General features: G+C 66.2%; 86 protein-coding genes and 7 pseudogenes (1 of these 93 running past the window's edge). 69 read left to right on the plus strand and 24 right to left on the minus strand.

The genetic code is table 11. From position 1 onward, the window contains the following. Positions 1 to 154 precede the first annotated feature (154 nt). From QZM72_RS17635 to fabD, 12 genes are all read left to right on the plus strand, one after another. Positions 155 to 496 carry a 3-hydroxyacyl-ACP dehydratase FabZ family protein gene (locus QZM72_RS17635; RefSeq protein ID WP_301738908.1) on the plus strand — a complete coding sequence of 114 codons (342 nt, stop codon included), beginning with the start codon at positions 155 to 157 and terminating at the stop codon, positions 494 to 496. 13 nt (positions 497 to 509) lie between these two features. Then, on the plus strand, positions 510 to 1,787 hold the full coding sequence (locus QZM72_RS17640) for a beta-ketoacyl synthase (RefSeq protein WP_301738910.1): 1,278 nt from the start codon (positions 510 to 512) through the stop codon (positions 1,785 to 1,787). After that, positions 1,784 to 2,524, plus strand: coding sequence for an SDR family oxidoreductase (locus tag QZM72_RS17645; RefSeq protein WP_301738765.1), 741 nt, complete (start codon positions 1,784 to 1,786; stop codon positions 2,522 to 2,524). Before QZM72_RS17640 ends, QZM72_RS17645 begins: the two co-directional genes overlap by 4 nt. Positions 2,525 to 2,573: 49 nt before the next feature. Next, entirely contained in the window at positions 2,574 to 3,344 is a 771-nt protein-coding gene (locus QZM72_RS17650; RefSeq protein WP_301738767.1) for an SDR family oxidoreductase, read from the plus strand. A 30-nt stretch (positions 3,345 to 3,374) separates the two neighbouring features. After that, positions 3,375 to 3,635: a phosphopantetheine-binding protein gene (locus QZM72_RS17655; protein ID WP_301738769.1), complete on the plus strand. Its 261-nt coding sequence runs from the start codon at positions 3,375 to 3,377 to the stop codon at positions 3,633 to 3,635. Positions 3,636 to 3,677: 42 nt separating this feature from the next. Beyond that, on the plus strand, positions 3,678 to 4,571 hold the full coding sequence (locus tag QZM72_RS17660) for a diiron oxygenase (protein WP_301738771.1): 894 nt from the start codon (positions 3,678 to 3,680) through the stop codon (positions 4,569 to 4,571). Between the two features lie 173 nt (positions 4,572 to 4,744). Continuing rightward, a complete protein-coding gene (locus tag QZM72_RS17665; protein WP_301738772.1) occupies positions 4,745 to 5,257 on the plus strand; it encodes an isoprenylcysteine carboxylmethyltransferase family protein in 513 nt (170 codons plus the stop codon). Between the two features lie 2 nt (positions 5,258 to 5,259). Then, the gene (locus QZM72_RS17670) at positions 5,260 to 6,240 is read left to right on the plus strand and encodes a 3-oxoacyl-[acyl-carrier-protein] synthase III C-terminal domain-containing protein (protein WP_301738773.1); all 981 of its coding nucleotides are present in this window, start codon (positions 5,260 to 5,262) and stop codon (positions 6,238 to 6,240) included. A gap of 24 nt (positions 6,241 to 6,264) precedes the next feature. Further along, the gene (locus QZM72_RS17675; protein ID WP_301738775.1) at positions 6,265 to 7,410 is read left to right on the plus strand and encodes an SDR family oxidoreductase; all 1,146 of its coding nucleotides are present in this window, start codon (positions 6,265 to 6,267) and stop codon (positions 7,408 to 7,410) included. 3 nt (positions 7,411 to 7,413) lie between these two features. Next, positions 7,414 to 7,674: an acyl carrier protein gene (locus tag QZM72_RS17680; protein WP_301738776.1), complete on the plus strand. Its 261-nt coding sequence runs from the start codon at positions 7,414 to 7,416 to the stop codon at positions 7,672 to 7,674. 69 nt (positions 7,675 to 7,743) lie between these two features. Continuing rightward, positions 7,744 to 9,408, plus strand: coding sequence for an amino acid adenylation domain-containing protein (locus QZM72_RS17685; RefSeq protein WP_301738778.1), 1,665 nt, complete (start codon positions 7,744 to 7,746; stop codon positions 9,406 to 9,408). 12 nt (positions 9,409 to 9,420) lie between these two features. Continuing rightward, positions 9,421 to 10,275 carry an ACP S-malonyltransferase gene (gene fabD, locus QZM72_RS17690; RefSeq protein WP_301738779.1) on the plus strand — a complete coding sequence of 285 codons (855 nt, stop codon included), beginning with the start codon at positions 9,421 to 9,423 and terminating at the stop codon, positions 10,273 to 10,275. Here fabD and QZM72_RS17695 read toward each other — a convergent pair. After that, positions 10,188 to 11,021 carry a 4'-phosphopantetheinyl transferase superfamily protein gene (locus tag QZM72_RS17695; RefSeq protein WP_301738780.1) on the minus strand — a complete coding sequence of 278 codons (834 nt, stop codon included), beginning with the start codon at positions 11,019 to 11,021 and terminating at the stop codon, positions 10,188 to 10,190. The two genes, fabD and QZM72_RS17695, sit on opposite strands and share 88 nt — an antisense overlap. 643 nt (positions 11,022 to 11,664) lie before the next feature. Here QZM72_RS17695 and QZM72_RS17700 point away from each other — a divergent pair. After that, a pseudogene (locus tag QZM72_RS17700) lies at positions 11,665 to 11,922 on the plus strand (transposase); the annotation flags it as partial. Positions 11,923 to 12,173: 251 nt separating this feature from the next. Here the strand turns inward: QZM72_RS17700 and QZM72_RS17705 are convergent. Continuing rightward, positions 12,174 to 13,217, minus strand: coding sequence for an IS110 family transposase (locus QZM72_RS17705; RefSeq protein WP_301738781.1), 1,044 nt, complete (start codon positions 13,215 to 13,217; stop codon positions 12,174 to 12,176). A 65-nt stretch (positions 13,218 to 13,282) separates the two neighbouring features. Between QZM72_RS17705 and QZM72_RS17710 the strand changes: the two are divergent. The 3 genes and pseudogenes from QZM72_RS17710 to QZM72_RS17720 all read left to right on the plus strand — a co-directional run. Beyond that, positions 13,283 to 14,152: pseudogene (locus QZM72_RS17710) on the plus strand (IS3 family transposase); the annotation flags it as partial. Further along, positions 14,137 to 14,765 (plus strand): annotated as a pseudogene (locus QZM72_RS17715) (IS3 family transposase); the annotation flags it as partial. The pseudogenes QZM72_RS17710 and QZM72_RS17715, both read left to right, overlap by 16 nt. Positions 14,766 to 15,139: 374 nt before the next feature. After that, positions 15,140 to 16,702, plus strand: coding sequence for a methyl-accepting chemotaxis protein (locus QZM72_RS17720; RefSeq protein WP_301738782.1), 1,563 nt, complete (start codon positions 15,140 to 15,142; stop codon positions 16,700 to 16,702). Positions 16,703 to 16,868: 166 nt separating this feature from the next. Here QZM72_RS17720 and QZM72_RS17725 read toward each other — a convergent pair whose 3' ends face one another. Further along, the gene (locus tag QZM72_RS17725; protein WP_301738784.1) at positions 16,869 to 17,531 is read right to left on the minus strand and encodes a hypothetical protein; all 663 of its coding nucleotides are present in this window, start codon (positions 17,529 to 17,531) and stop codon (positions 16,869 to 16,871) included. Between the two features lie 945 nt (positions 17,532 to 18,476). On the opposite strand from QZM72_RS17725, the gene QZM72_RS17730 reads away from it, so the two are divergent. From QZM72_RS17730 to QZM72_RS17785, 12 genes are all read left to right on the plus strand, one after another. Further along, on the plus strand, positions 18,477 to 18,659 hold the full coding sequence (locus tag QZM72_RS17730) for a Flp family type IVb pilin (RefSeq protein ID WP_059573845.1): 183 nt from the start codon (positions 18,477 to 18,479) through the stop codon (positions 18,657 to 18,659). Between the two features lie 89 nt (positions 18,660 to 18,748). Continuing rightward, the gene (locus QZM72_RS17735; protein ID WP_301738785.1) at positions 18,749 to 19,231 is read left to right on the plus strand and encodes a prepilin peptidase; all 483 of its coding nucleotides are present in this window, start codon (positions 18,749 to 18,751) and stop codon (positions 19,229 to 19,231) included. A gap of 17 nt (positions 19,232 to 19,248) precedes the next feature. After that, entirely contained in the window at positions 19,249 to 20,289 is a 1,041-nt protein-coding gene (gene cpaB / locus QZM72_RS17740; RefSeq protein WP_301738786.1) for a Flp pilus assembly protein CpaB, read from the plus strand. A 63-nt stretch (positions 20,290 to 20,352) separates the two neighbouring features. After that, a complete protein-coding gene (locus QZM72_RS17745) occupies positions 20,353 to 21,735 on the plus strand; it encodes a type II and III secretion system protein family protein (RefSeq protein WP_301738787.1) in 1,383 nt (460 codons plus the stop codon). Positions 21,736 to 21,749: 14 nt separating this feature from the next. After that, complete coding sequence (locus QZM72_RS17750; RefSeq protein WP_301738788.1) at positions 21,750 to 22,133, plus strand: CpaD family pilus assembly lipoprotein; 384 nt, start codon at positions 21,750 to 21,752, stop codon at positions 22,131 to 22,133. 21 nt (positions 22,134 to 22,154) lie between these two features. Then, the gene (locus QZM72_RS17755) at positions 22,155 to 23,378 is read left to right on the plus strand and encodes an AAA family ATPase (protein WP_301738790.1); all 1,224 of its coding nucleotides are present in this window, start codon (positions 22,155 to 22,157) and stop codon (positions 23,376 to 23,378) included. Then, entirely contained in the window at positions 23,375 to 24,817 is a 1,443-nt protein-coding gene (locus QZM72_RS17760; protein ID WP_301738791.1) for a CpaF family protein, read from the plus strand. The genes QZM72_RS17755 and QZM72_RS17760 overlap by 4 nt, the downstream gene beginning before the upstream one ends. Further along, entirely contained in the window at positions 24,814 to 25,791 is a 978-nt protein-coding gene (locus QZM72_RS17765; protein ID WP_301738792.1) for a type II secretion system F family protein, read from the plus strand. The genes QZM72_RS17760 and QZM72_RS17765 overlap by 4 nt, the downstream gene beginning before the upstream one ends. After that, on the plus strand, positions 25,788 to 26,729 hold the full coding sequence (locus QZM72_RS17770; protein ID WP_301738793.1) for a type II secretion system F family protein: 942 nt from the start codon (positions 25,788 to 25,790) through the stop codon (positions 26,727 to 26,729). Before QZM72_RS17765 ends, QZM72_RS17770 begins: the two co-directional genes overlap by 4 nt. After that, on the plus strand, positions 26,726 to 27,583 hold the full coding sequence (locus QZM72_RS17775) for a lipopolysaccharide assembly protein LapB (protein ID WP_089467159.1): 858 nt from the start codon (positions 26,726 to 26,728) through the stop codon (positions 27,581 to 27,583). The genes QZM72_RS17770 and QZM72_RS17775 overlap by 4 nt, the downstream gene beginning before the upstream one ends. Then, complete coding sequence (locus QZM72_RS17780) at positions 27,580 to 28,008, plus strand: TadE/TadG family type IV pilus assembly protein (RefSeq protein ID WP_089467160.1); 429 nt, start codon at positions 27,580 to 27,582, stop codon at positions 28,006 to 28,008. The genes QZM72_RS17775 and QZM72_RS17780 overlap by 4 nt, the downstream gene beginning before the upstream one ends. Next, entirely contained in the window at positions 28,001 to 29,041 is a 1,041-nt protein-coding gene (locus QZM72_RS17785; RefSeq protein ID WP_301738794.1) for a TadG family pilus assembly protein, read from the plus strand. Before QZM72_RS17780 ends, QZM72_RS17785 begins: the two co-directional genes overlap by 8 nt. Here QZM72_RS17785 and QZM72_RS17790 read toward each other — a convergent pair. The 9 genes from QZM72_RS17790 to QZM72_RS17830 all read right to left on the minus strand — a co-directional run bounded on the left by QZM72_RS17790 (position 29,005) and on the right by QZM72_RS17830 (position 41,523). Next, the gene (locus QZM72_RS17790; RefSeq protein WP_301738912.1) at positions 29,005 to 30,195 is read right to left on the minus strand and encodes a glycosyltransferase family 87 protein; all 1,191 of its coding nucleotides are present in this window, start codon (positions 30,193 to 30,195) and stop codon (positions 29,005 to 29,007) included. The two genes, QZM72_RS17785 and QZM72_RS17790, sit on opposite strands and share 37 nt — an antisense overlap. A gap of 102 nt (positions 30,196 to 30,297) precedes the next feature. Further along, positions 30,298 to 31,374 carry a glycosyltransferase family 2 protein gene (locus QZM72_RS17795; protein ID WP_301738795.1) on the minus strand — a complete coding sequence of 359 codons (1,077 nt, stop codon included), beginning with the start codon at positions 31,372 to 31,374 and terminating at the stop codon, positions 30,298 to 30,300. Between the two features lie 269 nt (positions 31,375 to 31,643). Continuing rightward, positions 31,644 to 33,461: a glutamine--fructose-6-phosphate transaminase (isomerizing) gene (gene glmS / locus QZM72_RS17800; RefSeq protein WP_089467163.1), complete on the minus strand. Its 1,818-nt coding sequence runs from the start codon at positions 33,459 to 33,461 to the stop codon at positions 31,644 to 31,646. Positions 33,462 to 33,510: 49 nt separating this feature from the next. Next, entirely contained in the window at positions 33,511 to 34,599 is a 1,089-nt protein-coding gene (locus QZM72_RS17805; RefSeq protein WP_089467164.1) for a hypothetical protein, read from the minus strand. 92 nt (positions 34,600 to 34,691) lie between these two features. Next, on the minus strand, positions 34,692 to 36,830 hold the full coding sequence (locus QZM72_RS17810; RefSeq protein ID WP_301738796.1) for a hypothetical protein: 2,139 nt from the start codon (positions 36,828 to 36,830) through the stop codon (positions 34,692 to 34,694). A gap of 329 nt (positions 36,831 to 37,159) precedes the next feature. Further along, positions 37,160 to 37,933: a hypothetical protein gene (locus tag QZM72_RS17815; RefSeq protein WP_089467165.1), complete on the minus strand. Its 774-nt coding sequence runs from the start codon at positions 37,931 to 37,933 to the stop codon at positions 37,160 to 37,162. 13 nt (positions 37,934 to 37,946) lie between these two features. Beyond that, positions 37,947 to 38,960, minus strand: a complete 1,014-nt coding sequence (locus QZM72_RS17820) for a YaiO family outer membrane beta-barrel protein (RefSeq protein ID WP_089467166.1) — start codon at positions 38,958 to 38,960, stop codon at positions 37,947 to 37,949. Between the two features lie 10 nt (positions 38,961 to 38,970). After that, on the minus strand, positions 38,971 to 39,966 hold the full coding sequence (locus QZM72_RS17825) for a polymer-forming cytoskeletal protein (protein ID WP_089467167.1): 996 nt from the start codon (positions 39,964 to 39,966) through the stop codon (positions 38,971 to 38,973). Between the two features lie 3 nt (positions 39,967 to 39,969). Beyond that, positions 39,970 to 41,523 carry a glycosyltransferase family 2 protein gene (locus QZM72_RS17830; RefSeq protein ID WP_301738797.1) on the minus strand — a complete coding sequence of 518 codons (1,554 nt, stop codon included), beginning with the start codon at positions 41,521 to 41,523 and terminating at the stop codon, positions 39,970 to 39,972. Between the two features lie 1,172 nt (positions 41,524 to 42,695). Here QZM72_RS17830 and wecB point away from each other — a divergent pair. The 5 genes from wecB (at position 42,696) to QZM72_RS17855 (ending at position 50,280) form a co-directional block, all read left to right on the plus strand. Then, positions 42,696 to 43,913 carry a non-hydrolyzing UDP-N-acetylglucosamine 2-epimerase gene (gene wecB, locus QZM72_RS17835; RefSeq protein WP_089467169.1) on the plus strand — a complete coding sequence of 406 codons (1,218 nt, stop codon included), beginning with the start codon at positions 42,696 to 42,698 and terminating at the stop codon, positions 43,911 to 43,913. Positions 43,914 to 44,365: 452 nt separating this feature from the next. Then, a complete protein-coding gene (locus QZM72_RS17840) occupies positions 44,366 to 44,827 on the plus strand; it encodes a (2Fe-2S)-binding protein (RefSeq protein WP_089467170.1) in 462 nt (153 codons plus the stop codon). Then, positions 44,824 to 47,148, plus strand: coding sequence for a xanthine dehydrogenase family protein molybdopterin-binding subunit (locus QZM72_RS17845; RefSeq protein ID WP_301738798.1), 2,325 nt, complete (start codon positions 44,824 to 44,826; stop codon positions 47,146 to 47,148). The genes QZM72_RS17840 and QZM72_RS17845 overlap by 4 nt, the downstream gene beginning before the upstream one ends. Positions 47,149 to 47,327: 179 nt before the next feature. Next, positions 47,328 to 49,157 carry an acyl-CoA dehydrogenase gene (locus tag QZM72_RS17850; protein ID WP_301738799.1) on the plus strand — a complete coding sequence of 610 codons (1,830 nt, stop codon included), beginning with the start codon at positions 47,328 to 47,330 and terminating at the stop codon, positions 49,155 to 49,157. 142 nt (positions 49,158 to 49,299) lie between these two features. After that, positions 49,300 to 50,280, plus strand: coding sequence for an NADPH:quinone oxidoreductase family protein (locus QZM72_RS17855; RefSeq protein ID WP_301738801.1), 981 nt, complete (start codon positions 49,300 to 49,302; stop codon positions 50,278 to 50,280). A 159-nt stretch (positions 50,281 to 50,439) separates the two neighbouring features. Here the strand turns inward: QZM72_RS17855 and QZM72_RS17860 are convergent, their stop codons facing one another. Continuing rightward, positions 50,440 to 51,006, minus strand: a complete 567-nt coding sequence (locus QZM72_RS17860; protein ID WP_301738802.1) for a PadR family transcriptional regulator — start codon at positions 51,004 to 51,006, stop codon at positions 50,440 to 50,442. A gap of 153 nt (positions 51,007 to 51,159) precedes the next feature. Between QZM72_RS17860 and QZM72_RS17865 the strand changes: the two genes are divergently transcribed. The 6 genes from QZM72_RS17865 (at position 51,160) to QZM72_RS17890 (ending at position 59,029) form a co-directional block, all read left to right on the plus strand. Then, positions 51,160 to 53,184 carry an FAD-dependent oxidoreductase gene (locus QZM72_RS17865; RefSeq protein ID WP_301738803.1) on the plus strand — a complete coding sequence of 675 codons (2,025 nt, stop codon included), beginning with the start codon at positions 51,160 to 51,162 and terminating at the stop codon, positions 53,182 to 53,184. Positions 53,185 to 53,230: 46 nt separating this feature from the next. Further along, the gene (locus QZM72_RS17870) at positions 53,231 to 53,671 is read left to right on the plus strand and encodes a nuclear transport factor 2 family protein (protein ID WP_301738804.1); all 441 of its coding nucleotides are present in this window, start codon (positions 53,231 to 53,233) and stop codon (positions 53,669 to 53,671) included. A gap of 444 nt (positions 53,672 to 54,115) precedes the next feature. Further along, complete coding sequence (locus tag QZM72_RS17875) at positions 54,116 to 56,206, plus strand: TonB-dependent siderophore receptor (RefSeq protein WP_301738914.1); 2,091 nt, start codon at positions 54,116 to 54,118, stop codon at positions 56,204 to 56,206. An 11-nt stretch (positions 56,207 to 56,217) separates the two neighbouring features. After that, positions 56,218 to 57,003 carry an ABC transporter ATP-binding protein gene (locus tag QZM72_RS17880; RefSeq protein ID WP_089467177.1) on the plus strand — a complete coding sequence of 262 codons (786 nt, stop codon included), beginning with the start codon at positions 56,218 to 56,220 and terminating at the stop codon, positions 57,001 to 57,003. After that, a complete protein-coding gene (locus QZM72_RS17885) occupies positions 57,000 to 57,992 on the plus strand; it encodes an ABC transporter substrate-binding protein (protein WP_301738805.1) in 993 nt (330 codons plus the stop codon). Before QZM72_RS17880 ends, QZM72_RS17885 begins: the two co-directional genes overlap by 4 nt. Then, positions 57,989 to 59,029: an iron ABC transporter permease gene (locus QZM72_RS17890; protein ID WP_089467179.1), complete on the plus strand. Its 1,041-nt coding sequence runs from the start codon at positions 57,989 to 57,991 to the stop codon at positions 59,027 to 59,029. The genes QZM72_RS17885 and QZM72_RS17890 overlap by 4 nt, the downstream gene beginning before the upstream one ends. Positions 59,030 to 59,075: 46 nt before the next feature. On the opposite strand, the gene QZM72_RS17895 is transcribed toward QZM72_RS17890, so the two are convergent. Together QZM72_RS17895 and QZM72_RS17900 are read right to left on the minus strand one after the other, a co-directional pair. Continuing rightward, entirely contained in the window at positions 59,076 to 60,467 is a 1,392-nt protein-coding gene (locus QZM72_RS17895) for an ATP-binding protein (RefSeq protein ID WP_301738806.1), read from the minus strand. Then, complete coding sequence (locus QZM72_RS17900; RefSeq protein ID WP_301738807.1) at positions 60,468 to 61,193, minus strand: response regulator; 726 nt, start codon at positions 61,191 to 61,193, stop codon at positions 60,468 to 60,470. A gap of 243 nt (positions 61,194 to 61,436) precedes the next feature. Here QZM72_RS17900 and QZM72_RS17905 point away from each other — a divergent pair, with 243 nt between their 5' ends. Continuing rightward, positions 61,437 to 62,183, plus strand: a complete 747-nt coding sequence (locus QZM72_RS17905) for a MipA/OmpV family protein (protein WP_301738916.1) — start codon at positions 61,437 to 61,439, stop codon at positions 62,181 to 62,183. 293 nt (positions 62,184 to 62,476) lie between these two features. Next, positions 62,477 to 62,812: a hypothetical protein gene (locus QZM72_RS17910; RefSeq protein ID WP_301738808.1), complete on the plus strand. Its 336-nt coding sequence runs from the start codon at positions 62,477 to 62,479 to the stop codon at positions 62,810 to 62,812. A 214-nt stretch (positions 62,813 to 63,026) separates the two neighbouring features. Here the strand turns inward: QZM72_RS17910 and QZM72_RS17915 are convergent, their stop codons facing one another. Both QZM72_RS17915 and QZM72_RS17920 read right to left on the minus strand, forming a co-directional pair. Then, a complete protein-coding gene (locus tag QZM72_RS17915) occupies positions 63,027 to 64,424 on the minus strand; it encodes a hypothetical protein (protein ID WP_301738809.1) in 1,398 nt (465 codons plus the stop codon). 37 nt (positions 64,425 to 64,461) lie between these two features. Then, on the minus strand, positions 64,462 to 64,725 hold the full coding sequence (locus QZM72_RS17920; protein ID WP_089467184.1) for a PAAR domain-containing protein: 264 nt from the start codon (positions 64,723 to 64,725) through the stop codon (positions 64,462 to 64,464). A 477-nt stretch (positions 64,726 to 65,202) separates the two neighbouring features. Here QZM72_RS17920 and QZM72_RS17925 point away from each other — a divergent pair, with 477 nt between their 5' ends. The 11 genes from QZM72_RS17925 (at position 65,203) to QZM72_RS17975 (ending at position 83,665) form a co-directional block, all read left to right on the plus strand. After that, the gene (locus tag QZM72_RS17925; RefSeq protein WP_301738811.1) at positions 65,203 to 67,998 is read left to right on the plus strand and encodes a type VI secretion system Vgr family protein; all 2,796 of its coding nucleotides are present in this window, start codon (positions 65,203 to 65,205) and stop codon (positions 67,996 to 67,998) included. A 2-nt stretch (positions 67,999 to 68,000) separates the two neighbouring features. Further along, the gene (locus tag QZM72_RS17930; protein ID WP_301738813.1) at positions 68,001 to 68,858 is read left to right on the plus strand and encodes a DUF4123 domain-containing protein; all 858 of its coding nucleotides are present in this window, start codon (positions 68,001 to 68,003) and stop codon (positions 68,856 to 68,858) included. An 84-nt stretch (positions 68,859 to 68,942) separates the two neighbouring features. Beyond that, positions 68,943 to 69,551, plus strand: coding sequence for a DUF3304 domain-containing protein (locus QZM72_RS17935; RefSeq protein ID WP_301738814.1), 609 nt, complete (start codon positions 68,943 to 68,945; stop codon positions 69,549 to 69,551). After that, complete coding sequence (locus tag QZM72_RS17940; protein ID WP_301738815.1) at positions 69,548 to 71,947, plus strand: DUF2235 domain-containing protein; 2,400 nt, start codon at positions 69,548 to 69,550, stop codon at positions 71,945 to 71,947. Before QZM72_RS17935 ends, QZM72_RS17940 begins: the two co-directional genes overlap by 4 nt. A gap of 61 nt (positions 71,948 to 72,008) precedes the next feature. Beyond that, entirely contained in the window at positions 72,009 to 75,710 is a 3,702-nt protein-coding gene (locus QZM72_RS17945; RefSeq protein ID WP_301738816.1) for a type VI secretion system Vgr family protein, read from the plus strand. Continuing rightward, entirely contained in the window at positions 75,707 to 76,633 is a 927-nt protein-coding gene (locus tag QZM72_RS17950) for a hypothetical protein (RefSeq protein ID WP_301738817.1), read from the plus strand. The genes QZM72_RS17945 and QZM72_RS17950 overlap by 4 nt, the downstream gene beginning before the upstream one ends. 340 nt (positions 76,634 to 76,973) lie before the next feature. Further along, positions 76,974 to 79,781: a type VI secretion system Vgr family protein gene (locus QZM72_RS17955; protein ID WP_301738818.1), complete on the plus strand. Its 2,808-nt coding sequence runs from the start codon at positions 76,974 to 76,976 to the stop codon at positions 79,779 to 79,781. A gap of 5 nt (positions 79,782 to 79,786) precedes the next feature. Next, positions 79,787 to 80,677, plus strand: coding sequence for a DUF4123 domain-containing protein (locus tag QZM72_RS17960; protein WP_256979591.1), 891 nt, complete (start codon positions 79,787 to 79,789; stop codon positions 80,675 to 80,677). Then, positions 80,674 to 81,048 carry a DUF805 domain-containing protein gene (locus QZM72_RS17965; RefSeq protein WP_089467193.1) on the plus strand — a complete coding sequence of 125 codons (375 nt, stop codon included), beginning with the start codon at positions 80,674 to 80,676 and terminating at the stop codon, positions 81,046 to 81,048. Before QZM72_RS17960 ends, QZM72_RS17965 begins: the two co-directional genes overlap by 4 nt. An 8-nt stretch (positions 81,049 to 81,056) precedes the next feature. Continuing rightward, positions 81,057 to 81,536, plus strand: a complete 480-nt coding sequence (locus QZM72_RS17970; RefSeq protein WP_301738819.1) for a hypothetical protein — start codon at positions 81,057 to 81,059, stop codon at positions 81,534 to 81,536. A gap of 5 nt (positions 81,537 to 81,541) precedes the next feature. Then, the gene (locus QZM72_RS17975; protein ID WP_301738820.1) at positions 81,542 to 83,665 is read left to right on the plus strand and encodes a DUF2235 domain-containing protein; all 2,124 of its coding nucleotides are present in this window, start codon (positions 81,542 to 81,544) and stop codon (positions 83,663 to 83,665) included. Between the two features lie 63 nt (positions 83,666 to 83,728). Here QZM72_RS17975 and QZM72_RS17980 read toward each other — a convergent pair whose 3' ends face one another. Both QZM72_RS17980 and QZM72_RS17985 read right to left on the minus strand, forming a co-directional pair. Continuing rightward, on the minus strand, positions 83,729 to 84,955 hold the full coding sequence (locus tag QZM72_RS17980) for a transglycosylase SLT domain-containing protein (protein ID WP_301738822.1): 1,227 nt from the start codon (positions 84,953 to 84,955) through the stop codon (positions 83,729 to 83,731). Between the two features lie 402 nt (positions 84,956 to 85,357). Then, on the minus strand, positions 85,358 to 86,518 hold the full coding sequence (locus QZM72_RS17985) for a porin (RefSeq protein ID WP_301738823.1): 1,161 nt from the start codon (positions 86,516 to 86,518) through the stop codon (positions 85,358 to 85,360). An 88-nt stretch (positions 86,519 to 86,606) separates the two neighbouring features. Here QZM72_RS17985 and QZM72_RS17990 point away from each other — a divergent pair. Beyond that, positions 86,607 to 87,225 (plus strand): annotated as a pseudogene (locus QZM72_RS17990) (zinc ribbon domain-containing protein). A 446-nt stretch (positions 87,226 to 87,671) separates the two neighbouring features. Beyond that, a pseudogene (locus QZM72_RS17995) lies at positions 87,672 to 87,881 on the plus strand (hypothetical protein); the annotation flags it as partial. Here QZM72_RS17995 and QZM72_RS18000 read toward each other — a convergent pair. Next, positions 87,854 to 88,744: a LysR family transcriptional regulator gene (locus tag QZM72_RS18000; RefSeq protein WP_301738824.1), complete on the minus strand. Its 891-nt coding sequence runs from the start codon at positions 88,742 to 88,744 to the stop codon at positions 87,854 to 87,856. The pseudogene QZM72_RS17995 and the gene QZM72_RS18000 sit on opposite strands and share 28 nt — an antisense overlap. A 112-nt stretch (positions 88,745 to 88,856) precedes the next feature. Between QZM72_RS18000 and QZM72_RS18005 the strand changes: the two genes are divergently transcribed. After that, positions 88,857 to 89,282, plus strand: a complete 426-nt coding sequence (locus tag QZM72_RS18005) for a VOC family protein (protein WP_301738825.1) — start codon at positions 88,857 to 88,859, stop codon at positions 89,280 to 89,282. Positions 89,283 to 89,414: 132 nt separating this feature from the next. Further along, on the plus strand, positions 89,415 to 89,999 hold the full coding sequence (locus tag QZM72_RS18010; RefSeq protein WP_301738827.1) for a flavin reductase family protein: 585 nt from the start codon (positions 89,415 to 89,417) through the stop codon (positions 89,997 to 89,999). Positions 90,000 to 90,032: 33 nt separating this feature from the next. Here QZM72_RS18010 and QZM72_RS18015 read toward each other — a convergent pair whose 3' ends face one another. Then, complete coding sequence (locus tag QZM72_RS18015) at positions 90,033 to 90,929, minus strand: LysR family transcriptional regulator (RefSeq protein ID WP_301738830.1); 897 nt, start codon at positions 90,927 to 90,929, stop codon at positions 90,033 to 90,035. A gap of 97 nt (positions 90,930 to 91,026) precedes the next feature. On the opposite strand from QZM72_RS18015, the gene QZM72_RS18020 reads away from it, so the two are divergent. The 5 genes from QZM72_RS18020 to QZM72_RS18040 all read left to right on the plus strand — a co-directional run bounded on the left by QZM72_RS18020 (position 91,027) and on the right by QZM72_RS18040 (position 95,968). Then, a complete protein-coding gene (locus tag QZM72_RS18020; RefSeq protein ID WP_301738831.1) occupies positions 91,027 to 92,325 on the plus strand; it encodes a CitMHS family transporter in 1,299 nt (432 codons plus the stop codon). A 40-nt stretch (positions 92,326 to 92,365) separates the two neighbouring features. Then, positions 92,366 to 93,724, plus strand: coding sequence for an acyclic terpene utilization AtuA family protein (locus QZM72_RS18025; RefSeq protein ID WP_301738833.1), 1,359 nt, complete (start codon positions 92,366 to 92,368; stop codon positions 93,722 to 93,724). Next, positions 93,724 to 94,035 (plus strand): hypothetical protein, encoded by a 312-nt coding sequence (locus QZM72_RS18030; RefSeq protein WP_301738834.1) that lies wholly within the window; start codon positions 93,724 to 93,726, stop codon positions 94,033 to 94,035. The genes QZM72_RS18025 and QZM72_RS18030 overlap by 1 nt, the downstream gene beginning before the upstream one ends. 304 nt (positions 94,036 to 94,339) lie before the next feature. After that, positions 94,340 to 95,092 carry a hypothetical protein gene (locus QZM72_RS18035; protein ID WP_301738835.1) on the plus strand — a complete coding sequence of 251 codons (753 nt, stop codon included), beginning with the start codon at positions 94,340 to 94,342 and terminating at the stop codon, positions 95,090 to 95,092. 51 nt (positions 95,093 to 95,143) lie between these two features. Beyond that, the gene (locus QZM72_RS18040) at positions 95,144 to 95,968 is read left to right on the plus strand and encodes a topoisomerase IV (protein ID WP_301738836.1); all 825 of its coding nucleotides are present in this window, start codon (positions 95,144 to 95,146) and stop codon (positions 95,966 to 95,968) included. Between the two features lie 40 nt (positions 95,969 to 96,008). On the opposite strand, the pseudogene QZM72_RS18045 reads toward QZM72_RS18040, so the two are convergent. Continuing rightward, positions 96,009 to 96,194: pseudogene (locus QZM72_RS18045) on the minus strand (phosphatidate cytidylyltransferase); the annotation flags it as partial. Positions 96,195 to 96,407: 213 nt separating this feature from the next. On the opposite strand from QZM72_RS18045, the gene QZM72_RS18050 reads away from it, so the two are divergent. From QZM72_RS18050 to QZM72_RS18060, 3 genes and pseudogenes are all read left to right on the plus strand, one after another. After that, positions 96,408 to 105,503, plus strand: coding sequence for a hemagglutinin repeat-containing protein (locus QZM72_RS18050; RefSeq protein ID WP_301738837.1), 9,096 nt, complete (start codon positions 96,408 to 96,410; stop codon positions 105,501 to 105,503). Between the two features lie 8 nt (positions 105,504 to 105,511). Next, positions 105,512 to 105,943 (plus strand): hypothetical protein, encoded by a 432-nt coding sequence (locus QZM72_RS18055; protein ID WP_301738838.1) that lies wholly within the window; start codon positions 105,512 to 105,514, stop codon positions 105,941 to 105,943. A gap of 342 nt (positions 105,944 to 106,285) precedes the next feature. Beyond that, positions 106,286 to 106,843: pseudogene (locus tag QZM72_RS18060) on the plus strand (ShlB/FhaC/HecB family hemolysin secretion/activation protein); the annotation flags it as partial. A 198-nt stretch (positions 106,844 to 107,041) separates the two neighbouring features. Here QZM72_RS18060 and QZM72_RS18065 read toward each other — a convergent pair. Both QZM72_RS18065 and QZM72_RS18070 read right to left on the minus strand, forming a co-directional pair. After that, complete coding sequence (locus QZM72_RS18065) at positions 107,042 to 107,971, minus strand: phosphatidate cytidylyltransferase (protein ID WP_301738839.1); 930 nt, start codon at positions 107,969 to 107,971, stop codon at positions 107,042 to 107,044. A 39-nt stretch (positions 107,972 to 108,010) separates the two neighbouring features. Continuing rightward, complete coding sequence (locus QZM72_RS18070) at positions 108,011 to 108,643, minus strand: lysophospholipid acyltransferase family protein (RefSeq protein WP_089467931.1); 633 nt, start codon at positions 108,641 to 108,643, stop codon at positions 108,011 to 108,013. Between the two features lie 451 nt (positions 108,644 to 109,094). Here QZM72_RS18070 and QZM72_RS18075 point away from each other — a divergent pair, with 451 nt between their 5' ends. From QZM72_RS18075 to bcsB, 5 genes are all read left to right on the plus strand, one after another. Then, on the plus strand, positions 109,095 to 109,700 hold the full coding sequence (locus QZM72_RS18075) for a CDP-alcohol phosphatidyltransferase family protein (RefSeq protein WP_089467207.1): 606 nt from the start codon (positions 109,095 to 109,097) through the stop codon (positions 109,698 to 109,700). Positions 109,701 to 109,758: 58 nt separating this feature from the next. Next, positions 109,759 to 111,528: a bifunctional alpha/beta hydrolase/class I SAM-dependent methyltransferase gene (locus QZM72_RS18080; protein ID WP_089467208.1), complete on the plus strand. Its 1,770-nt coding sequence runs from the start codon at positions 109,759 to 109,761 to the stop codon at positions 111,526 to 111,528. After that, positions 111,525 to 112,943 carry a phosphatase PAP2/dual specificity phosphatase family protein gene (locus QZM72_RS18085; protein WP_301738841.1) on the plus strand — a complete coding sequence of 473 codons (1,419 nt, stop codon included), beginning with the start codon at positions 111,525 to 111,527 and terminating at the stop codon, positions 112,941 to 112,943. Before QZM72_RS18080 ends, QZM72_RS18085 begins: the two co-directional genes overlap by 4 nt. Further along, on the plus strand, positions 112,943 to 113,395 hold the full coding sequence (locus tag QZM72_RS18090; RefSeq protein WP_089467210.1) for a hypothetical protein: 453 nt from the start codon (positions 112,943 to 112,945) through the stop codon (positions 113,393 to 113,395). The genes QZM72_RS18085 and QZM72_RS18090 overlap by 1 nt, the downstream gene beginning before the upstream one ends. Before the next feature lie 668 nt (positions 113,396 to 114,063). Continuing rightward, positions 114,064 to 115,343, plus strand: partial view of a cellulose biosynthesis cyclic di-GMP-binding regulatory protein BcsB gene (gene bcsB / locus QZM72_RS18095; protein WP_301738843.1) — the 5' portion only. It continues 1,066 nt past the right edge of the window; only the first 1,280 of its 2,346 coding nucleotides appear in the window; its start codon is at positions 114,064 to 114,066; the stop codon falls past the right edge of the window.

The raw sequence follows: 115,343 nt of genomic DNA on the forward strand, positions 1-115,343 counted from the left end.
TTCAGGCCAGCCTCGGCTTCCTTCAAGATGCCGATGATTTGCTCTTCGGTGAATCGCTTTTTCATTGCCGTTCCTCTCTGGAACGGACTCTACACCGTCACCGTACTAAACGCCGGGAGCAGGTCAGACGCACATTGCTTGCGATCGGACTGCGATTGCGGCGACGATGTCCATCGATCGCGACGATCCCGTATTCGACGGACATTTTCCGGGCGACCCCGTTTATCCGGGTGTGCTCCTCGTGGAAGCGATTGCCCAAACCGGCGTTTGCCTCGTGAAAATCGCTTCGCACGACTGTTCGGCTGGCGCGCGAGTGAGGGCAATCAAAGTGCTGTATGCCGAATTCACCGGAGAGGTAAAACCTGGTGAAACGGTGAATATCGAAGTGAAGACATTCGAGGTGTCGCCACTCCTGTCGGTGTTTGGTGGCCGAATCGTGGGGAGTGATGGTGCGGTGCGGGCTACTGTGATCGTGGAGGTATACGTTGGTGAGTGAGCGTGACGAAATCGTGATAACGGGAATGTCGATCAATACGCCGCTCGGCGATACGCTGGACGGCTTCATCGATGCGATGTACGAGGGCAAGTCCGCGCTATCGAACTGGCATTCGATCGACGCTTCGCGAATCTATTCCAAGATCGGCGCGGATCTGGGTGCCTACGATCTCGAAGCCAAGCTGCAATCGCTCGAGGGGCGGATTCCCGACGACGTGTGGCGGCGTCTGCGCAAGCTGCACGTCAAGCTGCCGTGGAGCACCAAAATCACGACCACGCTGGCCGTGGACGCCTGCGCCGACGCCGGCCTGTTCGAGCGCAAGCTAGATCCCGCACGCATCGGCGTGATCGTTTCGGGCCACAACATCAATGTCAACTACGACTTTGACAATCGAACGCAATTCGATCGCGAGCCCGACTACATCGATTCGCTGTACGGCCTGCAGACGCTCGACACCGATCATGCGGCTGCAGTTTCGGAGGTATTGGGCATCTATGGTCCCGTCTATACGATCGGCGCCGCGTGCGCGAGCGGCAACCTCGCGGTGCGCAACGCCATCGACGAGCTTAAGCATCATGGACTCGAGACGATGATCGTCGTCGGTCCGGTGTTCGACTGGTCGCCGGTTATGCTGCACGGCATGGCGCTGCTCGGCGCGATCTCGTTCAACGGGTTCGTCGATTCGCCGCAGCAGGCAAGCCGCCCGTATGACATTCGGCGGGAAGGGTTCGTCCCGGCGCACGGGGGCGGGGCGCTTGTCCTGGAAAAGCGTCGGGCGACGAGGTCCGCCGGGCTGACGTACTACGCACAGGTCCTCGCCGCGGAGGCGACCTCGTCGGCCAGTCATTTACCGACGCCGTCGGCCGAATGGCAAGCCGAAGCGATGCGCCGGGCGCTCGGCGCCGCGGCGCTCGAGCCATCCAGGATCGATTACGTGAGCGCGCATGCCACCTCGACGCCGCAAGGCGACCTCAGCGAGTTGCAAGCCATCGAGATGGTGTTCGGCGAGCGCGCGCGCGATTTGCATATCAATGCACCCAAGAGCCTGCTCGGGCACACGTGCTGGTCGGCGCCAGTTGTCGAGCTCGTGGCGGCGGTGCTGCAGATGCAGCGCGGCAAGATCCACCGGACGATCAACGTCGACGACCTCGATCCACAAGTGACGCTCGACGTGACGGCGAACGCGAACCGCGAGCTGGAGATCAGATATTTGATGAAGAACTCCTTCGGCTTCGGCGGCATCAATTGCGTTTCGATCCTGAAAGCTCCGGAAACTGGGGAAGGACGATGATCTTCGTCATTACAGGTGGCTCCCGCGGCATCGGGGCCGAGATCGTCGCGAAGGCCGTGGCCGGCGGGCACAGTGTTGCGTTCACGTACAACGCTAACGAGGCAGCGGCGCAGCGCGTCGTCGAGAATGCCCGCTCGATCGACGCGGAGGGCACATGCAAGGCATATCCGCTCGACGTGCGCGATTCCGCCGCGGTGGATGCGTTCGCCGCCAGGGTGCTTCGCGACTTCGGCACGGTCGACGTCGTAATCTCGAACGCAGGGGTGAATCGCAACGCGCTCCTGATGTCGATGTCGGACGAGGAGTGGTCCGACGTGCTGGCCGTCAATCTCACGGGCGCGTTCCATGTGGCGCGTGCGTTCGTGCCGACGATGCTCGAGAAGCGCTTTGGCCGCTTTGTATTTCTATCCTCTCTGAGCCGGGACGGCCTGTCGGGGCAGGCGAACTATGCGGCCACGAAAGCAGGTCTCCTCGGGTTATCGCGAACCATCGCGAAGGAATACGGCAAGCGCGGCATCACGAGCAACGTCGTGGCGCCGGGCATGATCGATACCGACATGTCGCGTGAAAACATGTCCGACGTGCATGGCAGATTCTGGGAGGCCCATAGCACGCTGCGCCGCGTCGGCAGCGCCGCCGAGGTGGCCGCTGCGGTCATGTTTTTCGCGCAGCCCGAGGCGGCGTACATCAACGGAACCTGTCTGCCGGTTACTTCCGCGCTGGACTGGGTGCCTTGAGGAGGCGGCGATGAAGACTTTAGTCGACTACGACAATCAAGCTGTCATCGTGACGGGCGCGACGCGCGGCATCGGGCTGGAAACGGCGCTGGCCTTCGCGGCCGAAGGCGCGCATTGCTATCTGACGTTTCATCTCGGCAGCGCCGACCTAGACGAAGTGTACCGGCGCTTCGAGGCGATCGGTGCACTGCGGCCGCGCATCCTCCAGTGCAACGCGGCGAACGAAGAGCAGACGCAGGCGCTGTTCGACGCCGTCAGGGCGGAGCACGACCGGGTTGTGGCATGGATCTCGAACGTTTCAGTCGCGCAGCTCGTGCCCGATTTCGAGAGCTATTACAAGCGGGCGCTGTTCCAGTCAATCGAATCGAGCGCGTGGCCGCTTTACGACGGTATCAAACGGATCAAGCGGACCTTCGGCGCCTATCCGAAGTACGCGATGGGGATGTCGAGCGCCGGGGCAAGGCAGTACCTACATAACTACGACTTCATGTCGGCGTCCAAGAGCGTGCTTGAGACGCTGTGCCGGTACGCGAACTACCGGCTCTATGACGAGGACATCCGTATCAACGTGGTTAGAGCGGGAATGGTCAAGTCTGAGTCGATGCGCCTCACGTTCGGCGACGCGTTCGCCGACAAGGCGCGCGAGTTCGAACTCGACCGCTACTACCTCGATCCGCGCGCTGTGGCGAGCACGATCCTCGGCTTGTGCAGCGGATACATGGATGCGGTGCGTGGCGAAGTGATTTCCGTCGACAAGGGATTCCACTTCTTCGACACCTTCATGAGGATTTACTCGGATCAGCAGCGCGAGGCGCGCTGATCGTTCAATTTCCACCAAAGGAGCAATCAGATGGCTGACGTTCAAGAAATCCGCGAAATCATTGTCGGCTTCGTCAAGCGCACGCTGCCCGAGCTGAAGTACCAAGAGATCGACACGCGCCAGTCGATGAACGAGCTGGGAGCGACGAGCATCGATATTCTCGAGGTCGTCTCGGCCAGCATGCGTAGGCTTAACGTGCAGGTTCCGCGCGAGAAGCTGGGCCAGCTCAAATGCCTCGATGACCTGATCAATCTGCTGGCGTCGATCGTCGACGAAAAGGTCAGGCAGTAACCGTATGGCGCCGCCCAACTGGAAAATCGGAAATATACGTATATGGATACGCTAGAGCATGGGCAAGCCGGGCTGAATGAGGTGGCCCAGCGGCTTTCGTTCATTTCGCTCAGCCCCGGCAAGGGATTACATCAACCATTTACGCGCGTCACGTATCAGGCGGAGCTGGACAGGAATCGGCCTCAGTTTCCGGAGGAGCTTCTGAGTATTTACCACCATCCCATTTATGCCAGCCTGAGCGCCGAGCAGAAATGGAATCTGGGGCTGCTGGAGACGATTAACTTCTTTTCCATCAACATCCACGGTGAAAGAAAGCTCGTGCAGGGTCTGGAGAAACGGCTCTACATGCCGTCGAGATTTGGCGGATCATGGGAGATCGGCAATTACCTGCAGCATTTCATTCACGAAGAAAACGCCCACACGCACATGCTCGCGGGCTATTGCTATCGCTACGCGGGCGGAGTGATGAAGGACTACGCCATTCAGGTGGAGGAACCCCGGCTGAGTGATGTCGGCACCGAACTGCTGTTCTTTGGCCGAGTATTTGTCCTTGAAATGTTCCTCGACTACCTGAACACCAGCGCAATGCGCGACGAGCGGCTCGATGTCACGGTGCGGCAGATTCATCGCTTTCACCACGACGAAGAGGCGCGTCACATGGCGTTCGACCGCGAAGTGATCGAGTTCTGTGTCAAGCGGGCGGAAGCGGAGGGCCTTCACGACGAGATAAAGCTGATTGCGAAGCTGCTCGACGACTATGGTCGGGTTGCGGTGAAGAGCCTCTATTCGCCAGTCGTCTACAAGAAGGTTGGCATCAAGGACCCGACGACAGTTGCGCAGGAAGCGCAGGTGGTTCCGCAGCGAATCGAAATCGAGAATGCGTGGCGTGCGAATGCACGCGCGTTCCTGAAAAAGATGAGGCTCTCCGTCCAATGACGCCGTAAGGCCGCAATCCGCGGCACCGGCCTGCATTCGGATTAAAAGAAATCTTTTCATATTCTTTAATTGTCCAAACAGGTATAAACATGACTAATCTATTTCGCGCGATATCGCTCGTCTGGTTCGCGGTATTCGTTTTATACGTCTTCGACATCCGGCACAAGAAAGGCATGAAGCCGCTTATCACCGGGCCGTGGACTTCACTCATGAAGCTGCTTTCCTTGGCGATGCTGATCCTGTATGCGTACCTGATCGCCACGCTGAAGGAGATCGAATGGTTCGATATCGTCGCGCTCGTGATCACCGCGGTCGGCGCCTCCCTCGTCACGGCCGCCAAGCGGACGCTCGGCCGCTACCACACTTGGGCGGGCTATCACTTGCCCGAGACGACCATCGTCAGCCACGGTATTTATTCGCGTCTGCGCCATCCGCTTTACACCGGGACGATCGTGTTCGAGATCGGCGCGTTCTTCGTGATTTTCCCGAGCATGTCGATCTATCCGAGATACGCGTCATACATCATCGCGGGCATTTTTGCCTACATGATTTGCTTCAACATCTACTTGGCAACTTGCGAGTCCCGGGCGATGAAGCAGAAGTTCGACAAGCAGTTCGACGAATATAAGGCACGGGTGCGGGCGTTCATTCCGATCAACAAGTCTTCGAACATTGTGGGACGGTGAGCATGTCGACCATCGATCAATCGAACGTGTTCGGTATCCATGCTATCGAGTACCTGGTGCCGCCGATTCGCCATTCAGTGCGGGAGCTTCACGACAAGGGGCTGCTGATCAGCACGCCCGAGGCCATGGAAGAGCTGGGTTTCGAGTACGGCTTGATGTGGGATCGTCCTGCCACAGCGGCCGCCGCCGAAGTGGTCGATCGCGTGCTCAAGCAAGCGAATATTGATCCCGCTGACGTCGATCTCCTGATCAACGCCACCGCGATCTCGGAGAGCTCGCTCGTGCCCCCGAGCTACTCGGCGCCGACGACCGACGAGAATCGGCACCTGCAGCAGTTCATGAACTCCAGCGCTCGGATACAGGATGAGCTGGGTCTCGTCAACGCCAAGACGATGGGCATGAGCGAAATTAGCTGTTCGTCGCTCATGACTGCAATCTGGACCGCCCGGGCGCTGATGATCGAGGAAGGCAAGGACATTGCCGTGTGCGTGAATGTCGACAAGTTTCCCGACGGTTACAAGCGGGAAGTCGTCTACAACGTTGTCAGCGATTCGGCGTGTGCCGTCATCGTTAAGCGCGGCGAGACGCGCAATCGCATCGTCACGTACGAGGCGATGACGCGCGGCTACTACTGGGACAGCGATCGCCGCCAGAATGAGATGATGGCGTCGTATTTCACCACCGGCAACCGGATCGTCCAGAAGGCGCTGAAGAAGGCGGCCATGAAGCTCGACGACATCTCGCTGATGATTCCACACAACGTCAGCTTGCGCAGCTGGCTGATCCTGAGCGACCTGATCGGCTATCCGATCGAGAAGGTGTACACCGGCAACATCGCGCAAATGGCGCATTCGATCGCCGCGGACAACTTTATCAACCTCAAAGATGCGACGGTCGAAGGGCGTCTGTCCGAAGGCGACCTGACAATGCTCTACACATTCGGGCTCGGCGCGCATTGGGGCTGCATGATTCTAGAGGCTTAAGGCGCTTAGGGTAGGGGATACAACATGTTATTTGTTACAGGAATGACAGGAGCCTTCGGAGTTGAGATACTCCGTATCCTGTTGCGCGATCACAAGGACAAGGAGGTCGTCGCACTGATCCGCGCGAGCGACCGACAAAAGCTCGAGGAGCGATGGGCTAGGCTTCTTGCTATCGCGTCGGACGGCGCAATGAAGCCGGAGGACGTGCCGGGCTTCACGCCTCTCGCTGGCGACATCACGAAGCCGCACTTGGGTCTGTCCGTCGCGCAGGTACAGTCGTTGTGCGAGCGTGTCGAGGAGATCATTCACAGCGCGGCTACCGTTGACTTTGATGAGCCGCTCGACAGTTGCCGCATCATCAACGTCGAGGGCACGCGCAACGTCCTTCATCTTGCAACCGATTGCGCGCGCCTGAAGAAATTCGCACACATCAGCACGCTCTACGTGGCGGGACGGCGCAGCGGAAACATTTTCGAGCACGAGCTGGAGCACAGAGACGGGTTCGTCACGATGGGCTATGAGGAATCGAAGTACGAAGCGGAGCTGCTGATTCGCCAGTACATGCCGCGCTTGCCGATTACAGTCTATCGGATGTCGCTGCTGATGGGATGCTTGCGAGACGGTTATGTGTACGACTATGGGGCGTTACACCGCTACCTGATGTTCATGTACAGGGGCATCGCGCCGTGCTTCCCGGGCATCCCAAGCTGTCCGCTGGATATCCTGCCATATGACTACTCCGCCGAATGCTTCATGACGATGTTCGGCCACCATTTCAAAGGCGGAGACACATATCAGATCAGCGCCGGCGAACGGTCGCCAACAACGGAGCGCTGGCTCGAGCTGACGGCACAGACCTATGCGAAGCACTCGGCGTCGTGGCGAAAAGGATCCTACAACTCGCCGGACATCGTCACGTGGCCGACCTATCAACTCTACAAGAAGACGATCCTGACGATCGACAACATGGAGTTCATGAAAGTGGTCCGAATCCTCGACAGCTGCGCGGAGGAATGCTTCTGCCCGAAGGTGTTCAAGCGGGACAATCTGAACGCCGCTCTCGGCGTTGGAATGGACAGCGTTCCAGATTACGAGGACTACTACCCTCGAATTCTCGACCATTGCATCGAGATGAACTGGGGGTTGTCACCAAAATTTGTAAAGGCCTGAGTCATGGTAAACGACATAGCAGAAAAGAATGCGTTCGTCGCGAAGGTAATCGACATCCTGCAGCAAATCGTGGCGCGGAAAAAGCTGGAAATTAGCATCGAGCCGGACACGCCGCTGTTCGATTCGAAGATCTTGGACTCCGTCACTTTCGTCGAGTTCATCGCGGCGCTCGAGGTCGAGCTGGAGGTGAGCGTTCCGGACCAGAAGATGTCGACGCAGTTCTTCGCGACGCCCGCGCATATCGCCGAGCACTTCGGCAACTGAGCGACAACAGAGCGTGCAACGACTCCTGCGCCGGTTGCCGGCACATCAATGAGAGACGGATGAGGTCCCATGAGCGGTAACGTAGAAACGACATGCCACGCCGTGCACGCGGGCTTTTTCGAGCGCGCGGCGGCAAATCCCGCCAGCATCGCGCTGGATTTCGGGGATCAGGTCTGCAGTTACGGCGATTTGCGAACGCTGTCGCTGGGCATTGCCGACGCCGTCGGGACCTGCGGCGCGGCTGGCGCCGCCTCGCCATGGGTTGGCATGCTGGCCGGCAAGAGCCTGCATGGCTATGCGGCCATGCTGGGCATCCTGGCGGCCAGTAAGGGCTACATGCCGTTGTCCTGCTTGGCGCCGGGAGCCCGCGTTGCCGACATGATCGAGCGCAGCGGCACGTCGTTGCTATTTGTCGACGAGGAGGGTGTGCGTGCGTTGCCATCGGTGCTTGCGCGCATCAATCGGCGCTTGACTGTTCTTGTCGGCATGGCCGACGAAAACGCGGCGGCTCAAGTCGAAACCTTGGAGAAAGCGTGGCCATCGCATGCTTTCCGGCGGGTGGCGCCCGCAGCCATGGACTGCCAATCGCCCGCGCTGGAGGTTCGCCGCGATATGCCGGTTTATTTGCTGTTCACGTCCGGTAGTACAGGGCGTCCTAAAGGCGTGATGGTGAGTCACGGCAACGTGCGCCATTTTCTCGATGCGATGGCGGATCGGTATTCATTCACGGCGACTGACCGTTTCTCGCAGAACTTCGATTTCACGTTTGATCTGTCGGTATTCGACGTCTTCGCGTGCCTAGGGGCGGGGGGCTGCATCTGCGTGCCATCCGGCGGCGATAGGGTATTGCCTGCGCGCTATATCAACCGCTCGCGTCTGACGGTGTGGTTTTCCGTTCCGTCCGCCGTGACGGCGATGCAGGCGACGCGGCAGCTGAAGCCAGGTGCCTTTGGCGGCCTGCGGTACAGCTTCTTCTGCGGCGAGGCGCTGATTGTCAAGGCTGCGCGTGCGTGGCAGGCTGCGGCGCCGCCCGGGAAGCTCGTCAACTTGTATGGTCCGACGGAGGCCACGATATGCTGCACCGAGTATGCGTGGAGCACCAAAGATCGATCGCTTGCCGATGAGCATATTGTGCCGATCGGCAGCGCGTTTCCGGGGCTTCACGCAAGCGTGCGGGACGAGAGCGGGCTCGCCGTCGCCGGCGAGGAAATCGGCGAGCTGTGTATCGGTGGGCCACAGGTGGCGCTGGGCTATCTCGACTCGCCGGAGGAGAACGAAAAGCGCTTCGTCGAAGACACATCGAGCGGCCAACGTCTCTATCGAACGGGTGATAGGGTGTTCTTAGATGCTCGCGGTTGCTTGCATTTCGTCGGGCGCGTCGATCATCAGGTGAAGGTCAAAGGTTATCGAATCGAGCTTGGGGAAGTCGAACAAGCGTTACGTGCGTGCAGCGTCGACGCGAATGCAGTGGCGGTGCCGTGGCCGCCGCAAGGGCCGCACGAACGCCTCGTTGCAGTGTGCGACGTCGGCGGGCGGGCCGAACGCGAAGGCCAGCGCTTGATAGGTGAGCTGCGGCAACGGCTTCCCGACTACATGCTGCCTGACGAAGTCGTCTTCATGGACCGGTTCCCGCTGAACGGCAATGGCAAGATCGACCGGCGCGCTGTGACACAAGCGCTGGCGGACCGGCTGACAGGGCTGCGCGTCGGTGCGCCGCGCGGCGGGAACGCGTAACGAGAAAAACGTATGTCTGTATTCATGTTTCCCGGCCAGGGATCGCAAAAGAAGGGCATGGGGGGCGAGTTGTTTGCTCGGTTTCCGAGCGAAGTGGCTGTGGCGAGCAGGATCGTCGGCTACTCGATGGAGGCGCTTTGCGAGGCGGACGCGGAGGGCAAGCTCGACAATACCCGCTATACGCAGCCGGCGCTCTTCACAGTCAACGCATTGCACTACCTAGCAATGCAAAAGGAGGGCGGCTCAAAGCCGCAATACTTCATCGGCCACAGTCTTGGGGAATACAATGCGCTGCATGCTGCTGGCGCAATCGACTTTTCCATTGGCGTCGAACTGACGATGTTGCGCGGACGTCTCATGAGCGAGGCGCGCGAGGGCCGTATGGCGGCGGTATTGGGCATCGGTGAAGAGGATATCCGTGGTGGATTGCGCGAGGCGCAGCTCGATCGCGTTTACGTCGCCAATCTCAACGCGCCGACGCAAACGGTGATTTCGGGCGAGACAGCGCAATTGCGCACCGCGTTGCAGTGGCTGGCGGATCGCTTTGGCGCGGCGTGCGTGGAGCTCAATGTGAGTGGCGCATTTCATTCGCCCTTGATGGAAGAGGCGCGCGTCGAGTTCGGCAAGCGATTGACGACGGTGGCGTTTCGCGAGCTCGCCACGCCTGTCATCGCCAACGTCGGCGCCAGGCCGTATGCGACAGGTGGCATTCGTGCAGGCTTGGAGCAGCAACTGACGTCCCCTGTGCGGTGGACCGACACGATTCATTACTTGCTTGATCAGGGCGAAACGGAATTCGTCGAGGTCGGCCCGGGCCGGGTACTGACGCAACTCCTCGAGCGGATCAGGCGCAGTGCACACGTGTAGCTCGACTCGACGTTCAAGCCGCGTAAGAATTCGGGGGCAACCCAATGCATCGCAACCTCTACCTCGGTGTCCGCATCGATTCCAATGGCCAGTGCAAGCATTGTCTCATCTGTGACGGGCGTGCTCAGGAAGCGCCATCTGTCCAGATGCGCCTCCGCTTCGGTATGAAATGCAATGCCCGACGCATCGGATAGATCGAACGACATAGACGAAAAAGGTATGGAAAGCCCCATGCCTTTGGCCTTGACATAGGCCTCCTTCAGCGTCCAATAGGCGTAAAAGTTTCGGCTCAGGTCAGCCTCGGGCGTCGCCGCGAGCCGTTCGGATTCGCTGTGTACAAAGAAGCCGCGCGCCATGGCGAGAAAGTCTCTTTCTTGCGTGACGTTTTCGACATCGATTCCGATTTCTACCAGTCTCGAGATTACGCAGGCGGTGAGGCCCTTGGTGTGGGAGACGTTGAAATGCAGGTGGCGATACGCCAGCGGCGATTCGATGAATGGACGCCCAAATGCGTTGCCGCCGAAGCGCCACTGATCGGGGGCAACGTGCGTGCGGGCGCACAGCAGCATGCGCAGAAACGCTTTGGACCGTATGAACAGATTCTTCTCGCTAGCGATCAGAACTCGTTGTGCGGCTTCTTGTTCTGCTTTGCTTAGCAGTTCCAGATAGGGGGTGACAGGAGCCGACGAATGCGGGGACGTTGGCAACAGCCACACGTCGACCCGATGGGGGGATGAAGTTTTCAAGGGCATCGAAGCGTGATAGTTCTATTTCGCAGTTCTCGTTTTTTTTGAGGAAGCGTTCTTGACGCTTCCTGTTTGTTTTCATCGACCTTATTCGATCACTGCTAGCGCTCGGTTTCCCGATCCGCCGTGCATCCCACTGCACAACATCCGATCATCGCGCTAGGCCAGACGGCATGAGGTGACGGTGACGCTTCGCAAGTTTGGGAGACTCAACGTCACTGGCGAGAAGGGAGCAACGCTGCCAAGGTGCTTCGTTAGTGTACCTGATTTGAACGATATTTTTTTACGCTTCAAGGATGTCCTCCGCGCATCGCGATGGCCCAAACTGACTAAGTCGCGTGCCTACACGGCGCCGGAAACGAAAAAGGGCTACAGATGGGACGGCCTGTAACCCCTTATGTCCTTCTGCTTGCCTAAGTGACATCAGCCGGAATGGACGTGTCGCGCCCATGCTTCCATCAGCGGGTGGCGCCGCTCCTGCAAATAAGTTCGGTGGTTCGCGGCCTCGACCTTGTTTGCCACGGTGTGCGCGAGTGCACGTTCTTCAAGGTCGCGCGCGTAGTGACCCTAGCCCACAAAACTGTCCCATTTGAAAGTGGAAAATTCCGACATGACGTTGTTATCGAGACTAGGAGGTCATGCCGTGAAGAAGAGCAGGTTCACCGAAGAGCAGATCGCATACGCATTGAAGCAGGCCGAGCTGGGCACACCAGTCGCGGAGGTCTGCCGCAAGATGGGGATAAGCGACGCGACGTTTTACAACTGGCGGACGAAGTACGGCGGGCTGTCGCCTTCGGAGCTGCGCCGGCTGAAGCAGCTTGAGGAAGAAAACGCGAAGCTCAAGCGCCTCGTGGCCGATCTGTCGCTGGACAAGGCCATGCTGCAGGATGTGCTGTCAAAAATGTATGGTCCGCCCCGGCTTTGCAAGGCGAGCGTTGTCGATCCGACGCATGTCAGTTTGCGTAAATGTATCCGGCCTCTCGCGAGTCGAACGCTTTTGGCGTTCAGGCCATGATGAGATCTGCGCGTACCGTTCCTAATAAACTGGTTCGGGCTTGCTAGCCCGCTTTTTTGACCAAGGCTTACGACACGCCAGTCAACTGTTGCGTCATCTCGATTCCACGTCCCTGCAAACTTGAAGTCGATTCGGTTCTAGCAGCGAGGATCCATTTTTTCGTACAGGGCTCCCGGACGCGTGAGCACAACCCACGCGACGCGAGCAAGTTTGTTCGCCAGCGCTATCACGACCTTGTTGTGATGCATCCGGCTCTCGAGCGTATCCAGCCATCGCCCGAGCCGATCTCTTGAGCGATCCAGATGCATCAGACAGGACTGAGCGCCCAATACAAGTAAGCGGCGCAGGTACGTATTGCCGCGTTTGCTGATGCCCAAGAGCGTTGGCTTGCCGCCGGTCGTATGCTGCCGGGGGACGAGGCCGATCCATGCAGCCAAGTCACGTCCGCTGCGGAATTGCTTGCCATTTCCGATGGCTGCGCACAAAGCGCTTGCCCCAAGCGGGCCAATTCCCGGAATTGTCGTGAGACGCTGTACAACGTCATCGTGCTTGGCAGAGGCTTCGATCTGACCGGAAAGTGCGGTGACGCGCTCGTCGATACGCAGGAAGTCCGACCACAGATCCGTCAGCAGCTGTCGCATGGTCGGCGTCAGATCGTTGGAATCGTCCGCGAGAATGCGAGTCGCAACGCGTCGAAACATACCGATACCGGTGTGGATTGCGATGCCGTATTCGAGCAGAAAGCAGCGAAACTGACTCACGAGAGCCGTGCGCTGATGAACGAATTGGGCACGCACGCGGTGCAGCGCTTGCATGTCAAGTTGCTCGTGGCGTTTGACAGGGACGAAGCGCATCGTTGGGCGCGTTACTGCTTCGGCGATTGCCTCAGCGTCGAGCGTGTCATTCTTGTTCGACTTCAGGTAGGGCTTGACGAATTGGGCCGGGATCAACTTGACGTCGTGACCGAACGCGATCAGTTTCCTTGCCAGCCAATGGGACCCCGGACAAGCTTCCATGCCCACGCGCGCAGGAGACGCTGTCGCAAAGAACTGTAGCAAGGCGTCGCGACGAAGCTTGATTCTCAGAGTGGGCCGTCCATGCTGGTCGGCTCCGGCGATGTGAAACGTCGTCTTGCCCAGGTCGACACCGTAGACGGCGCAGTTGTGAGGAACGATACGCATAATCATTCTCCGACGGTTTCGGGGCTTCAGTATCCCCCTTCGGGGAGGGGCGGACCATCCTATTAGCTCTGAAGCCTTCTCGGCGCCGTGATCTGGTCACGGACTTGATGCAGCGTTTCGGCGCAAGCCAGCGGCAGACCTGCGCGTTGTTGCAGCTGTCCCGCACGGTCTACCGTTACGAGTCGGTTGCGCGGGATCAAAGCGCGCTGGAGATGCGCATCAAGGAGATCACGGAAGTGCGGGTGCATTACAGCGCGCCCCGCGTGTACGTGATGCTTCGCCGGGAAGGCTGGCGAGATAATCATAGACGCGTCGAACGCGTGTATCGCGAACTGGGGCTTTCGTTGCGCCACAAACGACCTCGACGGAACAAGTCGGCCCGGCGCCGACAGCCAAAGCAGTTAGTAAGCGCAATCAACGAAATCTGGAGTATGGATTTCGTCGCTGACGCGCTGTTCGACGGCCGTCGCTTACGTACGCTCACCATCGTGGACAACTACACGCGGGAATGTCTGGCCATAGAGGTTGACGGCTCGTTGCGTGGCGAGCACGTTGTCGCCGCACTGACCCGGCTTGCGCAGCATCGTCCGCTTCCCCGCTATATCAAGGCAGATAATGGCAGCGAATTTATTTCGAAGGCGCTCGACAAATGGGCGTACGAGAATGGCGTGGAGATTGACTTCTCGCGTCCTGGCAAGCCGACCGACAATGCGAAGAATGAATCCTTCAACGGACGCTTCCGGGAGGAATGCCTCAACGCACACTGGTTCTTGTCGCTTGAAGACGCCAGACGCAAAATCGAGGTCTGGCGCGAGTACTATAACGAGGCGCGTCCTCATTCTGCGCTGCAGTGGATGACACCGGCGGAATTTGCCCGCCAGTGCACCGATCGGGCAGGTTCGGGCCGCCCCGAACAGCCGGAATTTTCCAACTAAGACTGGGACGGAAATTGGGCTAGCCTCAGCAGCCGGGCCGCCATGCCTACAAGCAGGCCACGGTCGGGCGGATCGATATCCCGAACCATCTCAATCGCGAATTCGAGGTTGGTACGCCGAATCAGGTGTGGTGACATCACGTATGTCTGGGCGCAGGGACGTTGGCATTATCTGGCCGTAGTACTCGCCCTGTTCACGCGTCGGGTTGCTGGCTGGGCGTTTTCGACACGCCCTGATGCCGATCTGGTCGTGCAGGCGTTGGAGATGGCCTATGAGCAACGTGGCCGACCGCAAGGCTTGCTGTTTTCACTCGGATCAAGGCGGCCAATATGCAAGCCGGAAATTCCGTCAGCACCTCTGGCGCTATCGGATACAGCAAAGCATGAGCCGTCGAGGAAATTGTTGGGATAACTCCCCGATGGAGAGGCTGTTCCGCAGCTTCAAGACCGAATGGCTACCGTCAGTGGGCTACATTTCGGCGCAGGAGGTACACCGGGACATCAGCCACTACCTGATGCACCGGTACAACTGGATACGGCCGCATCAGTTCAATGACGGACTGGCGCCGGCGGTTGCGGAAGAAAAACTTAACGCAATGTCCGGGATTAGTTGACCACTACAGTGACAGCTGGTTCGGCGAGGGTATTCATCGGGCGCTCCAGGTCGGGCTCCGGTCCGCGCTCGATCCAAGCTTGTCGGACAGCGAAGGATGTTACAGGGTGGGAATTCTGCATGCGCCTTCTATTTCCTCTCCTAAAAGTACGCAGGCGGCGTTTGTACGGATAGCTCCGGCATTTTCTGCTGTGCGCCCCGCGGCATCGATTGGGCGTCCGGAGCCGCACGCAAATCGACGATGACGGTCATCGGCGGTCCCACGCGACGGAGCACGGGGTTCCCACTGCCGTCGGTCACGAGTTCCCTTCAGCGAGTTTGAATTTTGTCGTAAACAACTTGTATGGACCATTCATCATCGCCCCGGGAACCTCTATGAGAAATATGAAAGTATCTAGCCGCCTGACTATCGGATTCGGGTTATTGACGGCCCTGCTGGTGGCAATCGCCGTGACCGCGTTTTACGGACTGTGGCAATTGAACAACCAACTTGACGCCATTGCGCGAATAAACAATACGGAAGCACGGTTGGCCAACCAACTACGCTCATCGATACAGGATCGCGCGATCGCCGTGCGGAATCTGGCGTTGCTTACCGACCAGCGTGATATGGCACTGGAGGGCGACCGCATCAAAAAACAGGAGCAGATTTACGCAGACGCCTACCAGAAACTATCGCGTATGTTCGCGGATGAGACCGGAACGACGGAACGGGAACGGACGCTCATCGCTGCCCTCAAGCAAGACGAGGCAGCAGCACTGCCTCCATTAAGAAAAGCAGCAGAGCTCGGCCTGAACAACGACGCGGCCGGGGCAACCAAGGAACTCTTGCAGAATGCGAGACCCGTGCAGCGGGTATGGCTTGCACGCGCAGTAGAGCTGGCAAATTTCGAAGATCAGCTTAACGAGCAGGCGCAGCAAGATGCGACTGCGATGTACGCGAGCGTTCGCGCGCTGATCTCGGCAATCGTTGGCGGATCACTGCTTGTTGCCATCGCGACAACCATCCTCATTGCTCGCAGTATCCTGCGTCAGTTGGGTGGAGAGCCCTCCGTGGCTCAACATGCCGCGGCGCAGATCGCCGGCGGAAACCTCATGGTCGATCTGCCGCTGGCGCGCGGTGACTCATCGAGCTTGATGGCGTCACTCGAGGCGATGCGCGCCAAGCTCACCTCGATCGTTCAGGGCATCAAGGCGTCCGCGGAGTCCATTTCCGTCGCCGCTGCGGAGGTGGCGCAGGGCAATGTCGATCTGTCTCAGCGTACGGAAGAGCAGGCTGCCTCGCTCGAAGAAACGGCTGCGAGCATGGAGGAACTCACCTCGACGGTGAGGCAAAACACGGACAATGCTCGTCAAGGAAGCACTTTGGCGGCGGCGGCTTCACAAACCGCTTCGTCGGGGGGAGACGCCGTGAAGCAGGTGGTCAGCACGATGGAAGACATCGCATCCAGCTCGCACAAGGTGGCCGAGATCATCTCGGTCATCGAAGGCATCGCGTTTCAGACCAATATCCTTGCGCTCAACGCAGCGGTCGAAGCAGCGCGTGCGGGCGAGCAGGGACGAGGCTTCGCAGTTGTCGCGGGTGAAGTCCGAACCTTGGCACAACGAAGTGCGGTCGCGGCGAAGGAAATCAAGGAGCTCATCGGAACCTCGGTATCTCACGTCGCAGCAGGTTCGAATCTGGTTTCGAACGCTGGAGCGACAATGGAGGAGATCGTCCGATCGGTGAAACGTGTCACGGACATCATGGGTGAAATCGCTTCCGCCTCTGGCGAGCAGACCACGGGAATCGAGCAAATCAATGTCGCCGTTACCCAAATGGACGAGGTGACCCAGCAGAATGCCGCTTTGGTCGAGCAAGCTACGGCTGCGGCCCAGTCGATGGCCGACCAGGCGGCAAGCCTGAAAGCGGCAGTGTCTATCTTCAAGGTCGACTAGTAGCCACGGCCGGTTCTGGACCGGCCAGCCTTTTATAGACATCTTCGAGCCATAATTTACGGCAACCGAGGAGGTCACAGCCGAGCCACCGGCCGGCGAACCTGCCGCGTCGTCGGTTCCAGCCGTTCCGAGCGAAATGGGGGCGGGCGGATGGGGCAGGAAACGCCTACTTGCGGCAATTCGCCTGACGCGCTTCATTAAGGTCGTTGGCGAAGGCTCGGGCCGAGGTTGCGGTGTCGAAAATGACCAGCTCGTTTGCATCCGGTCGGGCTGCCGCCTCGGCAGGAAAAATGCCGGCCTCTACGATGTAATGGCTGTTCCTGCCAGTGTGCGATTCTATCCAGATGTTTCGTATCGAACAGAGTTCGACGGGGTGTCCAGCGGAGACCTGCCGGGTGCCCTGGACGATCAAATGATTCTGCCCGCCGATGGTCAGACGCGTCGTGATCGGATCGATACCGTAACCGATGACAACCAGTGCGCCGAAAAACGCGGCGACGCCTCCCAGTTCCCAGCGAACGAGCGCGATTGGGGAACGCCAAATGCCCCAAAGCAACAAGGCCACGACACAGATATAGACGGCGACCATCGGCCAATCCGTAACGGAGGGCGCTCTGATGAGCGAATAATCGGCCGCCATGGCGCCGCGCACGTAAAGACCCACGTCCCCGTCGCCGCCCGGTCTCCATAGGCGAAAGCCCTCCGCGAGAACCTCGTTGTAGTGGTACCACCCGGCGCCATAACCGCCAATATTCAGCCCAAGGATCAGCAACGTGGCGAGCCAGATACTCCGACGGGTCGTTCGAGCCTCTACGGCAATTGATCGCATTGCAGTTCTCGCGCATGTACGGTGTGACAGGCTTGCCCAGCCGAGCAATTCGGGACCAACGGGAAGGGCTTTGTCGAGCATTCCGAAGAAAACTCGAACAAATTGACAGTCGGCAGGATTCGTCCCGATTCCGCGGTATGGCTGAACGACGATATCTCGAATTTACCAATATTAGGCCCCTCGGTCGTTGGGGCGAATCAGGTCTGCGGCGGTCTTCGCGCCGCGACAGCGCGGAGCAGCGCGTACTTGCAGCTAACACGGCTCCATGCGTTCCCGGGTCGCCGGCAACCAGCGGTTAGATGATCAACCCCGCCGTGCTTGTGCACCTCCGATTTACGCAACAAAGCGACGCACTGACAGCCGTATCGAAATACCGGAAACGCGATCCCGCGCGGTCGGCCGCCGCCTTCCATCGCCAAACGCGTTTCGCGCGACGCCGGGCGGCTACCGAATGCGATATCCGGTCAATAAAGAGGGCTGTCCGGCAATAAAAAATTGAACACAAGCGTAAATTGTGCGCGATTCGGAAAATCGTTCCGCCCGACGCCGTAAGACTATTAACGTGGACAGTGATCACATGGTGCGGAGCCGCGACAATACGCCGACTTCCGGGATCTCGATTCACGTGTGAACAGGCATTTCCATAAATACATTTCGAGGCTAAATTATTTGAAAACGCAAAAAAAATTGTCTATACCCTAGACGAACGGCTTGATCCGCATCGTACCGAGGCGGGCAGGCAACAAGCGAGCGCGGGTAATGGCGGATTCCATTGCCGCCGAACTCGCGTAGCAGCGATCGAAAGGATTCCGGGGGATGCGAACGGCCCGTTGCCAGGCCTGCCGTATGAGTCGTGAATGGGCGAAACGCAGTGAACGCCGCCGAAGCAACGCCGCGTCTTTACATTCAACGGTCGATCAACGACCCCGTCACACGGAGGTTGTCATGCTGCACTACGTCAAATCCCTGCTGCGTGATGAACGCGGCGTCAGCTCGCTCGAATATGCGGTGCTCGCCGGCATCGTCGTCGTCGCGCTGGCGGCGGTCGGGGTGATACTGAGCAGCAACACCGGGGGCCTGCCTGCCGTGTTCACATCGCTGATGAACAAGGTCACGGCGCTGATCTGATCTCCCTGAACCCGCGCGCCGCCGACGAACACACGGATCCGCAGCGGTACGACGTATCCAGCCGGGGCGCGCCGACGGACGGCTCTCCGATGCTCCATCTCGTACAGTCGGCGGCGACGCTCGTGCTGATGTCGCTCGTGCTGCAGGACGTGCGCACGCGGCGCCTGTCCAACCGCACGGTGCTCGCGTTCGCGATGCTGTATTTCGTCGCGGCCGCGCTCGCGCGTGAAGGGCTCGCCCAGCTCGCCGCTCACGTCGCGACCGCCGCGGCGATGCTGCTGCTGTTCGCCGGACTGCGTCACGCCGGCTGGATCGGCGGCGGCGACGTGAAACTGGCGGCGGCCGTCTTCCTGTGGGCCGGCCCGGCGCTCGCATTCCCGGTGTTGACGATCGTCGCGGCGAGTGGCCTCGCATGCGGCCTGGCCATGCTCGCGGCCGTTGCGTGGCAGCGTCGCCGTATCGCGCCGTCGCCTGCGATCGACACGCGCGGCGTGCCGTACGGCATCGCGCTCTCGCTCGGCGGCGCACTGGCCGTCTGGGCGCCGTTTCCTCACGCGGTTTCGCTCACCTAGCGGGGACGCACGCCGCCATGCCCAAACCTCTGAGAATGGCCGTGCTGATCATTGCTGCCGCCATCGGTGCGTTCCTCCTGCGCCAGCTCTATGTCGCCGCGTCGACGCCGTCGGCGTCCGGCGCGGCAAGCGACGTCAACGTGCGCGTCGCGGCGGCCGATCTGCCCGAAGGGCTGCTGCTGCGCGACAACGATCTCGCGTGGAAGCGCATGCCGCTCGCGCAGGTGCCGGCCGGTGCCTTCGTCGAATCCCAGCCGGGCGCGGATCTCAAGGGCGCGCTGCTGCGCAACCGCGTGGACGCCGGTGCGCCGATTCGCGCGGACAACGTGATCCCGGCCGGCGCGCCGGATTTTCTCGCGGCGGCGCTGCAACCCGGCATGCGCGCGATCTCGGTGCCGGTCGACGACGTATCGGGCAACGCGGGGCTGATCCAGCCTGGCGACTTCGTCGACGTCGTGCTCACGCAGCAGATCGGCGGCTCCGCGACGACGCCCGGCACGTTCGAAGCCGAGACGGTCGTGCGCCGCGCGCGCGTGCTCGCGGTCGGCTCGGAATTCCAGCGCGCGAAGGCGGCCGCGAGCGCACCCGACGCGCCGGTGCGTGCGCGCACGGTCACGCTCGAGGTCGCGCCGCGCACCGCGCAGGTCGTGCTGGTCGCGACACGCCTCGGTTCGCTGTCGCTCGCGCTGCGCAGCTTCGCGACGAGCGACCGCCATCAGGCGGCGGGCGGCGACGAACAGGAGCCCGATACGCCGCCGGTGTGGGCCGGCGACGTATCGCGCGCGTTCCGCGACGCGACGCGCGCGCCGTCGGCGAAGACCGACACGGGCATGCGGCCCGCACCGCAGGGCAACACGGTCGTGATCTATCGCGGCTCGTCGGTGGACGACGGCTCGCGTGGCGGTAGCGGCGGTGGCGTCGGCATGCCGGGCGTTCCGCCGCTGCCGTCCGGCTGGCCGAGCACGCCGGGCACGCCGGTTGCACCGGCCGCGCCGGCGGTGGGCAATGCGGCTGCCGACACGGCGGCGCAAGTGCCGCGGGCGGCGGTCGCGCAGTGACGCGATGACGAGATGTCGATTCGGAACCGGCCGCCCGGCGGCTGGCATTTGACGGGAACACGCATGGTGCGCATGGTTCGTTGGATCGCTTTCTGGTGCCTGGCCGCGCTCGTCGCGCCGGGCGTCGCGTTCGCGCAGCGCGCGCAGGCGGCGGACGCCAGCGCGGCGTTGTCGATCGCGACCGGCAAGGGCGAGATGCTGTCGCTGCCGGAACCCGCGACCGCGATGTTCGTCGCGGACCCGAGCATCGCGGACATCCAGGTGCCGTCGCCGCGCACCGTGTTCGTGTTCGGCAAGAAGGCCGGCACGACCACGCTGATCGCGCTCGGCGCGAATCATCGGCCGATCCTGCGCCGGACCGTGATCGTGCAGGTCGACACCGCGTCGCTGCAAACGGTGCTCGACAGCCGCTTTCCGCAATTGAAGCTGTCGGTGTCCGGCGCGCCGGGCTCGCTGATGGTGTCGGGCAAGGTGCCGAGCGCGGCCGACGCGGACGCCGTGATGCAGTCGCTCGCGCCTTACGTGAACGACAAGGAAAAGATCGTCAACCGTCTCACGCTGTCGCGCCCGATCCAGGTGAACTTGCGCGTGCGCGTGACGGAGGTGAGCCGCAACGTCACGCAGCAGCTCGGCATCAACTGGAGCTCGCTCGGCGCGGCCGGCAACTTCATCGGCGGGCTGTTCAACGGACGCACGCTGTTCGACCCGACGAACCGGCTGTTCAACCTGTCGCCAACCGGCGCGTACTCGGTGGCGGGCGGTTTCCATACGGGGCGCTGGTCGATCGACGTCGTGCTCGACGCGCTCGATCAGGAAGGGCTGATCACGATGCTCGCGGAGCCGAACCTCACCGCGATGTCCGGGCAGACGGCGAGCTTCCTCGCGGGCGGCGAGATTCCGATTCCGGTCGCGCAGGCCGGCAACACGACCGGCGCGATCTCGGTCGAGTTCAAGCCGTTCGGCGTGTCGCTCGACTTCACGCCGACCGTGCTCGCCGACAACCGGATCAGCCTGAAGGTGCGCCCGGAGGTGAGCGAGGTCGACCCGAACAACAGCGTGACGACCGGCGGCATCACGGTGCCGGGGCTCACCGTGCGGCGCGTCGAGACGACGGTCGAGCTGTCGAGCGGGCAGAGTTTCGCGATCGGCGGGCTGTTGCAGAGCCAGACGGCCAATACCGTGTCGCAGATCCCGGGGCTCGGCCGGCTGCCGATCATCGGCCGGCTGTTTTCGTCGAAGAACTTCCAGGACAACAAGACCGAGGTCGTCGTGATCGTGACGCCGTACATCGTGCAGCCGACCGGGCCCGGCCAGCTCGAGCAGGCGATCGACACCGTCGCGCGGCCGAGCAGCGACCTCGAGTTCGCGATCCAGCGCAATCTCGGGCTTGACCTGCTGACCGGCGACACGCCGCGTCTCGTCGGCGCGGCGGGCTTCGTGTACTGACCGGAGGAGCACGCATGCGAGTCCGAACCCTGTTCACCGCGCCGTTGCCGCTGGCGCTCGCGGCCTGCCTGTCGACGCCGCCGCCGATCAACCTGCCCGATGCGCGCGCGATCGGCTTCGACGGCGTCCGTGCGGTGCCGCCCGACTGCGCGAAGCTGATGCAGCCGTCGCATCTCGTCGACGCCGGCTTCGGGCGTCCCGGCGTGCCGTTCGGTTGCGCGACCTACACGAATCTCGCGACGATGCTCGCGCGGCCGGAAGACCTCGTTGCGCCCGTGCCGTACGGCGGCGCCGACGCGCAAGTCGCGGCCGACGCGGTGCGCCGCTACGTCGAGGATCGCGTGAAGCAGCCCGCGCCGGGCAAGACGCTGACGACGACCGGCTCGCCCGGCCATTGACCCACTTCCGATGCGATCGCGATGCCGCCCATGAACGTCCTCGACCGCCAGAACGCCAAGCAAGCCGCCTCCGCCGGAGCGGCGGACCTCATCGCGGTCGTGTCCGATGCCGGCAGCGAGGATGTGATCCGCCGCGTCGCGCAGGACCTGTCGATCACGCGCGCCCACGTGCAGCCGGGCAACTGCGACGACGCGATCCGGCTGCTGCAGCAGCACGAGCGCTCGCCGCGCCAGCTGATCGTCGACGTGTCGGATTCGGTGCTGCCGGTGTCCGACCTGATGCGGCTCGCGGACGTATGCGATCCGTCGGTGCGGGTCGTCGCGATCGGCACGCAGAACGACGTCGGGCTGTTCCGCAACCTGCTGGGCATCGGCGTGCAGGACTACATCGTGAAGCCGCTGACCGTCGAGCTGATGCGGCGCGCGCTGACCATGACGGAGTCGGTCGTGCAGGGGCGCACCGGCAAGATCGTCAGCTTCGTCGGCGCGCGCGGCGGCGTCGGCACGACAACGATCGCGGTCAGCCTCGCGCGCTGCCTGGCGGGCGAGAAGCGGCGGCGCGTCGCCTACGTCGACCTGAACCTGCACGGCGGCGGCGCGAACTCGATGCTCGGGCTGTCGAGCAACAACGGGCTGATCGAGTTGCTGAACATGGAACGGCGCCCCGACGACGCGCTGTTCGACCGCATGTTCGTCACGAAGGGCGACCGCCTGCACATGCTGTCGGCCGAACTCGCGTACGGCGAGGACGCGCTGCTGCGCGACGATGCGATCGCGCAGCTCGTCGACATGCTGAAGGACCGCTTCCATTACGTGCTGTTCGACGTGGGCGTTCGCGCCGGCAAGCTGTTCGAGGATGCGCTGACGGCATCCGATCTCGCCTATATCGTCGCCGATCGGTCGGTGCACGCCGCGTACGAAACCGCGCGGCTGGCGCGCTTCGTGAAGGAAATGCCGGGCGAACGAATGCTGTCGATGGTGCTGAACAATCCGCTCGAGCCGGTCAAGGGGCGCGTCGCGCCGACCGATTTCGAGGACGCGTTCGGCGGCGTGCGATTGCGCGAGCTGCCGCACGACGCGCAGTCGCTCGCGATCGCGGAGAACCTCGGCGAGCCGATCGAAGGCTCGAAACGCCGCGGTTTCCTGGACGAGATCCGGCTGCTCGCGAACGGCATCACCGGCGAATCGATGGCCGTCGCCGAGCCGTGGTATGCGCGCTTCGTCAAATGGAGGAAGGGATCGTGACGTTCGGTACCCGCAAGCAGCTGACGCCGGACCCCGCGCCGGCGGGGTCCCCTGCCGCGCCGCGCGACGAGGCGCCCGCGCCGGCGCCGGCCGCGAGCCCGGTGCCGGCGTCCCTGTCCACGTCCGCACCTTCGGCCGCAGCCGCGCGCGCGGCTGCGACGGCCGATACGCAGGAGGCGCTGATTCGTTCCGGCAAGTTCGATGCGATCCGCACCGCGGTGTTCGCGTCGATGAACATGTCGGCCGCGCTGATGAAGACGCGCGACGAAGTGCGCGCCGGCATCGAACAGGTGGCCGCGCATACGGTCGAGCGCGAGCGCCTGAAGATCACCGCGGGCGAGCAGGTGCTGATCGTCGACGCGATCCTGAACGACATGTTCGGCGTCGGGCCGATCGAGCCGCTGCTCGCCGACGACACCGTGTCCGACATCCTCGTCAACGGCCCCGACCAGGTGTACGTCGAGCGCGCGGGCCGGCTCGAGCTCACGTCGCTGAAGTTTCGCGACAACGCGCACGTGACGAGCGTCGCGCAGCGGATCGCGGCGGCGGTCGGACGCCGCGTCGACGAGAGCAGCCCGATGGTCGATGCGCGGCTCGCCGACGGCAGCCGCGTGAACGTGGTGCTGCCGCCGATCGCGATGCGCGGCGCGTCGATCTCGATCCGCAAGTTCGCGAAGCGCGACATCACGCTCGCGCGGATGGCGCATCAGGGCAACATCTCGCACGCGATGCTGCAGGTCCTGAAGATCGCGTGCGCATGCCGGCTGAACATCGTGATCTCGGGCGGCACCGGGTCGGGCAAGACGACGCTGCTCAACGCGCTGTCGCAGCACATCGAGGAGCACGAGCGAATCGTGACGATCGAGGACGCGGCCGAGCTGCAACTGCTGCAGCCGCACGTGGTGAGCCTCGAAACGCGCCCGGACAATACCGAAGGGCTCGGCGGCATCTCGCAGCGCGATCTCGTGCGCAACGCGCTGCGGATGCGGCCGGATCGCATCATCCTCGGCGAAATCCGCGGCGCGGAGGCGTTCGACGTGCTGCAGGCGATGAACACGGGCCACGACGGCTCGATGACGACGATCCACGCGAACTCGCCGCGCGACGCGATCAGCCGGCTCGAAAGCATGGTCATGATGGCGAATGCGAACCTGCAGCTGTTGTCGATCCGGCGTCAGATCGCGAGCGCCGTGCACCTGTTCGTGCAGATCGAGCGGATGCGCGACGGCGTGCGCCGCGTGACGCGGATCACCGAGATCGTCGGGATGGAAGGCGAGGTGGTCATCACGCAGGATCTGTTCGCGTTCCGCCAGGAAGGCGATACGACGCGCGACGCGGTGAGGGGTGTGTTCGAGGCGTCGTCGCTGCGGCCCGCGTTCGCGCCGCGGGCCGCGTACTACGGCGTCGAGGACGCGCTTTCCGAGGCATTCCGGCAATGAGGGCCGCCGACCTGTTCACGCTCGGCGCGTTCGTCGCGATCCTCGCGGTGGGTCTCGGGCTGTCCGCGTTGCTCGAGCGTGCGCGCCATACGCCGGAGCGGCGCATTCGCGCGCGGCTGCAGCGCCTGGCGCCCGCGCTCGCGGGCCGGGACGCCGGCGAGGCCGCCGGGTCCGGTGTCGCGCTGTTCAACCTGCCGCGCCGGCAAACCCGCATGCGCGCATGGGTGCAGCGCTACGTGACGCGGGTGCGGGCGGTCGGCGGCGAGCGCGGGCTGCGGATCGTCATCGCGAGCACGATCGCCGGCGCGATCGCCGGGATCGTCGCGGTGAAGCTCGTCGCGCTGCCGAGCGTCGTGCATCCGGCGATTTACGCCGGATTGCCGCTGATCGCGATGCGCGCGAGCTACCGCATGCTGGTCGAGCTTTTCCGGCTGCGCTTTCTGGAGGCGTTCCCCGATGCGATCGACCTGATCGTGCGGGCGGTGCGCGCGGGCATTCCGGTCACGCAGGCGATCAGCACGGTCGGCGACAGCGCGGCCGAGCCGGTGCGCTCGACCTTCCGCACGATGGGCGACAGCCTGCGCGTCGGCGCGGATCTGAAGGACGTGCTGACGCACGCGGCGGACCGGCTGATGATCGCGGACTTCTCGTTCTTCACCGTCTACCTGCTGCTGCAGCGCGAGACCGGCGGCAGCCTCGGCGAGACGCTCGACGAGCTGTCGAGCATCATCCGCACGCGTCGCGACATCCGCCTGAAGACGCGCGCGCTGACGGCCGAAGGGCGGATCACGACGAAGATCATCTCGGCGGTGCCGTTCGTGATGATCGGCGCGCTGTTCCTCGTGAACCGCGCGTACGTGATGCTGCTGTTCGACACGCATGCCGGGCGCGTGATGCTGACGACCGCGGTGGTGCTGCTGACGATCGGCCTGCTGGCGATTCACAAGATTTCGAAACTGGATACCGCGCGATGACGATGTCGATGCTGGCCGCCCATGGTCTCGAACTACTGCTGCTGATCGCGTGCGTCGCGGCGGCGCTCGCGACGCCGGGCGGCGGCACGCGCCGGCGGATCGCCGTGCGCGTGCAGCAGGCCGCCGGACAGCGGCCGCCGTCGGTGGCAGGCGGGCGTCTGCCGGGCGACGTGCGTCAGGACCTGACGCGACGGCTCGCGCAGCTCGGCGAGCGGCTGCCCGTGCTCGATCCGATGCAGCGCGCGAAGCTCGGGCTGCAGCTGACGCGCGCGGGCTTTCGCGAACGGCGTGCGGTGTCGTCGATGATCGGCATCAAGCTCAGTTGCGGCGTGCTGTTCGCCGGCGTCGCGATCGTGTTCAGCCCGTATATTCCGCGCTTCGGCGAATACTTCGTGATCCGCGCGGTGGCGATGATCGCCGCGTTCGTGATCGGCGTGATCGTGCCGGAATACGTGCTCGGCGCGATGATCCGGCGCCGCCGCCGCATCATCGCCGCATGCTTTCCGGATGCGCTCGACCTGCTCGTGATCTGCACGATGGCCGGCAACAGCCTCGTGTCGGGCGTGCGGCGCGTCGCACGCGAACTCGAGCGCATCTGCCCGCCGCTCGCCGACGAGCTGACGGTCTGCGCGGACGAGCTGACGCTGAGCGGCAACGTGTCCGAAGCGCTCGCGCATTTCGCGCTCCGCGTCGATTTCCCGTCGGCCCGCTCGCTCGCCACGACGCTCACGCAATCGCAGCGATTCGGCACGCCGATCACGCAGGCGCTGCGCACCCTGTCGCGCAGCGAGCGCACCGAGCAGATCGTCGCGCTCGAGGAACAGGCCGCGAAGCTCGCGCCGAAGATCACGCTGCCGATGATGCTGTTCATCCTGCCGACGGTCGGCCTGATCGCGGCAGGCCCGGCGGCCATCCGCCTGCTCGAGGTGTTCAAATGAAAGGCTTCGTCCCATGCGCGTTCGCTTTCGCGGCCGTGTTGCCGCTGCTGGCCGGTGGCTGCGCGCCGGGCATCCAGACACGGCCGGCGCTGTCGCACAAGAGCGACGACCCGCAGGCCGAATTGCGCATTGCCGACAGCGCGCTGGCCGGCGGCAACGTCGATCTCGCGTCGACGCTGTACGGGAAGGTGCTTGCCCGGCATCCCGACTCGCTCGCGGCGCAACTAGGGCTCGCCGACGTCAACTACCGCGCCGGCGATCTGGAGCGCGCTCGCGTGCTCTACGAGCAGGCGCGGCAGCAGGCGCCCGCGGAACTCGGGCCGCAGGTCGGGCTCGCACGCGTCGCGTTGCGGCAGCGGCGGCTCGACGAGGCCGCCGGACGCTATCGCGCCTTGCTCGCCGCCCAACCGAACCTTCCGCTCGCGGCGGAAGGGCTCGGCACGGTGCTCGACCTGCAGGGCCGCCACGAGGACGCGCAGGCCGTGTACCGGGACGCGCTGCGCGCCCATCCGGACGCGCAGGGGCTGCGCGTCGACCTCGGGCTGTCGCTCGTGTTGAGCAACCGTCCGCGCGAGGGCGTGAACGTGCTGCTCGACGTGGCCGGGCTGCCCGATGCGCCGTGGCAGGCGCGCCAGAATCTCGCGTTCGCGTATGGCGTGCTCGGCAACACCGATTCGGCGAAGAAGCTGCTGTCCGCGGATCTGCCGGCGTCGGCGGTGGCCGACAATCTGCGCGTGTACCAAGCGGTGCGTGCGCAGCTCGCGGCGCGCCCGGCGGCCGATGCGGCGCGGCCGTTGAAGGGCGCCGCGCTCGAGCCGCATACGATGCCACCTGCCGCGGGGGCCGCAAAATGACACGCGCGGCGATGCGCGGCCGCCACGCGCGCGGCGTCGTATCCCTCGAGTTCGTCTTGATGCTGCCGTTCCTGCTGATGGTGCTGATCGGCATCATCGACGTGAGCCTGCTGCTGTGCGACAAGGCCGTGATCACGAACGCGAGCCGCGAAGCCGCGCGGGCCGGCGTCGTGCTGCGCGTGCCGATGCTGACCCCGACGCAGATCGCGAACGTCGCGCTGAGCTATACGCAGAACAGCCTGATCACCGGCGGCACGCCGACGACGCCGACCGTGACCGTGACGCAGGCGAACGGCACGACGGCGGGCACCGCGCTGACGGTCACGGTGACCTACACGTATGCCGGGATGGTGCTCGGTTCGGCATTCAGCGCGCTGACCGGCCCGGTGACGCTCACCGCCAGCTCGGTGATGCTGTATGAATGACGCGGCCGACAAGCCATCCAGCGGCGCGGCGCGCGAGCGTGGCTCCGTCGCGCTGTTCTTCCTGATGTTCCTGATTCCGCTGCTGTCGTTCGGCGCGCTCGCGATCGACATCGCGTGGATCGCCACGGTGCGCAATCAGTTGCAGAATGCCGCGGACGCGGCCGCGCTCGCGGCGGCCGATGCGATGATGTCACCGACCGGCGGGGCGCTGAACTGGTCGCAGGCCGCGCCGGCGGCGAACGGCGTGATCGCGCGGAATTCGGCGGCCGGCGCGCCGCTGGCGACCGGCACGGTGACGGCCGGCTACTGGAACGTGACGCGCACACCGGCGTCGATGCAGCCGACCACGATCACGCCTGGCCCCTACGACGTGCCGGCCGTGCAGGTGACCGTATCGCGCGCGCCGGGCATCAATGGCGGCTCGATTCCGTTGCTGCTCGGCGGGCTGCTGGGCATCCCCGGCGCTTCCGGCGGCGCGACCGCGATCGCGGTGCTCGCCGCGCCGGGCGGTGTCGCGGCGGGCGGGCTCTTTCCGATCGCGATCGACCAGTGCGTGTACAACCAGTACTGGAACGCGGCGACCAACCAGCCGCTGATCAATCCGCTGACGGGTTTGCCGTACGAGTTTTCGATCACGAACGGGCAGACGTACGGCACGCTGTGCATGGGCGGCCAGTGGACGTCGTTCCAGTCGACCGCGACCGACACGACGACGATGAGCGGCCTGATGGTGACCGGCAACCCGACCACGCTCAATATCGGCGACAGCATCTATCTCGCGACCGGCGTGAAGGCGACGCTCTATACGTCGGTGCCGGTCGGCACGACGGTCGTGCTGCCGGTCGTCACGCAGACGTCGAGCAGCACCTACGTGCCGATCGTCGCGTTCGCCGCATTCCGCATCGACGTGTCGCTGGGCGGCACCTACAAGTACATCCAGGGGCACTTCGTCGCCGGTGTGAAGATGACCGGCGTCGCGACGGGCGTCGGGCCGTATTACGGCGTGTACGTACCGCCGCGGCTCGCGTTGTAAGCGGTAAGCGCGTCGTGCCGTGCGCGGCGCAGCAGCATCAGCAGTGCGAAGAGCGTCACGGCCGGGCCGACTTGCGGCAGTTGCAGCCACGGGTTCAGGTATTCGGCGATCGGCAGTGCCCACATCAGCGCGATCGCGGCCTGTTCGCCGCGCAGCCAGCCGTCGCGCCAGCCGATCGACAGCATGCAGGCGATCGCGATCGCGAGCCACGCGAGTTCGTAGTGCCACACGTACGGGTTCGCCACGAGCGTCGCGACCGCCTGGACGGCCGCGCGCACGCGGGTGTCGCGCGATTGCGTCCAGACGATGCACGCGGCGGCGATCGCGATCGCGGCGATGCCGGCATGGGCGGCATACGCGGCGCCGAGCGGCACGCCCGCGAGGCGGAACGCCGCGAACGGCGTCGGCGACGCGAGCCAGAACACGACGCCATGCTCCAGGATGATCGAACGGACGAGGCCGGCGCTCGCGACGAACAGGCGCAGCGACGCGACGCCGCAGACCAGCACGCTGGACGCGACGAATGCGCCCGTCGCGAGCGCGGCCCACATGATCGTGCGCCAGGCGCGCACGGCGACCAGCACGAACGGAAACAACAGCGCCATCTGCGGCTTGACCGACAGCAGCGCGATGCAGAGGCCGGCCCACAGCGGCCGCCGGTCGGCCCAATACACGGCGAGCGCCGCACACGATGCGGTCAGGAACGCGTTCTGCCCGAGCGTCGTGGTGACGAACACGCACGGCGCGGCGATCAGCGCGAATGCGACGGCGCGCGCCGCGCCGGGAATCGCGCGGAGGCCGGATACGCGCCACGCGGCGAGGCCGAGCATGAACACGCCGAACGCGACGAACAGCGGATAACCGAGCGCGAACGGCAGCAGCGCCAGTGGCGTCACGAGCAGCAGATAGGTGGGCGGGTACAGCCACGGCGCAAAGACGTCGCGAGGCAGGTGCGGGAACAGCCCGGTCATCAGTCGCGAGAATGCGGACAAATCGTACGCCTGCGATGGCGCGCCGTGCAGCATGACGTACGACGCGGACCAGAACACCGAGAAATCGGCGCCCGGGCGCGGCATCACGCCGCCGGTGGCGGACGCGTGACGCGCCACCGCGGTCCAGATCGCAATGAATACCGCGTACGACATCAGCACCATCGCGCTGTACAGGACGACGCGTCGCGGCGTGAGCCACGCGACGACCGGCCGCTCGGCCGGGCGTGTCGATTGCCGGAGGATGTCCAATTGACGCGCCCGGTGCTACTTGAACGACGTCTTGCGGGCGGCGATGCCCACGGCCGCCGGCGTCGCGGCCCGGCGCCGCGCCGCGTGCGCGCGCTTGAGCGGAAACGGCAGCAGCTTCGATGCCGGTCGCGCGGCCGCATCGCGCTCGGCTCGGTAGTGCCGCCTCACGAGATAGACGGGGCGTTGCTTCGATTCGTGATAGATCCGGCCGAGGTATTCGCCGATCACGCCGATGCCGATCAGCTGGATGCCGCCGACGAACAGCACGACGGAAATCAGCGACGGGTAGCCGTGCACCGGATTGCCGTACAGCAGCGTGCGCGCGACGATGAACGCGCCATACGCGAGCGACAGCATCGCGAACGTGAGGCCGATATACGTCCACACGCGCAGCGGCACCGTGCTGAAGCTCGTGATGCCTTCCAGCGCGAAATTCCAGCGCCGCCATCCGGAGAATTTCGAGCGGCCGCCGCTACGCGCCGCGCGCGTGTATTCGACGATCTCGGTACGGTAGCCGACCCACGCGAACAGCCCTTTCATGAAGCGCCGCCGTTCCGGCAACGCACGCAGCGCGTCGACGACCTCGCGGTCCATCAGCCGGAAATCGCCGACGTTCTCCGGCATCTCGACTTCGGAGAGCCGGTTGTGCACGCGGTAGTAGAGCGCGGCGGCCACGCGCTGCATCAGCGGGTCGCACAGGCGGTCGGTGCGCTTCGCGGCGACGACCTCGGCGCCTGCGCGCCAGCGTTCGAGCATCGCGGGAATCAGCGCGGGCGGGTCCTGCAGGTCGGCGTCGATCAGGATCACGGCCGCGCCGGCCGCTTCGTCGAGGCCCGCGGTGAGCGCCGCTTCCTTGCCGAAGCGGCGTGTGAGATCCACGACGTGCATGCGCGGGTCGCCGGCGGCGACCGCGAGCAGCCGGTCCAGCGTGCCGTCGCGGCTGCCGTCGTTGACGCAGACGATCTCGAAGCGCGCCGACGCGACCGATTCGAGAACGGGCAGCGTTTCGGCAAAAAATGCGTCGATCGTTTCTTCTTCGTCGTGAAAAGGCACGACGAGCGATATCAGCGGCTTCCTGGCTTGCGTCGACACGTGGCGGCCCCCCGGAGAGATTCGGCCTGCGTTGCGCGGTAGGTTTGCGTTGTCGTTTGCCGAACGGGGCGACCCGATTCGGGGCGAAGGCGGCCCGGCCGGCCTTTTCACCGTGGACTGGACGACATGGGCTCTCAATATTGTACGAAGTATTCGGGATTCGACAAGGCACGAATCGAGAACGCGGCGTGCAGCGTGCAGCGCGCAGCGCGGGCCCGGTCGCTCGGTCGGCGACCTTCAAGGGCCCGCGTGCGTCACGGCACCACTCGTCACTCCACCGTCACCGATTTCGCCAGGTTCCTCGGCTTGTCGATATCCGCGCCCCGCAGGCACGCCGCGTGATAGGCGAGCAACTGCAACGGCACGACGTGCAGAATCGGCGACAACAACCCGTAGTAGTCCGGCATGCGCAGCACCGACACGCCTTCGCCGTTGTCGATCCGCGTATCGGCATCCGCGAACACATAAAGCTGGCCGCCGCGTGCGTGCACTTCCTGCATGTTCGACTTGAGCTTTTCCAGCAGCGCATCGTTCGGCGCGATCGTCGCAACGGGCATCGTATGCGTGACGAGCGCCAGCGGCCCGTGTTTCAGCTCGCCGGCCGGATACGCTTCCGCGTGGATATACGAAATCTCCTTCAGCTTCAACGCGCCTTCGAGCGCGATCGGGTAGTGCAGCCCGCGCCCGAGAAACAGCGCGTTTTCATGCTGCGAGAATTCCGCCGCCCAGCGCGCGATCTGCGGCTCCAGCCCCAGCACGTCGTCGAGCGCGCCCGGCAGGCGCCGCAACTGCGTCGTATAGCGCGCGAGTTGCGCATCGTCGACGTAGCCGCGCAGCCGCCCGAGCGTGACGGCGAGAATGAACAGCGCGACGAGCTGCGTCGTGAACGCCTTGGTCGACGCGACGCCGATTTCCGGGCCGGCCCGCGTCAGGAAGCGCAGGCCGGTCTGGCGCATCATCGCGCTGGTCGGCACGTTGCAGATCGCCAGCGTGTCGATATGGCCGAGCGCCTGCGCATACTTGAGCGCGGCGAGCGTGTCGGCGGTCTCGCCGGATTGCGACACGCTGACCACCAGCGTGTTGGGCATCGCGAGCGCGTCGCTGTAGCGGTATTCGCTCGCGATCTCGACCTGCGCGGGAAGGCGCGCGATCGTCTCGAGCCAGCGGCGTGCAGTCAGGCCGGCGTAGTGGCTCGTGCCGCATGCGAGGATCAGCACGTTGTCGATCTGCTCGAATGCGCGCGCGGCGTCGGGACCGAATACGGCCGGATCGAACAGTCCGGCATCGGGTATCGTCGCGGCCACGGCCTGCGGCTGCTCGAAAATTTCCTTCTGCATGAAATGCCGGTACGGCCCGAGCTCGACCACGCCTTGCACGGACGGAACGGTCTGGATCGCGCGTTCGATCGGCGTGCCGGTGCGATCGAGCACGCGCACGCCGCCCGGCGTCAGTTCGACGATGTCGCCTTCCTCGAGAAAGATGAAGCGGTCGGTGATGCCGGCGAGCGCGAGCGCGTCGGACGCGAGAAAGCATTCGCCGTCCTTCACGCCGACGACGAGCGGCGAGCCGGCCCGCGCGCCGATCAGCCGCTGCGGCTCGTGCTTGCTGAACACCGCGATCGCATAGGCGCCGCGCAGTTGCGAGGTCGCGTCGCGTACGGCGGCGAGCAGGTCGCCGCGATACTTGCTGTGGATCAGGTGCGCGACCACCTCGGTGTCGGTCTGGCCGTCGAATTCGTAGTGTTCGCCGGATAGTTGCTTGCGCAACGTTTCGTGATTCTCGATGATGCCGTTGTGCACGAGCGCGATTTCGTCGCGCGAGAAGATCGGATGGGCGTTGCAGGTCGCCGGCGCGCCGTGGGTGGCCCAGCGCGTGTGCGCGATGCCGGTGCTGCCGGCCAGGCCGGCACTGCGCACGTGGGCGTCGAGATCGGCGACGCGCGACATGCTGCGCTCGCGGCGTGCCTGGCCGTCGACGACCGTCGCCACGCCGCATGAATCGTAGCCGCGATATTCAAGGCGGCGCAAACCTTCAATCAGAATCGGGACGATGTCCCGTTGCGCGACCGCGCCGACGATGCCACACATGACACGTCTCCTTCCCTGTAGATTCCCCCGGACCGTGCGCACGCGTGGATCAGCGTGACGCGGTCTCCGTTGTCGCCGCCGTCGTGAAGCCGCATTTCGCGGGCGCGACCGGGTCGGCCATCCGGCTTTCGAATGCCAGGTAAAGCGCTTCCTCCAGAACGTTCCAGTGTGCGCCGTGCCGGTACGGGCCCGATAGCGCATGCCAGCACGCGACCGTGTTCCTGTCGTTCATCTTGAGTGCGACCAGTGCGATCAAGCCCCACGGATAATCGGAGCTGGCGAGTTGCAGCCAGGTCTTGCCGTACTTATGCATCCACTGCGCGTAGATCGCATCGTTCGATTGCTGCGGAACCTGAATGCCCGACAGGAGCGGAAAGATCTGCGCCACTTTCGCCGGATAGAAGGTCGTGTCGCTGATGCGCTGCGTGCTCGCGCGAAAGCCGGACTGCGTGCCGCGCCAGAACACCTTCAGGATCGCGGACGCGAGCCGGTCGGCGCGCTGGCTCCACGGGCCGGCGCGCGTGTAGTCGCCACGCCGCACGTAATACGCGGCGAGCGCCTGGAACGCGCTGTGTACCTCGACGTTGTCCATCAGCAGGGCGACGTGCAGCGTCGACGAGATCTGATACACGCCTGCGGGCTTGCCGAGCAGCGTGTCCAGATGCGCACCGGCGCGATTCAGGCTGAGTTCCCATGCGGCGGGCAGGCCGTCGGGCGGCGCGAAGCGGGCGAGCAGTTCGATCCAGGTCGCCATCATCGCGTCGTCGGCGTCGGCTTCCGCGCAGGCGCTGTACTGGCCGCTCTTGATGCAGTAGCGATCGAAGCCGCCGTCCGGACGCTGGCGCGGCAGCAACCATGCGATCCATGCGAGCGCGGCCTGACGGGCGTCGAGCCCCGCGTCGGCGGCGCCGAGCAGGGCCTTCGCCGCGAAATAGGGATCGATGCCGGCGCCGTTCAGACGCACGGTGATCGCGCCGTCGGGGCGTTGGTAGCGTCCGCTGAGCTGGAGTTCGGCGGCGCTCGCGTGCGGTGCGACGCCGCAGGCGGCGACACAGCAGGCGATGCACCACGAGCGGCATAGCCGGGCGATGGCCGCCGCGCGTGCGCGGGCAGCCGGGAAAAGCGCGGGCCGGTTCATGATGGGGGGCTCCTGCGCGGTGGTCCTGCGCAAATTCCGCCGGGCGCGGCGTTGGCCGCGGCGCGCGCCGGCGGGTGGGTCGATGTCGCGGCTCAGTGCACCTTGGCGCTGGTGAACTTGAGGCTGGTGCCGCTGTTCGCGGTCACGAGCCAGTACGTCGAGTCGGTGATGACGACGCTGCCGAAGCCTTGCGTGATCAACGGCAGCCCGAAGGCTTTCTTCGGCAGCAGCCACGTCATGTTCGCGAGGCTGGCCGGGTGGCTGGCGGAGAACGCCCAGCCGCTGCCCGTATCGGTGGCCGACCACGTGACGTTCAGGCGTGCACGATCGAAGATCGTGATGTCGCTCATCGTGTACCACTTGAACTGCCCCGTGAGCTTCAGCATGTTGGCCTGGTTGAAGATCGCGGACAGCGTCGACGTGTAGGACGACGCGCCGAGCGGGTGGGCATAGATCAGCCGGCTCGTGCGGTTCGCGACGACGAAGTTCATCAGCGATGCATACCAGTTGTTCACGTCGGCGGTCGGCACCGCGTACTGCTGGAATTCCTCGAACGTCGCGTACTTGCCGAACGGCATCACCGGGTAAGCCCAGAGGCCCGGGTTCAACAGTACGCCGTTGCGGTATGCGCGGGTCGGCGCCGAGCCGGTGTGGCCGGTGAAGTAATAGCCGTTGAAGCCGTTGCTTTCGAGCCAGTTGACCGACCACGTCGGCGTGTTGCCTTCCGGCGCCGCGTACTCGACATCGGGCAAGCCCGTCGCTGCCTGGACGGCCTGGTGGTTCATCGCCAGGTACTGCGTGAACGTGCTCGCGTTCGTTTCGCTCGCATTCGCCCCCCAGTAGTCGTGGATCCAGCCGCCGTGGCTGCCGACGCGATGGCCCTTGCTCACGAAATACTTGAGCAGATTCTGCGCGGTCGGGTTGTTGGCGAGATTGATGCCGCCACCGTCGCCGAAGGCCGCTTCATCGGGGCCTGCCGTGATCACGAGCGAGAACGGCCCGTTGTTCCACACGCCGAGATTCTTCAGCTGAAGCGCCGGCTGGATCTGGTCGCCCGCGCAGAAGTGCCAGTTGAACACGAGCCCCGCCATCGCCTTCGGCAGCGGCGACAGCGACGGCAGGTTCAGCATCTGCGTGCCGAAATAATGCAGGTAGCCGTGAATCAGCATGCCGTCGGTCTGGCCGTCGAGGTAGGCGAGCGGCAGATTGACGAACAGCACGCCGCCGTTGCCGTACGCGTTGTAGCCGGACACCAGCCCGAAGGTCGGCGAGGTGAGGATCGTCGTGCCGGTGTACGTTCCCTGCGTGACGAAGCTCGGATAGGTGAGGAAGCCGTACACGTAGCCGGAGATCCCTTCTAGCGTGTCGGTGGTGGTGGCGAGCGTCGACGCGAGCGCGGTGGCCGTCTTGCCGGTCGACGTGCTCAGCAGCGAATTGGCCGTATACGTCGTGGTCTTCTTCAGCTTGCCGGTCACGGTGCCGGTCAGCTTCGGGGCCGTCTGGTTCAGCACGCCGCTGCCGGTGGATGGCGTCGTGTACTGGAACCATGCGCCGTGGTTGTAGTTGGCAAGGCCGCCGGGGTTCGACGGGCTCGCGGCCAGGAACTGCGCGGTGCCCGATGTCGAATTCGTCGTCGTGCCCGAGGTGCTCGTCGATGCGAGCGCAGTCGCGGTCGTGGTGGTCGGCGACGTCGTGGTCCACGCCATCGACTTGCCGGGGGGCACCTGGAGCGTGCGCAGCCAGCTGCTCATGCCGGTTACGTTGCCCAGACCGATCATGTTGCCGCCGTATTGGTCATACAGGACGTAGTCCACGCCGGCCATGCTGCTGAAGCGCGATTTCGGGCTGACGTAGAAGCCGGCCGAATTCAGCACGCCGAAATCGTAGACGAGCATCACCTTGCCGCCGTTCAGCGTGTAGTTCTGAATCGCCGTCACGAGTGCGTCGGAGGCCGTCGTATGCACCTGATCGGGAAGGATTAGGCCCGGATACTGCGATAGCGTCGCGCCGGCCGCCATGAACTGGCTGTCGGTCATCACCTTGATCTGCAGCCCTTCCTCCTGGGCACTGTCGAGCCATGCGGATACGCGCGAATCGGGCAGCGTCAGCGTATCGGGCACCAACAGGAGAAGCTGGTTGGTGGCCGCCTGAACGCCGCCCGGACTGAATGCGAACGCGAGCGCGAACAGCGCGAACAGGATCCGCAAGAACTTGCCTGACTTTGCCAACATGGTGTGCTCCTCGCTCAAGGAATGGGGGCGGGCGGCAGCCGGGATACGCGTGCCGCCAGGTCGAGCATTCCAGCCCCGTAGGTGTGTGCGGCTGTCCGGTTCGTCGGGTATCGAGCGGTGCGTGTCAGGCGGTCCGGCCGCGCCAATGCGCCGGTGCGCCGCGCTGCCTTCGCCCGTGAGAGGACTCGATGCGACGCATTGAAAGAAGCGAACAACGTGCCATTGGCGCAGGAGGCCCGGTCCTGCTGGCTTCTTGCGATGCGGGTTGCGCGGCACGGTCGCAAACCCGGCGGATTCGTTTCATCGCTGATACGGCGCGTTCGGTCGCGCTATCGGCAGACGGAATCGCGATCGCGCGTCAGTGCGCCGGGCCAGCTCGCGCAGTAGGTATAGAGCGTGACCAGCAGGCCGATCAGCAGCGGCCCGCCGAGCAGGAAATAGCAGAACGGCAAGAACAGCAGCGAGCCGTGATGGACGATCGTCGCGTGCAGCAGCATCACGAATGGCAGCGCGAACACGAAGTAGCCGAGCACCAGCAGCGACGCGCAGGCTTTTTGCAGCAACGAGAAATCGAGCGGGTAGTACAGCGCGGCCATGACCAGCGGGATCAGTGCGATCGCCGCGCCGTGCAGCACGAACATGTCGCGCAGATGCAGTTGCGGGACGTACGGGAACGTGCCGGGCGCGAGCCAGAAGTACGCGCAGATCAGCAGTTGGGTGAAGCTCGCGATACGTAACAGATATGCAACGGGCAACCAGCGCGCGCGCCGGATGAACGATGCGGCGAAGCCGATCATGCAGAGCGCGGCGGTGGCGGCCAGCAGCGTGTCGCCCGGCATGCGGGCCGCGACGTCGATCGACAGCAGCGGCACGCGCGGTGCGTCGGCCGGATAAGCGATCACGATCACGTGAAGCGCCGGATCGATCTGGCGCGCGCCCCACGCCATCACCGCGCGCCAGTAGCGCCACGCCAGCGGCAATCCGAACCAGAGCGATGCGTACAGTACGGGCGTCACCAGCGCGATCGACGACAGCCAGCGCTGCGGGTACGCGTGGGTGCGCAGCGAACGGTCGACGGGAGGACGGACGGGATGCGTGTGCATGGCGCCGGCCCGCTTACCAGCGATAGAAGACGCTGAACTCGCCGCCGATTCGTGAGTAGTACGGGTTGTGGTAGTACGCGAATTCAAGTTGCGTCCCCCACTTGCGCGTGACCCAGTAGCGCCATTTCGCGGTGATCTCGTGGCTGCGGAAATCCGCGATCTGCGAGCCTGAGCCGGTGACCTGATACGCCTCGCGGCCGACGCCGCCGCGCAGCACGATCACGCTCTTGCCGACCTCGCCGTAGGTGACGGCGCCGTAGTAGGCGGGCGCCTTCACGGATCCCGGCGAATCGACCGTATAGTTCGCGCCCGCCTCGAAAATCCACTTCGGCAATGCGTACCAGATCACGCCGGCGTGATAGAGCTGGTCGCGGTGGCCGCTGCGGTTCCACGCGTAGCCGGCGCCGAGCGACACGACCAGCGAACGGTCGGGCAATAGCTTGCGGTTGATCGACGCGTCGACGCGCGCACTCGGCAGGATCGTGCCCGACGTGGTGCCGGAAAAGCCGATCCCGCCGAACCAGTCGGGGCCGAAGTTCTGCACGTAGGTCAGCGCGCCGAGCTGCGTGTTCTCGCCGAAGCGGTGCAGTTGCGCCAGTTCGCCGAGCACGGTGCGGTTGCCATCCTGGTAGACGCCGCGCAGGTGCACGCCGTACCAGTCGCCGTAGCCGTGCGTCAGATGTGCGCTGGAATAGCCGAGCGACAGTTCGGTGTGCGATTCTTGCGGCGCCTGCACATGGGTGACGACTGCATCGGGCAGCGGCGGCCGGTTCGTATCCTCGGGCGTGAACTCGGCGAGCGGCACGCCGTCCGGCAGGCCTTCGGCGTCCACGCGCACGAACATCGATTCGTCGCGCATCCGTGGCGTGATGACGGTCGTAGGCGGCGGCGGCTGCACGGCGGGCGCGGCGGCGGCATCGTCCGGCTGCTCCGCCAGTGCCGCGGGCGCGCCGAAGGCGACGCCGCACAGCATCGCGAGGGTGGCAACCGGCACGTGCGGGCCGCGATGGCTGGGGCGATCGGACATGAGGCGCTCCTTAACGGGATGTATGGAACCAGCCGCTGCGCCACGCGACGAGATCGCCATGCACGCAGGCATGATTGACGATCGATACGTCGCGCGCGCACGCGCTGACCGGATGACCGGCGACGCCGATGCGCGCGCCCGTCAGTCGCAGCAGGCCGCCGGCCGACACGACGCCGTCGATGCAGCTCGCGTGGGCGAGCAGCACGTCGTCGCGCGCGAATACCGCGCCGTGCAGCAACGCGTGACGTTCGAGTTCGACGCGATGCGCCTTGACGCTGCCGCGCAGCACGCAGCCTTCGCCGAGGACGAGCGTCCCTTCGACGATCAGGTTGCCTTGCACGACCGTGTGCGCGGGCAGGCGAACGTCGCATGGCAGCAGGTAACGGCCGTGCAGGAAGCGATGCGGCAGCGACGCGAAGTGGCGAGCGAGCGTGATCGCGCGGCGCGGGGCGGCCGGTGTGTCCGCGGGCCGCGGGCCGGGCGCCGCGCCGAAGACGAGCGGCTCGCCATACAGGCACGTGAAGCCGCCGGCGCCGCGCAGGCGCACCGTGTCGCCGACCACGACGCCGCGCAGCACCGCGTCGTCGACGTCGATCAGCGGCGCATGCGCGAGCGTGCCGATCGTCGCGCCGGCGCGAATGTCGATGCGCTGGTCGGCGAACGCGTACGCGGCCCGCGCGCCGTCGTCGAGCGTGATCGAACGATCGGCGTAGAGCACGTCGTCGCGATGCGCGTCGCGGGCGACGTCGATCGCATCCGCATGCTGGACGGCCAGCCCGAGCGCTTGCCACGGCGGCGCGGCGGATGCATCCGCCGGCGGCGTGCCGGCCACGTGCGCGCGCAGCGCGTCGTGCCAGCGTGCGGCGAGCAGCGCCTGGTCGACGAACGGCCCGTCGCCGATCGGCAGCGCCGCGACGTCGCTGCGCCGGATCAGTTCATGCAGCATCGGCAGGAACGGCAGGGTGAGCACGCCGGCCACCGGCACCATTACGTTGAAGGTCGTCATCGTTCATCGCTCCGGTTTCAACTGCCGGCGAAAACGCTCGGTCTTGTCCCATTTCAGTTCGCGGCGGAACGCGGCGTCGAGCGCGAGCCCCCACAGCGCGGAGACGACCGCCGCGATCGTCACGCAAAAGCCGACGACGTTGACCGGCACGAGCCGCAGCCGCGTCGCGCGGCCGTCGAGCCGCGCGGCGACGACGATCTCGAAGAACACGCCGAAGTTGCCGAAGGTGCTGAACGAGAACAGCGCGAACAGCGACAGCAGCAGGCCGAGGGCGGTCGAGTTGACGCCGTTGAACAGGTAGAGCGCGAGCGCCGCGCTCCACGCGATCGCGAGCAGCGCGGGCATCGTGAACACGCCGAGCAGCAGCGCGCCGTCGAGCCGGCAGCGTCGCGAGATCAGCGGGTTGCGCAGCACCGGAACCAGATAGCGCAGCATCGTCTGGTTATGGCCCTTCGCCCAGCGCGTCAGTTGACGCGCGCGGACGGCCCAGCGCTCGGGCACTTCCTCGTAACATTCGGCGTGGTTCAGATAGACCGTGCGCCAGTCGCTCAACAGCAGGCGGTAGGTCATGTCGGTATCTTCGGCGAGCGTGTCGTCGCGCCAGCCGCCCACGGCATCGAGCGCGCTCTTGCGGATGCCGCCGACCGTGCCGCCGTATTGCGGCACCAGGTTGAGATTGTTGCGGGCTTGCTGGTTGACCTGGTAGCCGCCCGCGCGCTCGAGATCGAGCAGCCGCGCGAGCAGGTTGCTGTCGGCGTTCTGCGGCACGACGCGGCCCATCACCGCGCCGATTTCCGGGTCGAAGAACGGCGCGACGAGCTCCTTCAGCAGCCCGGGGCGCGGCAGGTAGTCGGCGTCGAATACCACCATGATGTCGCCGCGGATGAAGCGCAGCGCGTCCTTCAGCGCGGCTGCCTTGCCCGGCTTGCCGGTCTCGCGGTGAAACGGCTGGATCAGCTCGGGCGCGCGTGCGCGGACTTCGTCGATCAATGCGCGCGTATTGTCGGTCGAGCGGTCGTTGACCGGAATGATCGTCAGCCGGTCGCGCGGGTAGGTCGTCGCCAGCAGCGCCATCAGGCAATCGACGATGACGGTTTCCTCGTTGTGGGCGGCGACGAAGACCGTGAGCCGCGGCCAATCGCCGTGGGTCATCGTCCGGTAGGGCGCGTGCTGCGGCTTGAACAGGCGGTCGAGGCTGAATACGTAATGCCGTGCGGCATACGCGCACGTCAGCAACGTGAACAGCCACAGGTACGCTACGCACGGTATCAGCAGCAGTTCGGGATCGAACGCGATGTCCGGCGTGGCGGCGGGCGGCGGCTCGAGCGACGCGTCCGTATCGGGCGAGGCCGGCGCGACGAGCGAGGGCGTCACGCGGTCGAGCGCGGTGCGCTCCATCGCGATCACGGTGGTTGCGACCGTTGCGGCGGGCACGCCGAACCGGACCGGTTCGGCGATCGCCTGCGAGGTGGTGTCGCGCACGATCAGCGAGCAGGCAAGCACGATCAGCAGCAGGATGCCTTGCTCGCAAAGTGACGCCGCCCGCGTTTTCTTCATGTCCCGATCCCCGTGCCCGCAACGACGACCGATGAGAGCTGAAGGCGCTCCGTGGATCGCGCGGACGTCAATGGGAAGCGAGGGCGCGTTCGTCGCACGGGGCGGTTTCGGCTTGCCCCGGACGGATGCGTCGCGTCGTCTCCCGGCTGCGTTGCTTTGGCGTCCCAGTCTGTCTGCTGCGATGCGAGTGCTTCGGGACGCACCTGTCCGACATCAAGCAAGGCGTGAGCCATCTGCCGCGATGCCGCGCGCAGCAAGGGGCCGCGCGCGGGAAACGAATACGGCATGCGCTGCGCCGGCCTGTTTTGATTCACTGACGAATCAGCATGCGCGCGTGGCATCCGACCCCGCACGGTCGGTCGAGCATCGAGCGCGGCGCCCCGGCCGTCCAACCGGCTGATACCACCTTCCCGGGTGCGGCTTGCGATGCCGGTCCGTCGCATGTCGTTCGGCGTGCGCGTGTCGGCCGGGCGGTCGCGACGCGCTGCTTTCACATGAGACGAATGGACCGGACTCCGATGTATTTGCCGGTTTCCGGTCTGCGTTACACATTCGCAACATTTCCCGCTCCACGATTCGTGTGATGCAAGGCGGTGTCGGGCGTCGACGAAATCCTGCGCGCGCGACGGCGGTCGACGCTCGCGTGCGGGCCGCGCACTGCACAGACGAAAGTGGCGAAGCGAGGCGACGCAACGCGTGTCGAAAGGTCGACGCGATCCGCTGCGTCACGGCCGCGCGACATGCATGCGCGATTCGTCGGACGGCGTCGTCAGACGGATCGCGCGCGCGTCCGGGCGTTTATCGTTGTCGCGTCGATCCGGCGATGCGGGTGTCCGTAGCAGTTGTGAAACATTCCTTCACGCACCGTCCGCGGGCAAGGGTCGCGGAGCGAAGCGGGCCGCGACGCGAGCCGGCTGGTTTGAATATTGCTGGTGTGGGAGGACGTAACGCTCGACACAGCGAGGAACGACTCATGACGTGATTGATCCAGTGCAACGGGATGCCCGTAGTACGACGATTCGTGCGGCCGGGACCGCGCGGACGAAGCGGTGCGCTCGCCCCGCCACACCGCCGCATGTCGATCGCGTGCGAGTACGGGATGCGCCGCCCGAATACATGTTTCGCGCCGCGTGCGGGATCGCCGGGCGCGAAGCGGCTAAACGAGGATAACGATGAAGAAGATCTTGCTTGTGTTCGGGACTCGGCCGGAGGCCATCAAGATGGCGCCGCTGGTGCGTGCGCTGAAGGCGCAGACGGATGTCGACGCCCGGGTGTGCGTGACCGCGCAGCATCGGGAAATGCTCGACCAGGTGCTGACGCTGTTCGACATCAAGCCCGACTACGATCTCAACCTGATGCGGCAAGGCCAGACGCTGACCGACGTGACGACCGGCATTCTTCAGGCGATCGGCATCGTCTTCGACGATTTTCGGCCGGACGTCGTGCTGGTGCACGGCGATACGACGACCACGCTCGCGGTGAGCCTGGCCGCGTTCTATCGCTATCTGCCGGTCGGTCACGTGGAGGCCGGCCTGCGCAGCGGCGACATCTGGTCGCCGTGGCCGGAGGAGCTGAATCGCCGCGTGACCGACGCGGTGTCGTCGTGGCATTTCGCACCGACCGGGCAGGCCCGCGACAACCTGCTGAGCGAGGGCGTGCCGGGCGGGGCGGTCTCGCTGACCGGCAACACCGTGATCGATGCATTGCACGAGGTCAAGCGCATGCTGGATCGCACCGCCTCGCTGTCGGACAAGATCGCCGCATACTTCCCGTTTCTCGAGCCGTCGCGGCGTGTCGTGCTGATCACCGGCCATCGCCGCGAAAGTTTCGGCGAACCGTTCCGGCACTTCTGCGACGCGCTGTGCACGCTGGCGAACCGCTATCGCGATGCGCAGTTCGTCTATCCGCTGCACCTGAACCCGAACGTGCAGGAGCCGGCGCGCGCGCGGCTCGGCGGTGTGCCCAACATCTACCTGATCGAGCCGCAGGAATACCTGTCGTTCGTATTCCTGATGTCGCGCGCGCATTTCATCATCACGGATTCGGGCGGCATTCAGGAGGAAGGGCCGGCGCTCGGCAAGCCGGTGCTCGTCACGCGCGAGACGACCGAGCGGCCCGAAGCGATTCAGGCCGGCACCGCGCGGCTCGTCGGCACCGATCAGGACCGGATCGTGTGGGAGGCGTCGCGTCTGTTCGACAGCGAGAGCGCGTACGAGGAAATGTCGCGCGCGAGCAATCCGTACGGCGACGGCCATGCGAGCGAGCGGATCGTTCACGCGCTGATGCGTACGCCCGGCGTGCCCACGAAGACGACCAGCTTCTCGATGGGCGCCGTGGAGATGCCGTTCAACGCGCTCACGCTCGGGTTGCAGGCGCTGCGCTCGCCGTGAGGAAGATCGTGCCGTAGCGCGTTGCGGCGCGTCCGCCGTGGACATCAAGCATCCGGTCCGGCCGCGAGGTCGGCCGGATGTTTGCCTATGCGCGACCCGGAACGCACGCATCCGATGCACTCGAAAGCCCCTCCAATGACACGCCCGGTCCCCGGCCGTGCCTTGTCCCCCTTGCCTGAAACGCCCGAATCGCCGCGATCCGACGTCGAATCCGAAATGGTTCGATAATGCGGGCGGCGATCCATGCGGACGCGCGCCGGCCGGCGCGAAGGGGAAAGGTTGCGCAGGCAACCGGCCGGCGGCATCGTTCGCAGCATCCGCCCGACCGTGCCTGCACGCGGCACGGTCGACGAAACGGCGCCACGCCTGCCTGATCGTTCGGAATGTGCGCCGCGCCGTTCGAAACCCCACTCGTTGCCCGCCCGGCGGGCATCGCAACCAGGAGGTGAACGATGATCACGCTGACCGTCAACGGTAGCGAGCAGCACTTCGACGGCAATCCCGACATGCCGTTGCTCTGGTATCTGCGCGATGTGCTCGGCCACACCGGCACCAAGTTCGGCTGCGGGATGGCGCTATGCGGTGCGTGCACCGTGCATCTCGACGGCGTCGCGATCCGCGCGTGTGTCACGCCGGTCGCGGCGGCGGCGTCCAGGCGCGTGACGACGATCGAGGGGCTGTCGACCGATCTCACGCACCCGTTGCAGCAGGCGTGGCAGGAACTGAACGTCGCGCAATGCGGCTACTGCCAGTCCGGGCAGATCATGCAGGCCGCGTCGCTGCTGAAGACGAATCCCCATCCGACCGACGCCGACATCGACGATGCGATGTCCGGCAACATCTGCCGCTGCGGCACCTATACGCGCATTCGCGCGGCGATCCGGCTGGCCGTGCGTCGCGGAGGTGACGCATGAGTGCGCCCGAACTCTCCGTCCACAACGAAAGCCGCCGCGCGCTGCTGCTCGGCTTCGCCTCGGGCGGGCTACTGCTCGCGTTCGGCGTGCCGTCGCTCGCGCAGGCGGCCGCGCCGGTGCAGCCGCCCGTCAGCGCGAATCCGCAATATGGCGGCGCGGGAATGCCGCACGGCTTGCGCGACGATCCGAACCTGTTCGTTGCGATCGCACCTGATGGCACCGTCACGGTGACCTGCATCCGCTCCGAGATGGGCCAGGGCGTACGCACGAGCGTCGCGCTCGTGGTCGCCGACGAGCTGGGCGCGGACTGGTCGCGCGTGAAGGTCGCGCAAGCGGTCGGCGACGAGCCGCGCTACGGCAACCAGAACACCGACGGTTCGCGCAGCCTGCGCCAGAGCTTCGCCGCGCTGCGCCGTGCGGGGGCCGCCGCGCGCACGATGCTCGCGCAGGCCGCGGCAGCGACGTGGGGCGTCGATGTGCGCCACGTGAAGGTGACGGTGCACGAGGTCGTCGACACGCAAAGCGGGCGCAAGCTCGGCTTCGGCGAACTGGCCGCGAAGGCAGCCGCGCTGTCGGTGCCCGATACGAAAAGCGTGGCGTTGAAGGCACCGGCAGAATTCCGCTACATCGGCAAGGGCAAGACGGCGCTGATCGACGGACGCGACATCGTCGGCGGCCGCGCGCGGTACGGAATCGATACGCGGCTCGACGGCATGCTGTATGCGGTCGTCGCGCGCCCGCCGGCCTACGGCGACACGGTCGCGTCGTTCGATGCATCGGCCGCCGAGAAGCTGCCGGGTGTCGTCAAGGTCGTGCAACTGGCGTCGACGCCGCTGCCGTCCGGCTTCCAGCCGCTCGGCGGCGTGGCCGTCATTGCGCGCGATACGTGGACGGCCATCCAGGCCCGCGCGCAATTGAAGGTCGACTGGAAGCGCGGCCCGCATGCGGGGTACGACTCGGCCGCGTATCGCAAGACGCTCGAAGCGGCCGCCGCGCAGCCGGGCGACGTGATCCGCAACGACGGCGATGCGCCGGCCGCACTCGCCGGCGCCGCGAAGCGCGTGCGCGCGACGTACTACGTTCCGCATCTGGCACACGCGACGATGGAGCCGCCCGCGGCGGTGGCGCGGGTGGCCGACGGCCGCTGCGAAGTGTGGACCTGCACGCAGGCGCCGCAGACCACGCGCGACGAGATCGCGAAGGCGCTCGGCGTGCCGACCGAGCGCGTGACGGTCAACGTGACGTTGCTCGGCGGCGGCTTCGGCCGCAAGTCGAAGCCCGATTACGTGGTGGAAGCCGCGCTGCTGTCGAAGGCGGCAGGCGTGCCCGTGAAGCTGACGTTCACGCGCGAGGACGACATCGCGCACGACTACTTCCACGCGGTGTCGCTCGAAGCGTTCGACGGCGGGATCGATGCGGCGGGGAAGGTCGTCGCGTGGCAGCATCGCACGGTCGCGCCGTCGATCCAGTCGACGTTCCGCGCCGGCGTCGTGCACGAGCAGCCGGGCGAGCTCGCGCAAGGTATCGCGGATCTGCCGTTCGCGATTCCGAACGTGCGGATCGAGAATCCGGCCGCGCAAGCGCACACGCGGATCGGCTGGTTCCGCTCGGTGTACAACATCCCGCATGCGTTCGGCATCCAGAGTTTCGTGTCGGAACTCGCGTATGCGGCCGGCCGCGATCCGAAGGATTTCCTGCTCGACCTGATCGGGCCCGCGCGGCGTTTCGAGCCGCACATCACGGTGAAAAACGTGAACTACGGCGAGGATCCCGCGCTGTATCCGGTCGATACGGGCCGGCTGCGGCGCGTGATCGAGACGGTCGCGCGCGAAGCCGGCTGGGGGCGCAAGCTGCCGAAGGGGCACGGGCTCGGGATCGCCGCGCATCGCAGCTTCGTGTCGTACACGGCGGCGGTGTGCGAGGTGCAGGTCGATGCGGACGGCAGGATCTCGGTGCCGCGCGTCGACATCGCGATCGACTGCGGGCCGCAGGTCAATCCGGAACGGGTGCGCTCGCAGCTCGAGGGCGCGGTCGTGATGGGGCTGGGCATCGCGCTGCATGGCGAGATCACGTTCAAGGACGGGCACCCCGAGCAGAGTAACTTCAACGGCTTCCAGGTGCTGCGGATGAACGAGGCGCCGCGCGAAATCCGCGTGCATCTCGTCGCGCCGGACGACTACGCGACGCCGCTCGGCGGCGTCGGCGAACCGGGCCTGCCGCCCGTCGCGCCAGCGCTGACCAACGCGATCTTCGCGGCGACCGGCACCCGCATCCGCAGCCTGCCGGTTGCCGATCAGCTCGCGAAACCGCAGGCGGGCTGACGCGACAGCCGTCCCGCGCCGGGCCGCATCGTGCGGCCCGGCCGACTTCCCGTATAGGTGGACTGACCGGCGTGCGCATCGTTGTTGTTTGCGAACGACCGTGCTAAATTCCTGCCAGCACTTGGAGCCACGCAACCCTTCATTAGGCCGACACGGCCGGCACCCCGGGAGGCAGCACGATGAGCCTGTTGATGTCGCGACGCGATCTTGCGTTCCTGCTGTATGACTGGCTCGACGCCGAAGCGCTCGTCGCGCTGCCGCGCTACGCGGAGCACAGTCGCGAAACCTTCGACGCGGTGCTCGACACCAGCGAGCGGATTGCGGAAGACCTGTTCGCACCGCACGCGGCGCGCGGCGATCGCGAGGAGCCGCGGTTCGACGGCGAGCGCGTGACGCTGATCCCGGAAGTCGAACCGGCCGTGCGCGCGTTCGCGGACGCCGGACTGATCGCCGCGGGGCACGACGAAGCGCTCGGCGGCATGCGCTTGCCGAAACTGGTCGAAGCCGCGTCGTTCCTGTTCTTCCAGGCCGCGAACATCGCGACGGCCGCGTATCCGTTCCTGACCGTCGCCAATGCGAACCTGCTCGTCGCGCACGGCAGCGCCGCGCAGATCGACGCGTTCGCTCGCCCGGAGCTCGAAGGGCGTTTCCTCGGCACGATGTGCCTGTCCGAACCGCAGGCCGGCTCGTCGCTGTCCGACATCGCGACGCGCGCCGATTTCGAATGCGATTCGCCGCTCGGCCCGCGCTACCGGCTGACCGGCAACAAGATGTGGATTTCCGGCGGCGAGCACGAACTGGCCGAGAACATCGTCCATCTCGTACTCGCCAAGATCCCCGACGAACACGGCCGGCTGCAGCCCGGCACGCGCGGCATCTCGCTGTTCATCGTGCCGAAGGTCCTGACGGGCACCGATGGCGGCGCGAGCGGCGAGCGCAACGACGTCGTGCTCGCCGGGCTGAACCACAAGATGGGTTATCGCGGCACGACCAACTGCCTGCTGAATTTCGGCGAAGGCACGCGGTATCGGCCGGAAGGGCGTGCGGGCGCGATCGGTTATCTGATCGGCAAACCGAATCATGGCCTGGCCTACATGTTCCACATGATGAACGAGGCGCGTATCGGGGTCGGTGCGGGCGCGGTGGCGCTCGGCTACACTGGCTATCTGCATGCGCTCGACTACGCGCGCAACCGTCCGCAAGGGCGCCCGCTCGGGCCGGCCGGCAAGGATGCGGCCGCGCCGCAGGCGCCGATCGTCGACCATCCAGACGTGCGGCGCATGCTGCTCACGCAGAAGGCGTATGTCGAGGGCGGCCTCGCGTTGATCCTGTATTGCGCGAAACGCGTCGACGAAGCGCGTGCGCACGACGATGCGGCGGTGCGCGCCGATGCTGCGCGGCTGCTCGATATCCTGACGCCGATCGCGAAAAGCTGGCCGTCGCAGTGGTGTCTTGCCGCGAACGATCTTGCGATCCAGGTGCACGGCGGCTACGGCTACACGCGCGACTACGCGGTCGAGCGTCTTTATCGCGACAATCGCCTGAATCCGATTCACGAAGGCACGCACGGCATCCAGGCGCTCGATCTGCTCGGCCGCAAGGTCGTGCAGGACGACGGCGCGTCGCTGCGCGCACTCGATGCGCGCGTTGGCGCGACCGTCGAACGCGCGCGAGCGCTGGATGCCGGCACGCGCGAGCACGCCGATGCGTTGGCGCGGCGTTGGGCGCGGCTGGGCGACGTCACGCATCGGTTGAGCGCGATCGGCGATCCGCGGACGCGGCTCGCGAACGCGAGCGTGTATCTCGAAGCGTTCGGCCATCTCGTCGTTGCCTGGCTGTGGCTCGACGTGACGCTCGCCGCGCACGGGCGCGACGGCGATTTCCACGACGGCAAGCGCGCGGCGGCCCGGTACTTTTTCCGCTGGGAACTGCCGAAGGTCGATGCGCAGCTCGACCTGCTGTCGAGCGTCGACACGACGACGCTCGACATGCGCGACGCGTGGTTCTGATCGTGCCGTCAACGACCTTCCGGAATACTGACGATGTGGCCGATGCCGTTGGGCATCGCATACGCGTCGTGATCCGGCCGTGCGGGGGGATCCCGCATACCGTACCGATGCCCGGCCACGCCGCGCAAGGAGAAAGAAGCGCATGAAAGCCCTGTTGTGTAACGCATTCGGCCCGATCGACCACTTGCGCATCGAGGACGTCGCGATTCCCGAACCGGCTGCCGGGCAAGTCCGGATCCAGGTGAAGGCGGCGTCGCTGAACTTCCCCGACGCATTGATCGTCCAGGGGCTGTATCAGGTGAAACCGGTGCTGCCGTTTTCGCCGGGCGCCGAGTTCGCCGGCGTGATCGACGCGGTCGGCGAGGGCGTCACTGCATGGCGGCCCGGCGATTCGGTGATGGCGTTTACCGGCCATGGCGGGTTCGCCGAGCAGTGCGTGGCCGACGCGTACCAGCTCGCCGCGCTGCCGCCGGGCATGACGTTCGAGCAGGGCGCGGCGCTCGTGCTCGCCTACGGCACGTCGCTGCACGCGTTGCAGCAGCGTGCGCGCCTGCAGGCGGGCGAGACGTTGCTGGTGCTGGGCGCGGCCGGCGGCGTCGGGATCGCCGCGATCGAGATCGCGAAAGCGCTCGGCGCGCGCGTGATCGCGGCGGCGTCGAGCGCGGACAAGCTCGCGCTGTGCCGCGAAGCGGGCGCCGACGAGACGATCGACTATGCGACCGAAGACCTGCGCCGCCGCGTCGACGAACTGACCTGCGGGCGCGGCGCCGACGTCGTCTACGATCCGGTCGGCGGCGCATACAGCGAGGCGGCGCTGCGTGCGACCGCGTGGCGCGGCCGGTTCCTCGTGGTCGGCTTCGCGGCCGGCGAGATTCCGAAGCTCGCGCTAAACCTCGCGCTGCTGAAGGAGCGCGACATACTCGGTGTGTTCTGGGGCGATGCGGTGCGTCGCGATCCGGCGCAACATGCAGCGAACATGCGGCTGCTCGCCGAATGGTTCGCGGCCGGCAAGGTGCGGCCCGCGATCACCGAACGCGTGCCGCTGGACGGCGCGGCCGACGCGATCGCGCGTATGGCGAACCGGCAGGTGAAAGGCAAGGTGGTGATTTTTCCGGACGCGTGATCCGGGTTCGCCGCGCGGCGCTGCAACGCAGGCCGCGCGGCCTGGGCTTCATGAAAGCGGGCGCGGTGCGATCTGGTGTGAAGGCGTCGCGCCCGGTTAGTCTGGCGCACTATGTCGCGCGGCGCTGAAGCGAACGCCGCCCGCCATTCGTCAGCCGCTTCAATCCTTGGGCAAACGCAGCGTGTCGAGTGCGTGCTGCGAAAACTCGACCCAGAACCGTTCGTTGGCGATACCGGCCTGCAGCACCAGATGCTGCAGGCGCTTCGTGCGTGAATCGTCAGCGGTCGGATCGCCGGCCGCCGGATCGCCGGCCGCCAAAAAATCACGCGCCTCGATCTGCAGATACAAATCCAGCTTTTCCTGATGCAGCGCGATGCGCCGCCGGATCTCGCCCTCGAGACCGGCCGGCCCGAGCACGGCTTCCGCGCGCAGGCGCACCATCAATGCCTCGCGCAGCGGCGTCGGATCTTCCGGTTCGGCGATCCAGCGGCGCAGTTCCTTCTTGCCGGCCGGCAGGATCCGGTACGCACGCTTGCGGCCGCGACCGGATTCGGCGGGCAGCGATTCGATCCAGCCCATCTCTTCGAGACGCCCGAGTTCGCGATAGATCTGCTGGTGCGTCGCCTGCCAGAAATAGCCGATCGAGCGATCGAAACGGTCGGCGAGCTCGGACCCCGAACCGGGGCGTTCGGCGAGGGCGGTAAGAAGCGCGTGAGGCAGGGACATGTCGGATCGAAGGAGGCTGCGCAATGAACCGCATCTTGCCATATCGGGGCCGCGGCACAAGCGACAGAGGACCGTTTATGCAACATGTTGCATAAACGGAATCGACGCGCTACCATTCGTGCAACTTGTTGCATAAAAGATGGAGACGCCCCGATGACCTCCCGTTATCCGCATTTGACGACCCCGCTCGAACTCGGCTTCACGTCGCTCAGGAATCGCGTGTTGATGGGGTCGATGCACGTCGGCCTCGAGGAAGCGCCGAACGGCTTCGAGCGGATGGCCGCGTTCTATGCGGAGCGCGCGCGGGGCGAGGCAGGCCTGATCGTCACGGGCGGATTCGCGCCGAACGAGCGCGGCCGTCCGGCGCCGGGCGGCGCGATGCTGACGACCGAAGCGGAAGCCGAACGCCATCGTGTCGTGACGCGTGCGGTGCACGCGGAGGGCGGCAGGATCGCATTGCAGATCCTGCATTTCGGGCGCTACGCGTATCACCCGGCGCTCGCCGCGCCCAGCGCGCTGAAGGCGCCGATCAACCGGTTCACGCCGCACGCATTGACGAGCGACGAGGTCGACGAGACGATCGCCGATTTCGTGCGATGTGCGGCGCTCGCGCAGCATGCGGGCTACGACGGCGTCGAGATCATGGGGTCCGAGGGTTACCTGATCAACGAATTCATCGCCGCGCGCACGAACCATCGCGACGATGCGTGGGGCGGCGCGTACGAGAATCGCATTCGTTTCGCGGTCGAGATCGTGCGGCGCGTGCGCGAGCGTGTCGGCGCGAACTTCATCGTCGTCTACCGGCTGTCGATGCTCGATCTCGTCGAAGGCGGCTCGACGCTCGACGAGGTGATCCGGCTCGCGCAGGCGATCGAAGCGGCCGGCGCGACGATCCTCAATACCGGCATCGGCTGGCACGAGGCGCGCATTCCGACCATCGCGACCAAGGTGCCGCGCGCCGCGTATGCGTGGGTGACGCGGCAATTGATGGGCAAGGTCCGCATCCCGCTCGTCGCGACCAACCGGATCAACACGCCGGAAGTCGCCGAGCAACTGCTCGCCGACGGCTATTGCGACATGGTGTCGATGGCGCGGCCGTTCCTCGCCGATGCCGAGTTCGTCCGCAAGGCGCGGGAAGGGCGCGCGGACGAAATCAACACGTGCATCGGCTGCAACCAGGCATGCCTCGACCATACGTTCAGCGGCCGGATCACGTCGTGTCTCGTGAATCCGCGTGCGTGTCATGAAACCGAGCTCGTGATCCAGCCCGCGCCGCGGCGCAAGCGGATCGCGGTGGTCGGCGCGGGGCCGGCGGGCCTCGGCTTCGCGGTCACGGCGGCCGAACGCGGTCACGCGGTCACGCTGTACGAAGCCGGCGCCGAGATCGGCGGCCAGTTCAATATCGCGAAGAAGGTGCCCGGCAAGGAAGAGTTCAACGAGACGCTGCGCTATTTCCGCCGGCAGATCGAACTGCGCGGCATCGCGCTGCACGTCAATACGCGTGCGACCGCCGAGATGCTGTTGCAGGGTGCATTCGACGAAGTGGTGATCGCGACGGGCATCGTGCCGCGCACGCCGCCGATCGACGGCATCGGGCATCCGAAGGCGCTCGGCTATCTCGACGTGCTGCGCGACGACAAGGCCGTCGGTCGCCACGTCGCGATCGTCGGCGCGGGCGGGATCGGCTTCGACGTCGCCGAGTATCTCGTTCATCGCGACGGCGGCGAGCAGGTCGATGCGGACCGGTTCTTCAGCGTATGGGGCGTCGACCGGTCGTATGCGAATGCGGGCGGCCTGGGCGAAGCGCGGCCCGAACCGGCGGCACGGCACGTGCATCTGCTGCAGCGCAAGGCGTCGAAAGTCGGCGACGGGCTCGGCAAGACCACCGGATGGATTCACCGCACGGCGCTGAAGGCGCGCGGCGTCGGGATGTCGTCGTCGGTCACGTACCGGCGCATCGACGACGACGGCTTCCACGTGACGATCGACGGCGTCGAGCAGACGCTGCCGGTGGACAACGTGGTGATCTGCGCGGGGCAGGAGCCGTCGCGCGAGCTGGCGGAGCAACTGCAGGCCGCCGGATGCCGCGTGTATCTGATCGGCGGCGCGGACGAGGCTGCCGAACTCGATGCGAAGCGCGCGATTCACCAGGGCACGACGCTGGCCGCGACCCTTTGATACCGATTCGTTTCCATTCGATCCAACAACGTTACTGGAGACTGCGATGACGCACTCACCGCTGAAGGTTCATCCCGCCGTCGCGAAATCGCTCGACGCATGGCATGCGATGGTCGAACGCAAGGATTTCGGCGCGCTGGAATCGATCGTCCATCCGGACGCCGTGTTCCGTTCGCCGATGGCGTTCAAGCCGTACGGGCCGGCGCCGGCGCTGCTGATGGCGCTGCGCACGGTGATCACCCTCCTCGAGAATTTCACGTATCACCGCCAGTTCGCGGCCGACGACGGCAAGAGCGTCGTGCTGGAATTCGGCGCGACCATCAGCGACAAGGCGCTGAAGGGGATCGACATGATCCGCTTCGACGACGACGGGAAGATCGTCGAGTTCGAGGTGATGATCCGGCCGTTCAATGCGCTGCAGGCGCTCGGCGCGGAAATGGGCGCGCGGCTCGGGCAGCAGTTGCCGGCGTTCAAGACCGGCGGTTGAGCGGGGTGGCGGCTGGCGTGCAACCGGCTTGCGGCCGCGTGCCAGGCCTGGCGCGTGAGGTCGTGCGCGGCTTCGACGAGGCGCGGCAAGCGCGCACGATGCAGGCGCTCATGAGTTCACGCGTTCATGGCACGCAACGAGCCGCAGCCGACAATCCGTGGGAGCAGTCGAGTTGCCCGCACTAGACGCGCGGAGCAGCTACTCGAGCTGTCGAAATCCCGACGGATCAAGTTGATATATTGTATCATCTGACGTTTTCGTCGCCGGCCGGCCGGGTGCCCGGGCCGCTCGCGTGCGACGACATCCAACGAAGATCGATACGACGTGACGAGAATCGGACACACCCCGGCGCGCGGGGAGCGGCGCCATGCGGCGCGGCGCCGGAACGCGAGCGCCTGGCGCACGCGCGCGGCACGCGGTTGCACGACCCTGGTCGGCTGCGCGATCGCCACCACCGGCGCGCTGGCTGCCGAAGCCGCCGCATCGTCGCCGGACGACCGGCACGCGCTGCCGGCGATCAACGTCACTGCTTCGTCCGCCCAGGCCGACCCGCTGACGCAACCGCTCGAAACGGGCTCGCGGCTCGGGCTCGCGAGCCTCGACACGCCCGCGAGCGTCGAAGCGGTCACGGCCGACACGATCGACGCACGCGGCGATCGCACGGTGCTCGATGCGGTCACGCGCACCGCCGGCTTCGCGAGCGCGATCGCGCCGGGCACCGGCGGCACCGCGTTGAGCGTGCGCGGCTTCAGCGGGCAGGAATCGGTGATGACGCTGCTCGACGGCGTGCGGCTGATGCCCGCGGCCGGCACGAGCACGTTTCCGTTCGACACGTGGTCGGTCGAGCGCATCGAGGTGCTGCGCGGCCCGGCGTCGGTGCTGTACGGAGAAGGAGCGATCGGCGGGGTCGTGAACGTGGTGCCGAAACGGCCGCAGCGCACGCGCGAGACGGCGCTGCAGGCCGGCGTCGGCCCCGACGGCGCGAAGCGCTTCGCGTTCGATACGACGGGCGCGCTCGGCCCGCGGCTGTCGTACCGCTTCTATGCGAGCGATGCGCGCGCGAACGGTCTCGCCGAGCGGACCGATACGCATACGACGGCCATCGGCGGCGCGCTGACGTTCGACGTGAGCCCGCAACTCACGCTGACGCTCGACTACGACTACGGCCGCCAGATGCCCGCGACGTACTATGGCGTGCCCGCGCCGAACGGCGTGCTCGATTCGTCGCTGCGCAAGCTGAACTACACGGTTGGCGATGCGACGATTTCGTACTACGACCAGTGGACGCGCCTGTCGGCGCGCTACCGGCCCGCGCCGGGCGTGACGATCGACAATCAGCTTTACTACCTGACGTCGAACCGCCACTGGCGCAACGCGGAATCGTATGCGCTCGATGCGGCGACGGGGCTCGTCACGCGCGGCGACTATCTCGACATCGGCCACCATCAGCGGCAGATCGGCGACCGGCTGAGCGCGCGCATCGACGGGATGCTGTTCGGTCGCGCGAACCGTTTCGTCATCGGCACGGAATTCAGCCAGATCACGTTCAGCGGCATCAACAATTCGCCGTACGGCGGTGAAACGACCGTACCGGCGCACGGCTTCGATCCCGGTGTCTTCACGAGCCCCGACCCGACCGTGCCGCAGTTCAGCACGCGTGCGCGGCAGGCGGCGGTATTCGCGGAGAACCGGCTCGACGTGCTGCCGCGGCTCGCGTGGGTGAGCGGCCTGCGCTACGACCACATCGCGTTCAGCCGCGAGCAGGCGGCGAGCGGCGCGGGCTTCGACAAGCGGTTCGCGAACGTCGGCTGGCGCACCGGTTTCGTGTTCGAGATCGCGCCGACGTTCAGCGCGTATGCGCAGTACACGACGGGCGCGGAGGGCGTCGGCTCGCTCGTGACGCTGTCCGCGTCGCAGGCGGGCTACCGGCTCGCGACCGGTGAACAGTGGGAAGCCGGGCTCAAGCAGACGCTGCTCGACGGTCGTGCTTACTGGACGTTCGCGGTGTACGACATCGTGAAGCGCAACCTGCTCAGCACCGATCCGTTCAATCCGGCGCTGCGCCGGCAGGTCGGCCGGCAATCGTCGCGCGGCGTCGAGCTGACCGGCGGCGCGCGGCTGCCGCACGGCTGGACGATCGATGCGAACGTCGCGCTGCTGCGCGCCCGCTACGACGCGTTCAACCAGACGGCCGGCGGTGCGACGGTGTCGCGGGACGGCAACGTGCCGTCCGGCGTGCCGCAGCAGACCGCGAACCTGTGGTTCGGCTGGGCGTTCGCTGAGCGCTGGCACGCGAATGCGGGTGTGCGTTACGTCGGCGCGACCTACGGCGACGACGCGAATCGCGTGCGGGTGCCGTCGTATACGGTGTTCGATGCGTCGCTGCGCTGGCAGCCGACGTCGCGCACCGAGCTCGCGATGTATCTGCGCAATCTCGCGAACCGCACGTACGCGGTGACGACGTCGAACGGCGGCGAGCAATGGCTGCTCGGCCCGTCGCGCTCGGCGGAGCTCGTCGCGACGATGCGCTTCTAGGGCGATACGGCATGCGTCCCGTCACCCACATGCTCGACATCGAACGCGTGAGCTGGTCTCCCGGTGGCGCGATCACCGTGCTCGATTCGGTGACGTTGAGCGTGGCGGAGGGCGAGTTCGTCGGGCTGGTCGGCCCGAACGGCAGCGGCAAGACGAGCCTGCTGCGCTGCGTGTTCCGCTACGCGCGCCCCGACGCGGGCCGCGTCGCGCTCGATGCGCAGGACGTGTGGCGCATGCGGCCGCGTGCGGTCGCGCAGCGCATCGCGGTGCTGCAGCAGGAGACGCCGGACGATTTCGGGCTGACGGTCGACGAACTGGTCGGCATGGGCCGCACGCCGCACAAGCGGCCGTTCGATGCGGAGTCGGCCGACGATCGCCGGATCGTCGACTCCGCACTGCACGATGTCGGCCTCGTCGAGCGCCGCGCACAGCGCTTCGCGTCGCTGTCGGGCGGCGAGAAGCAGCGCGCGCTGCTGGCGCGCGCGCTCGCGCAGCAGCCCGAACTGCTGTTGCTCGACGAACCGACCAACCATCTCGACCTGCGTCACCAACTCGAACTGCTCGCGCGCGTGCGCCGCCTCGGCATCGCGACGCTCGCGACGATTCACGACCTCAATCTCGCGGCCGCGTATTGCGACCGCCTCCATGTGCTCGCGCACGGCCGCGTCGTCGCGTCCGGCGTGCCGGACGACGTGCTGACCGAAGCGCTGCTGCGCGACGTGTTCGGCGTCGCCGCGCTCGTCGATCGCCATCCCGTCACGCGCCGCCCGCGCATCACGCCGCTTCATCCGGAATGACCGCCATGCCGTTTCCTGTCCTGTCCTCCGTCTCCCGCCGTCTGGTCGCCGCTGCCGTGCTCGGCGGCGCGGCCGTTCACGCGCTCGCCTATCCGGTCACCGTGCGCAGTTGCGATCGCGACGTGACGTTCGAGCGCGCGCCGACGCGCGCGGTGAGCAACGACGTGAACCTCACCGAGATGATGCTCGCGCTCGGCCTGAAGGATCGCCTCGTCGGCTATACGGGCATCGGCGGCTGGAAGACGGGCACCGCACGCGTGCGCGACGCGTTGCGCGGCGTGCCCGAACTGGCGAGCCAGTATCCGTCGCTGGAAGTGCTGGCCGCCGCGCGCGCCGACTTCTATCTCGCGGGCTGGAACTACGGGATGCGTGTCGGCGGGCCGGTGACGCCCGCGACGCTCGCGCCGTTCGGCATCCGCACGTACGAACTGACCGAATCGTGCTCGCACGTGATGAAGCAGTCGGCCGCGTCGTTCGACGACGTGTTCCGCGACCTGACCAATCTCGGCCGGATCTTCGGCGTCGATGCGCGCGCCGCGCAGGTCGTCGCCGGGATGCGCGCGCGTCTCGCGGCGGTGTCGCGCGCGATCGGGCGTCCGGCGCCGCTGCGCGTGTTCGTGTACGACAGCGGCACCGACAAGCCGATGACCGCCGGCGGGCTCGCGATGCCGACCGCGTTGCTCGCGGCGGCGGGCGCGCGCAACGTGATGGACGACCTGCCGCGCAGCTGGACGCAGGTGAGCTGGGAAAGCGTGGTCGCGCGCGATCCGCAGGTGATCGTGATCGTCGACTATTCGGCGGTGACGGCCGCGCAGAAGCAGCAGTTCCTGTCGAGCCAGCCGGCGCTCGCGCGCGTGGCCGCGATCCGCGACCGGCGCTTCGTCGTGATTCCGTACGATGCGGCGACGCCGGGCCCCGAGAACGTCGCGGCCGTCGAGACGCTCGCCCGCGCGCTATATCCGGCCGCATTTGCGGCGGCGGCACGATGAGCGTGCGCGGGCAGGCGGCGCGGCCCGGCATGCGCGTGGTGCTGCCGGGGCTGGCCGTGCTGCTGATCGTGTCGATCGTCGTGTCGGCTGCGTTCGGCCCCGCGCCGATCGCGATGCCGGCCGCGGTGCGGATCGTCGCCGCGCACGTCGCGTCGGCGTTCGGCGGCGCCGACGCGTTCGCGGCCGCCGCGGGCGACGACAGCATCGTGTGGCTGATCCGGATGCCGCGCGCGCTGCTGGCCGCGATCGTCGGCGCGACGCTAGCGGCGGTCGGCGTCGCGTTGCAGGCGGCGACCGCGAACCGCCTGGCCGATCCGCACCTGCTCGGCGTGAGCGCGGGCGCGATGCTCGGCGCGATCGCGGTCACCGTGGTGGCCGGCGCCGCGTTCGGCCCGTTCACGCTGTCGGCCGCCGCATTCGCGGGCGCGCTTGCGGCTACCGCATGCGTGGTCGCGCTCGCTTACCGGAGCGGCCGGCTCGAATCGGACCGGCTGCTGCTCGCGGGCGTGTCGGTGTCGTTCATGATGGCCGCGTTCGGCAACCTGCTGCTGTATCTCGGCGACCAGCGCGCCGCGTCGTCGGTGCTGTTCTGGATGCTCGGCGGCGTCGGGCTCGCGCGCTGGGATCTGCTGCCGGTGCCGGCCGTATGCGCGGTGCTTGCCGGCTGCGCGCTCTATGCGCGCCGGCGCGAACTGAATGCGCTGATGTCGGGCGACGTCGCCGCCGCGTCGCTCGGCGTGCCGAGCGCGAGGATGCGGCGCGAGGTGTTCGTCGTCGCGTCGTTCGCGACGGGCGCGATGGTCGCGGTCAGCGGCGCGATCGGCTTCGTCGGGCTCGTGACGCCGCATCTGTGCCGTCGCATGGTCGGCGCCGAGCACGGCCGGCTGCTGCCGGTCGCCGCGCTGGCGGGGGCGATCCTGCTCGTGTGGGCCGATGTCGCCGCGCGCACGCTCGCGGCGCCGGAGGATCTGCCGATCGGCATCGTGACCGCACTGTTCGGCAGCCTGTTCTTCGTCGCGCTGCTGCGCCGGCGCTGAGCGAAGGCACGCTCGGGCGAGGGCGGGCCGGGACGCGCCGCCCGTCTCATCGAAGCGGAACGACCGTACCCGTCCCCGTGCCGCTGAGGCGGCGCGCATCGGCATGTGGGGTCGCCGCGTCCTGCGCGACGTCGAAGCGCTTGTCCAGCAGCGCGCGCACCGGCAGCGTGATCACGAAGCGCGCGCCGCCGAGCGGCGAATCCTCGAGCCGCACGGCGCCGCCGTGCACCTGCGCGACGCGCCGCACGATCGCGAGCCCGAGCCCGAAGCCGCCGGTCTGCCGGTCGCGGCTCGAATCCAGCCGCTGGAACGGCTCGAACACGCGGGCGCGCTCGGCGGCCGGAATGCCGGGGCCGTCGTCGTCGACCATCAGCACGAGCGCGCCGGACCGGTCGCGGGCGGCGGCCAGCACGACCTTGCGCGACGCATAGCGCGCGCCGTTGCGGATCAGGTTCAGCAGCGCGCGGGCGACGAGCTTCGGATCGCACACGTGGGTCGCGGGCGCGTCGAGCGTCGACACGTCGAGCGCGATGCCGCGATCGGCGATGTCGTCCGCGACGTTGCCGGCGACGCTGTCGATCAGCGTGTCGACGACGACCTCCATCGGCGCGAGCTCGCTCGCTCCCTGTTCGAGCCGGCCGATCGTCAGCAGCTCGGTAACGAGCTCGTCGAGTTCGCGCACGTCGCGCCGCAGCGCGTCGCGGCGTTCGCGCATCCGGCCCGTTTCGTCGGCGTCGGCGAGCAGCGCGAGCCCGAATTCGAGCCGGGCGAGCGGCGTTTTCAGTTCATGCGAGATGCCGTGCATCATTTCGCGCTGCTGCTTGATCGACGCCTCGATGCGCGCGGCCATGTCGTTGAACTGCTGCGACAACTCGTAGATGTTCGACTTGCCCGACACCTTCACGCGCGTCGACAGCATCCCGGCGCCGAACGCGCGCGCGGCGTCCTGCAGCCGGCGAATGTCGCGCCAGTGATAGTGAATCCACAGCACCACCGCGAACAGCGTCGCGAGCGCGAGCAGCATGTACGCATAGATGCGGATGTCGAGGTCCGGCGCCTCGATCGGGCGCGCATGCAGCACCGAGCCGTCCGCGAGCGGCATGTAGTAATCCTTGCCGTTGTAGCTGATCGCGATCCTGCCGGCATCGAGATCGCGCAGCGGCGCGCCGCTCAGTTGCGCGCGTGCGTCGGCCATCGACATGAAGCCGAACCCTTCGCGGCCGTGCAGCGCGAGTTCGCGCAATGCGAGCGCGCGCTGCGTGCCCGGATGGCGTTCGAGGTAGTCGTTCAGCACGAACGAATAGGTCGTCAGCGAGTCGCGTTGCGCCTGCGCGCCGCGCTCGTAGAAGATCCGGTCGAACGACAGCTGGATGAAGATGATCGACGCGCCGACGAACAGGATCACGACGAGGTACAACCGAAGCAGCGGGCGCAGCATTTATTCGTCCCACGCGGAAGGGCTGAACAGGTAGCCGCGACCCCAGATCGTCTTGATCTTGTGCGGCTCCGACGACGCATCCTCGAAGCGGCGGCGCAGCTTCGAGATGCCTGAGTCGACCGAGCGGTCGAGCCCGTCGAATTCGATCCCGCGCAACTGCTTCAGGATGTCGTCGCGGCTCAGCACGATGCCGGCCGCGCGCGCGAGGATCAGCAGCAGGTTGAATTCGGCGGTCTTCAGCTCGACCGGCTCGCCGCGCCACGTGACGGTGCGGTTCGGCGGCGAAATGGCGAGCTCGCCGAATACGAGCGCGTCGGGCGCGACCGCGGGTGCTTGCGCCGCGGCCGGCTGCGCGCGGCGCAACAGCGCGCGAGCACGTGCGACGAGCACGCGCGGCTCGATCGGCTTCGTCACGTAGTCGTCGGCGCCCGTCTCGAGGCCGGCGACCTGGTCGTATACGTCCGCCCGTGCGGTCAGGATCAGCACGGGGACGTTGGTGAACGCGCGGATGCGCCGGCAGACTTCCATGCCGTCGAGATTCGGCAGCATCAGGTCGAGTATCACGAGGGCCGGCTGGTGCTCGCGCACCGCGGCGACGGCGAGGTCGCCGCGCCGCACGACCGTCACCGCGAATTCATAGCCGTCGAGGTATTCGCGGACGAGCTGCGCGAGGCGATCATCGTCCTCGATCAGCAGCACGCGGTATTTGAGTGGAACTTCGTTCATGGTCTCCCCGGATGCACGCGCCATCTCGCACCCGGCAGACCGATGCGCGCGCGGCACGCGAATTCTATCCGGCGGATCGACCGCCGGGGCAGCGGGGCGACAATCGCGAACAATCGAACACAATTGCGCACACATTCGCCGCACATTCAGGACAGTCTCGGCGCGGGGCGGCACCTAGACTGCGGGCTTCGTCACTCATATCTCGATATTGTGCGCCCCTCCCTTCGCCGCTACCGCTATTGCATGCCGCTCGCCGGCCTGACCCTCGCCGCCGCCGCCCACGCGGAAAACCAGTATTCGTTGTCGCTCGGCGGCGGGTTCGCACCGCGCTACCAGGGCAGCAAACAGTATCGCGGCGTCGTTGCGCCGTCGTTTTCCGCCACGTTCGGCAATGGCTTCTTCGTCGACAGCACGCAGGGCGCCGGCTACCGGCTGGACCTGCCGCACGGGGCGTTCGTGTCGGCGGCGGTGAACTACGACGCGGGCCGCGCGGACGAGAACCGCTTCGACCTGCCGGGCTCCGACTACCTGAAGGGGATGGGCCGGATTCCGGGCTCGGTGCTCGTCGGCGTGCGCGCCGGCGTCACGCTCTTCAACGCGGCGGAACTGAGCGTCACGATCGATACGCCGGCGACGCACACGTCGCGCGGCGTGGCGGGGCACGTGGATCTCGCGGTGCCGGTGCTCAAGACGTCGCAGCACGAGATCATCGTGACGGGCACCGTGCACGCGGGCTCGGGACGCTACATGCAGACCTTCTACGGCGTGACCGACGCGCAGTCGATGACGAGCCGGTTCCGGCCGTATTCGGTGAGCGGCGGGATCGACAGCGCGTCGATGGCGGTTGCATGGAACTGGACGCTGTCGCGGCACTGGTCGGTGCTCGCGACCGGCGGCGTGACGCGACTGCTGGGCCGCGCGGGCGACAGCCCGATCGTGCAGTCGCGCAGCAACTACTACGGCATCGCGGGCGTGACGTACACGTTCTGAGCGCATTGCCGACGCGGGCCGGTGCGCGCGGCGCGCACACGATGCGTCGGCGTCGGCGTCGGCGTCGCGCCGTCGCGGCGAACCGCGTGCGGTAACATGCGGGCGGGTTCGGCGTCAGGCCGGGCCTGCGACGCAGGGGCGCCGAGGCGGCTCGGCCGGGTCGCGAAAGGCCGCCATGCGAGGGCCGGCTCGGCAGGAAGCGGCCGGCAGCGTGCGGAATCGATCATGCATGCGATGCCCGGTCTTGCACGAATGCCGCACGGCGACCGCCGGGCCGCTTCAGGGAGAAACCGATGAAGAATACGATCGCGATGCTCGTTGCACTCGTTGCGGGTGCAACCTTTGCAGGATGTGCGGACATGGACACGAAGCACCGTAACGCCACCGCCGGCGGCGAGGCGAGGGCCCCTTTGCAGTCCGGCGGCGCGCAGGTATGCAAGGCGGACGCCACGCCGGACGATGCGCTGGTCGGCAAGACCGAGACCGATGCGGCCGCGCTGCTCGACGGCTGCCTGTGGCGCGTGCTCGAGCGCGACGGGAAATCGTTGCCGGGCACGATGGATTACCGGGAGGAGCGCCGCAATCTCGGCATTCGCGACGGGAAAGTGATCTGGGTGCGGCGCGGGTGAGGCATCCGGCCGCCGACGGAAATCCGTTGCGGCTCGTGCCGCCTCCGCGAGTGCGGCTATTGCGGGCATGCACGTCGCGCGGCCGATCGTCGGCAGCACGCGTCGCGATTCATCGCCGCGGGCCGCGGTATCGGCAGCCGCGGCGCCCGGGCGCCTCGATACCGGAGTAGACCGCGGCTCGCGCGACGCGTGACGCACCGCGCTGGCCGGTGCGTCACGCGTCGACCGCTCCGGATTGCGGCACCGATGCCGTGGTGTCGACCGTCATCGCCGGCGTGACGAGCATCACGCCACGTGCGAGCGGGTCGCTGACCGATGCCGCCAATACCGCTTGTCCTTCCTCTGTCGCGCGATCGGCGGCGACGGCCAGCGCAGCGAGCGCGAGCGCCGCGCCGCTTGCCCCGTTGGCGAGCCCGAGGTGGCGGCTGCGCTCGGCGGCATCATCGCCCCAGATCTGCTCGCCGGCCGTCACGACTTCGGTGCGGCGGCTGCTGCGTTGATCGGCGTCGGTGACGAATCCGGATGCCGACAGGCCGGGGCGTAACGTCGACAAGCGCGTACCCGCCGCCGCAAGCAACTGTTCGAGCGTCGTCGCTTCGGCCTTGCCGTGATCGGCGGAACCCGCGCGGTGCGCGGCCGCGAGCCGGTGGATCGACGGGACGGACATCGCATGCGGTGTGTCGGGATGGCCGAGCAGCAATGCACATGCGCCTTCGCCGGGCATCACGCCGTTCGGCCGATCCCGGCCGTAGAGCCGGCCCGCGCGATCGAGCGCGTCGACTGCGTCCTGGCTCGCAGTGGAGTCGAGCGCGAGGACGACGTGCCGCTCGCCGGACGGTTGCAGGTGCAACGCCTGGATCAGTTCGTCGACCACTGCCCATGCTTGTACGGGATCGGCGACCGTGCGCAGTTGCGCAGGGACGATGCCCGGCGCGACGGCTTCCCGCGCCGCGTGTGCATCGAGCCATGCGGCGAGCGTGGCGGCGACCGGTTGCCAGCGCTCCGGCATCAGCAGATGGAGCCTGAGCGGCGGCGCGTCGGCGGCCGCGCCGGACAACACGGCATGACGCTCGCGCAATTCGTCGAGTGCGTCGGCGGCCAACAGCAGCCCGCGCCAATGCTCGTCCTGCAGCGTTTCCCGCGCGTCGGGCGCAAGCAGGCTTGTATCGAACCGGTCGAGCGACACCGATTCGACGGTGCTCGCGAATACGCCGGTTCCGTCCGGACGTTGCAGTTCGGGATGAAGCGCGACGGAACGCTCTTCCCGGGCCGCCGCATCGATGTCTGCGGTCGTCGCCCCCGTCGGCAGCCTCACGCTGCTGTCGAGCAGCAGGGCCGACCACGTGTGCGACGTCGGATCCTGCGCGGCAGAGGCGTCCGCCGATGCGGGCGAACCCGGCGGTGCGGTGGCCGCGAGCGCCGGATGCGGGCCGAGCCCCCGGCGCAGCCATGCCACGCAGACGGCGAGGGCCGCCGGCAGCACGAGCCCGCACAGCACCAGCTCCCGGGTAGTGGGCGCATGCCGGGTCGTTTTCCACCAGACGAACACGGCGATCCACACCGCGACGAACAGCGCGGCGACGAATGCGGTCTTGCGCAATCGCATGATCATTTCCGTCGATTCTCCCCGTGACTTGCGGCGTCGTATATCAATTGCCGTCGCCGCCCGCCGTCCGGCTGGCGACCAGTACGGCGCCGCAGGCCGTCTTGTAGCCATCGCGCGCGACGCCTTCGCCCTGCACGATCATCGTGTCGTCGCCGTCGACGATGTAATTCGGGCCGTGGATCGGACACGTCACCGTGTCGTTGCGGCGCGCGATGCCGCGGCCGTCGACCGACGACAGCGTGGACGCGCTGGTCACGGTGCCGCCATGGCTGTGCTTGTCCCCAAGGACGATGAAGGGTTTGGTCATCCGGATAGGCCTCCTGGCTGGAATCAGCGACGATGCATCGCGGCTTCGCCGCCGGGTGCGGGAGAGAGTCGCGTCTATCATCGACAACGTTTTTCGAATCGATTTCGGCTGAATGGGGTATTTATCACCTTTCGGTAATAATTGCTTTTTTCGATTCGGCCGTAATGTAGCTTTCGAACCGAAGGCCGTCATTATCGGGCGTGATGCCGGCACGTCAAGGGCTGCATTTTAAATCTAGGTCTGTTTGCCTATGGCGAAGCCCAACGGCGTAATCTAGAATAGTAAGCTTTGAATAGGGGGCGCATCACCCGATCCAACTGGCGCACGTTCAGCCAGACAGCGGGCGGTGTCGCGGGGCTCCCGCGCGTGACGCGCCGGTTCGGCATGGCGCGCGCGATGCCGGCAATCGTGCATCATCCCGTGTTCGTCGCAGCAATATCCATTTAAAAACGTCAAATCCTGAGAGAGCGGGGCCGCATGAGCGTCATCACGGAATTTGCGTCTCTTTTTGGCGCATTCAATCGCCTGTATTCGCTGGACGGAGCGGGCGCGCTTGCCGCATTTCAAATCGAGCGCTGGACCGGCCGCGAATCGCTCTCCGATCTCTTCGAATGGAACGTCGATGCGTTGTCGACGGATCCTGCACTGGATCTCGACGCGATGCTCGGGCAGCGTGTTGCGATTCGCACCACGCTCGCGAACGGCACGACGACGCTGCGCAGCGGTCTCGTCGCCGAGGCCGAATGCCGGGGTTACGACGCAGGTCTCGCTCGCTACCATCTCCGGGTCGTGCCGTGGCTCGCCGCACTCACGCATGCGCGCGACGAGCGAACCTTCGTGAACCAGACGCTTGCCGACGTGCTCGACACGGTGTTCGCACCGTACGCCGAGATCGCGCGGTGGCGCCTCACGCCGGATGCCAGCCGGCGTCTCGATGCGCTGGGCCCCGCTGCGTATCGCGTGCAGTACCGAACCCATACGCACTACGAATTCGTGCAGCATCTGCTGGCCGAGGCCGGCCTCGGCTTCTGTTTCGTCGAAGACGAGGACGCGCCTGCCGGGCACGCGATGCTGGTCTTCGACGACAGTGCGCAACTGGCCGAGGACGATACGTCCGCGCGACGCGGCGGCGTGCCGCGCCGCTCGAGCGGGACGGCGACCGGCACCGACGACGTGATCCTCGGGATCGGGCAGTCGCTGTCGCTGACCGCCGATCGCATCACGCTGATCAGCAGCGACTATCGCGTGAACCGGGCGACTACCGCGAGTACGACGCTCGGCCGGCCGGACGGCGCGCGCGAGCTCTACGACGACGTCGGGCCGGAGGCGTTCGACAGCTTGCGCGAAGCGGAAGATACGGTGCGGCGCCAGGCCGATGCGATCGTGTCGCGCGCCAGTTTCTGGACCGGCTACGGCACGCTGCGCACGGCGCGCGCAGGACGGGCGTTGAAACTCGTCGATGCCGGCTGGCAGCCCGTGCGCGGCGCCGCGGCGCCCGCGGATTTTCTGCTGACGCGCGTCGAGCACGTCGGGATCAACAATCTGCCCTCGACCGTCATGGAAGCCATCGAACGGCAACTCGGGCCGTTGCCGGCGGCGGCGCTCGATCCGCGCGTGGTTCGGCAAGCGAAGGCCGGCGGTTATGCGAACCGGTTCGATGCGGTGCCGCGAACGCAGGTCTGGCGGCCCACGCTGGCCGACGGAACCGGGCAGCGACTCAATCCGGTGCCGACGGCGCTCGGCGCGCAGACGGCGATCGTCGTCGGGCCGGCCGGCGACGCACGGCCCGGTTCGACGGGACCGGTGCATGCCGATGCGCAGGGGCGGTTGCGCGTTCGCTTCCACTGGCAGGCGCAGGACGACGCGGGTACGTATCCGACGCGCGCCATACAACGGCTCGCGAGCGATGGGCATGGCCTTCAGCAGGTGCCGCGCATCGGCCATGAAGTCCTCGTGCAGTTTCACCACGGGCTGATCCACCGGCCGATCGTGCTCGGCGGCCTGTTCAATGGCCGCGGCGAAGGCGGCGAGTCGCCTTCGCCGGGCGGGGCGGCCGGCAAGCCGCTCGACGCGTCGATCTACACGCAGGCAGGCGATCATGCGCCGAGCGCGCAGGGCAATCTGGCAAGCGGGCTGAGCCCTGCGTGGCATGGCGCCGGCGGCGGCACGGATCGCCACAATCACGCCGGCGCGCTGTCGGGCTTCAAGAGCCAGGGGTTCGACGGGCAAGGCTACAACCAGCTCGTCGCCGACGATTCCGACGGCATGGGGCGCCTGCAGATGGCGACCACGCACGCGGCCACGCAATTGAACCTCGGTCATCTGCGTCATCAGGCGGACAACTATCTCGGCAGTTTTCGTGGCCAGGGCGTCGAATTGCGCTCGGACGCGTACGGTGCGATGCGTGCGACGCGCGGCCTGCTGGTGTCGAGCTATGCGCCCGCCGGTGCCGCGCAGCCGGCGGGCGATGCGTCCGCGCTGCAGGCGCTGCTCGCGCGGCACACCGCCTTGGTTCGGCGATTCGACCAGACGGCCGATACGCATGGGACGCTGCCGTTCGCCGCGCAGCGCGGCGTGGAGCAGGCGGGCCAGTCGTCGCTGAACGGCAGCGCCGCGCCGCTCGATGCGCTTGCGCAGAGCTTCGCGACGACGGTCGGCGCGAACGGTTACACGCAGGCGTCGGCCGACGCCGCACGGCGATCGACGGGCAACGCATTGCCGCACACGGGCGACGCCGTGCTCGGCATTGAGGCACGGGGCGGGCACGGGCTGGTTGCAGGCCAGGCGCTGCAATGGGCGGCCGGCGAAACGCTGTCGCTCGGCAGCGGCGGCGACTTCAATCTCGCCGCTGCGCAGCAACTGCGTATTCACAGCGGGCAGGGCATCGGCTGGCTGGCCGGCGCGAGCCATGCAGAGGGTGTCGGCATCGGCATGATCGCCGGCAAGGACGGCCTGACGCTGCAGGCGCAGCGCGACGTGCTGGGCCTGCGCGCGCGCGACGATCTGAAGCTCGCGTCCGCGAGCGCGGACGTCGAGATCGCCGCGAAGAAGACCGTGCATCTCGCGGTGAGCGGGGGAGCGCACGTGACGATCGAAGGGGGCGACGTCACGTTCGGTTGTCCCGGCAAATTCGTCGTGTATGCCGCGCAGCATGCATTCGTCGGCCCTGATCAACTGAATACGCCGTTGCCGCAGTTTCCCGAGAAGGTATGTGTCGAATGCCTGCTGCACGCGATGCAGTCGGGCAGCGCACTCGCGGGCAAGGCGATCTGAGCATGACGATCGAGACGATCGACTGGATCGACCGCTATCCCGACGACACGCCGGGCCGGCTGAATGCGCTCTTCGAGCGCGTGCCGGACGACGGCCGCTGGCATCTGCTGCTCGACATGGGTTTCGCGCCGGCGTTGCGTGACCGGATGCCCGCGGTCGAGCGCGACGATGCCGTCGTCGTGTTGTGCGAAGGGGTGTACGACGGCGACGACCTGCTGGCGATTTCGCCGTGCCTCGTGCCGTTGCCGGCGGGCGCGGCGGCGCGCCGGGCGATGCTGGAGACCGTGCTGCGCGAGACGTCCGGACGACCGATGGTGAGCCTGCTGCATGGCGCGCGCGATACGGCCGCGCTTGCCGCGCATCTGCGCGGACAGATGGAGGCGAGTGCGGCGGCCGACGGCGAAGCGTTTCTGGTGCGTCTTGCCGATACGCGTTGCCTGCCCGCGTGGCTCGCGGCGCTGACGCCCGCCCAGCGCCGCCGCTTCACGGACGGCATCGACGCGTGGCACGTGTTCGATCGCACCGGGGCGCTCGTCGCGCTCGACTTCGACGCCGTGGGCGAAGCGGCTGGCGGGGAGGCGGCCGGCGGGCGCAGCGGCGAGCCATACGTGCTCGACGACGAACAGATCGAACGGCTTCGACAGGCCGCGAAGATCGACACGCTGATTTTTCATGTTCGCCAGCGTCCGGAGAGTTTCGGCCGTCTGGTGGCCACGCCGTCGCAAGCTCATGCGTGTGTGAGCGCGGCGTGGGCGCGGCACGACGGTCTCCCTGCGGCGGCGTCGCGAGCCGCGCTCGATGCACTCGTGGCGGCCGGGTATCTGGTGACGGAGCTCGCGCCGGCGACGTCGTCCGCATAGAACGATGCGGGGTTGCGTGCATGCGACAGGGCACGTGGTTGATAGCGATCCACGCCGCACGGCGTCGGACAAGAGGATGAAAAGATGAGTTTGAATGCCGGTTCCACGACGTTTGCCGCTCGGCTGCTGATGTTCATGGCCATCCTGCTCGGGACGGCCGGATGCTCGCGCGCGACCGACGCGTCGGGTGCGGCCGGGGCGTCGGGCGGTGCGTCGAGCGTCGCCGGTGCGGCGGCCGCATCCGGCACGATGGGACTGAAGCTGAATGCGCTCAACTACACCGACGTTCCGATCGGCGCGTTCTACGTCGACGGCACCTGGGGCGGGACGGTGCCGGCGCGCATCGGCAGCGGCGGCGGCGCGATCATCTGCTGCGTCGCGTTGCCGAAACAATGGCATCCGGGGCTGACCGTCAATCTGCAGTGGCGGAACGACGACCTGTACAGGAAGGATCCGAAGGCGCTTGCGAGCCGGGTCGTACCGGTCGAGCGCTACGACACGTTCTCCGACGGCTTCCTGTGGGTCCTGTTCTTTCCGCACGATCGAATCAAGGTCTATGCGTCTCAATGGATGCCCGGCTACCGCGGCTTCCCTGAAAATCTCCAGGCGCCCGACGAAGCGTGCCCCGGGAACTTTACGTTGCGCAACAGCGATCCGCAGTGCCCGAATCCCGACAAGAGGATCACGCAATGAGTTTTCGCTTCGCGAGCGCCGACCGGCCTGACGTCGGCGTCGTCACCCGGGAGGAGCAGGACGCGATCATGCGCCGGCTGCACGACGACGACGGGATGAGTTGCTGCAAGACGCTGCATGTCGGCATCTTCTTCGACGGCACGCGCAACAACGCCGACCGCGATCGCGCGGGCGGCAAGCACAGCAACGTCGCGCGGCTGTTCGACGTGTTTCCCCGCGACAAGTATCACAGTGCCATTTACGTGGCCGGCGTCGGCACGCCGTTTGTCGACGAGATCGGCGACCAGGGCGTCGGGCTGCAGGCCGCGGCCGGCGCCGCGACGGGATGGGCCGGCGAGGGGCGCATCAACTGGGCGCTGCTGCAGATCCACAACGTCGTGCATGCGCACGCGTTCGGCAATTCGCTGTCCGCGGCGCTTGGCAAGAGCGACAAGGAACTCGCGAAGGCCGTCAGCGTCGACCTCAATTTCAAGGGCATCGATCTCGGCGGCACGCCGCCCAAGCCGGGCAGTCTCGGCGACATCAACGCGCGCGGCAGTTCGAGTGTCGGTGCGCTCAGGCTGATGGCCGCCGAGCAGAACGGGATCGAACTGACGTGGGATCGCGACACGATCTGGGCGCAGCTCAAGGGCGAAGTCGATACGGCGAACTGGACCGCGACGATGCGCGCGTGGGACGAGAAACGCCGTGTCGCATTGCGGGCCCGGTGCGCACAGATGAAGGCGCGCGTCGGCGATCTGCTGGTGAAGGGCAAGCCGAAACTGCAGCGCATCCGCCTGTACGTGTTCGGTTTTTCGCGCGGGGCGGCGGAGGCCCGCACGTTCTCGAACTGGCTGGCCGATGCGCTGGACCCCGATTTCAGCCTGTGCGGCGTGCCCGTGTCGTACGACTTTCTCGGCATCTTCGATACGGTCGCGTCGGTCGGCATCGCGCAAAGCACGGCCGCGACGCTGTTCGACGGGCATGGCGGCTGGGGGCGCAAGGAACTGATGGGCGTGCCGCACTACGTGCGCCGCTGCGTCCATATGGTCGCAGCCCACGAGCCGCGCGGATCGTTCCCGCTCGACCTGATCGATGCGTCGCGGGACGGGCATGAGGAGATCGTCTATCCGGGCGTGCATTCGGACGTCGGCGGCGGTTACGGGCCGGGCGAGCAGGGGCGCGGCACGGGCGACGCGGACAAGCTGTCGCAGGTGCCGCTGCTCGACATGTATCGCGAAGCGCGCAAGGCCGGTGTTCCACTCGACATCAAGGGGCCCGGTGTCGCTGCCGAAGCGGCGGCGGCATTCGCGATTTCTCCCGCGCTCAAGCGCGCGTTTTCCGCCTATGTGAGCACGAGCGCCGACTATTACTACGCGAAGGAGCACGGCACGCCGGGCCTGATGCGCGCGCACTACGGGCTTTACCTGCGCTGGCGCAGGATGCGGCTCGACAATCTGCGTTCGCAACCGTCGTTTCTCGCCGCCAAGGCTGCCTATCCGCAGGATGCCGTCGATCTCGACAGCGCGAACGAGGAACTGCGGCTCGAATGGCGCGACCTGCTCGAATGCGAGAAAGAAGGCGGACCGACCGTGGGCCGGTACGCGGGCAACGCGGTCAGCCGCAAGATCACGCAGAACCCGAAGGCGGCGGCCGTCATTTCGCCGGCCGTCCTGCCGATCGCCGCGGGCCTGCAGTCCGCGCTTCCGCTCGTCGGCCCGCTGGTGCGCGCGAGCGCCAAGCGCGCCGAGGATTTCTTCCAGTTGCAGCTCGACGAGAAATGGAAGCAGTGGCTCGAGGTGCGGGGCGACTGGAACATGGGGCCGCCGGAAGCCCCGATCAGCGCGCTGTACGACAACTTCATGCATGACTCGCGCGCATGGTTCAAGCCGCTGGGCGACGACGACGACGTGTGGAACCACAACCAGATCAAAGCGCTGAAAACCCGCCAGGCCGAGTTCGAGCGCCAGCACGCCGAGTGGAAGAAGCGCCAGCAACTCGGCGTGCCGGGACCGTCGCAGATCATGCAGATGATGGGGGCCGGTGCGCTCGGGCTCGGGCCGGCCGCCAACGTCGCGCCGGAGCCCGAACCGCGTTCGCCGCTGACCGCGCGGCAGGTCGGCATCCTGAAACGTTACGACGCCGCGCAGCAGGCTGCACAGAAAGCCCGCGCGGCCCGGGATGCCACCGCGCCGACCGACAGCGCCGTGTTGACCGACCCGAAAGTCACCGGTGGTCTCGCGCTGCAGGATTCGGGACGCGAGTTTTCGTTCGTCTGGGGCTACCTGCGCTGGCGCACCGTCTACGTGAACGGCGTGCGCTGGGACGCGCCCCATGTGCCGAGCGTACAGGAAGACATGGAGGCGATGCGTCAGCAGATGCAGCGCAACGTCGACATGAGCAAGCTGTTCCGATGAACCGATTGGATACGAACCCGCCGGCGCGACACGCATTCGCGCGCGATTGCCGAGAAACGACATGGATCTAGTTGCCGCATTAACGGGGTACGGGCAAGCGACCCGTCATATCCAGATCGATACCGCGATGCCGGGCGCCTTCGTGGTCGAGCGCTTTCACGGTCGTGAAGGGATCAGCGAATCGTTCCGGTTCGAGATCGACGTGTTGTCGAGCGAGCCGTTTCTCGATCTCGCGCCGCTGATCGGCAGCGCCGTGCGGCTGCGTCTCGCGACGGCGGCGGGCGAACGATGCTGGAACGGCTACGTCACGCATGCCGCTTATGCGGAGAGTGACGGCGAGTTCACACGCTATCGGCTCACGATGGAATCGTGGCTCGCGCTGCTGCAGCTGCGCCGCAATTGCTTGTATTTCGTCGATCTCGATGCCGAGGGTATCTGCGAGCGCGTGTTCGGCGACTATCCGGAAGCGCATTGGCGCTGTGAACGCGTCGAGCCGCTGCGATCGTTTCGCTTGCGCGGCCAGTATCGCGAAACGGATCTCGATTTCGTGTTGCGGCAGTTGTCCGAGGCCGGGCTGTCGTTTCGCATCGAGCACGAGCAGGACGCAGGGAAGGCGCCGTCGGGCGACCATACCGTCGTCGTGTTCGACCGCCATGCGCGGCTGCCCGACGGCAGCGCCATCGCATTCAATGCGCAGGACGTCGGCGATCCGGACGGCGTGATGACGCAATTCTCCGATCGGCGTCAGCTCGTGCCGGATCGCGTGGTGGCGACGAGCTGGAAAGCCAGCGAACTTCATGCGCTTGCCGGCCATGCGCAACAGCCCGCGGACGCCGACGCGCCGCTGCTGCCGGTGCGGGAGATCTACGACGGCCAGCGCGCCGGCCGCTTCGACACGAGCGGCGATGCGCAGCGTTATGCCGAACAGCGTCTCGACGCGCTGCAGCTCGCGAAACGGGTCTACCGTGGCGGCGGCTCGTCGCGCACGCTCGAGACCGGCAAGGTCCATACGCTGAACGACTATCTGGGCGGCACCGTGCGATTCGTGCCGCTGTCGATCGAGCACGAGGCCGTGAACAACCTCGGCGCGCAGATCGGGCAGCTGTTCGGACGCGGCGAGCTCGACAAGGGTCTTTATCGCAACCGCTTCGTCGCGGTGCCGGAGGGCACGCCGATCGTGCCGCCGTTCCGCGACCGGCCGACGGTGTACGGGGTGCAGACCGCGATCGTCGTCGGCGAGCCGGGTGGGCGCGTCAGCAGCACGCGCGATCACCAGGTCCGCATCCAGTTTCCGTGGATGCGCGGTGCCGCGCCGCTGCCGGGCGGGCTGACGGATACGGCGAGCCGGTCCAATCCGGCCGGCCACGCGCCGGGTGATCACCGTTCCGGCATTCTGGTTCGCGTCGCCGAACAGGCGGCCGGGCCGAATTTCGGTCACGCGTTTGCGCCGCGCGTGGGGGCGGAAGTGGTGGTCGGTTTCGAGTCGGGCAACATCGATGCGCCGGTCGTGCTCGGCCAGGTGTACGGCGGGCGCGTGCGTCCGCCGTTCTCCGCGGGCGAAGGCAGCGACGCGAACCATTCAGGAACACTGACGGGCCTGCAGACGCAAACCCTCGATGGGCAACCCGGCAGCCGGTGGGTGATGGACGATGCGGCCGGACAACTGCGTCACGAGCTGAGCAATTCCACTGCCGACACGCGTCTTGCGCAGGGCTATCTGATCGACCAGCAGGGCACGATGCGCGGCGCCTATCGCGGTGAAGGCTTCGAACTGACGACGCAGGGCTGGGGTGTGGTGCGGGCCGGCGCGGGCGTGCTGATGTCGAGTACCGCGCGCCGGCTCGGCGCATCGACGCAGATGGATGTCGCCGAACGCGTGGAGCAATTGAAGGACGCGGCGAAAACGGCGCAGGAACTCGACACCGCGGCGACGGGTGCGCAGGCGGTCGGCCTGAGCGCGAACAAGACGCAGACGGATTTCCTCAAGGCGATCGATCCTGCACAGGACGGCAAGTATGCGGGCAGCGTGGGCGGCCAGAGCGCGACCAAGCCGACCGGGACGCAGCGCGACGGCGGCGACCCCGTCGAGCGATTCGCGACGCCCGCGGTGCTGATGGAGTCGCCGGAGAACATCGTGGTGACGACGCCGGACAGCGCGGTGTCGTATGCGGCGCAGCACGTTCATCTGACGTCGCAGGGCGATGCACACGTCGGCGCCGGTGCGACGGTAGCCGCGGCGACGGGCGATGCGATGAGCCTGTACAGCGTGGCCGGCGGGCTCAAGGCGATCGCGGGCGAAGGGCCGGTGAGCGTCGAGGCGCACGCGTCGACGATGGAGATTCTCGCCGACCAGACCGTGCGCGTGACGTCGACCGACGAGCGCGTCGACGTGCTCGCGCAGGACGCGATCGTGCTGCAGCAGGGGCCGAACCGGATCACGTTGAAGGGCGGCGACATCATCGTCGAGACGCCGGGGCAGTTCGCGGTGAAGGCGGGCGGGCATCCGTTCCCGGGGCCGCGCGCGACGAGCGTGAAGCTGCCGGCGCTGCCGGTGTTGCCGCAGGGCGATCCGTGCGATTTTCTCGTGCAGGCGCTGGCGGCGAGTCCGGCGGGGCGGGGGGCGGTGGCGGGGGGCGGAAGTTTGGCGGGTGCGGCGAGTTCGATCGCCGGTACGACGCTACCGACAGCGGGCGGTGCCGTCGGCGCGGCGCAGGCATTTTTCCGTGCACCCGGTCAGCCGTTGCCCGCGCCTTCCGTCGCTGCATCCACGGCGGCGGAGGGGAGATCGGGTCCCTCGCTCGGTTATTCGACGCCGCCACCTGTGTCCAGCGAGCTGGAGGGCATGCCAAAAAAAGGTCCGGCTGCACAAAGTGGACCGTGCAATCTTCACGTTCCCGCGATCAAGAAGGAGGAGCACACCATCAGTATGGGGTCTGCCGACTATTATCAGACAGATGAGAGCGGCAATCCCCGATTGAAGGATGGAAAACCCAACTGGCTTCAATATGCGGCATCGACCGGGACGTACGATATCGGCTATGCACCTGCGACGGCGACGTTGACGGCAACCGTCCGTATCAAGGTTCATTTGAAGGATCAATACTGGATCAACCAGGGGCGTGTCCATATGGATCCGTCGACGGGCAAGCCGTTTTCGGTGCCGTACAACAGCGACGGCATACGGGACGGCTTGATCATCAGGGTAGTGGACCGACCCGGGGGTCTTGCTGCCGTGTCGGGCTTCAAGAAGCGCATCGAGGAAGGACTGAACCGGGGGAATTACTCGATGCAGCCGAAGGCGTGTCCGCTCGGCAAGGCATGTACATGCAAGGTCAAGGTGAAACTTGAAGTCGAACTCGTTCAAACCGGGAGATGCCATGCCGAGATCAATCTCTTTCCCAAGGTAACGCGGGCGAACTCGGCGAATTGGGGGGAGGTGCAAGTCGAGTGGGACGACGAACAGAGGCGGTATGTCCCAACGTCGACACAGCACGCGATCGTGCATGAGACCGGGCATTTGTTCGGTTGGCCGGATGAGTACTTTCTGGGCGGCGGCGCTGTGTTCGGAAAGTACATCAATTCACAGCATCTGGTCGATCTGAAAATGGCGCAACTTGTCGACAACTGGCAGCGAACGACCCAGACGAACTTGATGGGGGCCGGAATGCTCACGGAAAAGCCGGTAATTCCGAAGTACTACATGTATGGCTTCCGTGACTGGTTCAATGAAAAAACCGGAATTGACTGGGAAGTTCTGAAATGATGCGTCTTTTCCTTTTTTTTGCAGTGTCGGTGATTTCTTTCGGAGTGGTGGATATGGCGCTCGCACAAGATCGCGCGGATTATTTCGAGATTCGTAGTGGACAGGGGCAGTTCAATCCGTCGCCATCGATGATCTTCACCACCGACGGCCGGACGGTGTCGTATTTTTCGCGTGGACGAGATATTGATCCGATGCCGCCGTCGGGTTACTTCGGAATCGGGAAATATACGGCGGAACTTACGGGAGCGTATCGCCAGCATGTCGATATGGTGAAGGCGACGTTGAGCAGCAGGACGATCCCCCAGATCCGTGCAATCAATCGGGGGCCCGTGCTCGTGTATTCGTTTGACAAGGACGGACACCACTACGAGGGCACGTACAACTACCAGTTCGACGATCAATTCAACGACAATCTTTCGGTGCTTTATGACCTTGCCCACGATCTGCTGGCGCACGGCAGGCCCGAGATCAATCTTCATCCGGAATTTTCAGTGCGATCCACGGCGGAACATCTTGTCGTCGATATGACGTTCGCGAACGACGGCAAGCAGGACGTGACGGTCGACGGTCCGGATCATTGGTCGCCGGATTTGGCGCGTCCCGATTTGCAATATGTACAGATCGGCGGCGGCAGCGACCACGTTCGATTCCGCATCAGGCTTGTCAGCAAATATCTAAGCGACGCATCGCGTCGTTATCGGCGCGAAATCATCGTCAAGCCGGGCCAGTCCGAGCGGATCGAATTTCTCGTGCCGTATGCGGATTTGACCTATGGCGCCGATTCGGCAATGCGGAGCGTCGAGGCTGGCAACTACGTTTTCGTCGGCAAGATGAACCTCGACATCCTTCATCCGCATGAAATGGACGGGCGGTTCTTTACGCCGATGGACCGGCTGGAAAACGTGAAACTGACGAGGGAGTGATCCAGACGTGATGCAGGCTACACGCATCGTCGTCCGACATTGTCGATTCGCTCCAACTCAATCGCATGCCGGTCGAACTCGAATTCAGGCGGTGAGGGCGGCGCGGGCGCGCATCGATGGAATGGACGTCTGGACAAACAATCTTATGATCCCGAGTCGGCAATATGTCGAAGTCGAGCGGCGCAACGGCGCGGGAGCGGCGTGATGCTGATCGACGTTTCCCCGTGTGAGGTGCCGATCGGGATATGGGCACCATGCCGCCGGCGAAGTATACGGGCATCGAAAAATACACGGCAGAACTGATTTGAGACATAGCCCAGCGAATCCCGAACCAAACATCATGTCGACCCAATCCGATCTCATCCAGGCATTCTTCCGCGGCTGGTCGCAGCACGACCGGTTCCTGTGGCTGACCACGCCGCTCGGCGCGGACAAACTCGTCGCGGAGAGCCTGCAAGGATGGGAGTCGCTCGATCGCGGCGGCTTCCGGTTCCAGGTCACCGCGCTGACCGAGCGCCCCGACGTGCCGCTCGACAAGCTGATCGGTGCATCGATCCTCGTCGAATGGCAGCTCGCGGACGGGCAGGACGCACGGCGCCCGTTCCACGGCCACGTGACGGCTGCGGAACTCGTCGGCTACAACGGCGGGCTCGCACGCGTGCGGCTCGTCGTCGAACCGTGGCTCGCGCTGCTGCATCAGCGCGTCGACAGCTACAACTTCGTGAACGCGAGCGTGGTCGAGATCAGCGAGCAGATCTTCGCGCACTACGCGCGTGGCGCGATCGCGCCGGCATGGCGCTGGGCGCTCGCCGACCCGGCGAAATATGCGAACCGCAGCCTGACTGCACAAGCCGGCGAATCGGACTTCGCGTTTCTCGAACGACTGTGGGCGGAAGAGGGCATCTTCTACTGGTTCGAACACGAAGGCGATGCGCACTCGGCGGACCTTGGCAAGCACACGCTCGTCCTCGCCGATACGAACCAGCGCTTCGCCCCGGCCGAACCCGAAGTCGTCGGTTTCCATCAGACGAGCGACGGCGATCCGCGCGGCGGCATCCGGCAATTCATGAATGCGCGCCGCTGGCGCATCGGCAGCGTCGCGCGCGCAAGCTGGGATTATCGAAGCCTGTCGACCCGTGCGTCCGGCGTGCGCGCGAGCGGCGCGGTCGCGCCGGGCGAGGATCGCGATGTCGCCGGCCCGTACGCGTTCCAGACCGCCGCGATCGGCGATCAGCGCGCGCAACAGCAACTCGATGCGCAGCGCGTGGCGGCGCTGCAGACCGAAGGCAGCGGCACGCGTCGCGATTTGCGGCCGGGGCTGCACTTCGCGATGTCGCAGCATCCGTCGCTCGATCCATCGCGCGCGTTCGTGTGCCTGCGCGTCGAGCACGACGCGCGCGCGAACGTGAGCGCCGACGTGCACGGCGCGATCGCGCAACGGCTGGGCGCGATTCCGCCGATGCTTGATGCCGCACCCGGCGAGCTGGGCGGCGCGCAGGCGCTGCACGCGGCATTCGACGCCGCGACGCACGCTGGCGGCGCGCTGGTAGACGGCGACGAGGTGTACCGGAACCGCTTCGCCGCGCTGCCGTTCGACCAGGCTTACCGGCCGTTGGCGCCGAACGGGCATGGCGCACGCGTGCATCCGGTCGCGGTGATGCCGGGTGCCCAGACGAGCATCGTGGTCGGCGCGGGCGATCCGGTTCATACCGAACGCGATCACCGGATCCGGATCCAGCATCATGCGCAGCGCGGGCAGAATTCCGCGAGTCGCGACGAACATCCGCGCGCGGCGAACGCGCCGGCCGATCGCGGCGCGGGCACCTGGACGCGCATGGTGACACCGGTCGGCGGCGACAACTGGGGCGGGGTGAGCGTGCCGCGCGTCGGTCAGGAAGTCTGGACCGAATGGCTGGAAGGCCAGCCCGACCGGCCGGTTGCGGTCGCCGCGCTATACAACGGGCAAGGCAACGCGGACGCGCAGCACAATGCGCTGGCGGGCGGCCCGAGCGGCAGCACGGCCAATGCGGCGGCCTGGTTTGCCGGCAACGACCACGCGGCCGTGCTGACCGGCTTCAAGACGCAGGACCTGAGTGCGAGTCAGACCGGTGCGGGTGGCTCTCGACAATTCATGCTGGACGATACGGCTGGGCAGTCGAGTGCGCGCCTTTATACGACCGATCACGGCAGCGGCCTGACGCTCGGACACATCAAGCAGGTGCAGGACAACCGGCGTCTGGCCGATCGCGGCTACGGCGCCGAACTGTCGACGCAGGCAGCCGCCGCGCTGCGCGCCGGCGCCGGCTTGCTGATCAGCACGGCGCCCGGCGTGAACCAGATGGACGCGAGTGCGGCGAGCCAGGTGCTCGCGCAGCAACGCGAGATGCTGCAGGGGCTCGCGAGCTTCGCGCGCAAGCAGGGGGCGGAGCCGGGCACGCGCACGGCGCAGCCCGGTGGTGTCGCGACTGTCGGCGACACGACATCGCCGCTCGCGGCGATCGAGGGCCTGCGGCAAAGCCAGGTGTCGCTCGGCGCAACGCGCGAAGGCAGCGGCGCGGGCGGTGCCGGCGGCGGCGGCGCGGTTGCGTGGCAGCATCCGCATCTCGTCGCGCACGGCGCGGCCGGCGTCGCCGCGCTGACGGCGCAAAGCCACGTGTGGACGTCGGGCGCGCAAACCGTGCTGAGCGCCGGACGCGACGTGCAGGTCACGGTCCAGGGCAAGTCGAGCATCGTCGCGAAGGAAGGCATCGCGCTGTACACGCACGGCACCCCGGGCGGCAGCCGCCCCGTGCCGGCCGCCGGGATTGCGCTTCATGCCGCGACGGGCGCCGTCACCGTGCAGGCGCAGAACGCCGGGACGCTCGACGCCGGTGCGCAGCGTACGGTGACTGTATCGAGCGCGCAGGCAAGTGTCGCGCTGCAGTCGCCGAAGCGGCTGCTGCTGACGGCGGCCAACGCGTTCCTGAAGATGGAGGGCAACGACATCGTGATCGGCGCGCCGGGCAAGGCGACGTTCCATGCGGCCCAGCACACGCTGACCGGCCCGCGATCCGCGAACGTCCAGTTGCCGTCGATGAACAAGCCCGCATGCGTCGAATGCATGCGGGATCTCGCGCATCGCCACGAAGCGATCGCCACGCGCGGATGACGACGATGACTGCGCTGCTCCAGACATGGGAAACGACGGCGGCCGCCGAGCATGCTGCGTTTCCGGATGCCCATCGCTATCTGTTGGCCGATGCGTCGCAGTTGCCGCTCAACGCGGCGCCCTGGCGCGAGTTGATTGCGCAAGGACAGGTTCACAACGTGCTCGCTGGCCAGCCCGAGGCGACCAGCCCGGAGGTCTGCGCGCTGGTGTGCGACTATCGTGCACCGCACGTGCCGGCGCTGCTCGAACGGCAGCTCGCGCGGCGGCCGTTCGCGTTTCTGTCGCTGGTCAGCGTGTATCCGCTCGATGAACTCGTGCCGAAACTCGGCGTCAGGACGCGCGTGACGCTGCCCGACGATCGCGACGGGCTGCTGCGGTTCTACGACGCGGCAGTGTTTCAGATGCTGGCGGGCGCGCTGTCCGAGTCGCGCTATCAGGCGCTGTTGTCGCCGTGCGTGTCGTGGACCTGGGTGCGTCGCGACGGCACCGTCGGTACGGTGCGGCATCCGCGCCGGCACGAACGGATCTTCTATCCACGTGTGGATGCCCGCGAGCTCGACGCGTTGCGGCACGAGAGCCGGCCTGACGCCGTGCTCGCCGAATTGCGACGCAACGGCCGGATCCCCGTCGACGCGGATCCGTTCGAAACCTATGCGAGCATGCGCAGCCTGTTCGGGTTGCTGGACGCACAGGGGCTGCACGATGACCGGCTCGCCTACCGGATCGGTGCGACGCTGGCGATGTACGCCCACGTGCGGCTCGACGACGCGATCGTCGCCGACTGCATCGCCGCGCATCGGAACGATCACGATGCGTTATGCGAAGCACTGCTCGACCATCTGATCGAGCACGACGATGCTGCGAGTGTCGACACGGAACCGGAGGCGCGGCGATGAACGTGGCCGCCCTGTTTTCATTCCGCGGCCGGGCCGGGCGCTTGGAATGGTGGTGCGTGACCGTGCCGTTGCTGCTCGCCGGCTCCGCGCTCGACGCGCTCGCCGATCTGCCCGCCGCGCAGCGGGCCCGGACGTTCGTCGATGTCGTCGGCTGGGCATTCGCGATCGTGATGATCTGGATGCTCGTCGCGGTGTCGGTGCGGCGGTGGCACGACCTCGGCAAGTCGGGATGGTGGACGCTTCTTCATGCGATCCCGGTCGGAGGCGCATTCATCGCCATTGCGATGAACGGGTTCTATCGCGGGGATGACGCGCGCAACCGGTTCGGTCCGCCATCGCCGGACGCAGGCAACAACGACGCAAGTTTGTGAGGGTATCGATGAAATTCAGAGCAGGGATGCACGTTTTGGCGCTGATCGGGCTGACGGTGCTCGCCGCATGCGGCAAGCACGGTGTCGATGCGTCGGCGGAGCCGCATAACGTGTGCGTCACCGGATACAACGAGTACGGTCGCAAGCTGCACGAATTCTGGCTCGACAACGAGCACAAGTCGGGATGCTTCGGCAATCCGTCGGCACGCGAGGACGGCGAGGCATTCGGCGGCGGCGGCGGCTTTGCCTGCGGCTGCAAGGTCACGCCGGGGCAGAAGGTGAAGCTGTTCTGGGAATTCGCGCAGCCGCTGGACGACATTCAGCGCGGCATCCAGCCCGAGCGCAAGACGATCGACGTGACCATTCCTCAGCCGGAATCGCCGACGTCGCGCTATCTGCGTGTGTATTTCCGCAAGAACGGCACGGCAGAGTTGCAGTGGGTCGACGACATGAATGCGCCCGAACTCAAACCGACGCAGGAGAAGTAAGTGCCATGGCCGAAATCAACCTGAAGAAGGACGCCGTCTCCGCGGAGACGGACCGCGTCAAGGCGGAGGCCGAGCAGATGTGTCCCGCATGCGAACACATGCTGTGGGTCAGCTTCTATTTCGACGGATTCGGCTTCGGCGAGAAGGACGGTCCGCGCACCAATATCCTGAAGCTGTTCAACGCCGCGTACGACAAGAAGAACAAGAACATGCGGCGCTTCTACTATCCGGGGCTCGGCGCCGATTTCGACCCCGAGGCCGGTGTGCTGAGCGAGGTCCTGAAGGACAAGGCGACGGATACGATCAGCGAGAAGGCCGGCGACAAGCTCAAGGAGCAGACGGTCGACAAGGCCAAGGAAAAGGCGCAGAAGGCCGCCGAGGATGCGTGGAAGCAGAGCGGCAAGATCAGCAATCCTACGTTCGGAAATCGTGTGAGCGACACGTTCGATACGCTGGTCGGCAAGACGAAAGACGGCTTGGGCGACGCGCGCAAGCGGATCGAGCGCGCGATCGAGCGGCCCGGGTCGGAAAAGAATCGCGCACTGCGCTATCTGCGGCACGAATGGAAAGGCTTCTGGCGCGACGTCGTCAAGTATCCGTACCGGATTCCGAAAACCGTGCTGAAGGAGGTCGGCAAGGAAACGCTGGGCGCGGCGGCCGAGTCGTTCCAGCTCTCGCGCGATACGAAGCTGGGCGCCGCACTGTTCAATACGGGCGTGGATACGCGCCTGAAGGCGGCGGAAGAGGATTTCAAGGCGGCGGTGGCCGGCGCGAAGCAGGCCGGCACGGTGAACAAGATCCATGTCGCGATCTTCGGCTACGACATGGGCGGCGGCCTTGCGCTCGCTTTCGCCAAGCAATTGCTCGACGAGGTCGCCAAGGGCGGAAAATACGACGGCGTTCAGGTCAAGATCAAGTTCATGGGGCTGTTCGATTGCGTGACGAACCGCTTCGACGACAACCTGCTGACGGGCTACATCCCGCTGAGCAACGCGGTGTCGTCGGACCTGATCCTGTCGCCGGACATCGAGAAATGCGTGCACTATGCGGCCGCCCACGAACTGCGCGTGTACAAGCCGCTGACGATGCTCGGTGTCGACCCGTCCGACATGCGTGGTCGGCGGCAGGAGCGCCTGTTTCCCGGCGCGCAGGTGGACGTGGGCGGCGGCGCGATCGAGGGCGAGGACGGCATTTCCGACAAGCTGGCGCGCGTGCCGCTCGAGATGATGTACCACCGCGCGTACGGCGCGGGCATTCCGATGCCGAGCCTGACCGCGCTGGCGAACGAGGACGGTGCGCTGTATCAGCAGATCGTCGCGCCGCCGGAGATCCAGAATTTCCAGCTCGACTACCGGCTGGCCGTCAAGAAACTCGTGGCGACGACACGCGAGATTCCGCCGCTCACGCCACTGGGTACAGGCATCGGCTATCCGTCGGCGACGCTCAAGCCGTCGATCGGGCCGCTCGATTTCCTCAATCCGAAACCCGTGCCCGACATGACGGACGGTTGCCGCGTGCCCGATCCGGCGCCGCCTCGCCCGATCGTCGTGACCGACCTGCCGAAGGACATCCAGGGCGAGCTCAAGGGCCATATGGTCGTGTATATCCAGTGGCTGCGCATGTGGTACGACCAGGCCGAGAATCGCGCGGCCGCGGCGCAGCGCAAGCCGGGCTGGCTCGGCGGCGCGGCCAATCCGCTGGCGTACGGACGTTACGAGAAGCTGGTGCGCGAGATCGATTTCCAGAAGCAGCACGGTACGCGCCCGGGATACGGGTTCGATGGCAAGCAGGCAATGAAGCAGCTCGGCGGCGAGTTGCCACCGTCGATATTCAACACCGACCCGCAGGCGCAGGCGCTCTTCTGGCTCTGGAATAATCCGGGCGAGCGCCTGCCTCAGGTCGAGGCGATGTATCCGCTGTTCGTGAAGCACGTGCACGACAGCATGGCCGAGAGCGACGTCGAGTCGGTGTGGAGCCACCTCGTGTCGATCAAGAACTACATGAACACGCGGGCGATGCAGAAAATCGCGACCGCACCCGACAAGTCGTTCCTGGACCGTGTCGCGGACGTGTACCAATCGCTGGTATCGACCGTATCGGCACCGTCAGGCACGACGGTCGTTCGATAGTCCGGTCGTTCGGTAGTCCGCCTCTCGCCGACACCGGCTGCCGATAGGCAGCCTGCCCGTGCGTCACTGCGAGATGTACCAGAGCGCGTCCGCGCTGGCGCGCGACGGCTGGGCGGCCGCGGCCGGTGCTTGAGCCGGCGCGGGCGGCGGCGTGTTCGACGTGATGGCCGTCGGCAGTGTGGCGGGAATATTCGCGGTCGAGGGCGAGGCCGCCGCCGTTCCCGACGTCGACGGCGTATTCACGTACCACAGCGCGTCGGCCGACGCGGTGCGTTTCGCTGCCGTATCGGGCGCGGTGTTCGTCGCCGCATTCATCGCCGTCCTGGCCGATTTCTTCGATGCCGAAGTCGAGGCCCCGGCCTTCGCCGTCCCCGCCATCCCGTCCTGCGCGGTCATGCCTGCGGCCGCGGCACTGCGCTGCGCGCGCGCTTCGAACGGCCCGAGCTGGAAGATCAACGTTTGCGCGGGACGCGTCACGACGGCATACGGAAACTGCAGCTCCCACGACATCAGCACGCGCCCGGCCGACGTCTCGGTGAAGATCGCCGGCACGTGCTTCATGTCGCTGAACTGCACGTAGACCCGCGCGCCGTCGTCGAACACCTGGGTCGGCTTGGCCTGGTCGGCGCCGGTGACCGTCCATCCGAAGTTGTACGTGCCGGCCGGGCCGGCGGGGCCGCCCTGCGGCGACGGAGGCGGCGAGGCCGGCGATAGCGTGCGTGCGCGCGTGACGGGCGGCGCCGACACGCTCAGGCTCGCGAACGGGTTGTACGTCTGCGCCTGTTGCGGCGGCGTAAAGGACGGTGGAAGGATGGGCATGGGAGTATCCGGCGAATCCGGCATGGTCCGGATTGCATCATAGACCTTGCGCGCATACGCGAGGCGCTTGTCGGGCGATGCGGAGTTGTACGCGCCGATCGCGTTCCAGGTGGGGCCGAGCTGGCGGATGTTCTGCGACAGGATCCACGCGCCGACATACGCGTTCGTGCAGGCATCGAACAGGCTTTCCCGCGTGATCCCTTCGCGCGCGAGCGTCGGCAGCCACGTGCTGTTGATCTGCATCAGCCCGATGTCGACCGTGCCGTTGGTGTTCGTGTTCATCGCATTCGGATTCATCCCCGACTCGATCTGCGCGATGCCGCGCATCAGGGCGACGCTGACGTGCTGGAACGCGGCCGCGTCGTCCAGGCAATCGGCCCGTGCGACGCCGGAGAGCGCGCAGGAAAGCGCGATCGTCGAGGCGAGGGTCAGCGTGTTGCGGCTGAGCGGGCGAGTGGTATGACGCGGCATGGCAGGATGGGGCGGAATCCGGGCGCCCGGTGCAAGGAAATTACGCAGACGCGAAGTGTGCCATAGCAGGCGGGCAAATGGCTCGTGTCAAACTTTCCTTTGCATTTTCCCGTGCGGGTGCCGCGCATTTTTATCGCACCGGATCACGGTTCGAGGCGATCGCGAATCGGTAAAAATGGCCGGCATTGGCGCGAATGCCGATGCAATGGCGGGGACGGAAACCTGACGTATTACGTCAGGTACGCGATGAAACCGGCGATGATCCCGCGAAACGGAAAATCGCCGGGCAGCCGTTGGCCGGGCGAAAGAAAGCGATGAAAAACGGCGGCCGAAGCCGCCGTCTGCGCAATGCGGATGCGACCGGCCGCGCGGCGCGCGGCAGGCCCTCTCCCGGTAGCGCCGTCAGAAACGGTGACGCAGCCCGAGGTTGACCATCGTCTGCGAGCTCGTGCCCGCGTAACCGTACGAACCGATCGACGCCTGCGCGGCCATCGAGCCGCCGTTGCCGTCGCCGGTCTGGCCGCTTGCGTGCTGGTACGCGGCGGTCAGGTACACGTCGGTGCGCTTGGACAGGTTGTAGTCGGCGCCGGCCGATACCTGATGATAGGTCGCCGACGTGTCGCCGCCCGAGCGCGTGTAGCTGTAGCCGACGCCGACGAGCAGCGCGTTCGTCGCCTGGTAGTTCACGAAGCCTTGCCCCGTGTTGTAGTGCTCGTTCGAGCCGAACACGGAGCTTGCGTCGCGGCGGTACTGCGCGTTGCTGTAGCCGACGCCGAACGTGAACGGGCCGGCGACGTACTGGCCGGCGATGCGTGCGATGCCGAACGCGTGCGCGCTCGCATAGCCGCTGTTGATCGGGCCGTCGAACGTGCCGTCCGACGAACTGGTCCAGCCGTTGCGCACGCCGTTCGACGCGGGGCTGTTGGTCGCGTGGAAGTAGCCGCCCGCGACGCTGAACGGCCCGTTGTTGTACGACACGGCGGCCGAGTACGACTGCGCGGCGCCGGTGCTGCCGGCGATGCCGCCGAACGAATACATCGCCGCGAACTGCAGGCCCGAATAGACGGCCGACGTGTACTTCACCGCGTTGTCGACGCGGAAGCTGTTGTCGTAGTTGTCCACGTCGCCCGGCGTCGCGAACGCGCTGCCCAGGTAGTTGTCGGCGGTGATGCCCTGCACGAGGTCGACGAGCGGATCGTACTGGCGGCCGAACGTGAGCGTGCCGTAGCGGTTGCTCGTCAGGCCGATGAAGGCCTGACGGCCGAACAGGCGGTTGCCCTGGCCTTGTCGACCGTTGCTCGGGTCGAAGCCGTTCTCCAACTGGAACAGCGCCTTCAGCCCGCCACCGAGATCCTCGGTGCCTTTCACGCCCCAGCGGCTGCCGGCGAGATTGCCCGCGCTGCTGTTGCCGAGCATCCATGCGTTGTCCTTGCCTTGTGCGTGGTTCACATAGGTGATCGACGTGTCGATCACGCCGTACAGCGTGACGCTCGACTGCGCGTGCGCGACGGGCATCGCCGCCAACGACGCGAGGGCAATCATCGAGAGGGCCGTGCGTTTCATCAGTTGCTCCGAGAAACCCCGTCCTTCAGGACCGGGAGGAAAGGAGCGCGGCTGTTTGACAGCGGCATTCCACCGTTAAATGGCCGGCATGATCCTTGTCTATCGCTACCGGGTGAAATCGCTCAACGGGCTGCTCAACAAGCAGAGCCGTGCGGTGAACTACGTCTGGAACTTCTGCAACGACACGCAGAAGCACGCGCTCAACTGGGGCAAGAAGTGGCCTACAGGATTCGACTTGAATGTGCTCACGACCGGCAGCAGCAAGGAACTCGGTATTCACTCCGGCACGGTCAACGCGACGTGCGAGCAATATGCGAAGTCGCGCAGTCAGCACCGTCGGCCCTACCTGCGCTATCGCGGCAGGAAATCGCTGGGCTGGCAACGTATCTGCCGTCAAACTTGCCAGAACCAGGATGGCGAAAAGCGTCTACGACGCATCCTGGTCGTCCTTCCGAAACAAGCTCCGCTACAAAGCGATCGCGCACGGAGCCACGTTCGAGGAAGTCGACGAAAGCGGTTCTACCCAGTCCTGTTCGGCGTGCGGGTCGCAAGCCAGCACGACGCGGCCGAAAGGTATCGCGGGACTGAGAATAAGAGAATGGGCCTGCAGTGACCGTGGTGTCGAGCATGAGCGAGATATCAACGCTGCGCTGAACATTCTCCGATGCGGACGTGCATCGCCAGGTGAGGGAATCCTCCGCCTTTAGGCTGGCGTAGGAGGACGTCAATTCATCTCCTTTGCGCATAGGTGTGGGTTCGTGATCCGGAAGGGCAGGAGACTACAGAGCCGCACTGAACGGCAAAAGTGAAATTCTTCGTTGTGGCCTGATGTAGACAGCGATGTTTCCCGGAATTCACCATTGAGGGATCGGGATTGTTGATAAACGCGTATCAATGGGTTGCCATTCCGCCGGTTTTTCAGTGGGCTTTGCGCACGTCGTGATAATTCGGCGTGTTTTGCGGGTGAACTACCGCGATCTCGATATTGTTTTCGATCCGTCAAATCGTTATTTAACGAATTGAATCGGCTGCGCTGAAATGAATGTGATAAATGCGCGTCGCGCGTGAGCGGTGACGGCCTCGTCTCGCCACGTCACGAACCGTCGGTGCGTCGTAGCCGCCGCACGTTGAAACTCGGGCTGCGAACTCGCCTTGGCTCGTCAACGCGCCGCATCCGATCGCGGCCGGGCTGCCGGCCGGCGCGACGAACGCGTACGGCAAGCAGGCGCCGATGAGCCGGGACAAGCCGGGGCTCGGCGCGATCACGATCGCGACCGTGTACGGGCACTCCGACAACGCCGCGATCTTCGCGTACGAGAAAGGCGCGACGATGGACTACGAAACGCTCGCGCCCGCGCGCCGCCGCGACGCCGCCTCGATGAGTTGCGCCAGCGCTTGCGCGGGCTCCGACATCGTGCGCCGCGCACGACGCACGAGCCCGATGTCGCGGTGAAACGTGTGAGGCCCGAGGTCGATCGCGCGCACGCCGGCCGGCCAGCGGCGATACACGGCGGTCTGCGGCACGATCGCGACGCCGACGCCGTTCGCGACCAGCTTGACGATCGCGTCGAGCTCGTCGAGCTCGCAGGTGTCGCGCACCGCGAGGTGCATCTTGCGCAGAAAGCGATCGACCTGGCGGCCGCCGAACGACGCACGGTCGTAGCGCACGAACGGTTCGTTCGCGAGCAGCGCGGCCCAGTCCTTGCCCTTCACGCCGCGAGGCACGATCAGCCGGAACGGTTCCTGCGCGAGCGTCGTCCAGTGCAGGTCGCTCTGCAGCGCAAACGGCGGCCGGATGATCGCGGCCATGTCGATCTCGCCCGCGTCAACCCGGTTGACCAGCTCGATCGACAGCCCGGGTATCACGCGCGTGCGGCACGCGGGGTGCCGGCGATGGAAATCGGCGAGCGCGGCCGGCAGCAGCGCGCTCTGCACCGACGCGATCGCGCCGATCGTCACGCGCACGGCGGCTGGCGAGCCGGGCGCGGTCGAACTCAGGTTCTCGTACAGGCCGATCAGCGCCTGCGCCTGGTCGAGCACGTGATGGCCTCGCTCGTTGAGCCGCGCCGATCGCCCTTGCCGGTCGAACAGCGCGAAGCCGAGCTCGGCTTCGAGGCGCTGCATCTGCGCGCTGACGGCCGCCTGCGTGAGCCCGATACGGTTGCCGGCGGCGGCAAAGGTGCCTTCCCGGGCGACGGCGACGAGGGTTTTCAGCTCACGGATCATTCATCAATTCCATTTGTGAATGGGCCAATTTTATATTGATTTAATTTTTGCTCGGCGTTGTCTACCATGGTGCCGTCCTCGCGCCACGCGAGCATTCCTTCACGAGGCCATCATGAGTCTTTCCCCGTTTCACCTGGCGATTCCCGTCTACGACCTGCCGGCCGCGCGCGATTTCTACGGCCGCGTGTTCGGTCTGGAAGAGGGGCGTTCGAGTGCGCAGTGGGTCGACTTCAACTTCTACGGGCATCAGCTCGTGATCCACCAGCATCCGAAAACCGCGTCACAGGAAGGCGCGCATACGAATGCGGTCGACGGCCACGACGTACCGGTGCCGCATTTCGGGATCGTGCTCGACTGGGCGAGCTGGGAAGCGCTCGCCGAGCGGCTGCGTTCGTTCGGCGTGACTTTCGTGATCGAGCCGTACGTGCGGTTCCAGGGGCAGGTCGGCGAACAGGCGACGATGTTCCTGTTCGATCCGTGCGGCAATGCGCTCGAATTCAAGGCGTTCCGCGACATCGGCCAGCTGTTCGCGAAGTGACCGGCCACGGCGCCAGCGCCGATTGAATTGGGGTGCGAGAATGCGGCCTTCGGCACGGCCGCGCGCAGGTGCGGCGGCCGGCGCCGCGCCGCACGGTATGGGTTCGTGCGCATCGTTCTCCAAGGAACCCGTATGGACAGTCACATTGCGCCGGTGGCGCTGAACAAGGCCTACCGTCTGCTCAATCACGGCCCGACCGTGCTCGTGTCGGCCCGCCACGACGGCGTCGACAACGTGATGGCCGCCGCCTGGGCGTGCGCGCTCGACTTCCTGCCGCCGAAGCTGACGGTCGTGCTCGACAAATCCGCGAAGACGCGCGAACTCGTCGAGCGCAGCGGCACGTTCGTGATCCAGGTGCCGACGGCCGCGCAATTGCAGCTCACGCATGCGGTCGGCAGCCACAGCCTCGCGCAGCGGCCCGACAAGCTGCGCGAAGAGGGCGTCACGTTGTTCGACGTCGACGGCCACGATTTGCCGTTCGTCGCCGGCTGCTCGGGCTGGCTCGCGTGCAAGCTGATTCCTGAGCCGCACAACCAGCAGACCTACGACCTGTTCATCGGCGAGGTGATCGGCGCGTGGTCGGACACGCGCGTGTTTCGCGACGGCCACTGGTATTTCGAATCGGCCGATCCCGCGCTGCGCAGCCTGCACTACATCGCGGGCGGCAATTTTTATGCGATCGGCGAATCGCTGCACGTCGACCCGGACGCGCAGTAAGCGCCGCACGCACTGTCCCGAATCGGGCGCGCGTCATGCGCGCTTTTTCAATTCCGCCAGCATGAGTTCGGCGAACGCCTGCGCGACGCGCGGCAGCGTGCGCCCGCGCTTCGCGACGAGCGCGATCGGCCGCACGAATGCCGGATCGTCGATCGGCTTCACGACGAGATCGGGCTCGGCGCGCACCTCGCGTGCGGTCGCGGGCAGGATCGTCACGCCGAGGCCGCCGCGCACCATCGCGACGGCCGTCATCATGTAGGTCGGCTCGCATGCGATGTCGGGCGTGCAGCCGGCCGCGTCCAGCGCGGCATCGACGACGCTGCGCACACTCGTGCCCTGCGCGGTGAGCACGAGCGGCACGCCGGCGACGTCGGCGGTGGTGACGCGGCGCTTGCGCGCGAGCGGATGATCCCGCGGGCACACGGCGACGAGCCGGTCGGCGCCCGCATACAGCACCTCCAGCGACGCATCGAACGTGTCGCCGCCGGTCAGCCCGAGATCGGCATCCTCGTTGCGCACGAGCGCGGTGACGAGGCTCGCGACGCCGTCGCGAATCTCGAAGCCCGCGCGCGGCACGTCGCGCCGGAACGACTGGATCAGCTCCGGCAGCATGCTCGACGCGAAGGTCGGCAGGCACGCGAGCCGCACCGTGCCGCTCGCGCCTTCGCCGAGCGCACGCGCATCGCGCAGCACGCGCTCCATGTCGTCGAGCGAGCGCTGCAACAGCGGCAGCAGTTCGCGGCCGGTCTGCGTGAGCGCGACGCTGCGGCTGTTGCGGTCGAACAGGCGCGCGCCGACGATCTCCTCGAGCCGGCGGATCTGCACGGTCAGCGCCGGCTGCGACAGGTGCAGCCGCGCGGCCGCGCGCGTGAAGTTGCCGGCGTGCGCGACGGTGACGAACGCGCGAATGTCGCGAAGATTCAGATCCATAACGGTTCGTGATTGCTGCGATCAAATCATTTCAATTGTGCTATCGCTGCGCCGACCTTACGCTCGTCTCCAACAAAAGACAAGGTAGGAGACACGGATGCTGCCGTTACTCGGGCTTGGCACGATCGTCGTGCTGCTGGCCGCGATTCTGTCGAAGCGGATGTCGCCGCTCGTCGCGCTGATCATCGTGCCGATCGCCGCGTCGCTGCTCGGCGGCTTCGGGTTGCACACCAGCAAATTCGTCATCGACGGGCTGAAGGGGCTTGCGCCCGTCGTCGGGATGTTCGTGTTCGCGATCCTGTACTTCGGGACGATCACCGACGCCGGCACGCTCGACCCGATCATCGACCGGATCCTGCGCGCGGTCGGCACGCGGCCCACGCGCATCGTGATGGGCACGACGCTGCTCGCGCTGCTGATTCACCTCGACGGCTCGGGCGCCGTCTGCTTTCTCGTGACGATTCCCGCGGTGCTGCCGCTGTACGACCGGCTGAAGATGGACCGGCGCGTGCTGGCCGCCGCCGTATCGATGGCCGCCGGCATCAACTTCCTGCCGTGGACGGGGCCGATGATCCGCGCGTCCGCGTCGCTGCACCTGCCGGTGTCGGCGCTGTTCAATCCGCTGATTCCGGTGCAGGCGATCGGGCTCGTGTTCGTGTTCGGCGTCGCGTACTGGCTCGGCCGGCGAGAGGAGAAGCGGCTTGGCCTGTCGCGCGACGATGCGTCGATCCCGCTGCCCAGGCGCGAGCTGACGCCGGACGAGCAGGCGCTGCGCCGGCCCCACCTGTTCTGGTTCAACCTCGTGCTGACGCTCGTCGTGCTCGGCACGATGGTCGTGATGGGCGAGAAGATTCCGCCGGCGATCATGTTCATGGTCGGGCTGTGCATCGCGCTGATGGTGAATTACCCCGACGTCGACATGCAGCGCAAGCGCATCGACGCGCATGCGCGTGCCGCGCTGATGATGGCCGGCATCCTGCTCGCGGCCGGCGTGTTCACCGGGATCATGCAGGGCAGCGGGATGCTGAAGGCGATGGCGCAGGCGGCGGTCGGCTTCGTGCCGCCGTCGATGGCGGGCCACATCCCGGTCGCGCTCGGTCTCGCGTCGATGCCGCTCAGCATGCTGTTCGATCCCGATTCGTTCTACTTCGGCGTGCTGCCCGTGATCGCGGAAGTGGCTGGCCAGCTCGGCGTGCCGGCCGTGCAGGTCGGACAGGCGGCGCTGCTCGGCCAGATGACGACGGGCTTTCCGGTCAGCCCGCTCACCCCGGCGACGTTCCTCGTCGTCGGCTTGTGCGGGATCGAGCTGGCCGAGCATCAGAAATTCACGTTTCCGCTGCTGTTCGGCGCGTCGATCGTGATGACGATCGCGTGCGTCGTGCTCGGCATCTTTTGATTCTTCGCGGCGGCGCACGCCGCCGGACGACGGTACGGACATGACAGCAAAGCAACCTGAACGACGCGTGCGCATCGGCGCGGGCGCAGGCTACTCCGGCGACCGGATCGAGCCCGCGGTCGAACTGGCCGAACACGGGCAACTCGATTATCTGGTCTTCGAATGCCTGGCCGAGCGCACGATCGCGATCGCGCAGCAGGCGCGCCGCAAGGATCCGGCGCTCGGCTACGATCCGCTGCTCGACGCGCGGATGCACGCGGTGCTGCCGGTCGCGGCGGCCAAGCGCGTGCGCATCGTGTCGAACATGGGCGCGGCGAACCCGCGCGCGGCCGCCCGACGTACCGCGCAGATCGCGCAGTCGCTCGGCATCGCCGGGTTGAAGGTCGCGGCGGTCGAAGGCGACGACGTGCTCGACGTCGTGCTGCGCGGCGCGTTCCGCTTCGAGGAATCGGGCGACGACGTCGCCGCGTATCGCGACCGCATCGTGTCCGCGAACGCGTATCTCGGCGCCGCGCCGATCGTCGACGCGCTCGCCGCTGGCGCGGACGTCGTGCTGACCGGGCGCGTCGCCGACCCGTCGCTGTTCGCCGCGCCGCTGATCCACGCGTTCGGCTGGCGGATGGACGACTGGGACGCGCTTGGGGCCGCGACCGTCGTCGGCCATCTGCTCGAATGCGCGGGGCAGGTGACGGGCGGCTATTTTGCCGATCCCGGCTACAAGGACGTGCCGAATCTCGCGCGGCTCGGATTTCCGATCGGCGAGGTCGCGGCCGACGGATCGGTCGTGATCACGAAGGTGCCGCACGCGGGCGGCCGCGTGAGCGCGGCGACCTGCAAGGAACAGCTGCTCTACGAGATTCACGACCCGGCGCGGTATCTGCAACCCGACGTCGTGGCCGATTTCACGCGCGTGGCGGTCGCCGAGGAGGCGGCCGATCGCGTGCGCGTGACGGGCGGGCGCGGCACCGCGCGGCCCGATACGCTGAAGGTGTCGGTCGCTTACGTCGACGGCTGGATCGGCGAAGGCCAGATCTCGTACGGCGGCCCCGGCGCGCTCGCGCGTGCGCGTCTGGCGCTCGACATCGTTCGCGAGCGGCTCGCGCTGACCGGCGTCGCGGCGAGCGAGCTGCGCTTCGACCTGATCGGTGTCGATGCGCTGTATGGCGACACGACGCCGGCCGTGCGCGGCGAGCCGGCCGAGGTGCGCGTGCGGGTGGCCGGCCGCGCGGCGAACGCCGCCGAAGCCGCGCGGATCGGCAACGAAGTCGAGACGCTCTATACGAACGGGCCGGCCGGCGGCGGCGGCGCGTTCAAATCGACGCGCGAGGTGATCGCCGTGCAGTCGGTGCTGCTGCCGCGCGCGGCCGTGACGCCGTCGTTTTCATTCGTGGAGGCCTGATGCAACTGCGTGAACTCGCGCATGCGCGCACCGGCGACAAGGGCAATACGCTCAACGTGTCGGTCATCTGCCGCGATCCGCGTCATTACGACCATCTGTGCACGCATCTGGATGCGCAAGCAGTGAAGGCATGGCTCGCGGGCATCGTGCACGGCGACGTCGTGCGCTACGAGTTGCCGGCGCTCGGCGCGTTCAACTTCGTGCTGCGCGATGCGCTCGGCGGCGGGGTCACGCGCTCGCTCGCGCTCGATGCGCATGGCAAGTCGGTCAGTTCGGCGCTGCTGGCCATCGAGGTGCCGGACCCGGCGTGACGCGTGACCGTGTGCGCGGCCAGCCGCACGCGCGTTCACGCTCACATTCGGACTCACGGGGTCAGCAGTTCGCGACGCCGGTTCGCGTGCGCGAGGCGTTCGCCGGCGACGTGCAGACGCCGATTCCGACGATAGTCGCCGATCGCGCGCGGCAGGTTGTCGTGCTTGTCGCCGTCGTGGCCGGCGCGCTGGGCGATGTCGAGCTTCAGGTTGATGGGCGGTGTCGGTGGATGTGGTTCGGCGCGCGTGCGTGTACGCTACGGCCTTGCGGGTCGATGCCCGCGCGTACCGAACGGAGCCAAGCGTGAAGAACGAGATCGTAGCGCCGACCGGCGAGAATGACGAGGCCGGTCGGCGAAGCCGGCGCGCGGCCATCGCCGTGCGCGTCGCGCTTGCGTGCGTCGGCGCGCTGGCCGTGCAGGCCGCCGCCGCCGCGCCGGCGTCGTGCAACGAACGGCTGACGGCACTGATCGTACCGGCGCTGCGGCAGACCGCGTTTGCCCGGCACGACATCCATGCCGACGTGGACGAGCGCAACGGCGACGTCTATCGGATCCGCCTGTTCTCGACGCCCGACCATCCCGGCACGCCGAATCGCGAAGCGACGGTCGGGTGGGTGACACTCGATACGCGGACGATGCAGGCGCTCGACGTCACACGCGATCCCGACCGGCCGGACGTGCTGAAGATCGACCGGCGCGCGCTGTCGCGTTTCGTGTCGACGTGTTCGGTATCGGCCGCGCCGATGCACAGTGCCGTCGATTGCGATGCGCTGAACCGCCGTGCGCAGGCGCAAGGCGATGACGTGATGGGCAGTGACGCCGGGCGCGTCGTCGTCGGCAACGGGCGGCTGCCGTTTTTTTCCGCACCGGACGACGCATGCAGGATCGACGGGCTGTTCATCGTCGAGCACGACCACGTCGACGCGCGGACCGAGTACGGCCGCTTCACGTCGGTCGTCTACCTGAATCCGCGTACGCGCGGTATCGCCGAAGGATGGGTGCGAACCGCGCGGCTGAAGCCCGATGGCACCGGCATCGCACCGCGGCAACCTTGATCCGTCGTTTCTGCAACAATCCGCCACCGATCCATCCGACCGAACCTCGTCATGACTATCCAGAACCGGAATCGACGTCTCAAGCCGCCCGCGGCTTCGCGCGCCGCCCTCGGCGCGTTCACGGCATTCACGGCGCTCGCCGCGCTGTCGCCCGTTCATGCCGCCGAGCCGGCCCAGCCCGACCGTCAACTGAAAACCTTCATCCACGACACGTACGGCGACTGGCGTGCGGACCGCAAGGGCTGGCAGGCGGAAGAGGGCGATTTCATCCATTCGCCGTGCGGCGTGCTGCGCGTGGCGACCGCGGACGGCCCGCGCACGTTGCTCGCGATGTGCGGCGAGACCGAGGCGGCGGTGCAGAACGGGATGCCGGGCATGGATTCGGATGCGACGCCGGGCGCGATCGACCTGTACGTGCTGAAGCCTTCGCCGGACGGCAGGACGCTCGAGCCGGTCGCGAAGAAAACGGAGATCGCATCGGGCCAGCGCGGCGAACCGGGCACGGTGCGCATCGAGCGGCTCGGGCCGCACCTGTTCGGGTTCGTGATCGGCGAAAGCGATACGCGGCAAGGCTACACGCAAAGCTTTCGTTCGATCTGGCTGCCCTACGGCAATGGGCTGGTGTATGCGGCGGCGCGTATCGACGAGGCGCTCGACAATGCCGAATCGACGGAATGCGCGCATGCTCGCGCGCGTTGCGAGGAGCGCCGCTTCGAGATCGCGCCGGACACGAGCGGCACGGGCGACGTCTATCCGCTGATGGTCACGGAAACGGGCACGCGCGGCGACAAGGCCATCCACGCGCGCTACACGGTGAAGTTCGACGCCGCGCGCGGCCGCTACACCGTGCCGAAGGCGCTGCGCGACGGGTACTGATCCGTCGCGCGGAAGCGGGCGGCCTCGCCCCGCCCGCACATCACACGTACAGGTAACGCACGAGGTGAAAGAACACCGGCGCGGCGAAGCAGATCGAATCGACGCGATCGAGCATGCCGCCGTGGCCGGCGATCATCGAGCCCCAGTCCTTGGTGCCGAGCGAGCGCTTGACGGCCGACAGCACGAGCCCGCCGACGAAGCCCGCGATCACGATCGCGAGCGAGATTAAAACTGCCAATTCGCAGGGTACTCGGAGGCTTCTCGTTCGATTCGCGGTTTGCTAAGTCGTACGTCGGTACACGTCAATTAGACAGGTCCGAAATGCGGGATTTGTGGTTCTCCTTCAACAGCTTGGCAATAACTGACAGTCACTTTTTCGATGTTTCAGTAAGCTCGCGTCCAATAAGCAAACGAATGGACGCGGGCCGCGTCGACGAGAATGAACAAAAATACGCACCGCCTGGTGTATTCCAGGCTTCGGGGTATGGTGGTGGCCGTCGCGGAGACAGCGATCGCCGAGGGCAAATCGGCGACGGGCGAAGTACGTGCACGGCCGCGATCGTCGACGTCCGGCGCTTGCGTTGTTGTAGCGGGTATCGCCGCGCTCGGCATGCTGCCCACCCTGTCCGGTGCACAGATCATCCCGACGCCCGGCACCAGCACGCGGGTGATCCAGACGCCGAACGGCTTGCCCCAGGTCAACGTGGCCAAGCCTTCAGGCGCCGGCGTATCGGTCAACACCTACAATCAGTTCGATGTTCAAAAGGCTGGCGCGATCCTGAACAACTCGGCCACGATGGTTCAGACGCAGCAGGCGGGCTGGATCAACGGCAACCCGAATTACGGAGCCGGGCAGGCCGCGCGGATCATCGTCAACCAGGTCAACAGCCCGAACCCCTCACAAATTCGCGGCGCCGTGGAGATCGCAGGCGCTCGCGCGGAGATGGTCATCGCTAATCCGTCCGGGATTTTCGTGGACGGGGGAAGCTTCCTGAATACCAGTCGCGCGACCTTGACGACCGGTGTGCCGTTCTACGGCACCGATGGTTCGCTTGCCGGATACAACGTCAACCGCGGGCTCGTGACCGTCTCGGGCGCCGGTTTGAACGTAACCGGTACCGATCAGGTGGACCTTATCGCCCGCGCTGTACAGACCAATTCCGCCATCTATGCGAAGAACTTGAACGTGATCGCAGGCGCGGCCCGGGTCAATCACGACACGCTTGCAGCGACACCGATCGCCGGCGACGGCCCGGCTCCGTCGGTGGCGATCGACGTGAGTCAGTTGGGCGGCATGTATGCCAACAGGATCTTCCTCGCATCGAACGAGAACGGTGTGGGGGTCGTCAACGCCGGTACGATCGCGGCGCAGGCGGGTGATCTGACGCTGCAGTCAAACGGCCGGCTCGTACTGACGGGCAAGACGACCGCGAGCGGCAACCTCGCGCTGTCGGCTGCCGGGGGCATCCAGAACGGCGGCACGACTTACGCGCAGCAATCGCTGTCGGCCAGTACAAGCGCCGATCTCACGAACACCGGGACGCTCGCCGCGCAGCAGAGCGCGACGGTGAATGCGGGCAGCGTCAATTCGACCGGCACGCTCGGCGCGGGCGTGAACAACGACGGGTCGGTAGGCCGGGGCGGTGCTCTGAACCTGACAGCCTCGGGCCAGTTGAGCGCAACGGGGCAGAACATAGCGGGCGGCAATGCGTCACTGACCGGTGCGAGCGTGAATCTCGCCGGCAGCCAGACCGCCGCGAACGGCAATCTGTCGCTGAACGCGACGGCCGGCGACGTGAACCTGTCGAATGCGACGACGAGCGCGCAAGGCGCCATCCAGGCGAACGCATCCGGCACGGTGATCAACGATTACGGCAGCCTGTCGAGCGGCGGCAGCACGACGTTGACCGGCGGTGCCTTCTCCAACCATAGTGGCAAGGTTTCATCGCAGGGCCCGCTGTCGGTCAACGTGGCTGGCCAGGTCGCCAACCAGTCGGGCGAGCTGGTATCGGAGAGCACGGCGGACGTGCATGGCGGCGCCATCGCGAACAACCAGGGCACGCTTCAAAGTGCGGCCGGCATGACGGTGGCTGGTGCGTCACTGGACAACACGGCGGGCCGGATCACGTCGCTCAACGGCGACGGCCTGTCGGTGATAACGAGCGGCCAGTTGACCAATGCCGCAGGGACGACTGCGAACGGCGCGCAAGGCGGTGTGATCGGCGGCAACGGTGATGTCTCGGTTCGCGGCGCAAACGTTGTCAACCGTGGCGCGATCACATCCAACACGAATCTTCACGTTTCGGGCCAATCGGTCGACAACGGTAGCGGCACCCTGGAGGCTGCGCAGAACGTCGCGGTCGACGCCGGCGCACATCTGACGAACAACGGCGGCTCAATCATCGGCCAGACGGCCACAGTCAGCGCCACGGCGCTCGACAACAGCGCCGGCACCGTGCAGGCGGGCCTGGTGTCGTTGAGTGCGACGGATCTCGTGAATCACGGCGGCACGATCACGCAGACCGGCGCCGGCGCGATGAGCGTGAAGGTGTCGGGCACGCTCGACAACTCGAATGGCGGCACGCTGCAAACCAACAGTACCGACCTGACGCTCATCCCTGCCGCACTCGTGAACGATGGCGGCACGATCACCCATGCCGGCACCGGCACGCTGACGCTTGGCGGTGGTACGGGTTCGGTGTCGAACGTGGGTGGTTCCATTGCGAGCAACGGGCGCGTCGTCGCGCAAGCCGGCACGCTGAACAACGCGGCGGGCTCGATCAACGCGCAGAACGGACTGACGGCAACCGTCGCCGGCACGCTGAACAATGCGAGCGGCAAGCTGTTGTCGAACACGGATCTGAACGTCACCAGCGGTACGCTCGCGAACGACGGCGGCCAGATCGGTGCCAGCACGACCGCGACGATCCACACAGGCTCCATGACGAACCAGGGCGGTTCGATCGTCGCGCCGAACCTGTCGGTCACCGCCGATTCGACGCTCGACAACAGCGGCGGCAAGCTCGAGGCCAATCAGCTTGCGCTGACGGCCGCGAACCTCGTGAACCATGGCGGTACGATCACGCAGTATGGATCGTCAGCGATGGGGATGAACGTCAGCGGCACACTCGACAACTCGGCCGCCGGCGTGATCCAGACCAACAGCACAGACCTGACGCTCACGCCGGCCGATCTGAACAACGCAGGCGGCACCATTACGCATGCCGGCACCGGCACGCTGACGATCGCGCCCGGCAAGGGGGCCAGCGCGCTGAACAACGCGTCGGGCACCATCGTGACGAAGGGAGAAGCCATCGTCAACGCGGCTTCCTGGAACAACGCGAGCGGTATCCTCGCCGCGCAGCGCGGCATCAACGCCACGATTGCGGGCGACGTGAACAACGCGCAGGGCCTGCTGCGATCGGACACGTCGCTGTCGTTGAAGAACGGCGGCGTTCTGTCAAACCGAGGAGGCCACATCCAGGCGGGGCAATCGGTTGCGGGCGACACCAGCACGCTCGCCATTCAATCGGCCTCGATCGACAACGCGGACGGCACCATTGTCGACCTGGGCGCGGGCAAGATGACGGTGCAAGGCGGCAACCAGATCGCCAACAGTCACGCCGGCGGCGTATCGGGCATGGGCGCGATTACAGGCAACGGCGATGTAACGGTCAACGCGGCGTCGATCAGCAACACGCAAGGCGGTCAGCTCAGCGGCGCATCGCTTCATGTCCAGGGCAACACCTTGGACAACAGCAGCGGCACGATCGGCAATGTCACGAATTCGAACGGCGACGTGGACGTGACGATGAGCGGCGCCGTCACGAATACGAACGGCCAGATCAGCTCGACGCACGACCTGTCGGTCGCGGCGGCCACGCTGCAGGGCGGCGGCACGTACAGCGCAACGCGCGACGCGAACGTGAACTTGCAGGGAGATTACACGGCGGCATCCGACACGCAGTTCAACGTCGGTCACGATCTCGCCTTCACGCTGCCCGGCACCTTCACGAACAACGCGAACCTGCAGTCGGTCAACAACCTGAGCGTCAACGCGGGCAACATCGTCAACGTGGGCGCATTGACTGCCGGCGGTCTGCTGCACACGCAATCGGTCAACCTGACGAATACGGGCGTGCTCGTGGGCGCGAGCGCTTCGCTCAACGCGACGAATACGATCTCGAACCTCGGGCCGACCGCGTTGATCGGTGCATCGGACAGCAACGGTACGCTGGAAATCCTCGCGCACGACATCGAAAACCGCGACGACACGACTGCGACCGATTCGATGGCGACGACGGCGATCTTCGGCATGGGCAAGGTCGTGCTGGCAGGCGGCAAGGATGCCAGCGGCAATTACATGAACGCCGCGCTGGTCAACAACGTGTCCGCGCTGATCCAGTCCCAAGGCGACATGGAACTGCATGCGGACAAGGTGACGAGCACGCGTCGCGTGATGAAGACGTCCACCAGCCAGATCGATCCTGCGTCGCTCGCGCAGTTCGGCATTCCGATCAGCGGCCGCACGGGCCAGGTCGGCGTGAAGGATCCGGACAGCATCGGCGGTGTCTACACCGAGCCGCCTCACGGCGGTCAGTGGAACAGCACATATCAGTTCACGACCTACTACGCGGACAGCGCGACAGCGACGACCGTGACAGACATCAGCCCGGCCGCGCAGATCGTGTCCGGTGGCAAGATCGATGCGTCGTCGGTCGGTACCCTGCAAAACTACTGGAGCAACATCGCGGCGGTCGGCGACATCAAGATGCCGAGTCACTACGACGCTGACGGTTGGGCGGCATCCGGCCAGAAACTGCCGGGCGTGACGGTTTCCTACTCGGGGCAGTATCACTACAACAACTACGACAATTCCGAACACGACTGGCAATTGCCGTTCGGCAATGCGCCGTTCGTCGGCAGCCGTCCGGGCGGCTACACGCAGGCGGCACCGGCGTCGATCAAGGATTACACGCTGCCCGGTTACTTCTCGACGCTGAGTTCCAACGGGACGATCTCGGGGACGGGCGTCAGCGTCAACAACACGGCCGGCAACGCATCGATTCCGTCGCTCGGCTTGCTGCCGGGGCAGTCGGTGCCGGGTCTCACGCCCACCAATTTGAGCGGTAACGCAAGCGGCGCGAAATCGGACGCGTCGGCCGTACACGGCGGTCCGTCGGCGCCGGTCGATCCGATCATCGCCAGTGCGACGGCGCTGAACGTGCTGAACAACCTCACGATTCCGCAGGGCGGCTTGTACCGGCCGACTACCGCGCCGAATGCGCATTACGTGATCGAGACGAACCCGGCGTTCACGAACCAGAAGAACTTCATTTCGAGCGACTACTTCTTCGGGCAGCTCGGTGTCGACCTCACGCATATTCCGAAGCGTCTCGGTGACGGCTTCTATGAGCAGCAACTCGTGCGCAACCAGGTGACGGCGCTGACCGGAAAAGCGGTGCTGGGACCATACGCGGACTTGCAGACGATGTACCAATCGTTGATGACGGCGGGCGCGGATCTGTCGAAGTCGCTCGATCTGCCGATGGGTGCGAGCCTGTCGGCCGATCAGGTGTCGAAGCTGACCGGTAACGTGGTCATGATGGAAACGCGGGTGGTCGACGGTCAGTCGGTGTTGGTGCCGGTCGTGTATCTCGCGCAGGCGAACCAGCAGAATGTCAACGGCCCGCTGATCAGCGCGACGAACATCGACTTCCAGAACGCACAGTCCTTCACGAACAGCGGCACGATCAAGGCGGACAACACGCTGGCCATTCAGGGCAAGCAGATCGACAACGCGTTCGGTGCGCTGCAAAGCGGTGGACTGATGTCGCTGAAGACCGAAAACAACATCGACCTGACGTCGGCGAGCGTCAAGGCCGGCAGTCTGCAGCTGGACGCCGGCAAGGACCTGATTCTCGATACGGCGACGAAGACGAACACACGGGTGAGCCGCGATGGCGCGACGAGCGTGGTGACGACGCTCGGGCCAACCGCCAAACTGGACGTCGCGGGCGATGCGTCGATCGTCACCGGCGGCAACTTCCAGCAGAACGCGGGGAACCTATTGGTCGGCGGAAATCTCGGCATGACCGTCGGCGGCAACTGGGATCTCGGTGCGGTGCAGACGGGTGAGCACAAGATCGTGCAGCGGGCGAACGGGGTGTCGAACACCGACATCAACAAGGTCACCGGCAGCTCGGTGACGGTCGGTGGGCAATCGTTGATCGCCGTCGGCGGAGACCTGACGGCCAAGGGCGCTCAGATCGACCTCGCCCAGGGCGGGACCCTTGCTGCCAAGGGCGACGTGACGCTCGGCGCAGCGAGCACGACATCGACGGTGAACAGCAACAGTTCGGGCAGCGACAGTCACGGCAGCTACGCGGAGACGCTGCACATGTCCGATCAGGCGCTGACCGGGACGACGCTCAAGGGCGGTGATACGGTGAATATCGTGTCGGGCAAGGACATCACGCTTTCCGGCAGCGCAATCAGTCTCGACAAGGGCAACGCGAACCTGCTGGCGGCCGGCGACGTGAACGTCGGCGCGGCAACCGAGACGCACGAGTTGAACTCACACGAAACGCACAGCCACAGCAATGTCGTAAGCGGCGTGAAGGTTGCGAGCGGGATCGACCAGACGATGACGCTCAATCGCGGCAGTCTGGTATCAGCGGACGGCGTGAACATTGTCAGCGGAAAGGACGTCAATGTTCAGGGCAGCACCATCGTCGGAACGAACGACGTGACGCTCACGGCAGCGCGCAACGTGACGGTGACGACGTCGCAGGACACCTTGCAGTCGTCGAGCTACTACAACAAGAAGGAATCCGGGCTGATGTCGGGCGGCGGACTGTCGGTATCAGTCGGCAGCAGCTCGCTGAAGACGACCAGCCAGACGACCGAGGTGTCGAACAACGCCAGTTCGATCGGTTCGCTGAAGGGCAACCTGAGCATCACGGCTGGAAACGACTTGCACGTGACCGGCAGCGACCTGATCGCAGCGAAGAATCTCAGCGGGACAGGCGCGAACGTGACGATTGACGCGGCGCAGGACACGCATCATCGCGGCGAAACACAGGAAGTGTCGAAGAGCGGCCTGACGCTGGCGCTGAGGGCGCCGGTGATCGACGCGGTGTCGAACGCTGTGGGTCAATCGCGTGCGTCCGGCAATAGCCAGGATGGCCGGGCAGCGGCGCTGCACGGGATGGCCGCGGCGAGCGCGGCATGGGATGCGAACATGGCTGCGGGCGATGTGGTCCGGGCGCTGGGGGCGGGCGAAACGCCTCAGTTCAAGGTCGAAGTCAGCGTCGGCAGCAGTCACAGAAAGAGCGCATTCTCCGAAGACAGCGCGACGAATCGTGGCTCGAATGTGAATGCGGGCGGAACGGTGGCGTTTGCTGCAACGGGGAACGGGCAACCGGGTAGCGGCAATGTGACGATCGCCGGCTCAAACGTGAACGCGAACGATGTGATTCTGGCTGCGAAGAATCAGGTCAATATCGTCAATACGACGGACACCGACTCGACGCGCAGCACGAACGAGTCGAAGAGTGCGAGCGTGGGTGTGTCGGTCGGCACGGGCGGGTTCGGTGTTTCCGCGGCGATGTCGAAGGCCAACGGCGACGGCAACAGCAATCTGGCTACGCAGAACAATAGCCATGTAACCGCAGCAAACAATGTGACGATCATCTCGGGCGGCGATACGAACATCATCGGCTCGAACGTGAAGGGTAATCAGGTCAACGCCGATGTGGGCGGGAATCTGAACATCGTCAGCTTGCAGGATACGTTGTCGAGCGCGGCGCATCAGTCGAGTTCGGGCGGTGGCTTCAGCGTCAGTCAGGGCGGCGCCAGCGGGAGCGTCAGCCAAAGCAAGGGCAACGCGTCGGGCAGCTATGCGGGCGTCAATGAACAGGCAGGGATTCACGCAGGCGATGGCGGTTTCAATATCAACGTCACCGGCAATACCGATCTGAAGGGTGGGCTGATCGCGAGCGACGCGGATGCGTCGAAGAATTCCCTGACGACAGGTTCGCTGTCCTTCTCGGACGTCCAGAACCAGTCGCATTACGATGCGAGCTCGAGCGGCTTCAGTGCAGGCGCGACGACCGGCGACGGCGGAATGAACTACAGCACGCACGGCAGCACGTCGGGCAAGAATACGGGGGGCGCTGCGCCCATGCTTGGCCAGAATGACAGCGGCAGTGATAGCGCGACGACGAAGAGCGGCGTGAGCGCGGGGACGGTGACGATCACAGATTCGGCAAACCAGAAGCAGGATGTGGCCAGCTTGAATCGCGATACGACGAACACGAACGGAACGGTCGCGAAACTTCCGGACATGCAGAACCTGCTGGCCAACCAGTCGGACATGATGGCTGCGGCCGCCGCGGCTGGCGAAGCGGTGTCGCGACGGATCGGTGACTACGCCGACGAGATGAAACGGCAAGCCGAGAAGAATGGTGACCAAGCAGGTGTCGATGCCTGGAAGGAAGGCGGAGCGAATCGCGCGCTGATGCAAGGTGCAGGTGCGGCGTTGGTGACTGGACTGGCAGGCGGCAATGCGGTCGGTGGCGCAGCCGGTGCCGCGATTGCATCGATCGCCTCCGGCAAGCTGAACGAGCTTAGCAGCGCGATCGCAGGCAGCGATCCGACTGGGAACGCCAATATGAATCAGGCGCTGGGCAACATTGTGGCCAACGCGCTTGCGACGGGGGCCGGTGGTGTCGTGGGCGGTGAATCGGGGGCGTTTTCTGGTTATAACGCTGACCGATTCAATCGCCAACTTCACCCCGAAGAAAAGAAAGTCATACATGATTTGGCCAACGGCGATACTAACAAGGAGCATCGACTGGAAGCGGCGGGATGCGCACTAGTCCACTGTGCAGCGGAGTACGCGCCGGGTACGGCAGACTACGCAAAGTACTCAGCGCTGGAGCAAGAGGGTGCCGGTTATATGGTCGAACAGGCTCAACTGAAGAATTACAATGGGACGTACTTCGCAGCTTCGGGTTACGGTGGCATGGTGAAGCAAACGCCGGGGCGTAGTTTGTTTCAGTACAACGCTGAGGATTTGCGAGCTGACAGTAACGCATTCGTCTCGAATGTACTTGCCACTCGCCCTGGGACGCTTGATTACGTAACTATTGGCGGTTCTGCTTTTGGTAGTTCGGCGGGCATTTCTATTAACCTGCACAACGGGAATGTTTATTTGGGAGGCGGCGGTGCTGTTCCAGTGATACCGGGAGCGTCTGTCACCGTTGGCATCATTCCGGCTGGAGCTAATAAAGTCCCCACTCTTCAGGCGGATATAACAGATAATTTTCTTGCAGGTGCATCGTTTGGGGCAACTTTGTGTGCGTACGGCGGATGTGTGGGTGGTAATCATGCTTTCGGAGGAGATACATCCGTAGAGGTTGGTGTAGGCTTTGGTGGACTTACACGTGCGCCCAATCCCGGCGGAGGTGGTTCCACTGGTGTTGCCTTCCCAGTCTTTACAATTCCTGGCATGCAACCTAAGCGGAGATGATCCTCCGCATGACAAAGATGAAATTGGATAAAAAGATTTGGATTGTTGTTGCGGTTGTTGGATTTATTTTTATGACTTTGGGGGTGAGAAACAATCCGACTGATGGAGGTGAAAAATTTGGAATTATGCGGCGCGACATGGATGTCATTTTGATGAATGGTGGTGTTGTGGCGATGAGATCGCATAATTATAAGTACGGGTCTGCATATTTGTATGTGGGGATCGACGCGAAAACGTGGGTGCCAGAATTGGGGGATAAATACAGTCAAGGATTGAAGCGTATCGGATGGAGGGAAGTTGATTCGGATGGTGTAATTATTCTTTGCAAACAAGGTATTAGTGCGGAAGTGCGAAGAGGTGTCGAGTATAGCGAAGGGAAGGCGGTGTACGGGATCAATATGACTTATAGCGCTTTGACGATTCGAAGGTGTGCGCACTGATGAAAGGTGCAGGTGCGGCGTTGTGACTGGACTGGCAGGCGGCAATGCGGTGGGTGGCGCAGCCGGTGCGGCGATCGCGTCGATCGCGTCGATCGCCTCCGGCAAGCTGAACGAACTGAGCAGTGCGATCGCAGGCAGCGATCCGACCGGGAACGCCAATATGAATCAGGCGCTGGGCAACATTGTGGCCAATGCGCTTGCGACGGGGGCCGGTGGTGTCGTGGGCGGTGAATCGGGGGCGTTCTCTGGGTATAACGTTGATCGGTTCAATCGGCAGTTTCATCCGGATGAAAAGACGCTTGCGAAGCAGCTTGCAGATAACGCAAAGGAAAATATACCCAAGCGCAGATCGACGGCACGCTCGCGTATCGCCAGGGCATCGGCGCATTCGGCGCGCAGGACGACATGCTGGCATCCGACGGCGGCCCGACCTATCGCTACAAGATGGCCGTGCTCGACGCGAATCTGTCGGTACCGTTCTTAATCGCGCAGCAGCCGTTCCGCTACGTGACGACATTCCACGGCCAGTACACGGGCAACACCCTCTACTACATCGACGACCTGACGATCGGCAGCCGTTACACGGTACGCGGCTTCGATGGAGAGACGATGCTGGCGGCTTCCCGGGGATTCTACTGGCGCAACGAGCTCCAGGCGCCGATCGGACAGACGGGAACGGCAGTTTACGTGGGCCTCGACTATGGCCGCGTATGGGGCCCGCAGCCCGTCGCGCTGGTTGGCACGCAACTGGCAGGCGCGGTGATCGGCGTGAAGGGGAGCGTCGCGACGCGTTTCGGCGGATACGGGTACGACCTGTTCGCCGGTACGCCGGTGTACAAGCCGTCCGGCTTTCCGACGAACCGTGTCACGCTCGACTTCCAGCTAACGGCCCAGTTTTGATGAATACGCGATCGAGCCGCCCGGCATTTCATGGATTCAATAATGCCGACGAGGAGGACCGGAAGCCGACGTTTTTCTGGTCAGCTATCGATGTTCGAACGCCACGCTTGCTAGTGCCACTTCAGCTAGACGACCGACACAGCGCTGAATCCGCGACAAGTTGTGACGTACGCCGGGCGGCCTCGCACCGCCCGCACATCACACGTACAGGTAACGCACGAGGTGAAAGAACACCGGCGCGGCGAAGCAGATCGAGTCGACGCGATCGAGCATGCCGCCGTGGCCGGCGATCATCGAGCCCCAGTCCTTGGCGCCGAGCGAGCGCTTGACGGCCGACAGCACGAGGCCGCCGACGAAGCCCGCGATCACGATCGCGAGCGAAATCCCGAACGCCGCGCCGAAGCTGAACGGCGTCACGCGATACAGCGACGCGCCGCACAGCGTCGCCAGCAGGCCGCCGCCAATGAAACCCTCGACCGTCTTCGACGGCGACAGCTGCGGCGCGATCTTGCGGCGTCCGAACAGTTTGCCGACCACGTACTGCAGCACGTCGCTGATCTGCACGACGAACAGGAAGAAGAACAGCAGCAGCGCGTTCTGCCCGGCGTAGCGCGGGATGTCGAGGATCAGCACGGCCGGCGCGTGGCTCAGCCCGTACACGCACACCATCAGCGCCCAGTTGATCTTCGCGTTGCGGCTCAGGAAGTCGCGCGTGTCCTGCGTGAGCGCCGACACGAGCGACATCGCGAAGAACAGGTGCACGGGCACGAAGATCGAGTACATCCCGTACCAGTTGATGCCGAGCAGCAGGTACTGCACGGGGATCGCGATGAAGAACGCGATGAACAGCGTCGTATGGTCGCTCGCGGTGGTCGGCGTGAGCGTGATGAATTCGCGCAGCGTCAGATACGACAGCAGCGCGAACACCAGGTACGTGACGTTGTTGCCGAGGCCGATCGCGACGGCCATGATCGCGATCATCGCCCACCACGCGCGGATGCGCTGGTTCAGGTTGACGATGGTCGCGCTGGTGCCGCCGCTGCGCGCGCCGAGGATCGCGCCGATCACGGTCGCGACGACGAGCACGCCCGTGACGCCCGCGACCAGTTCCCAGAAGAGGGTTCGCATGGTTGGTATCCGGAAAAGGGAGAAGGGGGCGCGCCGCGTTCAGCCGGCCGGCCGCTGCGGCGGCGCGAGCGCGATGACCGCGTCGCGCATGCGGGCGAGGAAGGTCGGCTTGTCTTCGTCGGCGCCGAGCGCTTCGTTCGCCCCGAAATGCACCTTGCAGATCAGCGGCACGGGCCAGATCGCGCCCTTCGGCATGATGCGCTGCAGGTTCTCGAGGTAGACGGGCGCGAGCGCGACGTCCGGAAACTCGGTCGCCAGATGGAACAGCCCGCTCTTGAACGGCTGCGGCAATACGTCGGCGCCGCGCGTGCCTTCCGGGAAGATGATGATCGAGTGGCCCTGCCGCAGCGCGTCGCGCACCGGGTCGAGGGGATCGCCGCCGGATTCGCGATGACGGTCGATCAGCACGACGTTCAGCAGCTTCTGCGCGATGTGGCGTTTCAGGTCGCTGCTGTCCCAGTAGTCGCGCGCGGCGACCGGCCGCACGACCGCGCGCACGTCGCGCGGTAGCGCGGCGAGGATCGCGAGCGTGTCGATGTGGCTCGTATGGTTGGAAAAATAGATCTTCTGCGTCGGGGACGGCGGCGCCTGATGCCACACCGGATACGCGCCGGCGACGAGCCGCACGATGGACAGCAGGAAATCGCGCTGCCAGACGTTGAGGATGTTCATCGGCGCGCGGCCTCCTGCATGCATGCGCGGCGGACGGAACCCCCGAATGCCGGCGCGGCAGGATGCGCGCCGGACGGCTCTTGTTTAAATTTTTTCAAAATTCGTGGCTGCCTGTCGCAGGTCCGCGATAATCGGACGATTCGCCGTCGCACGCTGTTGCGTCGCGGCGAATGCGCCGGTCGGCGGCGTGATAATCGGCTGTTGCACGAGTGCCCGTCTGCCGTTCGAATGAATCTCGCGGCGATCGGGCCAGCGGATTATCGCGAGTTTCGCCGAAAAACGCCAGATTGGCGCCACGCTGGCGGGCCGGCCCGCAGGCTTGACGCATCGAGGCCGCTCGGCGACGATGAGGGCCGTTCAATCCAGGCCGACGAAGGCCGTTTCGCCGCCCGGGGCATGGCGGCGGGAAACGTATCCGGCCGTGCCGCGCGAATAATACGAATACGAAACGATGAGCCTCTACGCACTCAAACCCAAATTCCAGAACCGTCTGCGCCCGTTCGCGAATTCGCTCGCCGAACGGGGTGTCACCGCCAACCAGGTCACGCTGTTCGCGGCCGGCGGATCGATCGTCGTCGGCGCGCTCGCCGGGCTCGGCGTGTTCGCCCGCCCGCTGTTCCTGCTGATTCCGCTGTGGCTGTTCGCGCGCATGGCGCTCAACGCGATCGACGGGATGCTCGCGCGCGAGCACGGGCAGAAGAGCACGCTCGGCGCGTACCTGAACGAGCTGGGCGACATCGTGTCCGACATCGCGCTCGTGCTGCCGTTCCTCGCCATTTCCGCGTTCGCGCCGGCGGACGTCTGGCTGTTCGCGCTGACGGCGGTGATCGTCGAATGCGCGGGGCTGATCGGCCCGCTCGTCGGCGCGACGCGCCGCTACGACGGCCCGTTCGGCAAGAGCGACCGGGCGCTGGCCCTCGGCGCGTTCGCGCTGTGGATCGGCCTCGGCTTGCCGGTCGGCGGCGTCGCCGCGTGGCTGTGGCGGCTGCTGATCGTGCTGTCGATCGTGACGGCGGTGCGGCGCGTGCGGGCCGGGATCGCCGAAGCGGGCGGCTGACAGCCGGGCGCGGGAGGGCGGCGCCACATGATTCGAATAACGAAACGAGAGAGATCGCATGAACGCACGCACGGCCCGTGAGGCCGACTTCATCACGCACGACGGCGCAACGCTGTTCTATCGTCACTGGCCCGCGACGGGCCCACGCTGCCGCGGCGCGATCGTGCTGCTGCATCGGGGCCACGAACATTCGGCGCGCGTCGCGCACCTCGTCGACGAGCTCGACCTGCCGGATTTCGCGTTTTTTGCATGGGACGCACGCGGTCACGGCCGCTCGCCGGGCGCGCGCGGCTACAGCCCGAGCGCTGCCGCGTCGGTGCGCGATCTGCAGACCTTCGTCGAGCACATCCGCGACACGCACGGCATCGCGATCGAGGAGATGGCCGTCGTCGGCCAGAGCGTCGGCGCGGTGCTCGCGGCGACCTGGGCGCACGATTACGCGCCGCCGATCCGTGCGCTCGTCGTCGCGTCGCCGGCATTCCACATCAAGCTCTACGTGCCGTTCGCGCGGCCGGGGCTACGGCTGATGCACAGGCTGCGCGGGCTGTTCTACGTGAACAGCTACGTGAAGCCGAAATTCCTCACGCATGACCCCGAGCGCATCGCGAGCTACGCGTCCGATCCGCTGATCACGCGGCCGATCGCGGTCAACATGCTGCTCGACCTGCACGATACCGCGCAGCGCATCGTCGCCGACGCGGCCGCGATCACCGTGCCGACGCAGTTGCTGATCTCGGGCGCCGACTGGGTCGTGCATCGCGGCCCGCAGGACCGTTTCTTCGAGCGGCTCGGCTCGGCGCGCAAGGAGCGCATCGTGCTGCCGGGCTTCTACCACGACACGCTCGGCGAGCGCGACCGCGCGCAGGCGCTCGCGCCGCTGCGTGCGTTCGTGCTGCGCGAGTTCGACGCACCGAGCCCGCGCGTGTCGCTCGCCGATGCCGACCGCCGCGGCGCGTTCCACGACGAATACGCGGCGCTCGGCCGGCCGCCGGCCAACGTGTTCGCCCGGGCGTACTGGGCGCTCACGCGCGCCGGCCTGAAAGCCGGCGGCGCGCTGTCCGACGGCATCGCGCTCGGGCTGCGGCTCGGCTTCGATTCGGGCTCGACGCTCGACTACGTGTACCGCAACCGCGCGCAGGGACGATTCGGCATCGGCGCGCTGGTCGACCGCACGTATCTCGATTCGCCGGGCTGGGTCGGCATCCGCCAGCGCAAGGTGCATCTGCAGGAACTGATCGGCACGGCGATCGGCCGCCTGCGCGGGAACGGCACGCCGGTGCGGATCGTCGACATCGCGGCCGGCCACGGGCGCTACGTGCTCGACGCCATCGCGACGGCCGCCGAGCGCGACGGCGCGGCGCCCGACGACATCACGCTGCGCGACTACAGCCCGCCGAACGTCGAGGCCGGCCGCGTGCTGATCGCGCAGCGCGGCCTCGAGCCGATCGCGCGCTTCGAGCGCGGCGATGCGTTCGACGAGGCGTCCCTCGCGACGCTCGAGCCGCGGCCGACGCTGGCGATCGTGTCGGGTCTCTACGAGCTGTTCGGCGAGAACGCGCTGATCGAGCGCTCGCTGCGCGGGCTCGCGCAGGCCGTGCCACCGGGCGGCTATCTCGTCTATACGGGGCAGCCGTGGCATCCGCAGCTCGAATTCATCGCGCGTGCGCTGAATAATCACCGCGGCGAATCGACCTGGGTGATGCGTCGCCGTTCGCAGGCCGAAATGGATGAGCTCGTCGCGCGGGCGGGCTTCCGCAAGCTCGACCAGCGGATCGACGAGATGGGCATCTTCACGGTCAGCCTCGCGCAGCGGGTCGACGCGTCATGAACGCGTTCGGCGGCGCGGGTGTGGATGCGGATGCGAGCGGCGGGCTGGCCGAGTCGGCGGCCGGCGCGCGCGACGCGTCGTTCGCGCTGCGCGTGTGCTGGCTCGCGGCGATGGGCGCCGTGTTCTTCTCGACGTACGGCTTCGCGAACTGGCTCGCCGCGCGCCGCGCCGCGGTGCCGACGTTCGCGTTCGGCTGGGAGCATGCGATCCCGTTCGTGCCGTGGACGATCGTGCCGTACTGGTCGATCGACTTGCTGTATGCGCTGTCGTTCTTCTTCTGGACGCGCCGCGACGATCTGCTCGATCACGTGAAGCGGCTGCTGACCGTGCAACTGGTGTCGGTCGCGTGCTTCATCGCGTGGCCGCTGCGTTTCGGCTTCGAGCGGCCCGACGCGGGCGGCGTGACCGGCGTGCTGTTCACGCTGCTGATGGGCTTCGACAAGCCGTTCAACCAGGCGCCGTCGCTGCATATCGGGTTGCTCGTCGTGCTGTGGGCCGTCTATGCGAAGCACCTGCGCGGTACGTTCGCGCGTGTCGTGCTGCATCTGTGGTTCGCGGCGATCGGCGTGTCGGTGCTGACGACTTACCAGCATCATGCGATCGACGTGCCGACCGGGGCGGCCGTCGGCTGTCTCGCGCTGTTCCTGTTTCCGCTGCGCGATGCCGCGGGCCGTTTGCCGGGCGCCGATGCGTCGCCGTCCGCGGCCGGTCGCGCGCTCGCGCGCCGCTATGCGTGCGGTGCCGCTCTGGTCGCGCTCGCGGCGCTGGCGTGCGTGCCGCGCGCGCCGGGCTGGGCGCTGGCGGCAGGGTGGGTTGCGCTGGCGCTCGCCTGCGTCGCATGGGCGTACCGGCGCGGCGCGCCGGGCGCGTTCCAGAAGGATGCGGAGGGCCGGTTTCCGGTCTTCATCGGCTGGCTGCTCGCGCCGACGGTCGCCGGCGCGTTCGTCAATTCGCGGCTGTGGACGTTCCGGCAGCCGGCACCCATGCGGATCGACGAACGCGTGTCGATCGGCCGGACGCCGACCACGCGCGAGATCAGGCGCCACGGCTTCACCGCGCTGGTCGACCTGACCGCCGAGATGCCGCGCTGGGCGGCGGCCGATGCGTTGCTCGCGTATGCGTGCGTGCCGCAGCTCGATCTCGTCGCGCCGACGGCGGCGCAGCTTGCGCAGGCTGTCGCGGCGCTCGAACGCCTGCATGGCGAAGGGCGCGACGTGCTGGTCTGCTGCGCGCTCGGCTACGGGCGCAGCGTGCTGTGCGCGGCCGCGTGGCTCGCCGCGCGGCGCGGGCTGACCGATGCGCGCGACGCGCTGGCCGCGGTGCGCGCGGTGCGGCCGCACGCGGTATGGTCGGATGAAAGCGTGGCCGTGCTGCAGCAATGGATCGATCGCCGTCGCGACGCGGAGCGCGTGTGATGGGCGATCGGTCCGGCCCGTTCAGGATCGCCGCCGCGCGTGGTGCGCTCGACGCGGGCGCGTGGGCGATCGCGGCCGCGCTGGCCGCGGCCGGCGCGGGCGGATGGATTGCGGCGGGCTGGCCGCCGGCGACGCTCGGCCGCGTGCTGCTGGCCGTCGTCAGCACGGGGTCGGGGATCGCGGCGCTGTGGTACGCGGTGCGCATCGAGATCGATCGACGGCTGTTTGCCGCGCTGGCGCGGGCGATGGACGGCGACGGGGCGGTCGACGGCGGCCTGGCGGCGCTCGACCGCGCGCTCGTCGATCTGGGCTGGATCGATGCGACGAAGGCCGGACGCACGCTCGACGCGCGCGTGCGCGGCGCGGTCGGGCTGTGCCGTGCCGCCGTGCTCGTCGCGATCGTGCAGTGGCTCGTCGTCGGGATCGCGATCGCGGTGTCGCCGATCGGCTAGCGATGCATGCGACGCGTCACGCGTTACGCGCGGGCCGCCCGTTGCGTCCGCGTGCGCTTGGCTTCGTACATCGCCTGGTCCGCATGCTCGATCAGCGCGTGCATGTCGGTGCCGTCGTCCGACAGCATCGCGGCGATGCTGCGCAGCAGCGTCCCGGCCGACGGGGTGGCGGAGTCGCTGATTTGATCCAGGTCAGTTTTCCATGAAGAAAGTGCGTCGCGCGGCGTGTACTTGCGGTAGCATACGCGCCGCTTGCGGCAGCGCGTTCCGGGCCGTCCGCAACGGAACGGGGCCGATGCCCGGCCAGCCGTATCGCGCCGGCAGTATGCCGTTCCAGCCGTCCGGCTGGCAGCGGCGCAATGCTTGCCATTCACTCTTCCCGCGCGGCATTTCCGACCGAATTGAGATTTTTTCGCCTCTCAGTCGCGAATCACGGTAAGTTTTGTTCTATTTTTAAGATAGTGTGACAAATGACGGGCGCCGGTGCCAGGCGTCCGTCAGCGCGACGAACCGGTCGTTGAAGCATCCGCCGCGTCGTACCGATAAATGCAATCAAGCCAGATATGAGGGGAAGCAGAGGGGATGTGCACTCACGGGCATAGCTGCTTTGCGCGCGTCTGCTGCGACGCGCAGGATCACCGGACGATCGTGACGACGCGAGGCCGCGCATGAAGCCCGCCGTGTCGCTGTTCGTCCTGACGGCCGCGATGACCGGCGCTTTCCATGCAGCCGCGCTGTCGGCCGCGCCGATGCCGGCCGTGCCGGCTGCCGCGTCGACGGCCGGGGCCGCTCGCGCGGCGGCGCCCGATGCCGCGCCGGCCGCGGTGCCCGCGGCGGCGCCGACGGCGGCCAGCGCGCCGGCCGCCGGCCTGCCGGCGACGACCGTCCACTTGCCGTTCGCATCGCTCGGCGCGTTCGATCCGCTGCGCCTGCGCGGCGCAGACGACGCGCGCACGATCAACGCCGGCGTGCGGCTCGACCGCGTGATTACGGGCGCGCGCTTGCGCCTGACCTACGCGTATTCGCCGTCGCTGGTCTTTCCGCTGTCGCACCTGAAGGTGTCGGTGAACGGCGAGGTGATCGCGACCGTCCCGTTCGACGCCGCGCGCGCGGGCCGCACGGTGACGCAGGAAATCCCAATCGATCCGCGTTACTTTTCCGATTTCAACCAGATCGGCCTGCGCCTGATCGCGCATTACACGCTCGACCATTGCGAGGATCCGGCGAACTCGGCGCTGTGGGCCGACGTGAGCCCGACGAGCGAGCTGATCCTCGACGAAGCGCCGGTGCGCCTGCCGAACGATCTCGCGCTGCTGCCGGCGCCGTTCTTCGACCGGCGCGACAACGGCCGCTTGCGGCTGCCGTTCGTGCTGCCCGCCACGCCCGATTCGGCGACGCTGCGCAGCGCGGGCGTGCTCGCGTCGTGGTTCGGCGCGCTGGCCGACTACCGGCATGCGCGCTTCCCGGTGTCGACCGCGCTGCCGGCCGACGACCAGGCCGTCGTGGTCGGCACGGTCGCGACGCTGCCGGCCGGTCTCGCGCTGCCGCAAGTCGACGGCCCGCTGCTCGCGGTCGCCGACAACCCGGCCGCGCCGGGCCGCAAGCTGCTGGTCGTCACGGGCCGCACGGCGGCCGAGGTCGACGACGCGGTCGCGACGCTCGTGCTCGGCCGCGCGGCGCTGTCGGGGCCGGCGGCGACGGTCGCGCACGTCGATCTCGGCGCGCCGCGCAAGCCGTACGACGCGCCGCGCTGGCTGCCGGTGAACCGGCCGATCGCGTTCCGCGAACTCGTGAACGACCCGCACCAGCTGGAAGTGCGCGGCACGACGCCCGACGCGATCCGGCTGAACCTGCGCGTGCCGGCCGATCTGCATTCGTGGAACGGCGCGGGCGTGCCGATCACGCTGCGCTACCGCTACACGGCGCCGACCGTGCAGGACAATTCGAC

It is taken from the genome of Burkholderia sp. AU45388 (assembly GCF_030481585.1).
Lineage (GTDB): Bacteria > Pseudomonadota > Gammaproteobacteria > Burkholderiales > Burkholderiaceae > Burkholderia > Burkholderia sola.

What these genes read in the sequence shown, in the direction of transcription:
- QZM72_RS17645 (WP_301738765.1), top strand. Translation starts at nt 1,784, where the DNA reads ATGATCTTCGTCATTACAGGTGGCTCCCGCGGCATCGGGGCCGAGATC.
- QZM72_RS17655 (WP_301738769.1), top strand. Translation starts at nt 3,375, where the DNA reads ATGGCTGACGTTCAAGAAATCCGCGAAATCATTGTCGGCTTCGTCAAG.
- QZM72_RS17660 (WP_301738771.1), top strand. Translation starts at nt 3,678, where the DNA reads ATGGATACGCTAGAGCATGGGCAAGCCGGGCTGAATGAGGTGGCCCAG.
- QZM72_RS17665 (WP_301738772.1), top strand. Translation starts at nt 4,745, where the DNA reads ATGAAGCCGCTTATCACCGGGCCGTGGACTTCACTCATGAAGCTGCTT.
- QZM72_RS17670 (WP_301738773.1), top strand. Translation starts at nt 5,260, where the DNA reads ATGTCGACCATCGATCAATCGAACGTGTTCGGTATCCATGCTATCGAG.
- QZM72_RS17675 (WP_301738775.1), top strand. Translation starts at nt 6,265, where the DNA reads ATGTTATTTGTTACAGGAATGACAGGAGCCTTCGGAGTTGAGATACTC.
- QZM72_RS17680 (WP_301738776.1), top strand. Translation starts at nt 7,414, where the DNA reads ATGGTAAACGACATAGCAGAAAAGAATGCGTTCGTCGCGAAGGTAATC.
- QZM72_RS17685 (WP_301738778.1), top strand. Translation starts at nt 7,744, where the DNA reads ATGAGCGGTAACGTAGAAACGACATGCCACGCCGTGCACGCGGGCTTT.
- fabD (WP_301738779.1), top strand. Translation starts at nt 9,421, where the DNA reads ATGTCTGTATTCATGTTTCCCGGCCAGGGATCGCAAAAGAAGGGCATG.
- QZM72_RS17705 (WP_301738781.1), bottom strand. Translation starts at nt 13,217, where the DNA reads ATGCGTATCGTTCCTCACAACTGCGCCGTCTACGGTGTCGACCTGGGC.
- QZM72_RS17720 (WP_301738782.1), top strand. Translation starts at nt 15,140, where the DNA reads ATGAGAAATATGAAAGTATCTAGCCGCCTGACTATCGGATTCGGGTTA.
- QZM72_RS17725 (WP_301738784.1), bottom strand. Translation starts at nt 17,531, where the DNA reads ATGCGATCAATTGCCGTAGAGGCTCGAACGACCCGTCGGAGTATCTGG.
- QZM72_RS17730 (WP_059573845.1), top strand. Translation starts at nt 18,477, where the DNA reads ATGCTGCACTACGTCAAATCCCTGCTGCGTGATGAACGCGGCGTCAGC.
- QZM72_RS17735 (WP_301738785.1), top strand. Translation starts at nt 18,749, where the DNA reads ATGCTCCATCTCGTACAGTCGGCGGCGACGCTCGTGCTGATGTCGCTC.
- cpaB (WP_301738786.1), top strand. Translation starts at nt 19,249, where the DNA reads ATGCCCAAACCTCTGAGAATGGCCGTGCTGATCATTGCTGCCGCCATC.
- QZM72_RS17745 (WP_301738787.1), top strand. Translation starts at nt 20,353, where the DNA reads ATGGTGCGCATGGTTCGTTGGATCGCTTTCTGGTGCCTGGCCGCGCTC.
- QZM72_RS17750 (WP_301738788.1), top strand. Translation starts at nt 21,750, where the DNA reads ATGCGAGTCCGAACCCTGTTCACCGCGCCGTTGCCGCTGGCGCTCGCG.
- QZM72_RS17755 (WP_301738790.1), top strand. Translation starts at nt 22,155, where the DNA reads ATGCCGCCCATGAACGTCCTCGACCGCCAGAACGCCAAGCAAGCCGCC.
- QZM72_RS17765 (WP_301738792.1), top strand. Translation starts at nt 24,814, where the DNA reads ATGAGGGCCGCCGACCTGTTCACGCTCGGCGCGTTCGTCGCGATCCTC.
- QZM72_RS17770 (WP_301738793.1), top strand. Translation starts at nt 25,788, where the DNA reads ATGACGATGTCGATGCTGGCCGCCCATGGTCTCGAACTACTGCTGCTG.
- QZM72_RS17775 (WP_089467159.1), top strand. Translation starts at nt 26,726, where the DNA reads ATGAAAGGCTTCGTCCCATGCGCGTTCGCTTTCGCGGCCGTGTTGCCG.
- QZM72_RS17780 (WP_089467160.1), top strand. Translation starts at nt 27,580, where the DNA reads ATGACACGCGCGGCGATGCGCGGCCGCCACGCGCGCGGCGTCGTATCC.
- QZM72_RS17785 (WP_301738794.1), top strand. Translation starts at nt 28,001, where the DNA reads ATGAATGACGCGGCCGACAAGCCATCCAGCGGCGCGGCGCGCGAGCGT.
- QZM72_RS17790 (WP_301738912.1), bottom strand. Translation starts at nt 30,195, where the DNA reads ATGGTGCTGATGTCGTACGCGGTATTCATTGCGATCTGGACCGCGGTG.
- glmS (WP_089467163.1), bottom strand. Translation starts at nt 33,461, where the DNA reads ATGTGTGGCATCGTCGGCGCGGTCGCGCAACGGGACATCGTCCCGATT.
- QZM72_RS17805 (WP_089467164.1), bottom strand. Translation starts at nt 34,599, where the DNA reads ATGAACCGGCCCGCGCTTTTCCCGGCTGCCCGCGCACGCGCGGCGGCC.
- QZM72_RS17810 (WP_301738796.1), bottom strand. Translation starts at nt 36,830, where the DNA reads ATGTTGGCAAAGTCAGGCAAGTTCTTGCGGATCCTGTTCGCGCTGTTC.
- QZM72_RS17815 (WP_089467165.1), bottom strand. Translation starts at nt 37,933, where the DNA reads ATGCACACGCATCCCGTCCGTCCTCCCGTCGACCGTTCGCTGCGCACC.
- QZM72_RS17820 (WP_089467166.1), bottom strand. Translation starts at nt 38,960, where the DNA reads ATGTCCGATCGCCCCAGCCATCGCGGCCCGCACGTGCCGGTTGCCACC.
- QZM72_RS17825 (WP_089467167.1), bottom strand. Translation starts at nt 39,966, where the DNA reads ATGACGACCTTCAACGTAATGGTGCCGGTGGCCGGCGTGCTCACCCTG.
- QZM72_RS17830 (WP_301738797.1), bottom strand. Translation starts at nt 41,523, where the DNA reads ATGAAGAAAACGCGGGCGGCGTCACTTTGCGAGCAAGGCATCCTGCTG.
- wecB (WP_089467169.1), top strand. Translation starts at nt 42,696, where the DNA reads ATGAAGAAGATCTTGCTTGTGTTCGGGACTCGGCCGGAGGCCATCAAG.
- QZM72_RS17840 (WP_089467170.1), top strand. Translation starts at nt 44,366, where the DNA reads ATGATCACGCTGACCGTCAACGGTAGCGAGCAGCACTTCGACGGCAAT.
- QZM72_RS17845 (WP_301738798.1), top strand. Translation starts at nt 44,824, where the DNA reads ATGAGTGCGCCCGAACTCTCCGTCCACAACGAAAGCCGCCGCGCGCTG.
- QZM72_RS17850 (WP_301738799.1), top strand. Translation starts at nt 47,328, where the DNA reads ATGAGCCTGTTGATGTCGCGACGCGATCTTGCGTTCCTGCTGTATGAC.
- QZM72_RS17855 (WP_301738801.1), top strand. Translation starts at nt 49,300, where the DNA reads ATGAAAGCCCTGTTGTGTAACGCATTCGGCCCGATCGACCACTTGCGC.
- QZM72_RS17860 (WP_301738802.1), bottom strand. Translation starts at nt 51,006, where the DNA reads ATGTCCCTGCCTCACGCGCTTCTTACCGCCCTCGCCGAACGCCCCGGT.
- QZM72_RS17865 (WP_301738803.1), top strand. Translation starts at nt 51,160, where the DNA reads ATGACCTCCCGTTATCCGCATTTGACGACCCCGCTCGAACTCGGCTTC.
- QZM72_RS17870 (WP_301738804.1), top strand. Translation starts at nt 53,231, where the DNA reads ATGACGCACTCACCGCTGAAGGTTCATCCCGCCGTCGCGAAATCGCTC.
- QZM72_RS17880 (WP_089467177.1), top strand. Translation starts at nt 56,218, where the DNA reads ATGCGTCCCGTCACCCACATGCTCGACATCGAACGCGTGAGCTGGTCT.
- QZM72_RS17885 (WP_301738805.1), top strand. Translation starts at nt 57,000, where the DNA reads ATGACCGCCATGCCGTTTCCTGTCCTGTCCTCCGTCTCCCGCCGTCTG.
- QZM72_RS17890 (WP_089467179.1), top strand. Translation starts at nt 57,989, where the DNA reads ATGAGCGTGCGCGGGCAGGCGGCGCGGCCCGGCATGCGCGTGGTGCTG.
- QZM72_RS17895 (WP_301738806.1), bottom strand. Translation starts at nt 60,467, where the DNA reads ATGCTGCGCCCGCTGCTTCGGTTGTACCTCGTCGTGATCCTGTTCGTC.
- QZM72_RS17900 (WP_301738807.1), bottom strand. Translation starts at nt 61,193, where the DNA reads ATGAACGAAGTTCCACTCAAATACCGCGTGCTGCTGATCGAGGACGAT.
- QZM72_RS17905 (WP_301738916.1), top strand. Translation starts at nt 61,437, where the DNA reads ATGCCGCTCGCCGGCCTGACCCTCGCCGCCGCCGCCCACGCGGAAAAC.
- QZM72_RS17910 (WP_301738808.1), top strand. Translation starts at nt 62,477, where the DNA reads ATGAAGAATACGATCGCGATGCTCGTTGCACTCGTTGCGGGTGCAACC.
- QZM72_RS17915 (WP_301738809.1), bottom strand. Translation starts at nt 64,424, where the DNA reads ATGATCATGCGATTGCGCAAGACCGCATTCGTCGCCGCGCTGTTCGTC.
- QZM72_RS17920 (WP_089467184.1), bottom strand. Translation starts at nt 64,725, where the DNA reads ATGACCAAACCCTTCATCGTCCTTGGGGACAAGCACAGCCATGGCGGC.
- QZM72_RS17925 (WP_301738811.1), top strand. Translation starts at nt 65,203, where the DNA reads ATGAGCGTCATCACGGAATTTGCGTCTCTTTTTGGCGCATTCAATCGC.
- QZM72_RS17930 (WP_301738813.1), top strand. Translation starts at nt 68,001, where the DNA reads ATGACGATCGAGACGATCGACTGGATCGACCGCTATCCCGACGACACG.
- QZM72_RS17935 (WP_301738814.1), top strand. Translation starts at nt 68,943, where the DNA reads ATGAGTTTGAATGCCGGTTCCACGACGTTTGCCGCTCGGCTGCTGATG.
- QZM72_RS17940 (WP_301738815.1), top strand. Translation starts at nt 69,548, where the DNA reads ATGAGTTTTCGCTTCGCGAGCGCCGACCGGCCTGACGTCGGCGTCGTC.
- QZM72_RS17945 (WP_301738816.1), top strand. Translation starts at nt 72,009, where the DNA reads ATGGATCTAGTTGCCGCATTAACGGGGTACGGGCAAGCGACCCGTCAT.
- QZM72_RS17950 (WP_301738817.1), top strand. Translation starts at nt 75,707, where the DNA reads ATGATGCGTCTTTTCCTTTTTTTTGCAGTGTCGGTGATTTCTTTCGGA.
- QZM72_RS17955 (WP_301738818.1), top strand. Translation starts at nt 76,974, where the DNA reads ATGTCGACCCAATCCGATCTCATCCAGGCATTCTTCCGCGGCTGGTCG.
- QZM72_RS17960 (WP_256979591.1), top strand. Translation starts at nt 79,787, where the DNA reads ATGACTGCGCTGCTCCAGACATGGGAAACGACGGCGGCCGCCGAGCAT.
- QZM72_RS17965 (WP_089467193.1), top strand. Translation starts at nt 80,674, where the DNA reads ATGAACGTGGCCGCCCTGTTTTCATTCCGCGGCCGGGCCGGGCGCTTG.
- QZM72_RS17970 (WP_301738819.1), top strand. Translation starts at nt 81,057, where the DNA reads ATGAAATTCAGAGCAGGGATGCACGTTTTGGCGCTGATCGGGCTGACG.
- QZM72_RS17975 (WP_301738820.1), top strand. Translation starts at nt 81,542, where the DNA reads ATGGCCGAAATCAACCTGAAGAAGGACGCCGTCTCCGCGGAGACGGAC.
- QZM72_RS17980 (WP_301738822.1), bottom strand. Translation starts at nt 84,955, where the DNA reads ATGCCGCGTCATACCACTCGCCCGCTCAGCCGCAACACGCTGACCCTC.
- QZM72_RS17985 (WP_301738823.1), bottom strand. Translation starts at nt 86,518, where the DNA reads ATGAAACGCACGGCCCTCTCGATGATTGCCCTCGCGTCGTTGGCGGCG.
- QZM72_RS18000 (WP_301738824.1), bottom strand. Translation starts at nt 88,744, where the DNA reads ATGATCCGTGAGCTGAAAACCCTCGTCGCCGTCGCCCGGGAAGGCACC.
- QZM72_RS18005 (WP_301738825.1), top strand. Translation starts at nt 88,857, where the DNA reads ATGAGTCTTTCCCCGTTTCACCTGGCGATTCCCGTCTACGACCTGCCG.
- QZM72_RS18010 (WP_301738827.1), top strand. Translation starts at nt 89,415, where the DNA reads ATGGACAGTCACATTGCGCCGGTGGCGCTGAACAAGGCCTACCGTCTG.
- QZM72_RS18015 (WP_301738830.1), bottom strand. Translation starts at nt 90,929, where the DNA reads ATGGATCTGAATCTTCGCGACATTCGCGCGTTCGTCACCGTCGCGCAC.
- QZM72_RS18020 (WP_301738831.1), top strand. Translation starts at nt 91,027, where the DNA reads ATGCTGCCGTTACTCGGGCTTGGCACGATCGTCGTGCTGCTGGCCGCG.
- QZM72_RS18025 (WP_301738833.1), top strand. Translation starts at nt 92,366, where the DNA reads ATGACAGCAAAGCAACCTGAACGACGCGTGCGCATCGGCGCGGGCGCA.
- QZM72_RS18030 (WP_301738834.1), top strand. Translation starts at nt 93,724, where the DNA reads ATGCAACTGCGTGAACTCGCGCATGCGCGCACCGGCGACAAGGGCAAT.
- QZM72_RS18040 (WP_301738836.1), top strand. Translation starts at nt 95,144, where the DNA reads ATGACTATCCAGAACCGGAATCGACGTCTCAAGCCGCCCGCGGCTTCG.
- QZM72_RS18050 (WP_301738837.1), top strand. Translation starts at nt 96,408, where the DNA reads ATGAACAAAAATACGCACCGCCTGGTGTATTCCAGGCTTCGGGGTATG.
- QZM72_RS18055 (WP_301738838.1), top strand. Translation starts at nt 105,512, where the DNA reads ATGACAAAGATGAAATTGGATAAAAAGATTTGGATTGTTGTTGCGGTT.
- QZM72_RS18065 (WP_301738839.1), bottom strand. Translation starts at nt 107,971, where the DNA reads ATGCGAACCCTCTTCTGGGAACTGGTCGCGGGCGTCACGGGCGTGCTC.
- QZM72_RS18070 (WP_089467931.1), bottom strand. Translation starts at nt 108,643, where the DNA reads ATGAACATCCTCAACGTCTGGCAGCGCGATTTCCTGCTGTCCATCGTG.
- QZM72_RS18075 (WP_089467207.1), top strand. Translation starts at nt 109,095, where the DNA reads ATGAGCCTCTACGCACTCAAACCCAAATTCCAGAACCGTCTGCGCCCG.
- QZM72_RS18080 (WP_089467208.1), top strand. Translation starts at nt 109,759, where the DNA reads ATGAACGCACGCACGGCCCGTGAGGCCGACTTCATCACGCACGACGGC.
- QZM72_RS18085 (WP_301738841.1), top strand. Translation starts at nt 111,525, where the DNA reads ATGAACGCGTTCGGCGGCGCGGGTGTGGATGCGGATGCGAGCGGCGGG.
- QZM72_RS18090 (WP_089467210.1), top strand. Translation starts at nt 112,943, where the DNA reads ATGGGCGATCGGTCCGGCCCGTTCAGGATCGCCGCCGCGCGTGGTGCG.